The following is an 88,610-nucleotide window of genomic DNA, read 5'->3' on the forward strand; positions in this document are numbered from 1 at the left end:
CAGCTAGTGCTCCAGATCAATCAAATGATTATAAATCTTGGCAAGATGACTATTCGGAAAAGTCAAACCTCCCTAATAATGAGTATCAAAAGGGGTATGATGATGGTTATTTTGATGGCTATGACGAAGGGTATGATGATGGTTTTTACAATGATGATTCTTATGATGAAGACAAGTATGGCGGAGAAAACTTGGATTCACTTTCCCATAAACTAGTTAAATCACCATTGAAAAATACCACACGAACGGTTACGTATACTCAGACAACAACAGTAGAAACCAATTTTGGTGGCTTTTTTGCTTTCTTATTTGGGACTCTTTTATTGTTAGTTACTATTTTATATCGCGGCATGGTTCAATGGGCTGCAATTGATAATGTGGAAGGTCGTAAGTTTAGTCTTAAAACAATCTTCAGTGCATTTATTAAAGAGAATGGGAAACGAACGGTTATTGCCAACCTTTTAGTTACACTGTATACATTTTTATGGTCCTTATTGTTTGTTATCCCAGGTGTTATCAAGCAGTTGTCGTATGGCATGACTAATTATTTATTGAAAAAAGACCCTGAATTAACACCTAAGCTGCGATGGCGCTTAGCCAAGAGTTGATGCAAGGATACAAGTTGGAATATTTGATTTTTTCTTATTCATTTGTTTTCTGGCAGTTTGCAACGTTTTTCAGTTTCGGTTTAGCTAGTATGTATGTTGTTCCGTATTATGGTGTATCAGAAGTACTATTTTTTGATCAGATTATTGCAGAAAAACATTATTTATTTTCACAAGAAAAAGCTGCTGGATTTGAAGATTTTTAGAACGTTTAAATGAAAGAGGTTAAGACAGAAATGTTTAACTCCAAGAAATAAGCTTGAATTCACGGAAATGGTTGTGAATTCAAGCTTATTTTGGACGTCTTCAAATCTTAGCGATTTAGGACTTAGAATTTGATGTGATCGAAAGGGTGTGTTGTAGTTCCTTCCGCTAGCAGCATTTATTCGGATTTATATCCAAAGATAAGTCGCTTTGAAGTGATTCTATCTGATTTATGAACCAGTACTAATAAAAGGAGTGATCAAACCAGCTAAGCCTTCAATATTTCTTGTTTGGATCATAATCGTTCCAGTCCCGTGGAATTCATTTACAACACCTTCACCTGTAGTAAAACCAAACAACCCAGAGGCAACTTTGATATTGTAATCCAGTGTCTCAGACCAGGCAACAACGTGTTGATTATCCACAACGAACGGTTTGCTTCCGTCTAAGTGAATCTCAATAATGTCACCATAGCTATTGATCAGTAATGAGCCGGAACCAGCTGTTTCCATTACGAATAGCCCACCAGTACCGCCAAAAATCGCACCGCTCAGCTTTTGACGTTTCATATTATAAGAAACAGAGGCATCACAAGCTAAAAAAGCACCTGTATTTAAACGCCAATGTTCTGCACCAACCTGTAATTCTTTGATTGCTCCTGGTGTTGCCGGAGCTAAAGCCATTTTAGCAGTATCGGTTAGACCAGATGCTTTTGTGATAAAGAAGCTCTCCCCACTTGACATTGAACGACCTAAGGCACGGATCGCACCACCGAAGCCAGACTTTCCGTTGCTGTTCATTTTCCCTTCAAGATTGATTTCACCATTGTGGTAAACCATTGCACCACTTTCTAGTTGAATGCTTTCCCCTGTTTTTAATGCTACTTCTACTAATGGAAAAACCGTATTTTCTGTCATTTTATACTCCATTGATAAACCTCCTTTTTGTGTTAATTACTAGTATACCGCATCTAACAGTGACTTTCTTCAAAATTTTTAAAATAAAATAACGAAGAGTTTTCGCCTAGTTGATTTTATGTGAAAATTGACCGTAGCAAAGCGGAGTTAAGCTTCTTTTTAGTTGTTTATTATAACAAGAATAAATCACTTCAGAGTAAGAAATAGTAAAATAGTAATTGACTTGTTGAATAGATGTTTTATAATAGAATAAAAGTTATAGCTAAAAAATATTTTTTAGCTATAATAAAAATTTAGTTAACGTTGAATAAGTAAAACTTGTTTTAGAACACTAGATTTAAATTCAGGGAGGTGTAATAATCTTAAATCAAGTTGCTGATTGTACGGCGGTTATTTTGTGTGGTGGGAAAAGTTCGCGGATGGGGTTTGATAAGTCATTATTACAAGTCGATGGGGAATATATGCTACTGAGGAGTGTTGCTCAGCTTAAAAGAATTTTTTCAAACGTTTTATTGGTGACAAACAAGCAAAGTAAATTTCCAGCAATTTTCTCACAAGTAGAAATTTTAGAAGATCATTATTCAGAAAAAGGGCCTCTTGGCGGTTTGGTCACAGCATTGGAAACTGTAAAAACACAGCATCTTTTTTTATTAGCTTGTGATATCCCTAACTTGAATAGTACGCTGATTCAAAGAATGGCGAACTATTGTGAAGCATATGATGTGGTTATTTGTGAACAAGATAAGCGCCTTGAGCCTTTATTTGCCTTTTATCGTACGACTTGCCTGCCTGTTTTACAGCCGCAACTAGTTACGAATGACTGGCGAATTAGAAAAGAGTTTGATCAGTTGCTAGTAAAAGTAGTGGCGCTGGATTCTTCTTTTATATTAAAAAATGTCAATACACCAATGGAATTAGTATGGTGGAATCAATAAAAATAAGATCGAAGAAAGGAGTTTGAAATGGATTTTGATAGTAGCTTGGAAGTGGTCACAAGTTTAGGGGATAAGGCTGTAGCTAAAAGTAAGTTATCCTTTTTTCGACTGAGTATTTTAGGAATCATGGCAGGTTCTTTTATCGCATTGGGGTACTTAGCATTTATTCGAATCTCAGGAACAGTACCTAAAAGCTGGGGTGGTTTTTCAACATTTTTAGGTGGGTGTTTATTTCCAATTGGATTGGTAGCGCTTACTTTTGTTGGTGGGGAACTTGCCACAGGGAATATGATGGTGATGACGCTCGGTGTTTTACAAAAAAAGATCAGTGGACAACAGTTGCTTTCCAATTGGTTGATTGTTTTGTTTACCAACTGTTTGGGTGGGATGATGGTCGCTTACTTTTTTGGGCATATTGTTGGATTGACAGAGGGAGCTTTTTTGGAAAAGACATTGTCAGTTGCTCAGGCAAAGATTGGAGATTCGCCCCTGGTAGCATTTATTTCAGGGATCGGCTGTAACATTTTCGTCTGTTTGGCGGTTTATCTTGGTGCTATGGGTAAAAGTTATCTTGGCAAAATGTTTGGTCTGTGGTTTCCAGTGATGGTTTTTGTGGTGTGTGGTTTTCAGCATGTAGTCGCAAATGCATTTATTATACCAGCAGCTATTTTTTCAAATGCCAGTGAAATTTTATGGTCCGATTATTTGCTCAATACGTTGTTTGTGTTTTTAGGGAATGCAGTCGGTGGTAGTTTGTTTTTGGCGGTACCATTGATGTATCTGAACAGCGAGAAGCAAGAAATGCGTGAGCCGGAGGGAACGTATGAAAAATATTGAACTTCTTGATATGATCCAAATTGGTTCTACAGGACGTAATAGTGGTAAAACAACGATTGCAAAACAGCTGATTGCTGCAAATTGTCGACGTTTTTCTATCTATGGTTTAAAAGTTATTACGATCAGCGGTGCCCGCGGTAAATGTCAGCGAGGAGAAACGGGTTGCGGGATTTGTACAAGTATTGATGAAGGCTACGAGCTGACTGAGGAAAAAAATTGTAGTGGATCAAAGGATACGATGCAACTACTAAAAGCAGGTTGTAAGAAAGTCTTTTTGCTAAAAGTATTCCATGATCATCTGCTAGAAGGTTTTTTAACTTTTCTTCAGCTTGTTCCAAGAGATACCATAATCATTTGTGAGTCAAATTCAATTCGTGAAGTAGTCAAACCAGGTTTATTTATTATGATGGATAACCAAAAAGGGATCAAAAAAACAGCTGCAAAAGTAATCGATCAGGCAGATATTATTTTAGATAGACCCGAATTACCAGAGACTTTTTCTTTGACAAAAAAGAAAGAGGGCATTTGTCTTTTGGAAAAAAATGCAGGATAGGAGAGAAAAGAAGTATGAGTTCATTGAGTTTATCAGAGAAAGAGGCCATCATTTTAGCAAATGATTCAGATCCTCAGCGCATATTAAATATACTGATTGCCATTCAATACGATTCCGAAGAAGGGTATATAGATGAAGAAACAGCTAAATTGGTAGCAGATCGGCTACATTTATCGCAAGCTCGCGTATATGAAATCTTAAGCTTTTACGCCATTTTGAAGACAGAGCCACAGGCAAAATATGTGTTGAAAATTTGTAATAGTACGCCCTGTTTATATACCGGAGGTCGGATGTTATCTGAATTGTTAGAAACAATCTTGGAAGTACCAGCAGACCAGCCGACACCGGACGGACTGTTTATGTATCATAGTATTCCTTGCATTGGTGCGTGTGATCAAGGTCCAGTAATCAAAATCAAAGATACAGTATTTGGTGATCTGACAGAAGCAAAGGTTTATCAATTGATCGATGACCTCCAGAACGGATGTTATCAAGAGCTATAGGAGGAAAAAAGATGATCGAACGTAATCAATCAGTCTTATTGAAACGTACAACGCAAATGAAACAGGCAACTGATGTAACAGAATATCGGAAATATGATGGTTTTTCTGGTTTATTAAATGCAATCGAAATGGAGAAAGAAGCTATTTTAGATGAACTGGACTTAGCACATTTAAGAGGACGAGGCGGAGCAGCTTTTCCTTTAGGCAAAAAATGGCGGCATTTGTATGGAGCTAAAGGGGCTACAAAATATATCGTTTGTAATGCAGATGAAGGCGAACCAGGCACTTTTAAAGACAAAGCTTTGTTGGAACATGATCCGTTGAGCGTAATTGAAGGAATGGTGATTGCTGGCTATCTTTTTTCTGCTAAAGCTGGCTATATTTACATGCGTGGTGAATATCGACGAATTCAGAAAATTTTTCAAGAAGCATTAGATAATGCTGAACAGGCAGGCTTTTTAGGCAAAAATATTCTAGGCATTCAAGGGTTTGATTATAAAATCACGATTATTTCAGGTGCGGGTGCCTATGTTTGTGGTGAGAATTCAGCACTTCTAAATTCGATCGAAGGGAAAACAGGCAGACCTAGAGTAAAGCCGCCGCATTTGGCGGATGTCGGGTTATACTTGCAGCCGACCTTAGTAAATAATGTTGAATCATTTGCAGGAATACCTGTTATTTTACGAGAAGGTGGTCAGGCATATCGTGATTTGGGAACTGAGGATGGTGGCGGTACGAAATTGATTTGTTTATCTGGTCATATTAAAAATCGCGGATTGTACGAAGTCAATCTTGGGACACCTTTACAAGAAATTCTTTATTCAAAAGAATATGGCGGCGGCTCATCTACAGGTCGGCCCTTAAAGTTTATTCATTTTGGTGGACAATCTGGACCAATTGGAGCCGTTCAAAATTTGGATGACTGTATTTATTCTTATGAAGGATTATGGGATAAGGATTTGTCAATTGGTTCCGGGGCGATCGTTGTGATGGATGATCAGGTAAGTATTGTTGATTATTTAGTCAATGTAGCCGCATTTTTTGCACATGAATCTTGTGGTAAATGTACCCCGTGCCGTTTAGGAACAACACGGATTTTAGAACTTTTGACAAAATTCAATACTCAAACAGCTGTTGTAGGCGATATTGAGCGGCTAGAAAAAATGTTGCAGCATGTGACCAATCTCTCCGCTTGTGGGTTAGGTCAATCTGTGGCCAATCCAATGAAAAGTGGCTTAACTTATTTTCCAGAGGAATTTGAAGCAGGTATCCGTGAGGCGGTAGCACCAGTAAAAGGGGGGCTTTGGTAAGATGGAAACAAAAATAAAAACTGCAACGGTGACAATGTCGATCGATGATCAGTCGGTCACTGTACCAAAAGGAACGACAGTATTAGAAGCTGCCACAATGTTAAACATTGATATTCCAACACTTTGCCATCTAAAAGAACTGGCGCCGGATGGATCATGCCGGATGTGTACGATTGAAGTCGAAGGTGGACGAAAAGGTGGTTTGACGACAGCTTGTACGGCACATTGTCAAGAAGGAATGGTGGTTCATACAGCATCACCTAGAGTCAATGACTCTCGCCGCTTCGTGCTGGATCTTTTATTGAGTAACCATAAATTAGAATGCTTCTCTTGTGGTAAAAATGGTGATTGTAAGCTACAGGATTATTGTTTGGATTACGGTATTGATGATACCAGTTTTACTGACGGAAAACGTATGCCTTGTCATCAAGAAGATACGAGCAATCCCTTTTTTGATTATGATCCAGAAAAGTGTGTCATGTGTAGACGTTGTTCTAAGGTCTGCCAATTGCGCCAAGGACGAGATGTGATCAGTATTTCTAAACGCGGCTTTGATACGAAAATGACACCAAGTTATGGAGCGAATTTTGATCAATCGCTGTGTGAGTCTTGCGGAAATTGCGTCTCTGCCTGTCCAACAGGTGCCTTAGTCAGTAAAGATCATAAAACATATCGAGAATGGGAGACGAAAAAAATCCCAACAACCTGTCCTCATTGCGGAACAGGTTGCCAAATGAATCTTGTGGTTAAAGGCAATAAATTAGTTGGGGTAGAGCCGATCAATGGTGCCGCCAATAAAAATCTTTTATGCGTTAAAGGTAAATTTGCATCCTACAAATTTGTTGGTTCAGGTGACCGTTTGACTGAACCATTGATTAAACGAAATGGTATTTTTGAACCTGCGACTTGGGATGAAGCATTGACCTTAGTGGCAGAGAAATTTAATCAATTGAAAATCGATCATGGTCCTGATTCCTTAGCTGGTTTTTCCTGTTCACGCTCGATCAACGAAGATAATTATGTTTTCCAAAAAATGATGCGAGCAGCTGTTGGAACCAATAATGTAGATAACTGTGCTCGTGTTTGTCATTCTGCATCTGTACATGGGTTGGCGCATACTTTAGGATCAGGGGCGATGACTAATCCCATCTCAGATATTACGACAGATGTTGAAGTCATTTTATTAGTTGGCTCTAATCCAGAAGAAGCTCATCCTGTGATCGGATCACAAATTCGCCAAGCCATGCAACGGGGAACCAAAGTCATTGTCGTTGATCCACGTAAAATCGACTTAGTGAAAAATAGTGAACTTCATCTGCAGATCCAAGCCGGCACAAATGTCGCTTTTGCAAATGGCATGATGCATGTGATTTTAAAAGAAGGTTTAGCAGATCGAACGTTTATTGAAGAAAAAACTGAAGGATTTGGAGCGCTGGAACAATTAGTAGCAGAATACACACCAGAAAAAGTTGCCGAAATTTGTCACATTAAAGCCGACGAGTTGATCAAAGCAGCAAGAATGTATGCCAAGGCAGAAAAAGCACCAATTATCTATTGTCTAGGCGTAACAGAGCATTCTACAGGGACCGAAGGCGTTATGAGTATGTCTAATCTAGCTATGCTTGTTGGAAAAATCGGTAAGCCTGGCTGCGGTGTCAATCCGCTACGTGGTCAAAATAATGTACAAGGGGCTTGTGATATGGGCTGCATGCCTTATGATTTCCCTGGATATCAAAAAGTCGCCAATCCAGATGCAATGAAGAAGTTTGAAGACGCTTGGGGTGTTACACTAAATAAAAAAGTTGGCATGACCTCCACACAAGTCTTACCTGCGGCAACAGAAGGGAAGATCAAAGGCCTGTATATTTTTGGAGAAGATCCGATTGTAACAGATCCAGATACGAATCATGTACGTAAAGCATTAGAAAATCTAGAATTTTTTGTTGTCCAAGAATTGTTTATGACCGAGACAGCAGCTTATGCAGATGTCGTGTTACCAGGAATCAGTTATGCTGAAAAAGACGGAACCTTTACCAATACTGAAAGACGTGTTCAGCGAGTACGAAAAGCTGTTGAGCCAAAAGGTGAGGCTAGAGAAGACTTTGATATTTTCTGTGATGTCATGACGCGTCTTGGCTATCCATGTCATTATGAGTCAGCCAAAGAGATCATGGATGAAATTGCCAGCGTGACGCCAACTTTTGGTGGGATCAACTACGACCGATTGGAAGAAACAGGCGGTTTGCAGTGGCCATGTCGCAATCAGGAAGACCCTGGGACACCAATCATGCATGTTGGTGAGTTTACTCGCGGTAAAGGCTTGTTTATGGCGATCCCGTATAAGAAATCGAGAGAATTGCCGGATGAAAGCTATCCTTATTTAATGTCTACGGGTAGAATGCTCTATCATTACAATACTAGGGCAATGACAGGACGAACAGAAGGCATCAATCAAATCGCTAATCGTTCTTATATTGAAATCAACACAGTAGATGCGATGCGTTTAGGTATTGAAGAAGGGGACAAAGTTGTAGTCAAATCTAGGCGTGGAAGGATTGAAACGTATGCTGCTGTAGGCAATCGCGTCTTTCCTCAAGAAGTATTTATGACCTTCCATTTTCCTGATGGGAATGTAAATGAGCTGACCAATGCTGCATTTGATGATATTGCGATTATTCCTGAATACAAGGTGTGTGCAGTTGATATTGCACCTGTTAAGTAAATGGAGTTGATCGAATGATTGAAGTCGAAGAAGCGATAGCCAAAATTCAACAAGTATCCGCCCAGCAAAAAAAAGTAGAACTTGTTCCTATTTTAGAGGCTGTAGGTCGGGTTTGTGCCGAAGATATTCAAGCAAAAATAGCTGTTCCTCATTTCCCAAGAGCTGGAATGGATGGTTATGCAGTCGTGGCTTCGGAAACACAAGGAGCTAGTTTCGAGCAACCAGTTTGCTTAACGGTCATGAATTCAATTTTTGCAGGGGATTCAGAATATGATTTCGTAAAAAGGCCAAAATCTGCAGTGAAAATCATGACAGGTGCACCGATCCCAGCGGGCTATGATGCAGTTATCAAACAAGAATGGACGGACTATGGTGACACCGAAGTCAAGCTCTACCGAGCAATCAAAGCTTTCGACAATTATGGTATTGTCGGTGAAGATGTCCAGAGGGATCAGAAAATCATTTCCCAATATCAATTGATCAATAGCCGGGCTGTTGGCATCTTAGCTGCGCAAGGAATCAAGGAAATTCCTGTTTTAGAGCCAATGAAAATTGGCATCTTAGCCACAGGTAGTGAGTTGGTTTCTTTAGGAACACCACTAACCTCTGGGAAAATTTATGACAGTAATTTGTATACATTGGCGGCTTTTATCCAATCAAGCGGTAGCCAAGTTATTTTCAAAAAGCATTGTTCAGATAATATTGCTGAAATTTCTCGTTTTATCCATGAAAAAATAGAAGAAGTCGATTTGTTGATCACAACAGGCGGCGTATCTGTTGGAGAAAAAGATTATGTTCCTCAAGTGATCCAGCAACTGAAAGGAGAGCAACTGTTCCACTTTGTAAATATGAAACCAGGCACGCCTGTGATGGCAAGCCTATACAAGGAACGAGTTATTTTAAGTTTGTCAGGAAATCCATTTGCTTCTGTGGTCAATCTTCATTTATTTTATTGGTCGACGTTGGCTCATTTTATGAAGTGCCCAGAATTAAACTTAGAGAAACGTGAAGTTCAATTAATGGAGACATTAAAGCCATCAGGAATTCGTCGTTTTATTCGGGCATATGAGGAAGATGGTGTAGTTTCTCTAGTCTCAAAACTACATTTTTCGTCTGTTTTCCATAATACACTTGAAACAAACTGCCTGATCGATCAACCTGCTAAAAAGGAGTTGAAAGAGGGCGATTACGTAATGGTTTATTATTGGAAATTTTAAAGAAGTATTAGTTGCTTCTATCTGAGGGTCTCAGCTCTATTAAATGCTGTGAAACAAAAGGAAAACTCACTTTTGTTTCACAGTATTTTCATTTTTTCGTTTCTAAAAAAAATTATTTATATCAGATTGTTTTTTTTTAGCTATAGTGATAAACTTAAGCTAAAGAGAATGTTACGTAGTTAACAAACTGAAAATGAAAGCGTTTTAAGGGGTGTTTAAATGAAGGAACCTTTGAAATTTACCCACGTAAATGAACAAGGAAATGCACGTATGGTGGATGTTTCTGAAAAGGAATCTAGTATAAGAATAGCGACCGCTTATGGAGAAATCCATATGAACAAAGAAGTGGCCGATGGTATTAAACATCAAACAATAAAAAAAGGTGAAGTCCTCCAAGTGGCAAGAGTGGCTGGAATCATGGCAGCCAAGAAAACGTTTGAATTGATTCCACTTTGTCATGTCTTAGCCTTGAGCAAGTGTGAAGTAGTATTCAACTGGAAAACAGATCAAATTTTAACGGTCCACTGTGTAACAAAAACTGTTGGTCAAACAGGGGTGGAGATGGAAGCATTGATGGGAGCAAATATTGCGTTACTAACGGTTTATGATATGTGTAAGGCTCTTGATCGCGAAATGATGATCACAAATGTTTGTTTAGTCGAAAAATCCGGTGGGAAAAGTGGACACTTTATCTCTAAAAGTCATGTGACTGATGAATAAAAAGGCAAAAGGAGCACAACTAAAATGAAGGATTCTTTTAATCGTGAAATTGATTATGTTCGATTATCTGTGACGGATCGTTGCGATCTTCGTTGTACCTATTGTATGCCGGCTACAGGTATGTGTTTTCTCAAAAAAACAGAAATGTTAAGCTTTGATGAAATTCTTTTTTTACTCAGGAATCTGGCCGAACAAGGTATCAAAAAAGTGAAAATCACTGGTGGCGAACCACTGACTAGACCAGATACTGTTGCGTTGATCAAAGCAATCAAAACAATCAAAGGGATTGAAAAAGTAACGTTAACAACGAACGGTATTCAACTGGTAAGGTATGCTAGTGCGTTAAAAGAGGCTAAATTAGATGGAATTAACATCAGTATCGATACGCTTGATCCAGATGAATTTCATGAGATTACCAGAGTAGGTGAGTTGAAAAGAGTACTGGCTGGTTTAAAAAAAGCAATAGAAGTGGGTTTGCCTAATATTAAAGTCAACACTGTCGCCAGAGGAGAACTGACTGATGAAGAAATCTGTGAAATCGCTTCTCTTGCTAAAGCTGATGCAATTCATGTGCGTTTTATCGAATTGATGCCGATTGGATTGGGAAAAGGCTGCCCAGGTAAAACTCAAGAAGAGATCATGTCGGTGTTACAGACAACTTATGGTGAACTACATTCTTTTGAGCAATCATTAGGTAATGGTCCTGCAAGTTATTTTTCTTTAACAGAATTTAAAGGGAAAATTGGCTTTATCAGTGCCTTAGGGCATTGCTTTTGTGCAGAGTGTGATCGAATTCGTATCACAGCTGATGGTTGTTTGAAAACCTGTCTACATATGGATGATGGATGTGAACTGAAAGAAGCCTTACAGACAAAAAATAAAGAATTATTATGCGCACAAGTTTTTTCAGCGATTCAGAAAAAGCCTGAGAAACATCATTTTCTTGAGAGTCAGGGTGATTCTCGGTTAATGTCACAAATTGGAGGGTAAAGGATTATGGCAGTCGGAGAAATTATCGGAATCAATATCAGTGAACGGCGGGGTACCCAGAAAAAAGAGATTGCAGAAGTTGACTTAGTAAAAGGGTTTGGATTAGAAAATGACGCTCATGGTGGCAACTGGCATCGTCAGGTCAGTTTATTGTCCTTTGAGAAAATCACAGAGTTTAATGAACGAGGAGCGCGTGTCGGGAATGGTGCTTTTGGTGAAAATATTATTGTATCAGGAATTGATTTACGTTTATTACCTGTAGGTAGTCAAATTCGGATCGGTGAAGCAGCCTTGGTGGTCACTCAGATTGGAAAGGAATGCCATAAGCATTGCCAGATTTATGCGCGCGTAGGTGATTGTATCATGCCTAGAGAAGGCATTTTCGCTGTTGTTGTTGAAGCAGGTCATATTAAAAAAGGAGATAGACTTGAAGTTGTATAAAGTAGGAATCATTACATTGAGCGATAAAGGCTATCAAGGTCTTCGGGAAGATGAGTCAGGTCAGCTCATAAAGCAACTGATCGCTGATAAATTTGAGGTGGTCAGACAAACCATTTTGTCGGATGATATAGCTACTTTAAAAAATTTATTCATTGAGTGGTGTGACGTGTGTGATTTGATTTTAACGACTGGAGGAACTGGCTTAGGTGTTCGTGATATTACACCGGAAGCAACCTTAAGTGTAGCAGAAAAAACGATTCCGGGTATTAGTGAAGGAATGCGCATGTCTAGTATTCAAAAAACACCATTTGCTATGCTGAGCCGTGGGGTTGCTGTACAACGAGGAAAAACCTTGATCATCAATTTGCCGGGAAATCCTAAAGGTGTAAATGAAAATTTGACCTATGTATTGCCGATTCTACCTCATGCCCTAGACATTTTAACTGATCGAAAAACAGAGCATTAAGTGGAGGAAACACAGATGAAAGTTGTAAAAACAGTTGATGCACAAGGCTTGATTTTATGTCAGGATATCACCAAAATCGTTAGAGGAGAGTATAAGGGCGCTATCTTTACTAAGGGGCATCAAGTGACCTCAGAGGATATTCCTGTACTGCTTTCACTTGGAAAAGAGCATTTATTTTTAGAATCTGAGGAGTCAAATTTAATCCATGAAAATGAGGCTGCTGCTTTTTTATACCAGTTGATTTCAGGAGAATTTATGCAACCAACGCTCGTTACAGAAGGCAAAATCGAGGCAGTTGCTGAAGTAGATGGACTATTAAAAGTAAATAAAGAGCTTTTATTTAAGCTAAATTCGATCGGTAAAATCGCTGTTGCGACATTGAAGAACAATCAAAAAGTAAGTGCTGGTCAAAAACTTGCAGGAACACGGATCATTCCTTTAGAAATTGAGCCAGAAAAATTAATGGAAGCAGAACGCTTGACCTGCAATGATGCGGTTTTATCACTGATTCCGTTTAAACCTGTATCAGTTGGGATCGTTACGACAGGAAGTGAAGTGTTTAATGGCCTGATTGAAGATTCTTTTACACCAGTAGTGAAAGAAAAGTTGTCTTATTATCCGAGTGCTACAATTGAATTTCATGAAATCGTCAATGATGATCCAATGATGATTACGAGATCTATTGAAGGAATGATCGATAAAGGAGCGGATATCGTTCTTTGTACAGGTGGCATGAGTGTTGATCCAGATGATCGCACGCCGCTAGCAATCAAGCAAACAGGAGCTGAAATCATTTCCCACGGTACACCTGTTTTACCTGGGTCAATGCTATTGATTGCCTATTTAGGTGAAAAAACAATCGTAGGTTTGCCTGGGGGAGTTATGTTTTCCAAACAAACTGTTTTTGATTTACTATTGCCGAGAATAATCGCTCAAGACAAAATAACCAAAGAAGAAATCGCTCATTTAGGTTATGGTGGCTTTTTATAAAAAAGCATTGTAGGAGGAGAGATAATGAAACAACATCGGAAAATAAGTGTTCTGGCGTTATTAGTACTGGTATTTTTAGTTGTATCGGGTTGTACATCAAATGAGAAACAAACAACTGCTGCAACTAATTCCAGTAACTCAGAGGAGCATCATTTATTGATCGCAGCCGCAGCGAGTCTTGAGTCGGTCATGGAAAAACAAATTATTCCCGCATTCATGGAAGACAATCCTGGGACAACGATTGAAGGGAATTACGACAGTTCTGGAAAATTACAGTCACAAATCGAAAAAGGCTTGGAAGCAGATATTTTCTTTTCAGCTGCGACAAAACAAATGGATGCGTTAGTCTCACAAAAATTGATCGATAAAGATAGTGTCACACCTTTACTCCAAAATCAATTAGTGATGATCATATCAAGCTCTTCAGATGCTGATTGGAAGGATTTTAGCGATTTGAAGAAAGCAGAAATGATTGCAGTAGGTGATCCTGCTAGTGTTCCTGCCGGTCAATACGCTGAAAAAGGGTTAAAAGCATTAGGTGATTGGGAGTATGTCAAGGAGCATGCTAGTTTTGGGACGAATGTAACAGAGGTTTTAAATTGGGTTGCACAAGGTAGTGCGCAAGCTGGTCTAGTTTATGCTACGGATGCTGCATCAAATGATAAAGTAAAAGTCGTAGCAGTGTTACCAGAAGATACCTTAAATGAACCAATTATTTATCCTGTTGGTATCGTTGAAAAGTCAAAAGAAAAAGCAATGGCTGAGAAGTTCCTCACCTTTTTGGAAAGTAAAGAAGTGGCTAAATACTTTGAAGATACTGGGTTTATTATGAATAAGTAGGTGAGTCTGATGGATTTGAGTCCAATCATTATTTCTTTTAAAACAGCAATCATTGCAATAGCCTTTACTTTTATTAGCGGAACGTTGATTGCCTATTTGGTATTTCGTATGAAGCATCACGGATTAAAAATCTTGTTCAACAGTTTATTCACCTTACCGCTGGTGCTGCCGCCAACGGTTTTTGGTTTCTTTTTATTGGATATTTTTGGTGTTCAGCAGCCAATTGGGCGGTTTCTATTGGATTTTTTTGCAGTGAAGGTCGTTTTTTCATGGACAGCTACAGTGATTGCCGCAGTTGCGGTATCATTTCCTTTGATGTACCGTTCAGCCATTGCGGCATTTGAACAAATCGATCCTGAAATCATTGCGGCAGCCCAAACATTAGGATTTTCAGAACGAAAAATATTTTTGAAAATCGCGTTGCCTCTAGCGATCAATGGGCTTTTAGCAGGGGGCGTGTTAGCTTTTGCTCGCGGATTAGGAGAGTTTGGCGCTACTACAATGTTAGCAGGAAATATCGCTGGAAAAACACGAACACTTCCTTTGGCGATTTATTCAGCGGTTGCAGCAGGTGATTGGGCTTTGGCACAAAAGTACGTTGCGATCATCGTGACCATTTGTTTATTGATTCTATGTTTAACAGAGCTGTTCAGCAGAAAAGCTGGGAGGACGCAAGCATGAAACTGGTTGTTGATATTCAAAAAAAGTTAAGAGATCATCTGTTGATAGCAAACTTTGAAATAGAGGCAACAACACTTGGTATTTTAGGGGCATCTGGTTGCGGGAAAAGCATGCTGCTTAAATGTATTGCTGGTATCGAAACGCCGGATTCAGGTCGTATTCAACTAGGTAATCGTGTGTTGTTTGATCAGGAAAATAAGATCGATTTACCACCACAACAACGTAAAGTTGGCTTGCTTTTTCAACAATATGCACTATTCCCTCACTTAACAGTCTATAAAAACTTAACGAGTGTGACCAAAGATTCGCAATTGATCTTAGAGTTGTTGCACATGTTTCATTTAGAAAACGTAAAAAATAGTTATCCTAGACAGCTTTCAGGTGGGCAAAAGCAAAGAGTAGCTTTAGCGCGTATGTTGGCATCAGAACCTGAATTGTTATTGTTGGACGAACCATTTTCAGCGTTGGATACATCGCTAAAAGAAGAACTTCAGCTTGAATTACAAAAGCATTTGAAGGATTTTAGAGGCAATGTCTTGATCGTTAGTCATAGTTTGGATGAACTCTATCGACTTTGTCCATTACTTGTGGTCATGACCGAAGCGGGTTTGATCAAAGGTACAACAACAGATATATTTAAACAACCTCAAACGATCGAAGCCGCTCGACTAACTGGCTGCAAAAACATATTCCCGGTTAAACGGATTGATTCTCATACCGTTCAAGTTAGTGGATGGGAAACGCCACTAACAGTTGCCGTAAAAGTGCCGACAGATTGTCATTATATTGGTATTCGAGCGCATGATTTGCTGCTTGATGAGATTGAAGTCAATCAGTTAGAGGTGAAATATGTCACTAGTCAGCAAACACCATTTGAACAAAACGCTTGGTTTACTTGTAAAGAAATCGATCTTTGGTGGAAAGGCAGTAAGCAGATCGAGGCTAGCAAAGTCAACAGATTTAGTCTTGCACCGGAGGCAATCATGGTTTTAAAATAATATAGAAATTGGTTCGTTAAAGATTTATTTGATGTGCACCCAACTGTTTGTCATTGCAGCAGACAATTTGGGTGTTTATTCTATTTGGCTGAAAATAGCCTTCTAACTTTATTCACATATTGTTCATTGAAATGACAAGTCTGTACCTATTGCTTAATGCTAAAATAGTAGTTGAAAGATTGTAGAGATTAAACAATCAAGAATAATAGGAGAAAGATAAAAATGGGGAAGATTTTAGAAATCAAAGGAGTAACCAAATATTTTGGTGAACAGCAAGTTTTAGATGAGCTTGATTTTTCGTTGGATGAGCCCAAGATCATTGCTTTAGTAGCACCAAATGGTACAGGGAAAACAACGTTACTAAATAGCATTGCAAACATCGATCCAATCAATTCAGGGACGATTCAGATCTTTGGACAACCGAATACAGATTACCGCTTATTTTATAAAATGTCTTATTTACAGGATGCTTCTATTTTATATGGAAATTTGACTGGCTGGGATCATTTGGAATTTGTCCGTAAAGAACAAGGTAAAACAAAAGAAGAACTTCAGCAATTGGTCATAGAGTTGGGGATTGCCGATTACTTAAAAAAGAAAGTCAAACATTATTCTTTAGGAATGAAGCAGCACTTATTGTTAACGGTATCTTTGATCAACAAACCTGAGCTACTTTTAATGGATGAACCGTTAAATGGCTTAGACCCAGACAGCATTATCAAAGTACGAAATATTATTCGAACATTAGCTGATCAAGGTGTATCGATGATTATTTCTTCTCATAATCTTGAGGAAATTGAAAAAGTGACGGAACATGTGCTCTTTTTGTATAAAGGAAAATTAATTAGAAAAGAAGAGGTTATGATCGATACCCTAGAGTATACGATCGTTTTAAAAGATCTCGAAAAAGCACTCTCTTTTTTATCGAGAATCGAAGTCGTATGCACTAAACTCTCTGAGTATAAGCTAGTCGGAACATTTTCTAAACAGCAATTTAATGTGTTTCAATCTTTTTGCAAAGAGCAGGAAATAGAATTATTTGATTGTCAGGCGACAAATGGTCAGTTAGAATCTGTGTATTTTAATTTATATGGTAAAAATCAGTGGAGTTCATTATGAATTTTGAATGGAAAAAATGGATCAAAAATCCTAAAAATATTATTTTGATAGGTTTGGCTATACTCTCGGTTTTTGTTTCCTTAACAAATCTTTATTATAAGAATCTAGGGGAAGATCAAGCTGTTTTTAACCATTTAAAAGCACTTAATGACGAAATCGACCCGCCGCAAGGATATAGTGGACCAAAGGAAAATTACAAGTTATTACTACTTTTAGATGAAAACGGGAAGCTTCCTTCTAATAAAGAACAAGCACTTCAAAAAATCTTGATCGATATTATTTATCTGTTAGAAGATGAGCACACTGCTCAGGTAGAGAAAAAGTGGCTTGAAAAAACTAAGATTCAAATGGAACGACTAACATTACAGCAAAAATATCTGGATCTTGGTGGCGAACCGTGGCGCAATGAAACTAATATTGCTGAACAGCTGGCTCGTGATCAATGGCTTCTCGAGCGGGACATTCCGATTGCAAACGTAGAAATCGGGCAACAAGGCTTTTATTTTGTCTATTATTTGTTAAGTCATTGGATGAATTTTATTATAGTGACTATGATTGGTTTATGCTTTTTTGATTTCTTAACAAGCGAATATGAACGGAAAAATTATTTGTTTATGGCAGTTCAACCAATCAATACGATGCGATTTTTTCAACGTAAATATGTGGTAGCGGTGAGTATTTTTGTTGGTGGTTTGATCATGTTATTAGCTTTAGGCTTTATCGTAGCAAGTCTAGTGCATGGAACAGGTTCATTGATGTATCCAATAGCCATTTATCAAGGAACAGCGTTTAAGTTGATCCCGTTATGGAACTTTTTGATTAAAACAATCAGCTTACAAGTGCTCTTTATCATGTGTGCAATCAGTTTTCTATTATTGTTGTCTAAGTGGGTAAAAAATGCTGTAGAAGTACTTGGATTATTTCTGATCATCATGCTTGTACCAGTCATTTTAGAAAAACTGATTCCAAAAATTCATGTGATCAGTTTTGCTCTTCCTTTTTTCTATATGGACACGAATACTAAAATAGTAGAAATCAGCGGTCACTTTTCAACCTCTTATGTTATTCAAGTGCTCGTTTTAATCAGCTGGAATCTCGTGTTAGCTCTGATTTGGCAACTGAATTGGAGGGAGAAAAAAGGATGAATCTGATTTGGTTTGAAGGTAAGAAAACATGGCAAACGCGAAAAACATATTTATTTTTGCTATTAGGGCTTTTGTTGACCGTCATTTTATTTATATTTAATAGCTATCAGGGACAAAAAGAAAACAATGCTATAGCTTTATTGACAGAAGACAAAACAGAAGTTATGGGACTAGGTAGTTATAGTGATGAAATCAATCAATTCTTGAAAGAGACGAACCAAAACATAGCGATACAAGAAGAGAACTTTCGCACCGACGCTGATCAGGGAAAATCATTAATTGGAAAATTGACGCTACCAACCTATCCATTTTATCGGAAAATGCTAAACGAAGAATTAGTGAAACGTAAATTGCCTCCTCAATCGATGCGTTACGGAACGAGAAATACGATTTTTACAGCGATCTTATTCTCTTATTTGGCGAGTAGCTTTGGCATCGTTTGGTTGTTGTTTTTGTTTGGTGACAGCTTGACCAAGGAAATTGAAGAGCAAAGTATGTATTTCTATTTTTCTCAACCTGTAAAGAGAGGCCGCTTGTATTTCACTAAGTACTTTTTAGTATGGTTACAGTCAGTGTTGGCGATGGGGTTAGTACTAGTTTTTGGTTTTGTGGTAGCAAGTCTGTTCTCAGGTGCAAGTTCATTTGATTATCCAGTGATTGTTTTTACAGAAAAGTCGATGACAATGATTCCGATACTTCAATACACTGGACAAGTATTTTTGGTGTTTATGTTTGTTTTAGGCTTTTGTTTTGCTCTTCATTTTTTGGTTAGTATTTTGTTGAAGAAAACAAGTTTTAGCATAGTTATCACGCTGCTGATTTTATTTGAAGGCTATACTTTAAGTACGTTGAACAATGACTTTATGAGAAAAATCGCTCAGTTCAATCCATTTGTATATTTGAACGTGAGTCGATTGTTTGTGGGTTATGATTTTCGCCCATTTGAGCTATTTTCAATTGAAAATCAGGAGTATTATGCTAACTGGTGTTTGCCACGAACATTGCATAATGCTCAAATCAATAGTATAAATGGTCTTTTTACTTTAACTGTTGGGACGATACTATTGTTGTCTCTAGGCTATTTTTGCTTTAAGAAAAATGTTCATCGTTGGAAAATTTAAAACGGGAGTGAATCATGTTGAAAGAGGAAAACTTTATTCATTATGTTACTGTAGCACTTAAAAATTTAGGATATAACAAAGCTGGTATCTTCAATGTCGAAGGAGAAATAAAGCGATTACTCAAACGTTATTCTACTGAAGAAATCAAGGCTAAACTAGAAAAAATGAAATAGGTGATCTCAAATCAGTTGGATAGAATACGAATCTATTCTTGCACAATCGTTTTTCATTTCAAGAAATCCTATTTTTCAAAATGTAGCTGATTCAACATGTCAGCGCAATGGGTATGAATGATCTAGTATTTCATAATTGCTATAGAAGAATGAAGCTATATGAGCAAGCTAGACACTATGCTTAAATAATTTTTTAAAATCTAATTGCTATTTTTAATAAATATAGTTAGAATAAAAAAGAAGGAATGGCTTTTAAATAACTAAAAATAGACAAAAAACAAATAAAAGCTTCCGATTATCTGTTATAATCGGAAGCTTTTATTTGTCTTTTTTAAGATAACGAACGTTTCTAAAACATATACTACTATTTAAATAGTAAGGTGTCAATAGGTTTTTATGGAATAAAAATAGGTTTTTGTATTTATTTTAAATAAATATGTTTTCATAGTGATTAATTTAATAGAATAACAAGTAATTATATTTTTAAGCCGTCAGTTTAGCCGTCAAATTATTGAAGTAGGAAGGATTGAATTTAAATGACTAGAAGAGGGGAAAATATTTATAAAAGAAAAGATGGACGTTGGGAAGGTAGGTACGCAAAAGGTCGAAAAACAAATGGCACTATTCATTATGGCTATGTTTACGGCTATAAATATAAAGAAGTCAAACAACGCTTAATTCATTTAAAGTCTACACAACAACATGCTGATGAGCCTTTTATCAAAAAATACGAAGGGACTTTAAATGAATGGTCGGCTGATTGGTTAAAAGAAATCAAGCCTGATGTTAAGCCTAGTACATATAGTAGTTATTCTACCAAGCTGACACATCATATTTTACCGGTTCTTGGAAATCAGCCGATTTATATGATCAAAAAAAATCAAGTAGAGTATTGGTTAAATTCATTGCGGGATGAACTGGCAATCAGCTCAATTCATGCAACTTATAGAGTTTTAAGAAGTTGCCTAAACTATGCAGTCAAGCGGTCTTTGATTATAAAAAATCCATGTACGGACGTTCAACTACCAAAACAAAAATCAAGCACAGTACAAAGTTTGACCAAACAAGAACAAGAAAGACTTGAAAAAGTAGCAAAACAACATAAAGCTGGTCTACCGATTTTGATTGCTTTAGAAACGGGAATGAGAATTGGAGAGATTGCTGGATTAAAATGGCAAGACATTGATTTTCTTGAGCAAGTCATTAGAGTGAAACGAACACTACAGCGAGTGGCCACAGAAGGGGCAAGACAAAAAACAGAATTAGTTGAGCTTTCACCAAAAAGTAGCAACTCTGTTCGTATTATTCCCTTATCTCAGAACATGAGTTGTTTGCTTCAAAAAATGCAAAAAGAAGCACAAAGTGATTATGTAGTGGGGAAAAGAAAAGCATTGGAGCCTCGAGTGATCAATTACCATTTTAAACAAATCTGTCAAAAAGCACAGCTTCCACCTGTTCATTTTCATGCCTTGAGACATACCTTTGCTACTCGCTGTTTAGAAAACGGTGCGACTGTAGCCACAATCAGTGATTTATTAGGGCACAGCTCAATAAAAATGACATTAGATACATACATTAGTTCTTTTCTGACTGAGAAGAGAAAAGCAATTGATTCTGTCAGCTCGCTCTAACATATTATACTGTTGATATTTTCTTCGCCGTCATTCCGCCGTCAAATGAAATACACGAAGTGATTGTATCAAGGTCTTAACCGACATTATCTTGTTATAACAGATAATGAGATAAAAATGTACAAAAAATATAATATAGGTCATTAGAATTATCTTTGATAGTATACAGCAAAAACAAAAGGATGTGAAAAGATATGTACGCAATTGGGGTACTTTCAGATAAACAAATGATACATAAAAAAGAGCAGGAACGATTTCTTACTGATTTTGATATTACAGTCCATGATTTGGAAAAGACAAAGCTAACCTCTTTACATGGGATTGTCCTTCCAAAAAATGAACATGTACAAATAGAGAAATTATTTCAGTGGTTGATCAAAGTGAGAGAAAGTACATTAAAACCAATTTGGATTTTAGCGAGTGAGCCCTTAGGAGAGGAAAAGCTCATCTATTTAAAATTAGGTGTGACAGGCTTTCTAGTGGAAACAGACTCATTTGAAGAAATTGCTTGGACGATAAAAAATGGACTGCTTTCTATGGGCAAAGAAGAGACTGAGGCCGATAAAAATCATAATTTTTGTTTAGATCCATCAAGTTTTACCGCTGTGATTGCTGGCAAAAAGATGATGCTGACAAAATTAGAGTATATGTTGCTTGATTACTTATATACATCTATAAATACGGTGCGAACCTATGAGGAAATTGCCAATTATTTATGGAAAAAAAAAGAATCAGCACCAAAATACCGAGTAGCCAATTTAATCTTTCACATTCGTCAGAAAATAGAAATCATTGACAAAAAATATGCAAATATGATTAAAACGGTTCGTTCGAAAGGGTATATTTTAACACTTCCAGAGGAGTTTATTGAGTAACAGAAAATAAGAAAACATCCATTTCCTTTATCTTCCCCAATAGTTGACTTATTGAAAGGAGGGATGCAAAAAAAATTAGAGTAATTATCAAAATAGAAAGGAGGAAAAAAATGAGAAAAAAAAGGAAAAATAAACTTAGATTAATGCTGGTACTCACCGGACTTGTTGTTGGTATCTTTTATTTTACTCAGAGCAGAAATGATAGATTAATGGCAGCACCACCTGTTGGGTATTCCGATTTTATCACGACGCCTGGTGTGAATATAATTGATATCAATGCTACTTCAAAGGTCGAGATTTCAGGAGATTACTCATTGAAATTTCGACTGTCAGACAAAGTCGTATATGAGCCTATCGGTGCATCGAAAGTTGAAGATTTTGTAAGCAGAAATACATTTCCTGGTTCGAATCAGCATAATTTCAGAGGAAAAAGTCAAGTCATTAGCTTTAATCCTAAAGATGATGCCTTATATCCGGAACGTGCTGTTTGGGTTAGAAATGCTGGTATTTATAAAGGTAGAGAGATTGATCTCAAGTTGGTTATCGATAAATTGAATTTTCAATATGTCTCTGGTTATCCAGGTGGTGGTTATCCTGATGTAAACTTTTTTGCTTTAGATGTTAGTGAACGAAAGCTATATAATAGCTATTTAACTGCTAGCGATTCACCAATTCTTTGGGAAAAAGCTTTCTTAATGATGGGTGGGAAAAAGGGTAACGTTGATCCAAATGCTAAAGAAGCAAGTAATCTTTCAGAAAATTATAGTAAAGGTGATACAGTTTCCTATCATTATGAATTTTACGATTCTGTAACTAAAAAGCAGATAAATGTTAAAGGAATTTGGAATTACAATAATATCAACCTTGCAAAACAAATCATAACAGATTTTGACGGTGACTTTAGTAGGATTTTTGTTACGACAGATGCGGATGAAAATCTGGGCTATCAACTGGGGCCATCACCTATTGAAACGATCAATATTTCAGGAGCTGCGAATATTGTCGATAAAAGCTATACCAGATTAGATAAATTGTTCCAAGGGTCAACGTATACTACGGCATTTTCTGCTAATTGGAGTACACCTATGCTAGTGATGTACGAAACTGAATCGCTAGCCCGAATAGCCCCTGCGAAACCAGTCGTCATCGGTAATACTACTGATCAAACACACAAAGACCCTAACTACTTAGGCTTGAATTATACCATCATTCAAGATGTAGCAGATAATCGTGTGATCAATCGTAATAACAAATTTATAATCGAAACAACTGTCCCAGCTTATTATGATATTGATTTAGCCAACATCAAAGTTAATTCATATGGGAATGCAGATGATTTAACTGATTTGTTTATACTTTCAGTCAATCCAGCTAATCCGAGTAAACTTTTATTAACAGCAAAAGACTCAACTGCAGATGAATTCAACGGGAAAGTATTTGAAATTACGGTTTCAGCAAAACCAAACAGCACGTTTGATTTTGCCAAAAATAAAGCGGACTATCGTTACCAAAATGGCGGTAAGGATGACGGATATATGCTGTTTGAGCAAGGATTATCCACCAAAGTTCACTACGAGGTCAATGATAGTGTGACGGGTGCAGTCGTGCACAATAAAGATATCGCATCAGAAATTACCGATGATACAACAGCAAAAGTTTTATATGAAGGAATTCCAGATGGAGATCCTAAAAAGGATTTGACATTCCAAAAAGGCACCGATTTCTCAAAAATAGACAAGCAAACAGCCTATCTTGATAATCTTCGTGTCGATACCGAGAATGCCATCGATGAACCAGTGGCTGTATCCTATAAAGATGGGAAATTACCTGATTCATCTATTCTTGGACCACAAAAAGTAACATTGGTTTTAACGACGGCTAAAGGAGTCACTGCTGAAAAAGAAGTAACGATCATGATTTCTGATATCAGTGCAACGTTAACGGTTAAATTTATTGGTGAATTAAATAATGAACTACATTTGCCGATTACATTAGAGGGCAATACGGCAGATACAATTGATTTATCCATTGATAAAACAGTGCAGGATATTGTGTCTGAATTAGTAACAAAAGGCTATACAAAATTACCGTGGGATAACCCAGAGCCTGAGACCGCCACTTCTTATACGGCAGGAACAGTAATCTATAAATTCCAGGGGAATCTAGCGTTAGATTCAGTACCAAAAACCTTGAATTTCGGTAAGCTGACTTATGATGCAAAAACAAAAAGAGTTGAAAATCCTGATTTCAAGGAAAAACTGATTGTTTCAGATACACGAGCAAATCCAATACAAGGGTGGCATTTAACTGCAACCTTAACTAGTCCAATGATCAATGGCAAAGGCGAAGAGCTTGTAAATGCTTTGCGTTATGTAGATCAAGGACAGGAAACCATTCTTGATAATAATGCACAAGTCGTCTATGCCAATAGTGAAGGGAAAGACGGGAAATTTACAGTTAGTGATTCGTGGGGAACTGCTCAAGGAACAGATGGGATAAAGCTTCAAATGAATTCCTCTGATACCGTGTATACCGGAGATTATATTGGAACGATTACTTGGAAAATCATGGCTGGACAACCATAGAAGGGGGAAAATATGAAAAAGACACAACGATTGATTTTACCCCTCTTCTTAAGTTTATTCATTAGTTTGTTTGGCATAGCTTCACCAGTTCAAGCATCAGATGAGGCTGGTGATGGACAAGTTACTAGAGGCGGCAAGATTATGTTTTATGAAGAAACACAGCTAAGTTCCTCAACAGAACCTAGCACCTCTGAAATTCTTATTCCAACGTCGTCAAGTGCTCCTGATACTGCAAAACCAGTAGGACGTTTTCCTAAAACAGGTGAGCTTGTTCGACAGTATGGTTGGATAGGTGGGGGATTGTTACTTCTTTTGTTCTGTCTGCTATTTTTACGAAACAGTAAAAAGGAGGAGCGGAAATGAAAGAAGGAACGAGGTATTTTGGGATAGGCGTCATAGCTGTTGCGATAAGTATGAGTGCTTTTTGGCACACTTACTACGCAGAAGCAGTGGAGACGCTAAATGGTTCAGGAAATGTGGAGGTCATTGGCAGTGATCGGTCTGATGTCGTAGATCCAGAAAATCCAGGAAATCAAATTGATCCTGGTGAAAGCCCCCATACAACTGGACCGCTTAGAATCGATTATGTATCATCTTTAAATTTTAACAAAGCGTTGATTCAGAAAAAAGAACGGAAATATGAGGCCTTAGCGCAACAATTTCACGACGAAACCACACCAAGAGGCAGCTATATTCAAATCACTGATCAAAGAGGAGCTGCTACTGGCTGGACATTACAAGTCAAGCAACGGACTCAGTTTAACAACCCTGTGATACAAAATAAGGAAGAACAGTCCTTAGTCGGCGCGTATCTTTCTTTAGATAAGGGCTGGGCAAATTCCAGTGGGACGAGTAAACCCCCAACAGTGACACGAGAAACGATTGGGTTAAATGCAATCGATACTGCCTATGAAGTGGCAACCGCCATTCCCAATACAGGCCGTGGTGTCTGGACTATTGAGTTTGGCGCTTCTGATACCAATAGCAATCATCAACCAGCAACATTAAAACCGCTGATTGATAAAGAGGGCAAAGCAATTCTAGATGAGGAGTACCAAAAACCTGCATACACGAATTCGGCCATCACTTTAACTGTACCGGAGTCGACCAAAATCTACCCAGTACAATATCAAACGGAGATAACTTGGATATTAGCCGAGTTGCCTTAATAAATAGCAAAAAAAGAGAGGGAGTAAACAAATGAAAGTAAGAAGTTTATGTACAGTGTCATTAGTAGCAGTTATTTTAGGAACATCATTAGCAGGAGGCACACAAGCATCTGCAGCACCGCAAGAATTACCATCAACAGGAACGGTAGAAGTAATTGAAGGTGGCGATCCAGGGAAAGGCAAAACACCTGACCCGGAAGATCCAGATAAAAAATTACCAGACCATCCAGAAATCGAAGATAATAAAGATGGTGGCGCATTGATGATCGATCAGGTTTCTAATTTAAACTTTGGCACGATCAAAACATCAAGTAAAGATGTTGAAGCTTTTGCTGCACCAATCGATTTAACTAAAGCAACACCAGCAGGAGTAGGTACTCGTGGTGCTATCGTAGGCTGGACAGATATTCGTGCGAATGGCGTTTATGGGTATGAAGTTACAGCTGAATTAACGCAACAATTTACCGGTACTGCCGCAAACGGAAGTACAATTTTGGATTCTTCTACAATTGATTATTTAAACGGAATGGCAGTACCAGATAGCGAAAATAAAAACATTGTACCGTCAGACACAAAAACAGGGTTTAAATTGGCCTTTGGCGGTGGAGCTCAACCAGTTGTAACAGCGGATAAAGCTGCAAAAGAAGGAAAAGGAACCTACGTAATGGAGTTTGGTCAAAGTAAAGATTACACACCAGGCGCAGGTGCTCCAGCTGGGAACCCAGGAACAGACGGAACTTCTGTTAAATTGACTGTTCCTTCAGCAACAGCTTCAAACATGAGTATCGACACATATACAGCAATAGTAACTTGGAAAATCGTTGCCGCACAATAATTGTGTGTTGTAAAAATAAGCTGATGGATTTTCCCATCAGCTTGTTTTTTCCATGTTCGATTCGATGCTGGAAGCTCGTATACATACTGAAAAAATCAATAAGAATTTTATGAGGTGAATTATGAAAAAAAGAAAATGGCTCCTATTTTTAGGTGCACTCAACTTGATCGTTATAGTGTTTTTTGGAAATGTTCAGAAAGTAAATGCGAATGAAAAAGACCCAGGAGGGGCAACGGGTTTTACATATAAAGTTTCCTTTCCTGAGAATCAAATGGAAGAAAACATTGGATTTTACAAATTGAAAATGGCTCCCAATGCGCATCAAGTAATTAAAATTGCTTTATCTAATCCAGGTAAAGAAGTATTGACGGTCGATGTTAGTCTAAATGGAGCTAAAACCAATCAAAATGGTGTGATTGAATATGGTGATTCCACCATCGAGAATGATGCTTCACTGAAATTTGATTTTAAAGAGATTGTAACTGGTCCAAAAACAGTCGAACTCAAACCAGGAGAAACAAAGGATCTTGACCTAGCAATCCAGATGCCAGAGACAATGTATGAAGGCACTATTGCAGGTGGAATTCAGCTGATGCGGGCAAATCAAAAAGAAGAAACAGATAAAAAAGGCGGTTCGCAAATCATCAATCAGTATGCGTATGTCATCGGATTATTATTACAAGAAAATGATCAGCTCCCGTCTCCAAATTTAGAATTAAATAGTGTGAAAGCCAATCAGGACAATGCACGTAACGCTATTTTTGTTAATTTTTCAAATATAGAAGCAGCGTATTTAAATAATATGACAATAGAAGTACAAGTAACGGAGAAAAACAAAGAAGCTATTCTTTATGAACGAAAACAAACGGCAATGCGCATGGCACCTAATACATTTATCAATTTTCCGGTTAGTATGAATGGAGAGAAAATGGTTGCAGGTAAATACAAAGCCAAGATTCTAGTAACCTCCGACGATAAAAAATGGAGTTGGGACCAAGAATTTACAATCGATCAAAAAGAGGCCGATAAATTTAATGAACGAGATGTCGGTTTAGTACAGGAAAAAGGAATAAATTGGCAGTTGATCGCTTTGATCGTCGGTGGCTTGGTGGTAGGAATCGCACTAATTTTTATTATACTTGTTATGATACGCAAACGAAAAATAGCAAAAAACTCAATTAATCCACCACAAAAAAAAACAAATGGAAAGAAGCAGCCAAATAAATCCAAAAATAAACGAAAAGATCGTTAGGAGCTGATAAAAATGACTATTTTAGATCAGCTATTTATTGGCGGGCTATCTGTCGCAATCGTCTTATTTTTATTAGCTTGTTATTTCTTGTTTCAATCGATTAGAACCCAAAAAAAACTGACAAAACTACCAAAAAGAAAAAGTAAAAATAAAAAGAGAAATAAGCGCATCGCTCAAAAGCGCTTTTCTCTAAAAAAGTTTAGAAAAAAGCAACTTATCTCCTTCAGCATTTCTTTAATTTCAGCGATGTCATTGTTTGGTGGTGCCAGTTATCTTTCTTATTATCAATCGATGAATCTCACGTCCGATGATTCTGATACGCTGGTTAAATGCTATTATTTAATCAGAGATTTTGAAAAAGAATTGCTTACAGCGAAAGAAGGTGAAGAAGACGAAGCGAAAATTCAGCAAAATATCCGCTATTTGGCGACTTCTATGACTAGCCAAGGAACGAAAAAAGCCAGTAAAATCAATACAGAAGAAGGACAACTAACGTTAAATCGTTATTATAATGTTGTCAAACAACTTGGGATGAATGCCAGCACACAAACCAATAATTTTTATGGAAATGCCCAATTAGTTGATGCTTTTTTAGAGGATATAAAAAAAAAGTGAAACCTATGAAAAAGCTGCTTTTAGTTATTACAAAGTGAATGAGTCTGCATTGAGTAAAGAGAAATAAGTAGGGATTCACATGAAAAAAAATAAAGAAACAACCGATTGTCCGTACATCAAAGATTTTTTTATTGCCTGTTTTTGTGTATTGTTTCTATTGTCAATCGTCATTTTGATCCAGTTCAAAGGCACAAGGATTCATGGTTATGCAATGATACCTACGTTGCACAATGGTGATTTAGTCGTGGCAAAAAAAACAAAACAACCGAAACGTTTTGATTTAATTGTTTTTAAAATAGGTGAGAAGCAGCAAGTTCGAAGAGTTATAGGATTAGCTGATGAAACGATCCAATACAACGAGGATATTCTATTGGTCAATGGAGAGCCCGTCGATGAAAAATTTATTGTCGATGAAATCAATGAAAACCAGTACAATGGGAAAAATTATACAGAAAACTTTTTTAGCGGCGAACTGAATGGATCAAAAACAATTCCGAAGGGCTATTGTCTCGTTTTAGGGGATAATCGCCCCTATGCGACAGATAGTCGCCATTATGGTTTGATTGCAACACGCAATATTATTGGTGTGATCAAGCTGAAGCTTCTTCCTGTGAATGATCTGACACGTTTTTAAATCGGTTAAAATGCCATAATCTAGTCCATTTTTCATTGTAAAAATAGAAAAATTTGGTAAAGTGGACGTAGCAAGTTTCACCGGAGGCAACTATGAGTGTATATTTAGAGCGACCAGAAGGCTTGTTTAGGCTTCACTCGGTTCTCTATTAGAGGAAAACAGCAGGTGCACAATGAAACTGGGTTCGCGTTAACAGCTGTAAATGTAAGAAAATATAGGCTAAACAAGCAAGTAAATAAAAATGATTCTTGCCATAATCTAAAAAATAGAAGACTAAAATCATAAAAATGATTTTAGTCTTCTATTTTATTTATTTTAATTTGTACGGATAGCGTAAGAGTCCAGCAGAATTCTTGCCATGATTGAAAGAGGTAATCTTGAACGAACTTCATATTCTGGAAAGTAAGAGCCTTCTGATTTAAATCCAATGAAGACGATTTCTGATAAGTGAGCCAAGGAGCTACTTGAATTGGCAGTCAGAGTGATTGTACTAACGTCATTTTTTAAACAGTTTTTCACAGCTGTGACTAATTCAGGGGTTTCGCCATTCAAAGAAATCAATAGAACGATATCATTACGTGTGATTTTTTTACTCATACTGGTAATAATATTGGGATCAGCATGCATCTCGCAATATTTTCCTAAAAGCTGAAATTTCACCGTCATTTCTTGAGCAATCAATTCAGAAAAACCGCGAGCAAAAAGGACAATTTTTTGTGCAGCTTTGATCTTTTGAATAGCATCTTCAATACTACCACTATCTAGCATATTGATCGTGCGAATAACTTCTTGTTCGTTCTTTAAAATTGCCCGTTTGATTTCAGCATCGATCTTTTCAACACCAGAAAAATTAATCATTGTGTTGGATTGATCTTTCAAATAATGTTTAAAAGAAGTAAAGCCTTCATACCCTTTTTTTTTCATTGCACGAACAATCGTTGCAGTAGAAACATTGGCTTTTTCACTTAATTTTACGATGGAATAATTAGGTATATCCACTAAATTTTATCGATAAAATCCCATAAATATTTTTCTGATTCACTTAGCGCTTTTTCCAAGATATCGTGCCTCCATTTCAATGCCTATTCTTTTTATATCATACCATTTTCAGCATAGATAAATAAAGATTGTATCGTTTTTCAGGTGATTCTTATGATTATGAAAACATTTACATAGTAAAGTAGCTGATAATACAGGTGTGAGGAAAGGGGGAGCAAAATGGTTCAACTATATACGTGCACGATGAATTTAGCAATCGACTTATTTATCGAAACAGAAACAATGGAACCTAAAGTTGTCAATCGGACGCTTGATGATGATATTCAAGCAAATGGAAAAGGAGTCAATGTATCATTGATTCTGAAAAAATTAAACATAGACAGTACAGCCATTGGATTTAGTGGTGGCTTCACAGGACGCTACATTGAAGAATTTTTAAATCAGAAGGAGATAGCGACAGAATTTATTCCTATTGCAGAGAATACTCGAATCAACGTGTTTACACAAGTTAACCAAGAGCACACTGAATATAAACTAGTCAATAAAGGGCCTAAAATCCCAAGGGAAAAAATCAATGAGCTATTAAAGAGGATCGAAAAAATAGAAGCAGGGTCTTATCTATGTGTTTCAGGTAGTTTGCCGCAAGGGATTTCTGAAGTGATTTTAGTAGAAATTAGTCAAATCGCTCACAAAAATAAGGTCAATTTAGTTTTAGATAGTAGCTATATGAGTGTGATGGATTGTTTGGTTTACCAGCCCTACTTACTAAAACCCAATGAAGAAGAATTAGCAAAATGGTTTGGTCAAAAAGATATTCCTTTGGAAGAAAGTCCAACATATTTGAAACGGTTGATCCATAAAGGAGCGCAAAGAGTGTTGTTGTCATTTGGTGGAAAAGGCTGCTTCTATGCGGATAAAGACAGAATTATTTATGGAAATGCTCCGACAGGAAAAGTAGTGAACACGGCTTGTGCGGGTGACAGCTTATTAGGGACGTTCATTAGTGGTTTGCTGATGAACGAGCCGCTAGATAAAACGTTGAAACATAGCATTGCAGCTGGCAGTTCGACTGCTTTTAGAAAAGGGTTGACTGATTTTAGTGATATCAAAGAGCTAGAAAAACAAATTCAAATCCAAACAATAGAAGGGAAGAGCTAATATGACAAAGTATCAATTGATTGCAGCAACAGGTTGTCCTACAGGAATCGCGCATACTTATATGGCACAAGAAGCTTTAGAGCAAGCAGCAAAAGCAAAAGGTATTACGATCAAGGTTGAAACTCATGGACAAATTGGTGTAGAAAACGAATTGACAAAAGCCGAGATTCAAGACGCTGACGCTGTAATTATTGCAGCAGATAAAGATGTTCATGCAGAGCGCTTTGCTGGAAAAAGAGTGATTGAAGTTCCCGTGAGTAAAGGAATCAAAGAAGCGAGCAACTTGATCGATGATGCTTTAGCTGGCAAAGGTAAAATATTCGGTGGTAATAACATGGTTGACGTAGATGCTTTAGAAGAAAAAAATAATGAAACTAAAGGAATCGGTCATAGCATTTATAAAAATCTGATGAATGGTGTTTCTCATATGTTGCCTTTTGTAGTCAGTGGTGGAGTGCTAATTGCCATTTCATTTTTATGGGGAATTTACTCTGCTGATCCTGAAAGTGCTCAATTCAACCAATTTGCAGCTACTTTAAAAGAAATCGGTGGTTTAGCGATGGGCATGATGGTACCGATTTTATCAGCGTATATTGCAGAAGGGATTGCCAAACGTCCGGGGTTAGTCGTTGGATTTGTTGGCGGACTAGTCGCAAGTAATGGCGGGACTGGCTTTTTAGGTGGGATCGTTTCTGGTTTCTTGGCAGGATATGTCGTTCTAGGGTTAGTCAAAGTATTTAAAATGTTACCAAAATCTTTAGATGGTTTAAAGGCGATTTTCTTATATCCAGTTTTAGGTGTTGCAATCACAGGATTGATCATGTTTGGCATTGCAGGACCAATGTCTGTAATCAATGAAAGCATGATGGATTTTCTAGCTGGATTTGAAAACTCAAGTCCTTTGGTTTTAGGCATCATTGTTGGATGTATGTGTGCGTTTGATATGGGTGGTCCAGTGAATAAGGCAGCTTATGTGACAGGAACAGCACTTTTAGCCCAAGGAAATACAAGCTTTATGGCAGGTGTTTCTGCCGCTTGTATTGCACCACCATTGATTACAGGGTTCGCGGTCCTATTTTTCCGCAAATATTTTGACACAAGTGAACAAAATGCCGGATTGGTCAATTTTATTTTAGGCTCGACACATATCACAGAAGGAGCCATTCCATTTGCAGCAAAAGATCCGTTGCGGGTATTGCCAACGATGATGTTAGGGTCATCGATTGCTGCAGTTCTAACGTATATGTTTAAAGTTCAAGTGCCAGCGCCGCATGGTGGCTTCTTAGTATTACCTGTTGTGACACATGGTTTGCTATGGGTATTGGCTATTTTATCTGGATCGATCGTGGGTGGATTTTTGCTAGGAATCATTCAAAAACGTCGAATCGAGAAGTTAGAAGCAACAGTTTAAGTGATAGAAAGAGGTTGAAAACAAATGGATTTATTAAACGCACAACACGTTTTTATTGAAACATCGATTGGAACAAAGGAAACGGCCCTTCAATTTTTAGCTCAAACTGCTCAAAATTTACAGATTACGACCAATAGCGCAGATGTTTTAGCAAGTTTTAATGATCGTGAAATGCAAGGCAGTACAGATGATGGATGGTTTTGCTATCCCACATGCAAAGAGTTCGGCCATCAAAGAAGCAAGTATCCTCATTGTAAAAATGAAAAATCCAATTGAATGGGACAGTTTAGATGGCAAACCAACCGAAGTGATCATCGCTTTATTGATTCCTGAACAAGAAGCTGGAACGACCCATCTAAAATTATTATCCAAAGTTGCACGGCTATTAATGAAAGATGATTTTAAAACACAGTTGAAAGAATTAGAATCAGCAGCAGAAATCGCTGAATACGTGAATCAACAATTAATTGAGGAGTGAGCACTAACGATGAAAAAAATGACAGAATCTAAATTAACAGCAATGAATAAAATGTGTAATAAAGACGGGATCATTGCCGCACTTGCGATCGATCAACGAGGATCATTGAAAAAAATGATTGAAAAATCTTGTGGACACGAAGTAGATGAAGAAATGATCATCACGTTTAAAGAAATCGTTTCTCGTGAATTAACACCCTATGCTTCAGCGATCCTTTTAGATCCAGAGTACGGATTACCAGCAGCAAAAGTCAGAGATCAACAGGCAGGATTATTAGTAGCATACGAAAAAACTGGATATGATGCTAGTGAACCGGGGCGCTTGCCTGATCTTTTAAGTGATTGGTCTGTTAAACGTTTAAAAGAAGCCGGTGCTGATGCAGTAAAATTTTTGTTGTATTATGATGTGGACGAAAGTAAGGTAATCAATGAACAAAAACACGTTTTTATGGAACGAATCGGTTCAGAATGTGTTGCTGAAGGGTTGCCATTTTTCCTAGAATTAGTGTCTTATGATGCACAGATCACGGATGGAGCAAGTAAAGAATATGCCAAAATCAAGCCGCACAAAGTCATTGAAATGATGAAAGAATTCAGTAAACCGCGATACAATGTTGATGTGTTGAAAGTGGAAGTTCCTGTAAATATGTCCTTTGTAGAAGGATTTGGTGAAGAAGCTTGTTATTCAAAGGAAATGGCGAAACAATTATTTAAAGAACAAAGTGAAGCAACTGAGCTGCCATTTATTTTTCTAAGTGCTGGTGTTAGTAGTCAGTTATTCCAAGAAACATTGTACTTTGCAAAAGAAGCAGGTTCGACATTTAACGGTGTTTTATGTGGTCGAGCAACTTGGAAAGAAGGGGTAGCACCTTTTGCTAAAGAAGGAAAACCAGCTGCCGAGCAATGGATGAGAACTGTTGGCAAAGAAAATATTGAATCCTTGAATCGTGTTTTAAAAGAAACAGCGACACCATGGATGAATAGATAAAACAAATCTTCATAAAAGACAATCTGCTACTATTAGGGATTGTTTTTTTTGTACATAATCAGTTGTAAATAATCAAAATTTTGATAAAGTAAAGAGTAAGAGAAACAATCGGAGGCTGAACATGAGTGTATATTTAGAACGACCAGAATTTGAAGAAAATATTCTTTTTCGAGCATTTATCAATGATGGCATGACGATCGTATATCCTCATTGGCATAAAGAAATCGAAATTATTTACTCGATACGAGGAACAGTCAATATCGGTGTAGGCGATGAAATCGTCCATGTAGCTGAAGGTGAAATCTATTTTTTTGCAAGTGGTGAACCCCATTATTTTTTAGCATCGCCGGATAGTGAGCGAATTGTTTATCAGTTTGATTTGAGTTTATTTAATGAGAAACTGCTAAAATCAGCAGAGGATTGTTCCTTGATCGAATTATTTGAAACGGGCGAAAAGCATAGTTCAAAATGGTCGAAATCCTTGTATTTAGATATAAAGCAATTGCTGCAGCAACTTTTTGAAGAGGCTGAACAAAACAAGCAAGGAAAAAGCTATGCGCAATTTGGCTTATTGTTTCAACTAATTACAACCTTTTACAGACGATTGCCACAAACAAAAATCCAGGTTAAAAAAGGGGCGAAAGCTTCAACAATCAAATACAAAGAAAATTTGGATCGCTTAGATCGCATCTTTACCTATGTCGAAAATCATTATGAAGAGTCGATTACATTGGAAGACATTGCAAAGTATAGCGGCTTTAGTTCGTACTATTTTACTCGTTTTTTTAAGGCAAACACAGGGACAACGTTCATGAGCTTTTTAACAGAATATCGCATCAATCAAGCAAAGTTTATTTTGGCTAATGAAAAAGTCCCTATGATCGAAGTAGCTGAAAAGTCAGGTTTTGCTAGTGTGAAGACGTTTCATCATGTGTTTAAGGAACAAGTAGGTGTCTCACCCTTGAAGTATCAAAAAACATTTGTTGAATTTGTCTAAAAAGAAACAGCCTGCGCACGATAACATGTCGGCGGGCTGTTTCTTTTTATAGTCATTGATCTTGTTGAAGAGTCAACAAGATTGAGAAGTTCTTTTTATTTGATTGAAGAAACAAATTCAACTCATTATATTGGTTGATAATTTTCATCACGTTATAAAGACCATGCTCTTTATAGTATTTTTTTGTTGTGATTGAGTCAAATGTCTGGATTGTGCTACTTTGATCAGCTTTGTTTTGAAACACAAAATGAAGCTGATGGGCCTTCTTTGTGATGGACACATACAAAGTAGTATCGGCTCTTCTTTTTGTTTCCTTTACGGCATATTCAGACAAAGCTGATAGACAGCGTAGAAGATCAATCAAGCGGATCGAGATATCATATTCTTGAATTTTGTTTGGGATATCAAAGTGAAGTTGAAGTTGTTCCTGTTTACATGTTTCGACCAAATACATTAAAAGACCTTGCAGGGGTGGGATAGATAAATTATCTAGTCCCATATAAGGATCTGAATTCAAGACATCTTTTGAATAATCACTAATTGAGTCAATATATTGGAGTGCTTCTTGGGATTTTCCTTGTTCAACATAATCTGTCAAGCTCAATAAAATATTGCGATAGTCATGCCGAAATTCATCTGAAACGACAATTTTTTCTAGTTCTTGATTATATTGTTTAAATAAAGCCTCTTTTTTTTGCTGTTGTTGATAATATTTACTATATAAATAAGCAGTAGAGTAAACAATCAAACATAATGTTAGTAACAAAAATGTTAGATAAAAGAATGACTTCACAAAAAAATATGTAATAGCCAGTTGTCTAATTACAATAAAAAGAATCAGAAAAAAAAGAGCAATAGCTGATTGAAGCTTATACCTTTTACGAATATGTAAAATAGAATCAGAAATCAAATAGGTATCATCAATTTTTTTAGTAGCTAAGCTCAATAAAAGAATAGCAGCTTGTTGCCCAAATAGTGAAAAGGATACAAGTGACTGATACTTCACTGCATTAATAATATGTAATTGAAATAAGAAATTCAATAGATCATAGGTAAATAGCCAAGAAAGAATGACTAATGAGTTGAACAAAAACAGAGTCACTACCATTAAAATCCAGCTATCAACATGGTACACAATAAAAATGGCTAAAGCTGTATAAAAAATAAATAATAGCAAATAAAGATAAGGTACTACATTAAAAAAACTGCTAATAATAATTAAACTCAAGATAATGGATAAAATAATGGATTGCTTTTTGCTGATATACTTTTGATAAAGCAAAACCCAGATAATTTGAAGATAACTTATAGCAAATAATTTCGCTGCTAAGGCAGGTTCCATAGCTTTTGCGCTCCTTTAAGTAGACAAAACATAGGTTTATTTTATCATATCAAAAATGTCTTGAAAGTTCCAATTTATAACTCATTAGATAGAATAAAAAAATGTAGAGAGCAATGATGGACACCACTATTCTACATCTATCTACAGATTACTGTTTTGTTAGTTTATGAACGGAATAACTAGCAATAAAACGATTGTCTTTTTTTGCTACTTGATAGCTTGCCTTTTTATATTTATTGATTATTTTTGCAAGAATATATAGCCCTTTCCCTTGATGATTTTTCTTTGTTGAAAAATTATTTTGTAAAATAGATTGGAAAGGAACATTTTTGTCTTCTGTATATGTATTTTTTACGGTTACTTTTATAAATTGAGAGTCACCAGTAATCATGATTTCAATCAATTGATTATCTGTTTCTTGAACTGCCTCATACGCATTATCCAATAAAATAGAAAAACAACGAATAAAATCAACGATGTTCATATCGATATTTGTCAGTGGATCAGTCACGATAATTTTTATTGGAATATCGCTTTCCAAGCATCGTTTAAGAAAATTTGTTAAGAGACCTTGAATCGGAGGATTATGAATCAGAGCAATTGTTTTGTATAAATTAGGTGTTAGAAATGAGTTTGAGTAATCAACGATTGTATGGAGTAAACTCAGCGCTTTTTTTGTATCATCTGTTTCTAGATAGGAAGTAAGGCTTAATAAAAGTTGTTTGTAATCATGCCGAAATTCATTGGAGCGCTCGATCCTTTCTTTTTCCTGTTCATATTTTTCATTGAGTATCGTAATATACTGTTGCTCATTTTGTTCCTTAACAACAAGCAGAATATTCCAGCAAAGAAAGGCAGTAAAGCAAATGATAATAAAAGAACTATAAAAAAAAGGAGCAGAATAGCCCTCTAAAACACTAAATTGTTGTAATCCAAATGTAAAGAATAAAGAAAATAAGAGTAAAATAGATAAAAACCGATATTTCTTAGGTAAAAGGTGCAGAGTCTTTGTAATATTGAAACGTTTATTCAAATAATTTATATAAACCAACAATAAACAGAAAATAAATTGTTGCAGAAAAATAAATAAATTTAGATACTTTTCATAAGTTTCAGCTGATATTAAGTGATAAATCAATAAAATATCCCAAAGATCTAATGTTAAAAGCCATGAAAGTAAGATGATTGCATTTTCAAAGCTCAGGAATAAAGCGGGAATCAACCAATTTTGTATTCTTCTTGCAGGAAATAAAAACTGCAAAATAAATAATGGAATTAATAATAAAATAACTAAATGATCATCTGTAAGAAAACCAACTAGAAATTGAACAACTAAAATAATGGTCATTAGTATTGTCTCGCGAAGGGACAATACTTTTTATAGGAGAACAACCATAGAAACTGCAAAAAATTTAAAGCAAGTAGTGAAATAAAAAAAGGTCTATCGAGCATATTGATACTCCTTTAACCCTTTTTTCACTTTATCAATGATTCTAGTTCCCACAAAAAGTTCATGCTCTCCTATAAATCTAATTGTACCGTTCTTTCGATTAATCGATGAGATGTTTTCAAGATTGACTATGTAAGATTGAAGAGATGAAAATAAGTAAGGTTGTTTTAAATTAGTTTTCATTTTGCCGATTTTTCCTTCTATGATCAATTCTTCTTCGACAGTTTTGACTAAAACCCGACTTTTTAACCCCTTTAATGATTCAATATATAAGATATCTTTACAATTGATATAAATTGATTCGTGACCATTCATAAAAGTGGTGATATCTTGATCTTGCCTCCAAGCAGACTTAGTCAAACTTTCAACTTTCATAAGAACATTTTCAATTGTAGTCTTTAACTCAGTTGAATCGATAGGATTTTTAACGAGATAGCCAAGAGGAAAAATTTCGCTATTAATGATAGAAATGGCTTTATCTTCGAAATTTGTCAAGAAAATAATCGTACATGTATCATTGCGTTCTCTAATCTTTTTGGCCACATCAATACCTGAATATTGTGTTTTTAAATCGATATCTAAAAAGAAAACATCATTATCAGAAATGGTTAGTGTTTGAATATCTTCCATAAAAAGCAAATGATTATCTAAAGGGGATATTACATAAGTAAACGATTCTGAGTGATAGTTTTGAAGATAGGAGATAATCTTTTTTCTATATAGATTATTATCCTCAACTACATAAATTGTGGCATTCTTAATCATCTTTATCCTCCATTCAAAAAAATAAAAAAAACAATTATAAATCTATTCTAGGGTAATCTAATAAAAAAATAAAGATTTTGATAAATTAAAAATAGAAATAGAGGTGGTTGTAATTAGGGAACGTTTACATGTCATTTTTTCTATGGAATAAAAATAAAATTAATAAATGGTAAAGTTAAATGTAATTTGAAAGCGCTTGCTTGTTGTTTTCTTGAGTGAGGAATAACTGTAAGATAAATGCAGTGATAAGTTGTAAAAATCATCACTATTAAAAATATTTCCTTAATAATAATGATAAAAATTTAAAAAAATTAACACTTAAATTAGAGAGGTAGTTAAAATGATCGATCGGCGAATGAAAATTGTAAAGTACCACAAATTAATTATACTAGCTTTTGCGACTATTTGCATTTCTCCTGTTCAAGCAATAGCAAAAGAGGACAAAGAGCAACCATTGGAATTCAGCGTTCAGGCGATTCGGCCGGATACTCAAATTGAAACGAATAAAACATATTTTGTTATCGAGACAAAGCCGAACGAGTCACAGGTGTTACATGTGAAAGTAAAAGCTGCAGTAGAAGAGCCAATCAAAGTTCAAGTATCCTTATTGAATGGAACAACAGGAATCGGTGGAAATATTGAATATGATCCTTTAATAAAAGACGTAGATGAAACCTTAAAAAATCCGATTACAGAAATCGCTAAAGTGTCACAAACAGAAATTACATTAGAAAACTTTGAAGAAAAAACAGTTGATATTGTTGTAACACCGCCAAATGATTCATATGAAGGGATCAAGTTAGGCGCGATCGTGTTTAATCTAGCTGAAGAAGAAGATAGCACTAAGAAAAAATCAATGGTTGAAAATGCCTTTCAATATCGAATTGGTCTAATTACTAGTGAGACAAATGAAGATTACGATAATGCAAAAAATTTAGATTTAATTTCTACAAAGGCAGATTTGACATTAGGACGCAAGCAAATTTCAGCAGTTATACATAACTCGGATCCTAAAATAGCAGACAACTTAAATATTGAAGCGACAGTCAAAAAGAAAGGTTCTTCGAATGTCTTAAAAAGACAAGCTGTTACCAATGCAAGAATGGCGCCTAACAGTACTTATGATTTTTTAATAGATTGGGGTGCAGAAGATATTAAGGCTGGTGATTACGTTGTTGATATGAAAGCCAAGAATGAACAGGACGAGTGGAAATGGCAAAGTGAGTTTACTATTTCCGAAGGATATGCAAAAAAACTGAATGAAGAGACGGTCTTTAAACTAGAATCACCAAAATGGTTACCATTTGTTGTTGTAGCGACAATCCTTATCATTGTTGGAGTAACCACTGCCCTTATTATTAGAAATGCACGTTGGAAACAAATTCTTAAAGAACGAATGAAAAGAAGAAGAGCAAAAAAAGCAAGAAAAAGGAAGGAAAAAGGGGATATTGCTAAGCGTAAAAAAATAAGAAAAGGGAATGATTGTTGTGTATAAGGAGACTAGTAAATATATAAAAATATTTTTTACTGGGTTAGTTCTTTTTGTCAGTATGATTCATTTCTCATCAGTAAACGTATTGGCTGAGGAGCTGGACAAAAGTGAAGTGGGCATACAATTTGAAAAAACAATAGACAGTAGTGATGAGCCTACACCAAAAGATAATACACCAAAACCCAAAGATGGCAATGAGGCAAAGATTAAGAAACTCAATTTACCTAATACAGGTGAACTCATCAAAAACCTGTCACTTCTGGTAGGCATGATGATTCTAATTGCAACTGTCTTCGTATTTATTTTAGATAAAAAATCGGATCTCGATCAAAAGTGATCAATAGAAAAAGGTAGGATTTATTTGTATAAAGGAGAGTCATTATTATGAATGTATATATATGGTTATATATACTAGGCGCGTGTGGGATAGTTTCGCTAGGCTTGTTTTTGTACTCTCTTAATAGAGATAACATATTAGTGAAAAAGCTAAAATTGAAAAAAAAGAAAATATTAGTGAACTGGTTATTACTAGTTATCTCAATAGTATGTTTTAGTATGATGATTTATCTATTTATTTATATACAGAATCAACTTAATTTGTTTGAGTTGAATTAGATATTAATCATATTTTTTAATTTTGTTCAACAGTTTACTACGATAATTTCCTCAAAGGTAAAAATAAAAAGAATTGTTAGGAGAAAATTATGAATAAAAAAGTTTTAGGTACATTAGTTTTAGGTTTATCATGTGCAGCTATTTTAGCGCCAATGGCATCAGAAGCATCTGAAAAAGAAGCGTCTACGGATGTAGGTATCAAATTCGAAACAGATGATGATACTACACTTGTACCTGGACCATTTGGTGATGCTTTAAGTCTTAACGCAAAACCAACACAATTCTCATTTGGTACTGCAAAAGCTGCCAATAACAGTAGTGCAACATATGAGCAACAAAAAGGTGCGACAAAACAATATTTATCTGTTTTTGAAGACAGAGATACAGTGACAACTGACTGGAATGTTGAAGCTAAAATGAGCGCATTGAAAAATACAGACACAACAAATACTGAAAATAAAGAATTACAAGCAACATTGAGATTTGATTCTAGTGCAGTTTCATCTTTCAATGAGCCTGCTAGAGATGCAGACGGAAACTTACCAATGTACATCCCTGTACCAGGTGAAAGTGAATTAACTGCTTTAACTGGCGTAGATGCTAAAGTTACAGGTAACAAAGACGTACAACTTATTGCTGGTGGCGGCTCTGTTAAAGTTTTAGAAGGGAAACAAGATGCTGGAAAAGGCGGATTTGCTTCTGAAATTAACAACGTTAGATTAGCTGTTGCAGCTCAAGGTAAATTAAGTGGACAAGAATTTACAGGTAATGTGACTTGGACATTGAACGACACGATTTAAACTGAAATTATCGTAGGTAACTATTAAGTAAAAAAAGTAACTTTGAGGAAGTTATCGTAGTAAACTGCTGAACAAAATATAAAAAGAATAGAGGAATTGAAAATGAAAAAGCAAAAAATAAGTGTTTTAGTTCTAAGTATAGCGTTAGGTTCTGTAATGTTGCCAAATGTAGGGTATGCTATTGATCCAACATCAACTGTGGATGTCACAGTTTCTGCTGGGGCTGGAGAAGGACCGACAGAGGAAAATATTTCAGATAAGGAACCCAATGAGGGACCCTTTGTAATTAAAGCAGTTTCTGATTTTAAATACCCTAGTATCCCTATTGGTAAAACGAGATCAGCAACTTTAGCAACCGGTTATGATTCAGGAATAGAAGTGGTTGATGTAACTGGTGATGGAACAGGTTGGAATGTAAAAGTTGCAATGACAGAGCCATTAGCAATGACGACAGGTCAAAAGGAAGAGCTGAAAGGTTGGGTTTTACAAATTCCAACGAAAGAGGTTGTTTCCGGCCGTCAAGTTGTTACTGATCAAGCGCTAGGAGTTCCTGTGACATTAACAAAGGATGCATCTAAGACTGTGTTTAAAGCCGATGTCGGAAAAGGTATGGGGCGCTATACTAACATTTTTGAGCGAAATGGTGCACAAAATAGTAATCCTGAACGTACAACTGGGGTTCAATTATCTATACCAAATACTGCTCGAGCAGCAAGTTATACTGGTAAATTAACTTGGACGTTGACAAATACACCAGAAGCATAATTGTTCGGTGAGTGAGTAAAAAGGAGGGTCGATAATGAGTATATTAAAAAGGGGTGGAGTAGCTTTGGCCGGTTTGCTTTTGATTACTTTTTGTTGGGGCGAAGAATCTTTAGCGAATACGATACTGACCAATGCACTAGGATCAGATATTAATACAACGATTATCGAAGGTAGTGAAGAAACGATTCCTCCCAAATTCGGTAAAGATCCAGAAGATCCTGAAAATGATGGAGAAGGGAATAGCGGTTTGTTAAAAATTGATAGAGTCCCTAATTTTACATTTAATAGTATCGTTCCAAGTGGATTATATCAGTTGGAATATGCCGCAAACTCTAATCCCTATATTCAGGTATCTGATTTAAGAGGTAACTTAAGCGGCTGGACTTTATCTGCTAAAATATCTAATTTTGTTTCACAATCAACGCCTGAAGATCCTAAAAGTTATGTATTGACTGGAGCTGAATTTACATTAGAAAACGGCGTAGTAGAGGGATACAAATCAGAGTACGCTACCCCGCCTAAAAGCTATGGTGTAACACTCAATAGTAATTTCAAAAAAATATTTAGTGCAGAAAAAGATTCTGGGCAAGGAATTTGGGCTTCAAGATGGCAACGAAAAAAGGGAGTAAATGAAAATATAAAAATAGCGATATTACCAAGAACTGCAAGACCAGATACAGAATATAAAGCAAATATAACCTGGTTGTTAAATGATGTTCCATCTGAGTAAAATTTAGTAAATGGAGAATGTTAAATGAAGTATATTAATTTAGTGAAATATAGCTTGATCGTTTTAGTGATTGGTTTGATTTTTTTAATACCTGTAGATAGTCATGCTGCAGGTATGGCTTACTCGGTGAAAGCGACGATTCCAGAAAATCAAATAGATAAGGAAAAAACCTATTTTGATTTATTAGTTAAACCAGGAGCAACTCAAGAGTTAGAATTAGAAATCAAAAATACCAGCAAAGAAACACTGAAGTTATATGTTGAACCTAAAGTTGCGACAACCAATCAAAATGGAGAATTAGAGTACAGTGTTCAACCTAAGAAATATGATTCGACTTTAACCTATCCTATTACTAAATTGCTCTCAGAAAAGCAATCTGTAACGATTGATCCACTAGCTACTAAGAAAGTGAACTTTACATTAAAAGTCCCTCAAAAAGCATTTTCTGGAAAAATAGTTGGTGGCTTCAATATTTATGATCAGTCTAATGAAAAAGCGGCAAAAGAAAAATCGACAGATGAAGAAGTTCAGATTAAAAATTTGTTTTCATTTGTATTAGGAATTCAGATAAGAGAAAGTACTACTGAGGTTAAACCTAAGTTGAAACTAAATGATGTGAAGGCCTCGTTATTTAATTATAGAACAGCGATTACGGCTAATATACAGAATACCGAACCGACATTTCTCTCTAATTTAAACGTTAAGGGAAATATTCGTAAGATTGGTTCCAAAGACGGTTTATTTAAATTTGAGCAATCCGATATCGCTATGGCACCAAATTCAAATTTTGATTTACCGATTTCTCTAGAGAATCAAGAAATTGAGTCAGGAAACTATGAAATAACGCTTGCTGCAACTTCAAAGCAAGGCAAATGGAATTTTACGAAACGTTTTAATATAACAAATGAAGAAGCAAAACAATTTAATGCTGAAGCAGTTGAACTTGTGGAGCAGTCAAATAATAAGATGCTGATTATCATGATTGCAATAGGTGCTGCAGTGTTTCTGATGTTGGTTATTATCATTATTCTTTTGTGGCGCAAAAACAATAGAGGAGGGATGCAATCATGAGGAAAAAGGAAAATTATTTTCTTGTGTTCTTAATACTAAGTATACTTTTTATGTTTAATCTGAAAGCCGAAGCAGCTACTGATAGTGATTATTTGTTGAAAATTGATAAAAATGGAACGATAATTTCTGGTAAACCTCTTCCGATAGATCGACCATATGTTATTCTTGAACAACGTGGATCAAATGAGCAATTTGCTAAGTCTATCGAGATTCATAAACCCGGTGGAAGTATTGACTTCATTAGGAAAGATAGACCCACTGATACTTATTATAGGTATCCTCTTTCCTATGGTGATAGGATCATCTTGAGGGGATTAGGCACTTTAGAAAATCGAGAGGTTGGTCTGGAAATAACATCTGAAGCCCGTGAAGTTCCTAGTGACAGAAATCTTTATGCACTTTTTTTGAGGAAAGCACTCAAATTTTTATTGGAAATTGCCGAAGATTGACTCAATGACTGGCGGGCCTCTTAACAATAAAAACATTTTAAAATTTAGACCTGTTTATACAGATAAAGCGACTATTGAAGGTATAACTACTCCGGCATATTTTGACTTTCCAATTAATTATACGAATCGTCATGTATCAGCTGTAGGTTCAATAAATACGAAAGATATAACTAGATTAACCTTTGATACTTCGAATTATGAAAATACGAATTTTTCATATAGAGCTACTGATGAGCTACTAGTTTCTTCAAGGGGTGTTAGTCTTAATGGACATGTAATTGTAGGGAATGAACAAGCCATTTCTATACGTCAAGTGGAATCGGGGTATCAGCCGGGAGAAACAACTGTGGGACAGAGCTCAGCTCTAAGTATTTTTCAGAGAACGTCTAAAATACCTTTTACTCCTGAGTATAATACTCCATTGATTTACGGATTTGATTCGCCTAATTCACCACCAGAATTTTCAGCAAATTTTGAAGTGATTCAATCACTTCCATTAACATTTGATACTTATTATCCTGATCAGTTAGATATATTTTTAGACGATACTGGGAATAGTATCAAAGATTTGAAAGAAAGTTCATTCTCTATTTTAGACCAAGAGGGAAAGGATGTAACAAAACAGTTAGATGTTACTTTGACTAGTGTGAATGAATCACCAAACAGTGGAACTAAAAAATTCAAACTTTCTTTAACCAAAAATGACTTGATATTTCTTAAAGGAAACTATATCACGATTAAACTAAAATTAAAGTCATTTAATCTGGAAAATTTGAAAAATCATTATAATGCGACCACAAAAAAATATGAAATACCTATGTCAACTTATAATGAGCGAGTCGTGGGGACAGTGAGAAAAAAATCAGGTTCAAATAGCGCTATAGCAATGATCACACCGTTCTTAACAGGAGAACCTGTTCCAACTGAAGTCGAGCAAGATACAGACAGTACATCATTGGATCCAATAAATTTAGTGAAAAATGTCTATAGTTCTACTCCAGATGATGTGGTTCTGTTTAAAGTAGAAAAAAAAGTGTTTAGAACATTAGGAAGTGATACGCTTAAGGTCACATTGAGTAGTAAAAATAATCCCAGTATGACATTCGTTGTTACTGTACCGATCACTGTTGTAAATAATCCTATAATGCCAGAATACTTTGACAATGAGAAATGGCTGATCAATGAAATAAACAATCAACTAAAACCAAAGCAAATTGGTAAAGATGTTTATATGAAAGATTTGCAAAAAATTACTGCAATTTCTTTAGCACCTGCTTGGCTAGGATATACTGGACAACACATTCCACCTCGGATCGATGCACTACAAAACTTAACTGAATTAAGTTTGAGATCAACAAAATTGGAAGGACAGTTGCCTCCTGAACTTGGAAATTTGACAAAATTAACGAAACTTCAAATTAACGGTAATACATTTACTGGATCGATCCCAGATACTATAACCAATTTAAAAGAACTTACATTGTTAGATTTAGAGAAAAATGTCGGATTAACAGGGACACTTCCAGTTGGGCTAAATGACTTGCCTAAACTTGTTCAATTACAGATCGGTGGAAATATGCTTGTTGGGAGCCTACCAGAATTTAAACAAACGTTTACTAATTTTGATATACGTGATTCACAATTGACGGTTAACACTGATGGAATTCCAGCTTTTATGGCGAATTCAACGGATGCACAACGGAGAAATTCATTTGTTACATCAAGCGCTTCTTTAAAGCTTTCAGGAATTTCTAATTTCGTTGCTACAAGCAATGGAATGAAAATTAAACCTTTTGATTCTAAGAATAGTGGATATTTTGATTTACACATTAAAAACTCAACGAATGCGCGAGTAGACCTTTATGCAGGTCACACGTTTAAAATTGTGAATCAAAATACTGGTTTGGTACTCTATGATGGCCCCGCAAATCCAGCAGTAGAAATTACTACAAACATTGGTGATAACTTTAAAGTGATTCTAGATGATGCTGTGAATAATCCAAATAATGTATTTACTATTGAAGGAATGGTTCGAGAATATAAACTAGAAAAATTCCCCAAAGCATTTACACTAAATATGAAATTAGATGATTTTACAGACCAAGCGTTAAGTATCTCTGGAGCTGATGATTTGAGTATTTTTGATAATCGGATCGATGGAAAATGGCAGTTGAAAGTCAAACCAAGTGAGCTTAAGAGCCGAACAAAAACTCTATTAGGAAACTATTCTTACAAAACTAAAACAGGTTCGACAATTGACATACCGATTATAGATAGTTTTAAAACAATAGCTAGTGGCAATAGTGATCCCGTTGCAGGAACCATTAATATCTCCAACGATTGGGATGCTCAAAATGGACTCTTCTATAAACAAACAAATAAACATAATTATAAAGATGTCTATGCTGGTACACTTGAATGGCAAATTGTAGACGGACCAAGTGAGTAATCGTTTCGCGAAAAGAAAAATGTACTAGAAGCTTTATTTTTAATAACATTTTTTTGATAAATTTAAAGTGTGGAGTGAAGGAGTGTTTTACTTTAAATCCACACTTTAAATCAAAATAAGTGATAAAAAAGTTGGATTTTTGTACAAAGGGCTGTAAACAATGCATAAGTCCTTTATGTGGTACCCCTTTTTTTCTTCTAAGATAAATATTGATGAAATAGTTTAAAGAGCAAGCCAATTACCCCAACTAAAATGGGAGGTTTTGGCTTGCTTATACTAGATGCTCTCAAACAAGCATATGTGTATTTATTTTTACGGATCTACGTACCTAAATACAAAAGATCACAGTAAATGTTATTAGTTGTCAGACTGTTCAGCTGTGAATAACAATAACGTGGTGCTTTAAAAGAGAGAGGCTTATTAAACATATTGCCAATACAGTGAATAACGATGATAAAACAGTTTTCAAGGAATTATCATTTGGATTAAAAAAAACAATGTATTTTTCTATGTTTCAATCATACAGAGAAAACAAGGCTTATACCGTCTGCATAAAGATGGTGATCTCAAGAATCTGTTAGTTACATAAGTTACGGAAAATATGTCTATTAAGGTTTACATCGATAGATTAAAAAATGTAATCAAAGTGCGTATTTATATTGCTTTTCAGACTAAATAAATGTGTAAAAAATTAAATTAAACGGAAATATGGAGGTTAACAATGTTTGAACTTGGATATTTGATAGTAAAAGAGTCAGGAGAAAGTAGACATTTGAACTTTTTATCTGAAAAGGGGTGGCATTTGTCAGACATTAATATAAATGAACAAATCAAGGATCATAAAAAAATAGACGCAATCATTATTTTTGAGGAAACAATGCCGATAACTTGTTATTGGTTGATGGAACTAAAAAAATACACGGATGCTCCAATTTTTTTACTGTCAAAGGAAAATGAGTCTCATTCTAATATCGTTTATTTGCAATTAGGTATTAAAGCTTGTTTCCCAATAGCGATGGATCCAGAAGAACTTTACTTTACGTTAACAAATTTACTGAGTTATGAGTTTGATCAGAACAACTCTTTGCTAGCAAATCCAGATGAAGTCGCTCAAGAAGAAACGTTAGAATTGATTCCAAGAAATTTAAGTGTGTCAATTCCTGGTAAGGATGAGATTTCTTTGACAAAAAGAGAGTATCAAGTACTTGAGCTACTATATGATAGCCCTGGTAAAACAATTTCATACGAAGAATTTTCCGAGAAATTGTTTATTTCTAGACAAGATGGTAACAAGAAAAATTATCGAGTGGCTAATCTTATTTTTAATTTACGTAATAAAATTGAAACGAGCACAACAAATCCAACTTTTATAAAAACGGTACGTTCTAAAGGGTATATGTTAAATTTGAAATGATAAGAGTGGACAATTCTCAGCTAATAATCCCTTTTTGAAAAAATTAATACTTGCGTTTTCGAATGATAGGTGTTATTCTTACAAAAGATTAAAGCGTAATGATTACTATTTGCAACTTGCAAATAATCTAAGAAAGAACAGGAGATGAAAAAAGATATGGCTAAAAAATCAAAAATTGCCAAAGCAAAACAGCAACAAGCATTGATTGAAAAATACGCTGAACAACGCATTGAGTTAAAAGCAAATAAAGACTATGAAGCTTTAGCAAAATTACCAAAAGATTCCAACCCAAATCGCTTAAAAAACCGCGATTTGATCGATGGACGACCAAGAGCTTATATGCGTAAATTCGGCATGTCACGGATCAATTTTAGAACACTAGCCCATCAAGGACAAATTCCTGGTGTACACAAAGCAAGCTGGTAATCAGTAAGAATAAGTAACCGACAAACAGATGCAAAGAGGTGATTGGATGGAAAAACAAGATCTTTCAAGTGCGCGTAGACGATTGAAGTGCACGAATCGAAAAACTAGAAAACGAGCATTGAAAATCATTCAGCAATATAAACGGGAACAGAGACATCGGGTGATGGCTTCTGGTAATGTTGGATGAGTGTTTCACGAATCGAATAAAAAAATGAAGTTCTTCCTTTTTATTATAGAAGGGAAGAGCTTTTTTGTTTTTGTTGAAGTTATTAGGCTTGTAACGTTTTTTTAATTTAGGCTGCTCCGTTTCTATTTCTATGGTGTGACTAATTTTTAGTGATCGAAACTTCTTTCCTTTGCTTGTTAAGAACTGTTTAAGATCAGTTTGGAGTAAGGGGTTTGGTGATTCGTGAGTAAGGAGACTTTTATCCCTTTGGGTGTTAAGGACTGTTTAAGATCAGTTTGGAATAAGGCGTTTGGTGATTCACAAGTGATGAAACTTCGCTCCCGATGCTTGTTAAGAACTGTGTAACGTCATTTTGGAATAAGGCGTTTGGTGATTCACAAGTAATGAAACTTCGCTCTCTTTGGTCGCCAAGTACTGTTCATCATCTACTCTGGCGAAGCCAGTCGTAGTGATTCACAGCAATATCCAGGAATTTTTCAACCGAAATCTAGGAAGAAAGCTCTTTCAAAATTTTGTATAGTAATAGTGTAGAGGTGGAACCGTTTTATTTTTCCACAAAATAATATGAGTAGATTACTGGAGGTTTTTTGATGACGTTGAAAGTAGGAATTATTGGTTGCGGCGGGATTGCGAATGGAAAACATTTACCAGCACTTGCACAAGTAAAAGAAGTGGAAATGGTTGCTTTTTGTGACTTGATCAGTGAACGAGCAGAAGAAGCAAAAATGCATTATGGAACGTTGACGGCAAAAACATTTACAAATTATCAAGAGATGCTTGATGAAATGGAGCTGGATGTCGTTCATGTTTGTACACCAAATAGCTCGCATGCAGAACTATCGATTGCAGCAATGGAGGCAGATTGTCATGTGATGTGTGAAAAACCAATGGCAAAAACATCTGCTGAAGCACGTAGTATGATCGAAGCAGCAAATAAAACGGGAAAAAAATTAACAATTGGCTATCAAAATCGTTTCCGAAAAGATTCGACTTATTTACATGAGATTTGTGAAGAAGGTGAGTTGGGTGAAGTTTACTTTGCCAAAGCCCATGCTATTCGTCGTCGTGCAGTCCCAACTTGGGGTGTTTTTCTCGATGAAGAAGCACAAGGTGGCGGACCATTGATCGATATCGGAACGCATGCCTTGGATTTGACGTTATGGATGATGGACAATTACAAGCCAAAATATGTAGTAGGAAAAGCCTATCATAAATTAGCTGAGACTAATAATGCAGCCAATGCTTGGGGCTCTTGGGACCCCAAAAAGTTCACCGTCGAAGATTCAGCATTTGGTTTTATCATGATGGAAAACGGCGCAACGATTTTTTTAGAATCTAGCTGGGCATTGAATAGTTTAGATGTAAAAGAAGCAAAAACGACTCTTCACGGTACGAAAGGTGGCGCTGATATGAATGGTGGCTTAACCATTAATGGAGAAGATCACAGCACACTTTTTGAGAAAAAAATCGAATTAGAACCTGGTGGTGTTGATTTTTACGATGGTGCTGGTGACAAACCGGAAGTTTTAGAAGCACAATCTTGGATCGATGCGATCATCAACGATACAGAACCAGTTGTTAAACCAGAACAGGCTTTAGTTGTAACAGAAATTCTTGAAGCCATTTACAAAGCATCAGAGACAAATCAGCCTGTATTTTTCAATTAAATCAAGATTATCTAGCTTCATGAGCCAGCATCTCGGAAAAAAGATAAAACCTGAATGTGACAAAAAACGTCACAGTCATGTTTTCCTATTTTTCGTCAATGCTAAACGGCCCATTCAGCTTTTAAATTATCTAGCTTCACGGGCTAGTACTACGCTTTGCTTCGATCACATCAATTCCTAAGAGCTAAAGCTCTAAGGATTGAAGGTCTAGGAAAAAAGATAAATTATGAAGGAGGCAAAAAGCGCCTCAGTCATCATTTCCTATTTTTCAGTCGAGACTAAACGAGCCCGATACGCTTTTAAATTAGGGAGGAAAAAAAGATGATCCAAGTTACCGTGTGGAATGAATTCCGTCATGAGAAAACAGATGAAGCTGTAAAAAAAGTTTACCCAGATGGTATTCATCAACAGATAGCTAATTTTTTAGAAGAAGATGATTTTTCTGTTCGAACGGCTACCTTAGACGAACCAGAACATGGTTTAACACAAGAGGTTTTAGCGAATACCGATGTGTTGATTTGGTGGGGGCATGTCGCACATCAAGAAGTATCTGATGAAGTCGTTCAACGTGTCTATCAATGTGTGTTGGAAGGCATGGGATTAGTGGTTCTTCATTCAGGTCATATGTCGAAAATATTTATGAAACTAATGGGCACCTCTTGCGATTTAAAATGGCGAGAAGCTGAAGAGCATTGCCGGATATGGACAGTTGCGCCAAGTCATCCGATCGTCGAAGGAATCGGCGAATACATTGAACTAGAAAAAGAAGAAATGTACGGCGAACATTTCGATATTCCAACACCAGATGACTTGATTTTTATTAGCTGGTATCCTGGCGGAGAAGTTTTCCGCAGTGGTTGTACCTATCATCGTGGCAATGGAAAAATCTTTTATTTTCAACCTGGACATGAAACGTATCCTTCTTATTACAATAAAGAGATCCAAAAAGTCATTAAAAACGGTGTTCGTTGGTGTCAACCCACACAAAATGCTTATCCAAATTATGGGCATCACGAACCGTTAGAATCTATTACGAACAAGAAAGGAACTAAACAATGAAATTAGGTGTATTTACTCCATTATTCAATAATTTAAGCTTTGAAGAAATGATTGATACTGTCTCAAAAGCAGGATTAGAAGCAGTTGAAATCGGAACAGGGGGTTCTCCTGGAAATGCGCATTTAGATATTGATCAATTATTAGCAAGTTCTGATGCTAGAAAAGAGTATCTAGCAAAACTGGCTGACAAAGGTCTAACGATCAGTGCATTGAGCTGTCACAATAATCCGATTTCTCCATTAAAAGAAACCGCTCAAGAAGCAGACCAACTACTACAAAAAACAATCAAATTAGCTTCTTTAATGAATGTATCAGTAGTCAATGGTTTTTCTGGTGTCTCAGGAGGAAACCCAACAGATACACAAGTCAATTGGCCCGTGTTGCCTTGGCCGACAGAATATGATGATAACTACAATTACCAATGGGAAAAGAAATTGATCCCGTATTGGAAAAATATCAATACGATCGCAGAAGATGCAGGGGTGAAAATCGGGATCGAACTGCATGGCGGCTTCTTATGTCATACACCTTATACCATGTTGAAACTCCGTGAAGCAACCGGCAAGGCAATCGGCTGTAATTTAGATCCAAGTCATTTATGGTGGCAAGGCATTGATCCAGTTGCGGCAGTGAAAATTTTAGGTGAAGCAGGTGCAATCCACCATTTCCATGCTAAAGATACGTATTTAGATCAAGACAATATCAATATGCATGGACTGACGGATATGCAACCCTATGGAAATGTTAAAACCCGCGCATGGACGTTCCGTTCAGTTGGGTGTGGTCATGATTTGAAAGTCTGGTCAGATATTATTAGTGCACTTAGAATTTACGGATACGATTACGTTTTAAGTATTGAACATGAAGATCCGATCATGTCGACAGAAGAAGGCTTGAACAGAGCGATTACTAATTTGAAAAGTATTATGATCAAAGAACAACCTACGGAAATGTGGTGGGTGTAATCAAAAGCTGAACGAACTCGTTCAGCTCTTGAGCAAATTAGGAAATTTTTTCAAAGATGCTTTTTATCTTTGAAGAAATTTGTCTATTTGCCGAAAGAGCTAGTTCGTGAAGCTGGATGTCAAAGAGAAGAATACGACAGTTTCTGACCAACTCTTTCACCACCTTAAATCAATCATCCTCAATAATAGAAAGGACTCAAAAAATGACAGCAATCAATTTTGCCGTAATCGGCTATGGCGGCATGGGATCATACCATATCCACAACATTATGCCCAACGAAAACGAACGAATCCACGTCGTTGGAACTTACGACATTTCAGGTGAGCGTCAAAAAATTTCCAGTCAACACAATCATAAAATTTACCATTCGCTAGAAGAAGTGCTTACAGATGAAACCATCGAAGCAGTTCTGATTGCTACACCCAATGATTCTCATAAAGAACTAGCGATCCAAGCGTTGGAAGCTGGAAAACATGTTGTTTGTGAAAAACCAGTAACAATGAATGTCGAAGAATTAGATGAAGTGCTAAATGTTGCTAAAGAAACGGGTCAAACCTTTATGGTTCATCAAAATCGGCGCTGGGATCCAGATTTTCTACTCACGCGAGAATTATACAAAAATCAACAAATTGGAGAACTATTTCAACTTGAAAGCCGGGTTCAAGGTGCCAACGGAATTCCAGGTGATTGGCGCCATGAGTTAAAACATGGTGGCGGAATGCTTTTAGATTGGGGGGTTCATTTATTAGATCAACTATTATTTTTAGTCGATAGTCGGATCGAAAAAGTAAGCGCCGATTTAAGCTATGTTCTGGGCGATGAGGTGGATGATGGATTTATTGCGTATATTATTTTTGAAAATGGTATCCGAGCAATTATCGAAGTGGGTACGACTAATTATACAAAACTCCCACGCTGGTATCTAAAAGGGACTCAAGGGACAGCAGTGATTCAAGATTGGGATCTCTCTGGCGAGATAATTATTGAATCAGGAAAGAAAAACATCCAAGCACCACAACCGATCCAAGCAGGCGTTGGTTTGACTAAAACAATGGCACCACCATCAGAAGAAGCAACTGAAACTGTACCATTCCCAAAAGCTTTTGCAGAATACGATACCTTTTATAAAAATTTCTATAAAGTAGTTCGGGAACAAGCGGAGCCTGTGGTCAAAAATGAAGAAGTGCGTAAAGTAATGGTTCTGATCGAAGAAATCTTCAAAGCGGCAAAAAGATAAATCAAATAACCAAAATACGTTATCCTAAAAGTAAAGTTCCCTAAATAGGGTGCTTTACTTTTTTTTAGACTAAGCATAGAATATTAAGAAGTGGTTTAAGAAGAAGAAAAGGGAGAGTCTTGTGAAGAAAAAAATACAATTATTCAAAAAAAAGCCAATTAAGTATTCATTGATCATCATTGGAATGATTTTGTTGGTTTTTATCAGCAACTTATACTTACAATGGTGTCAAAATGAACTATCATTAGATTTAGTATCCAAATTTGCTTTTTCTTGGCATACAGAAAAATTTATTCTAGGTTGCCTAGTCTTACTGATATTTTTACTATTCTTATGTAGTGTAGCAGGCTCACTGATTCTTGGGAGTGTCCTCTATGCAATCACGATCGGTATTTTAGGTTTTGCCGATTATCAAAAAATGTTTTACCGAACGGAGCCTATTTATCCAGATGATTTAAAAATGATCACTGAATTTGGTTTATTAAGAGAAATGATCGGAACGATTCCTTTCGTTATTATTCTATTGATTGCAGCGGTTGGGTTGTTCTTTTTCGGAAGAGCTATCTACAAAAGCCGTTTATTACCAAAAAAATTACAGATCTTACGACTCTCAGGAATTGTTATCACAGTAGCACTATTGATGTATATCAGCGACTTTAACAACCCTAATAATCTAGTAAGAAAAGCTTATAACAAAACAGCGCTTTGGATTCCGTATAGCCAAAAAATGAATTATTACAATACTGGATTTATGGGTGGTTTTTTGTATAACCTAAAAGTTGAAGCGATGGACAAGCCAGAGAATTATTCAAAAAAGACCATCGAAAATATCACAACCAACTATACAAAAACAGCTAAAAAGACAACAAGCTCATTAGAAGAACAGCCAAATATTATCTTTGTAATGAGTGAAAGCTTTTCAAATCCGCAACACTTAAACGGTGTCACCGCCAATAAAGATCCGCTAAAAGCGTATTATGATGTCGCTAAGACAACCTATAGCGGTCAAATGCTTTCTCAAAATTATGGTGGGGGAACAGCAAATATTGAATTTGAGGCGTTGACTAGTTTTTCCATGGAATTATTTAATCCGCAATTGACGACACCGTATACAATGTTGATTCCTAAAATGCAAGAAGTTCCGTCGATTGTTTCACTATTGAATCAGCAGGATTATCAAACAACTGCGATCCATCCTTATAATACATCGATGTATAAACGTAAAGATGTTTATCAGACGATGGGCTTCGACCAGTTTATCAGCGAAGATACGATGAACTACACAGAGACACTTGAAAATAATCCTTATATCTCTGATGAGTCGGCGTATAAAGAAGTACTGGACTTATTAAAAGAGGAGCAAAATCCGCAATTTGTTCATTTGGTGACGATGCAAACGCATATGCCATACAGCGATAAATACAAGAGCTCAAATTATTCTTCGCAAAGTTTAGGAAATAAAAAGGCAATCGATAGCTACATGCAGGATGTTGCCTATAGTAGTGAAGCATTGAAGCAATTTACAAGCGCATTGAAAGAACTGAAAAGACGAACCTTAGTTGTTTTTTGGGGTGATCATTTGCCTAGTATTTACTCAGATGAAATCAAAGCAGATAATGATGAAGTAACCATGCACCAAACTGAATTTTTAATGTATGATAACCAAGGGAAGCTTAGCGATAAAAACACTCATGACGCTGTTACAAGTCCTTTTTACTTCGCCCCTTCATTGTTTGAGCAAAGCGGCATGCAAATGACCGGTTTTTATCAATTATTATCTGAATTAGAAAAACAAGTACCAGCTTTTGAGAAAAGCTTCTATTATAAAGATAAAAAATGGACTAAAACGCTTGCTCTAAATAAGGCACAAGAAGAATTATATGAAGACTATCGCTTGATTCAATATGATATTGTCTCTGGCGAAGGGTACAGCTTAAAAACTGATTTTTTTAAATAAGCTAAAAGGAGTACATGATGAGCTTTAAAAAGAAAGACAACCAGATCTACTATAATCCGATTCGACGAGCGGTTTTAAATCATCAAATGATCCAACCAGGAGATAAAGTAGCAATTGGGATGAGTGGGGGAAAAGACAGTACGAGTTTATTGTTTTTTTAGATAAGATCAGTAAACAAAAGCGTTTAGGCTTTGAATTTGAAATCGTGCCAATTACTCTAGCTATGGGATTTGATATGGATATCACACCGTTGCAAGAATTTGTAGAAAAACTAGGATATAAACTAGACATCGTTCCCACAAATATTGCTCAAGTTGTATTTGATATCCGAGAAGAACGTTCACCGTGTTCTTTATGTGCCAAGTTACGTCGAGGTATTTTGTATAAGCGTGCCAAAGAAGTCGGCTGTAATAAAGTTGCTTTAGGTCATCATTTGGATGATGCGATCGAAACGTACTTTATGAACTTTCTATTTCATGGGCAAATGGCTAGTTTTGATCCAATCAGTTATTTATCAAAAACAGATATCACGCTGATCCGCCCATTGCTTTATGTTGAAGAAAAACAGATCATTCAGTTTGTGCAAAGAGAAGAATTACCTGTGATTTTTAACCCTTGTCCAGTTGATAAGAAAACGAAACGAGAAGAAGTTAAACATTTAGTAAATGGTTTAGCCCAAAGTTACCCGGATATCAGAGATAAATTCATTATGGGCATGGAACAAGGGGTTTCAGATAATTTTTGGACGAAATCATTTAAGTCCGTTGACAAGTAATCAAATGCCGTAAGAGAGGTAATAAATGAAAAAGTTAATTGTGTTGTTGTTGTTAATACTGGTAGGATGTTCACAAAAAGAGTTACCTAAAGAACAGGAAGAAACCGCTAAAATCGATTTTAAGTTTGAAGGAAAAAAATTAATGATTACCAATGATTCAGAGAAGGTGTTAACTGTTTTTGAATCAGAAACAACGTTTTTAGTAGAAAAAAATCAGGAGTGGGTCTTAGCTGATAGAACTACTGGACTTCTAGCAAGATCAGGTGGAGCTTCAAGTAAATCTGTTTATGAATATGATCTAACAAATGAACTTTCTGAAATTGATTCATCTAGGGTTAAATTAACGGTATATTATACACTAGGATCAACTGGAGAAGGCACAACGTATGAAAAAGAGCTTCTTTACGAACGATAGATAACAAGTGAATGAAAGAAGAGACCGAGGCAAAACTAAAAATCAGTTTTGTTTAGGTCTCTTCTTTTAAATTAATTATTCAACGCATTTTTTCAACGTTTCTTTGATAGAAGCAACAACATCATGATGTTTCACATTTAAAGTAGGAAACGTATCATTAGGGTCTAGATACAAATCATATTCTTGCATCATCGCTGATTTTGTTGAATGAATCCCATGTTCCAAACCAGCTTTAGCTGCTTCAGCATCGATGCCTTCATAAATCGCTTTGACGTCATCATAAGAAACGACAGGGACTTTTGTATCTTGTCCTAAAGCATCCACCATCATTTGATAGAATTCTTGATATTTCATATTTGTATCGCCAATCGCATAGGTACTGCGATGTGTTCCATTTTCCATGGCGCCAACGGCAGCTTCTGCTACTTGTTCGACAGTCACCATTGCAGTACCGCCTTTTAGTGCAGGGAAAACCGCTTGTCCTTTGATTTGTTCTGTAAACATTTTCCAAAGCGGTTCACGACCTGGCATGGTACCAAAAATATAAGGAAGACGTAAAGAAGTCACCGTCATACAACCATCTCCTTCAGCAAAAGCCACTTGTTCTTGCAATAAGCGCATCATCGGATACCCTTCAAGTTTTAAATTTGTCTCAGGTAAACGTTCAGCAAATTCAGCAAAGTAAGAACCGAAGACAACAAAATTTTTCACACCAGCTTCTTTTGCTAAGTAAGCTAAACGTTGCGTTGGTAAAACATTTGCTTCATAGAAAAATTTAGATGCAGGTTTTTCAGGAACCACTCGTTCATCAGCCCCAGCTGCATAAATAAAGCCCACACATCCTTTAAGCATTTCTAAAATAGCGTCATCTGTCATATCATTGATATTGCCTAAAGTTACAGAAACATCGCTAGAAAATAAATCTTCCGCAGGCATCGGCGGTAAAGAAATCGTCGCTACTTCATAGCCTTTTCGTAACAATTCCTCCGTCGTATAATACCCTAAAAAACCAGTTCCACCTAACACAAAAACTTTTTTACTCATGAGAATACCCTCCAATATTTATTTGTGATTTAAATCACATGTACAACTATAGTATAATCATAATGAAGGGTAAATATCGGACACGGAAAACATGTTTCTTATCTTAAATGAACAAAGGAGTGAGTAGATGAAAAAAACGCTACCTTATAACGCAACCCAATATTATGGATTTGAATTGACTAAATCAGATTTTATTGTAAGAGATGAAAGCTACAAAACTGCAACAGCAAAGACTAGCCAAATGACTGTCCAATTTTTTTTGATAAAAAGTGGTTCAGGAAAAATGCAAATCAATAATCAAGAATACCTAGTTCGGTCTGGCAGTGTCCTTTGGTTATTCTCGTACCATGTCTATCATTTTGCTGAAATCTATGAAGAAATCCAAGCAATCACCTTTGAGCTTTCTTTAAATGTTTTAATGCTATCCTCTTTGACTACACGCTCGGTTGAACAACATATGAATTTTTTTGAATATTGGGATACACCTGCTCTTGAATGTGATGAAAAGGATTTTACGTATTTGCTAACGATTTTTACTCATGCACTAAAAGAATATGAGCAACAAGAGCGACTTTATGATCTTTCTTTGCTTGCAGATTTGTATCAAGTGATCGTTTGGTTTGAACGAACAGCGAGACATCGTTGGAATCGTGAAAAGCCAACTCGTGAGATCAGTTCAAAAATTTTGTTGTATCTTCATTTTCATTATAGAGAAGAGTTAGTGCTCAACGAAGTAGCGGATAAATTTAAACGTACACCTCAAACAATCAATCGTGGATTAAAGAAACTAACGGGGAAAACATTTGGAGAAAACCTCATTGACGTTCGTATCAACAATGCTTTAGCCATGTTGAAATTTGAAGAACTAGATGTCGCATTTATTGCTGACTTTATTGGCTATCGGTCTGTTCCTAGTTTTAATAAGCAATTTAAAACAACCACTGGTTATTCACCCACAGAAGTTAAAAAAATCCGGTCATCAGACAAGAAAATGAATTCGTTTCGTTTTCAAAATAGTCTACCATTTGAGATTTATACGTATATTAATCAACATTATAGTGAACCCATTTCGATTCAAACAGCAGCCAAATATTTTTACTCTAGTCCAACTAAAATCGATCAAATTGTCTTGGATGAGTTTTTAATGACCTTTAATGCATTAGTAGAATATAATCGAATGTTGTTTGCACGTTCTCTTTTGTTAAGTTCCTCTAAAAAAATCAGTGACATCGCTGAAGCGTGTGGATACCAATCAATTCGGACGTTTAACCGGAATTTTTTGACCTTTTGGGGGAATACGCCGAGAAAATATAAAGAGTTATTGACGATGGAAAGGTAGAAAGAGTGAGATAAAAGCTAATAAAAATTTTAGTGAATAAACGATCACTGACGGATAATACTGTTCATTGACATTTCATCACAATGGAAGTAAGATGATGCTAAAAACAACTAATACCCTACGAAAAGTGGTGAGTCATCATGGAGAAATTGAAGACAATGTTAATCAGCCTAATTGGACTAGTTGGAACGATCAGCGTATTTGGAGGCGGAGTCCTATTCGCTTCTTTGTTTGTGCTTTTGTTTATATTGGCTGTTGGATTAGAAGTTATCACAAACCATAACAAGAAAAGCCGATCCGCTTAACTATAAAATCGCAATACCCTAATTATTCAGTAGTAATCGAAAAGTTGGGGTATTTTTTATTTAAATATAAAATGAAAACAACGTTACTATGAATAATCGAAGCCTTTTTCAAACTAAACAGAAATTTTTCTGAAAATCAATACGATTTCATTTGAAAAACACTAAAAGAACAGGTATAATCAAATCAGCAATAATTATTGGTGAAAGAGATAATCCCTATCACCATTTTATTATTTCATGAGGGAGTAACTGGCGGCATCAGCTGCGACAACATCACCAACTCCGAAAGAAATTTCTGGTGTTGTCTTAAACGGTGAGACTTATGTATGTTCTATTTAGCATACAGAGGTCTATTTTTTTTCGTTTTGCTACGAACCAATAAGTTCAAAAACGTGTTCGTTTCGCTATAATGAAGTAAAATAGATTTAAGTAGCTGCAAATTATAAGGAGGAAGAACATGTCAGAAGAGAAAAAGGTTCAATTATCTGAAGCGTTTTATACGCAATCAGATGAAGAGGTCTTACAAAAGTTTGATACGACAGTTGAAGGATTGTCCGATCAAGAAGCCAAAAAAAGATTAGAGAGTTACGGCGCCAATGCACTAGATGAAGGGAAAAAGAAATCGATCGTTGTCAAATTCTTTGAACAATTCAAAGATTTCATGATCATCGTCTTGCTATTTGCGGCTGTGATTTCTGCAGTCTTCTCAGGTGATTTTGTTGATTCGATCATCATTTTACTTGTGGTTATTTTAAACGCGATCTTTGGTGTGATCCAAGAAGCCAAAGCAGAGCAAGCGATCGAAGCTTTGAAAGAAATGTCTTCACCAAATGCGAATATCCGTCGTGATGGTCACGTAATTACAGTGAAAAGTGACGAGTTAGTACCTGGAGATATCGTTTTATTAGAAGCAGGAGACGTTGTTCCAGCAGATTTACGTTTACTAGAAGCCGCTAGTCTTAAAATTGAAGAGGCAGCTTTGACTGGTGAATCTGTTCCAGTTGAAAAAGAAGCAATCGTTTTAGAAGGAACGTCTGATGACATCGGTATCGGTGATCGGATCAATATGGCTTATTCTAACAGTAATGTTACTTACGGCCGTGGAATCGGTGTGGTCGTTGGTACAGGAATGAACACAGAAGTCGGTAAAATTGCCGGCATGTTAGCAAACGAAAAAGAAACAGAAACACCATTAAAACAAAACTTAAACCAATTAGGTAAAATGTTGACGATCGCAATTTTAGTGATCGCAGCTGTGATGTTTGTTGTCGGTATGATGAACGGCCGTACATGGATCGACATGCTATTAACGTCTATCTCATTAGCCGTTGCAGCGATTCCAGAAGGCTTACCAGCTATTGTTACAATCATTTTAGCATTAGGTACACAAAAAATGGCGAAGAAAAATGCCATCGTCCGTAAATTACCAGCAGTTGAAACATTAGGTAGCACAGATATTATCTGTTCAGATAAGACAGGTACTTTAACTTTAAACCAAATGACTGTTGAAGCACTTTATACAGATAACGAAGTTAAACCTGCAACAGATGCCGTTGCAATGGACAATATGGCATTAAAAATCATGAACTATACAAATGATACAAAAATCGCGCAAGACGGTTCGTTGATCGGTGATCCAACCGAAACAGCGCTTGTCCAATATGGTTTAGACCATGACTTCAATGTAACAGAAAAAGTCGCAGCTGAACCCCGTGTTGCTGAAATTCCGTTTGATTCAGATCGTAAATTAATGACAACTGTTCACCAATTAGCAGACGGTAAATTCCTAGTTGCTGTCAAAGGTGCACCAGATGAATTATTAAAACGTTGTAAACAAGTTTTATTAAACGGTCAAACACCAGCAATGGATGACACACAACGTCAAGAAATTTTAACGACTAATACTAAATTAGCCAAACAAGCTCTACGTGTTTTAGGAATGGCATACAAAATCGTTGATGCAGTTCCTGCTGAAATGGATTCTGATGTCGTTGAAAAAGACTTAGTATTCGCAGGTCTTGTGGGTATGATCGATCCAGAACGTAAAGAAGCCGCAGAAGCCGTGAAAGTGGCTAAAGAAGCGGGTATTCGTCCAATCATGATCACAGGTGACCACAGAGATACAGCAGAAGCAATTGCTGCTCGTCTTGGTATCATTAAAGAAGGTGACGATGACGCGGTAATCACAGGTGCTGAATTGAATGAATTATCGGATGAAGCATTTGCCAAAGTGGTTGAACATTATTCCGTTTATGCTCGTGTGTCACCTGAACATAAAGTTCGTATCGTTAAAGCATGGCAGCAAGAAGGTAAAGTTGTAGCCATGACAGGTGACGGCGTGAACGATGCACCAGCGCTAAAAGCAGCTGACATCGGTATTGGTATGGGGATCACTGGTACAGAAGTATCAAAAGGTGCCTCTGATATGGTTTTAGCGGATGATAACTTCTCAACAATTATCGTAGCGGTTGAAGAAGGGCGTAAAGTCTTCTCAAATATCCAAAAAACGATTCAATACCTACTTTCTGCCAACCTTGGGGAAGTATTAACACTATTTATCGCAACAATGCTAGCTTGGGATACCTTACTACCTGTTCACTTATTGTGGATCAACTTAGTAACCGATACCTTCCCTGCAATTGCATTAGGTGTAGAACCTGCTGAACGTGATGTGATGAGCCATGCTCCACGTGGAAAGAAATCAAACTTCTTCTCTGGCGGTGTCTTGAGTAGTGTGATTTATCAAGGGATCACACAAGGTGCCTTGACGTTGATCGTGTACAAAATGGCGATCGAATTCCCAGCTCATACAGCAGCTAATATGCCAAACTTATCTGCAACAGCATTGTATGACCTACAACATGGTGATGCGTTGACAATGGCATTTGCTACATTAGGATTGATTCAATTGTTCCACGCGTTCAATGTGAAATCTATTTACCAATCAATCTTTAAAGTGGGCTTGTTCAGAAACAAATCTTTCAACTGGGCGATTTTAGTATCGTTCCTATTACTTGCAGCAACGATTCTAATTCCAGGATTCAATGATTTGTTCAGCGTAACGTCATTAGATGCTTACCAATGGGCTATCGTTGCCGGAACCTCATTTGCGATTATTCCAATCGTTGAAATCGTAAAATTTGTTCAACGTAGAATGGGTAAGAGCTAATCATTAAATTAACAATAAAAAACTGAAACAACTCATTTTTAAACGAGTTGTTTCAGTTTTTTATATTCCAAGAAATTAATGAAATAAAAAATTTAGAAAATAGAGATTGACAGCGCTATCTTGATATGATAAATTAATGACATAGAACAACAGGAGTGTAACTGATACGATCAGGCACCACCAAGTCTATTGTAGTCTTATTTAACTACTTTAGTTTGGTGTTTTTTTGTATTTTGGGAGGTGATGGCCATGTACGTGACGGTAAAATCGCTAAATAATAATTTAGTTTTAGTCGTTGATGAAAAGCACGAAGAATTGATTCTTTTTGGGAAAGGCGTTGGGTTCAAAAAGAAAAAAGGCGATATCATTGAACCGAGTATGGCTGCCAAAGTCTTTCAAATGCAAGAAAGTCAGCCATTCTCTAAGATGCTAGAAGAAATATCACCAGAAGTACTGTCAGCAACTGGAAAAATCATTCAGATGGGAGAAGAATATTTAGAACAAAAGCTAAACTCAACAATTTTGATTTCGTTAGCGGATCATCTACAATTTGCTATTGAACGGCAACAAAACAATACTCAACTAGATGAGAATACACTTCGTTGGGAAATCAAGTTCCTTTATTATAAAGAGTTTGAAGTAGGGAAAAAAGCCCTGACAATAGTAAAAGAAGAACTTGGTGTAGGGTTATCGGAAACAGAAGCTTCGTTTATTGCCTTACATTTTGTGAATGCTCAAGATAATTTTGAGTCGAAGCATGATGCAATTTTAATTGCCAAAATCACGAAAAGTATGGTAAAAATCATTCAATCATTATTTGGCGTATCTTTAAACAAAGAAAGTGTCAATTACTCACGTTTTGTTACCCATATTCGATACTTTATGAATCGACAATTGCATAATAAAGAGGAGATGAAACAAAGCGATGCCAAATTGTACACAATCATTCAAGAGCAATATCAAAAAAGCTATGCGTGCGCATTGATGATCAAAGAGTTATTGAAAAGAGAGTACGATTTAAATGTTAACGATGATGAAATGATGTATTTGATCATTCATATCGAACGTGTCGTATTTGAAGTAAAATAAAAAATTCAGCTAGGCGTGTAACGAAAAGGCATTAACCTAGGTGATCTAAATGGACGATCCTTAAAATTGGGATGGATTCTTTAGATCACCTAGGTTTTTATTTTAAAAAATGAACGGAGGGCGTTTGATGAACTATGAAAAAATGGCGCAGGAAATTTTAGAAAACGTTGGAACAACAGCAAATATCAAAGATGGAACACATTGCTTTACACGATTAAGATTATATATTGAAGACAAAAATAAAGTTGATTTGAATGCACTAAAAGCCATTGATGGTGTGATAGATGCCAGATTTCAAAACGGGCAGTTGCAAGTGATCATCGGTAGCAATGTGGATAAAGTTTATGACAAAATCAGTCCATATCTAACAGCTACGAAAGGAGCAAGCAGCGAAAAACAATCGTTTTTTGACAATATTTTTACAACGATTGCAGCGATTTTTACACCTATTTTACCTGCAATAATTGGAGCCGGATTGATGAAAGGAATTTTGCCTTTATTGGTTATGCTTCATCTCATCAAAGAAGGGAGTGATACCTTTCAGATTCTGACGATCATCGCAGATACAAGTTTTTATTTTTTACCAGTTCTGATTGCTGTGTCTGCTTCTAGACGTTTCAAAGTGAATGAATTTTTAGGTGTCACATTAGCATGTTCATTGCTTTATCCAACAATTTTAAATGGGGAAACAACGTTACAGTTATTTCATTTCATTCCGATTCCAGTGATGAGCTATACCTCTACGGTGATTCCAATTATTTTAGGGGTTTGGGTAATGAGTTATGTTTATCAAATGGTAGATAAGATTGTACCTAGTGTTGTAAAGATGATTTTTACACCGTTACTGGTTTTATTGATCATGATTCCATTGACCTTAGCTTTGTTTGGTCCAATTGGCTTTTATGTCGGCAAAGGCTTAGCGACTGTTTCTGTTTGGTTAGCGGCAAAGGTGCCATTTATCTATGGATTAGTTTTAGGAGGGCTGTATCCTTTAATTATTATGACCGGTATGCATTACGCGTTTTTCCCAATGATGTTGGAAAATATTTCCAGATTGGGCTATGAGAATGGTTTTTTACCAATTAGTCTATTTGCCAATGTTGCAATGGCTGCTGCTACTTTAGCTATTGCTTTTAAAGTTCAAAACAAAGACATGAAAGAAGTTTCCTACTCATCGGCTATTTCAGCCTTATTCGGAATCACCGAACCCGCATTGTATGGCGTCATTTTGAAATATAAAAAAGCTTTATATGCGGTCATGATGGCTGGTGGTATTGTCAGTGCTGTTATGGTGACTATGGGGGTCAAAATGTTTTCTTTTGTCGCTCCTGGAATTCTCTCATTACCCGTTTTTGTAAATCCAGATGGTTCATCTAGTAATATTATTATTGCTCTTGTAGGTGTACTAGCTACTGCTGTTTTAGCATTTATACTGACTGTAGTGACTAAAACTAATTTTGAAGTAGATACTGACACAGAAAAAGCAAGGAATCAAGTTGTTGCTATAAATGAAAAAGAAATTGGTACGGTTTTAGCGCCCGTATCTGGAGAAGTAAAGACTTTAGCAAGCTGTTCAGATCAGATTTTTTCAGAAGCAATCATGGGAAAAGGGCTCGTTATTTTGCCAGATGATGGGATGATTTTTGCTCCATTTTCTGGAGAAATAAGTGCTATTACACCTGAAAAACATGCAATTGGCCTCACATCAACAGATGGTGTGGAATTATTGATCCATGTAGGGATCGATACCGTTGACTTAGGAGGGAAAGGCTATAAATCCTTCGTTTCACAAGGGGATACGGTCAGTGTTGGTCAGCAACTGCTTGCATTTGATCTTGATTATATTAATGAGCAGGGCTACTCGACTGAAGTACCAATTATTGTGACAAATACGCCTGATTTTTTTGAAGTTGTTCCAATTTTGAAGGATGAACCTGTTTCAGTTGGGGATGATTTGATTACCATTTTAAATTAGCGACTTATTGAAAAAAGAGGGATAGGAAGAGATGCCGAAAATTTTTATGTGAGGTGAGTCAAATGCAGTAAATAGTAGGTATGAATGCTCATAATCAGACGAATAGTTCTGATGATTGCTTAAAGAAGATCAAGATCGCACTAATGGGACTCAGTAAAAAATAATAACTATAGGAGGAAATACGATGAAAGAACTACAAACAGGTTTTCCAAAAGACTTTTTATGGGGGGGAGCGACAGCGGCCAATCAAATTGAGGGAGCTTATTTAGAAGGAGGTAAAGGACTATCCACATCAGATTTGGTCTCATATAAAGATCCTTATAAAACTGGGAAAGTCGACAATTTTACTTTTAATGTTGATTCAAAAGAATTAGAAGAATATTTATCAAATCCAGAAAAATACCTATTTCCAAAACGTTGGGGTATTGATTTTTATCATCGTTATAAAGAAGACATTGCATTGTTTGCAGAGATGGGTTTTAAAGTTTTCCGCTTATCAATTTCATGGGCACGGATTTTTCCAACTGGATTAGAAGATGAACCAAACGAAGAAGGATTAGCATTTTACGATAAGGTTTTTGATGAATGTTTAAAATATGGAATTGAACCGTTAGTGACGATGTCACATTATGAAATGCCAATCACTTTAACACAAAAATATAATGGCTGGATCAGTCGGGAACTTATTCCTTTATTTGAAAAATTTGCTTGTACGATTTTAGAAAGATACAAAAGTAAAGTAAAGTATTGGATTACGTTCAATGAAATGAACATGACATTAAACAGTCTATACACAGGTTCTGGTATTTTAGAAGATTTAGTAGAGAATAAATTACAAGCAGCTTATCAAGCTTCTCATCATCAATTTTTAGCTAGTGCTTTAGCGGTGAAAGCAGCCCGGAAATTAGCACCAAATGCGAAAATCGGTTGTATGATCAATCAAATTGAAGCATATGCAAGAACAACTAAACCAGAAGATCAACTACAAGCAGTTAAATCCAACCAGTTAAATATGTTTTTCCCAGACATTCAAGCAAGAGGAACCTATCCAAGTTATATGGCGCGTTATTTTAAAGAAAATGATGTCCACATTCAGATGGATGAAAAAGATGAAGAAATTCTCAAAACAGGAACAGTCGATTTCGTAGCAATTAGTTATTATATGTCCCATGTTACAGAGGCACGAAAAGATGCTGCAAAACTAGCCGTAACATTTGATAGTCCAATCAAAAATGACTATTTAGAACTATCTCAGTGGGATTGGCCCATTGATCCGATTGGCTTACGTATCTCCTTAATGAAACTGTATGATCGTTATGAATTACCATTATTTGTTTGTGAAAATGGATTAGGTGCCAAAGACATTTTAACACCAGAGGGAACCATTCACGATGAATACCGCATCGATTATATTAAAAAGCACATTGAGCAAATGAAAGAAGCCATTGAAGATGGTGTTGATTTAATGGGATACACGACATGGGGCTGTATCGATTTGATCAGTTGTGGTACATCACAAATGTCTAAGCGTTATGGATTCATTTATGTAGATCAAGATGATCAAGGAAACGGCTCACTTGCGAGAATACCAAAGGATTCTTTTTATTGGTATAAAAAAGTTATTCATAGTAATGGGGAAGATTTAGCGAATTAATTTTTATCGAAATAGAAGAGAAATCCATTGTCTAAGGGATGTCTCTTCTATTTTTAACATCTGTCTAAGCCTTGATTTTGACTAAGGCTTTTTTTAAGGTCAAAACAAGTCAAAAAAGTGGACAAATTTTCAGATTGCGGTATTATTAATATAGATATTTAGCTTTAAACTATGGAGGTTACAAATATGAACTATTTAGATGAAAATGAAGAAACAGAAGAAAAACAACAACCTAATGCGTTTATGAAAAAACTTTTTGAAGAACGAACAATTTTGATCTACGGTGAAATCAATCAAGATCTAGCACGAGAAGTGACTTCTCAATTATTGCTACTTGCAGCAATGGGAGATGAACCAATCAAGATTTTCATTAACAGTCAAGGTGGACATGTTGAAGCAGGAGACACGATCCATGACATGATCAAATTTGTAAAACCGGAAGTGATCGTGGTTGGTACTGGTTGGGTTGCAAGTGCGGGTATTACGATTTATTTAGCTGCTGAAGCGAAAAATCGATACAGCTTACCAAATACTCGTTATATGATCCATCAACCTGCTGGTGGAGTACAAGGTCAAAGTACAGAGATTCAAATCGAAGCCAAAGAAATCATCCGCATGCGTGAACGCGTGAATCGTTTGATCGCTGAAGCAACAGGTCAAACTTACGAAAAAATCGCAAAAGATACAGATCGTAATTTCTGGATGTCAGCTGACGAAGCTAAAGACTATGGTATGATTTCTAAAATTATCAAAACAAGTGATGAAATTAAGTAAACTTATAAAAAAACTGCAAACATAAAAATGTTTGCAGTTTTTTGTCTTAAAATTAGCAGAAAAATATTCTTTTACAGATTCTTCTTGTCATTCACCCCTGAAAAAGTGTAAAATTGAGTGATTACTAAAAGAAAGTAGGAAAGACAGTGAAACCAAATTTAGGCTATTATGTTCAAAACATCAATGATATTGTCAAAGAAACAGAAGAAGTCGGCGAAAAAATGAACGAGTATTATGAAGAAGTTCGTACAGCGATCGATGAAGGAAAAGTAACTGAATTAGCACCCGAAAGAATTGCTGAAATTCAACGTATTTTCCAAGATGGAACAAAAGAATATACAATCATGTTGGAAAAAGTGACTAAATTACGTCCACCAGCGCGTGTGATGGGCATTCATAAAAAATTTGAACGTTCATACATTGAATATTTAGCAGGTTGCAACGAAATGATTTTATCTTTAGATCCTGAAAAAGGTATAGATATTGATCTTTTCAATAATTCTGAAGAAAAACAAGATAAAGCAACTGACGATATTTCATTTGCAATCACACGAATGAGCAATCTTTTGTTGAAAAAATAAAAAATAAATGAAAAATTGACAAAAAATAGCAATGTTTAATTTCTTTTTAATGTTATTTTTAGTAGACAAAGGAAAAAATCTGTTGTATTATATATTCATACCAACAACAACCTTTTTATTTTTCATTTTACTCTTATTGAGTAATACTCCTTTTCCATCGGCCTTTTCAGCCGGTGGTTTTTTGTTTTTCAGGATTTTTATTATTTCATTAATAGATGTTTATCTTTTATATTTTAAAATATGTTAAGTTATTTTATGTATATTGAATTGATTCTAAAAAAATGTTTCTTTGTTGAATGATAAAAAATCAGATTACTTTAAAAAATAGAAAAAGCCTAAAGTAAAAACAATTAAGTTTTACTTTAGGCTTTAAAAAATCCAACTACAATTCATTCGCATTAATTCTCTACATTACGAACATAATCATCAAAATACTGAACGAGGTCAGCTTTGATTTTTTGGTATTCCGCTTCTGTGTATTCACGTTCTTCGATCGTTCCATTAAAAAATGGAATTTCTAACTCTTCGCGCAAGCGATCTACAACTTCGCTTTGATCCATTTGGGCACCTTCTTTACCTGTTGTCTACTCTATTATAAAACATTAAAATCATTCGTCAACTGCTCAAATGAATCTTTCATAGCGGTTAACTTATTATAAAGTAGGATGCTGTCATCATCTTCAAGGAAAAAGACTTGTTTCAATTCAAAATAGAAATCTTCAAAGGCTTTAAAAAAAGGTTGTACTTCTGAGGCAGTCAACTCGCTGTTGCTGTAATAGAAAACACGTACACTGTGATAATAAGTGAACACTTCGTTGATATTCAAAAGAATACGAGTATCCTCAGGACGCGGACGGCTAGTGACTAAATCATATAAAGATAAGCTTTTCGTGTGAATTTCAGATAGATAAGATAAAAGTAGTTCTACTTTTTGGTTATTCGTTGACATTAAATCGACCTCCAATTTCTCTAATTATAATAAAAAATGGAAAGAAAGAGAAATAGGACACTCAATTTAACGGAAATAATTTTAAAAATTAAAATATAAGAAAAATAAGTTGACAAAAAAATGAGAATACTCTAATATGAGTATCAATAATAAAACTCATTGAAAAGAAGAGTACACAAGCAGACATTATATCTGATGAATTGGTTTAACGATTCATTGGAACGAGAGAGCTTTCGTTTGGTGGAAGAAAGCAATGAACACTTGTCGAAAATGATCTTGGAGAGGAAAAATCCGTTTGATTTTTACGGCCGCTACCGTTAACAAGGCGCCAAATCAAGAAGAAATTCTGCGTTTGGATCGAGATGGAATTAATTTCCAATAAAGGTGGTACCGCGATAGTCGCCCTTTACTAGTATACAACTAGTAGAGGGCGACTTTTTTAGTTTCTTTTTAATGAGAGTAAATAGAAAGAGGGGGCATTATGCAAGAAGGTGACATGTGTATCAATAACATAAAAAAAATAGAAAATAGAAAAGGAATGAAGCATAATGACAAACTCTAACTACAAATTCGAAACAATCCAAATCCATGGAGACACACGCCAGATAAAGAAACGAATGCAAGAGCGGTTCCAATTTACCAAACAACTTCTTATACGTTTGACGATACCCAAGATGCAGCTGAAAAGTTTGCATTATCCAAAGCAGGAAATATCTATACACGAATCACAAATCCTACAACTGCGGTGCTAGAAGATCGTTTGAATGAACTAGAAGGTGGTGTTGGAGCGGTTGCGGTCGCTTCTGGAACGGCAGCTATTACTTATGCGATCCAAAACCTTGCAAGTAGTGGAGACCATATTGTCTCAGCATCAACGTTATATGGTGGGACTTTTAATTTATTTGCCCATACATTACCAGAGTTTGGAATTACAACAACATTTGTTGATCCAGATCAGTTGAGCAATTTTGAAGCAGCCATCAAAGCAAATACTAAAGCAATTTTTATAGAAACTATTGGCAATCCGAGCACGAATGTAGCAGATATAGAAGCTATTGCAGAAATCGCGCATAAACATGATCTTCCGTTGATTGTTGACAACACGTTTGCAACAGCTTATTTAAATCGTCCATTTGACTTTGGCGCTGATATAGTTGTTTATTCTGCAACTAAATTTATTGGGGGACATGGTGTAGCTTTAGGTGGTGTCATTATTGATTCGGGCAAATTTAACTGGGCGAATGGAAAATTCCCTAAATTGGTTGATCCAGATCCGAGTTATCATGGACTTTCCTATACACAAGACGTGGGAGCAGCAGCTTATATCACTCGTTTAAGAGTGTCACTATTAAGAGATACAGGAGCAGCGATTTCACCATTCAATAGTTTCTTATTGATTTTAGGGTTAGAAACGTTATCCTTACGATTAGAACGTCATGTAGAAAATGCTTTGGCAGTTGCAGAATTTTTAAATAAGCATCCAAAAGTCGAATGGGTCAACTATCCAGGCTTAACAGACAATAAGTATCATGAATTGGCAAAAAAATATTTACCTAAAGGAGCAGGATCTGTCTTTACGTTTGGTGTGAAAGGTGGAGCTGAGGCAGGAAAAAACTTGATCAACCATGTAGAACTATTTTCACTTTTAGCCAATGTTGGCGATGCAAAATCATTGATCATTCATCCAGCTTCAACCACGCATTCTCAACTAAGTGAAGAAGAATTAACAGCTTCAGGCACTTCACCGGAATTGATTCGTTTATCGATTGGAATCGAGAATAGTGAGGATATTTTGAAAGATTTGGAACAAGCATTAAATAAACTATAAATAAGAAAATCAAGGGTGTGGGACAAAACGAAAAATCAGTTTTGATGTACATTCAAAAACCGAATAAACGGCGAGAAAAAAGCAGCTCCTTCGGAAATAAGAGGGAATTTACAAAAAATTTGAAGAGCACCAAGTAGGTACCAATCATCATCAGTTCGTAAAATCACTGTGATACTTGGCAATTTTCGTAAATTCCTTCTTATTTCTTGGAGTTGAACACTGTTGTCTCAGTCTTTTTCTTAAAAAATTCTCATAAAACTATTGACTTTGAGTTAAAAGTTCTGTATCTTTAACACTATAGTTTGAATTATTCAAAAATTCTGACAATAAAGGATGTTGAAGAAGATGAACAAGCACACAACGACAATTACATTCTTATTATTACTGAAGGACTCATCACACTGATTTCTAGAAACCAGCTGTAGCACAGCTTTTTCTTATCAGACGTTGAGAGTCCTGTTTTCGCATTGCATGAACGGGATGAGCAAAGCATCCCAAGACATGGGGTGTTTTTTTTATAGAAAAATTTAAATGTAATTAAAAAAATGAAGATTTTGAAAGGACGTATGAAAATGAAAAATATCCAATTCTTTGACACCACTCTAAGAGACGGCGAACAAACACCGGGAGTAAATTTCAATACCAAAGAAAAAGTCCAAATCGCCAAACAACTAGAAAAATGGGGCATCGATACGATCGAAGCGGGATTTCCGATCGCATCAGTAGGGGATTTTGAAGCGGTCAAAGCGATCGCTGAAAATGCTGAAAAAATGACGGTCGCAGGTCTAGCTCGCTGCCAAAAAGCTGACATCGACCGGGCACATGAAGCCCTGCAAAATGCTAAACACCCTCAAATCCATGTGTTCTTAGCAACAAGCCCAGTTCACATGGAATTCAAACTAAAAATGACACCAGATGAAGTGATTGCTTCTATTAAAGAACACGTTAGCTACGCTAAAACGAAATTTGAAAAAGTTCAATTTTCACCAGAAGATGCAACCAGAACAGAGAAACAATTTCTATTAAAAGCCGTTCAAACCGCAATCGATGCGGGTGCTACAATCATCAACGTTCCAGACACAGTTGGCTATTCTACCCCAACGGAATACGGGGCACTATTCAAATTTTTGATTGAAAATATCCAAAGCGACCAAGAAATTATTTTCTCTTCACATTGTCACGATGACCTAGGAATGGCGACGGCCAATGCCTTAGCGGCTATCGAAAATGGCGCTCGTCGAGTGGAAGGAACGATCAACGGTATCGGCGAACGAGCTGGTAATACGGCCCTTGAAGAAGTAGCTTTGGCGCTATATATCAGAAAGGATTTCTACGACGCCCAAAGCAATATCACATTAAACGAAACAAAAAGAACCAGCGACCTCGTCAGCCGTTTATCTGGTGTGGCAGTACCAAGAAATAAAGCAATCATCGGAGCAAATGCCTATGCGCACGAATCAGGTATCCATCAAGATGGCGTGCTGAAAAATCCGGATACGTACGAAATCATCACACCTTCACTTGTTGGGGTAAACGAAAACTCATTGCCACTAGGCAAACTTTCTGGTCGCCATGCGTTTGCTACAAAAATGGAAGCTCTAGGTTACCAACTAACGGAAGAAGAACTAAAGGATGCCTTTAAACGGTTCAAATCACTAGCTGATAAAAAGAAACAAGTTACAGAAGATGATCTAATTGCACTAATGGTTGGACAATCGCAAGAATGCAGTGAAGATTACCGCTTAGAACGTGTTCAACTACAATACGTTTCTGACGGCAGCCAAGGAGCGATCGTTTCCATCAACACAGGAGCAGACGAAAGTAAAACAGAATCAGCGATCGGTTCTGGTAGTATCCAAGCAATCTATAATTCGATTGATAAAATATTCGTCCAAAAACCAGAACTAAAAGAATATTACATCAAAGCCATCACAGGTGGAGAAGATGCCCAAGCAGAAGTGCATGTAACCTTAGCAGATACTGAAAACAACAAACAATTCAATGGCATCGGCATTGATTTTGATGTCTTGCAAGCTTCAGCGAAAGCTTATGTCAAAGCCAGTGAACAATTTCAAAAAGAAGTGGGGAAAGCTTAATGAGTAAACGAATCGTAGCATTGCCAGGAGATGGCATTGGAGCAGAAATCATGGATAGCGCACTAAACATTTTAGCTGAAATCATGGTTCAGGATAATTTGGATTTTGATATCGAACGCTTTGCCTTTGGTGGCGCTGGTATCGATAAACAAGGCGATCCCTTACCAGAAGAAACCTTAAACGCGTGTGAAAAAGCCGATGCGATCTTACTAGGTGCAATCGGCGGTCCAAAATGGGACAATGCGCCAAAGCGTCCTGAACAAGGCTTACTTGGTTTAAGAAAAGCTCTGGGGCTCTTTGCCAATATCCGTCCAATCTCCGTACCGGATGCAGTGGTTCATTTATCTCCATTGAAAGAAGAAAACGTTCGAGGCGTTGATTTCGTTGTTGTCCGCGAACTCACAGGAGGTATTTACTTTGGGGAAAAACAACTAGGTGAAACAGAAGCTTCAGACCTTTGCACCTATTCAAAAGCTGAGATTCAACGGATTATCAGAAAAGCTTTTGAAATTGCTCGTACTAGAAAGAAAAAAGTCACTTCTGTCGATAAAGCCAATGTCCTAGCAACTAGTAAATTATGGCGTCAAACAGCAGAAGAAGTGGCTAAAGAATTTCCGGATTGTATTTTAGAACACCAATTAGTCGATTCAGCGGCGATGGTCATGATCCAAAAACCAAAAGCCTTCGACGTGATCGTCACAGAAAATCTATTCGGTGATATCCTAAGTGATGAAGCATCGGTGATTCCAGGATCACTTGGCATGATGCCAAGCGCTAGCCATAGCGAATCTGGTCCGTCATTATACGAACCAATCCACGGCTCAGCACCAGACATCGCCAATCAAAATATCGCCAATCCAATGTCGATGATTTTGTCGGTTGCGATGATGTTGCGTCAATCATTTGGCTTAGAAAACTCAGCGCAGAAGATTGAAGCTGCTTGTGATCGTGTCATGAATCAAGGAATCCTAACAACAGACTTGGGTGGTAAAGCGACAACTACAGACTTTACCGAAGCCGTATTAAAAGAATTGAGAGGTGCTTAGCATGGGAAAAACACTATTTGATAAACTTTGGGAACAACATGTGGTATCAGGCGTCGCTGGAGAACCACAACTACTTTACGTCAATCTTCATCTGATCCATGAAGTAACGTCGCCACAAGCCTTTGAAGGACTAAGAGAAGCAGGCAGAAAAGTCCGCCGACCAGATAGAACTTTTGGCACAATGGATCATAATGTTCCAACACAGGATATCTTTAATATCACAGACTTGGTGGCAAAAAAACAAATCGAAGCCTTGCAGAAAAACTGTGAAGAGTTTGGTGTAACGCTTTGTGATAACGGCAGTGACCGTCAAGGAATTGTGCATATGGTGGGACCTGAAACAGGGTTGACACAGCCTGGTAAAATCATCGTTTGTGGGGATTCACATACAGCGACACATGGCGCATTCGGAGCCTTGGCTTTTGGTATCGGGACAAGTGAAGTGGAGCATGTTTTTGCCACACAATGTATATGGCAAAATAAACCAAAATCAATGGGTGTAAAAATCACTGGAAAACTTGCAAAAGGCGTATATGCCAAAGATATTATTCTAGCCTTGATCGCAAAATACGGCGTTGATTTTGGTGTGGGACATGCGGTTGAATTTTACGGGGAAACGATTGAAAATCTAACGATGGAAGAACGTATGACGATTTGTAACATGGCCATCGAAGGCGGCGCAAAAATGGGAATGATGGCGCCAGATGAAAAAACCTTTGAATATGTACGTGGCAGAGAATACGCGCCAGAAGATATGGAAGCGGCAATCGCTGATTGGAAAAAACTACCAAGCGATCCTGATGCAACTTATGACGTGGATCTAGAATTGAATGCGGATGAATTGGTTCCTTTCATCACATGGGGCACGAATCCGGAAATGGGTATCCCGATCACAGGCACATTCCCAGAAATCAAGGATATGAATGATGAACGCGCCTATAACTACATGGATCTAAAACCAGGTCAACGTCCATCAGATATTGAAATCGGTTATGTCTTTATCGGATCTTGTACCAATGGTCGACTATCCGATTTGGAAGAAGCAGCACGTATCGTAAAAGGCAAAAAAGTCAAAGAAGGCATTACGGCAATCGTAGTACCAGGTTCAAGACCCGTTCGAAAAGCCGCTGAAAAAATCGGTTTGGATAAAATCTTCACCGAAGCAGGCTTTGAATGGCGTGAACCAGGCTGCTCCATGTGTTTGGGCATGAACCCAGACCAAGTACCAGCTGGTGTTCACTGTGCCTCAACATCTAACCGAAACTTTGAAGGGCGCCAAGGCAAAGGGGCCAGAACGCACCTTTGCAGCCCGGCGATGGCGGCAACAGCTGCGATCGTTGGAACATTTAAAGACATTAGAGAGGAGCTTGGTGCATAATGGAGGCATTTACACAACATATAGGAACCACGGTTCCGCTAATGAACGACAATATCGATACGGATCAAATCATTCCTAAATCATTCCTAAAACGAATCGAAAAAACAGGTTTTGGTGAATTTTTATTTGATGAATGGCGTTACTTACCAGACCGTACACCAAATCCTGAGTTTACATTAAATGAACCACAATATAAAGATGCGACAATTTTGATTTCTGGTGATAACTTTGGTTCAGGATCATCAAGAGAGCACGCGGCTTGGGCATTGGATGATTATGGCTTTAGAGCGGTCATTGCAGGAAGTTTTAGTGATATTTTTTATATGAATGCTACAAAAAATGGCTTACTGCCGATTGTCTTGAAACATGAAGAATTGGAGGCATTGGCTGGACTTGGAGCGGATGAAACAATCACGATCGATTTGCCAGCCCAACAAGTCATCACGCCGAATGGAACATATTCTTTTGAAATCGATAGTACATGGAAGCATAAATTGGTGAATGGGTTGGATGATATTGCTATTAGCTTGACGCATGATGCTGAAATTGCGGCTTATGAAGCGAAGATTCCGACTTATTGGCAATAAGAAATAATAAAAGTGCTACATCGATGAATAAATTTCGGTGTAGCTTCTTTTCATTACATCATTAGGAGCGTGAAATCAATGGAATGGGATGCGAAAAAATACAATACGACACATGATTTTATTTTTAAATATGGTGCAGGTTTATTGGAGTTATTGCCGAAAGAACCAAAAAAAGTGTTGGATATTGGGTGCGGAACGGGTGAATTGACGAGTCAAATGGCGGAACTTGGGCATGAGGTTACAGGGATCGATCAATCAGTCAATATGATCGATCAAGCAAAAGAAAGCTATCCTGATTTGACGTTCTTAAAGGAGGATATTTTAAATCCCTCTGATCAAATTGGCTGGTATGATGTTGCTTTTTCAAATGCAGTTTTTCATTGGATATCGAATCAAGAGTTGTTATTGAAGAATATCAATGAACATCTAAAGGTCAATGGGCAGTTGATTTGTGAGTTTGGTGCTATTGGAAATGTTCAGGCAATCAGAGAATCTTTTGGGCGTGAGTTAAATACATTAGGCGTAGCTTTTGAAGAGCCGTTTTGTTTTACGTCAGTTGAAGACTATCGAGTTTTACTTGAAAAGAAACATTTTGAGGTTGTGGAGATATTGGAATATGAACGGCGGCCGACACCACTTAAAGGTGGGGAATCTGGTTTGAGAGAGTGGATGGAACAGTTTTATACTGTTGAGTTGGGGCAATTGACAGATGATGAGAAAGAGAAGCTATTGGCGAATATGGAGCGAGACTTGAAGAAGAAATTGTGGAAAGAGGATCACTGGGAGGCGGATTATCGTAGGCTTAGGATCACGGCTGTTAAACAGCATTGATAATAAAAGATAGAGTGAAAAAAAAGACCAAAATCAGCACCACTTGATTTTGGTCTTTTTTTGTTCAAATCGTTTACCTGTAAGGAGTAAAGTTATTTTTTTATTAATCCATCTTCTTTTTGTTTGATGTACGTTTCAAGACTGTGTCTGTCGATCAAAGAAGCTACAACACCATCTCGTGTAATACAGAAACCAGCAGCATAAGTTGCAATTTGAACGGCTGCTTTTAAAGAATAACCGTATAAGAGATAAGACGCGAGTGCACTGATAAATGCATCGCTTGCGCCTGTTGTGTCAATAGCTGGAAAGTCAGCAGCTGGGAAATACTCAGCCCAATCAATCGTTTTAACATAACAACCTTGCTCACCCAAGGTAACGATAACCGTTTGAATTCCGTAATTTAGCAGAAAGTCTGCTTTTTCTTCAATTGATGAAAATTCAGGACAAAGTTCGTTCAACTCATCCTCATTTGGAATCAAAATATCAACCAACGACAAAATATTTTCCGGTATTTTTCCATAGGCAGATGGTTTAAAAATAGTTTTAGCTCCATAGTCGTGTGCTAGAGAGCAAGCTTTCGCTACCGTATTCAAAGGAATCTCGGACTGGATCAAACAGTAGCCTGTATTTTCAAATAATTCTTTTTTTTCTTCAATATCTTCTGGAGTGAAGATACCATTAGCGCCTGGCAAGATAGAAATCGTCGAATGACCGTTAGCTGCAACAAAAATATATGCTTTTCCTGTATCGGTATGGGGACGTCGTTTGATTCCTAATGAATCCACACCATACTGGTTTAAGGCAGAATAAACATAATCAGCGTCCAAGTCCGATCCAATATTTCCAATCAATCCAACGCGATGACCGAGTTTGGCAGCACCGATCGATTGATTCACCCCTTTTCCGCCTGGCTGAATAGATGAACTAGAAATAGAAACAGTTTTTCCACTGTTTGGAAGCTTTGGAACAGTAAGATAAGTATCAATATTAATACTTCCAACAACCGTGAGCCTTGGTATATTCAGATTAAAAGGTAAACTGATTGTTGTTCGATTGTTTAAGTGAAAAGCTTGTGCGAATGGCTGTGATTTTTGCTTATTTTGTTCAATCCGATTGACCAATTGGTTACCGATATAAGTACCAAAGCTAGTATTTTGAATCGCATAAGTTGAAATCTCTGATAACTCAGAAAAGGTCAGTGGCTCTGTTTGATCACTCTTTAAAGAAATCAACGAAATATCTTCTGGTATTTTATAACTAAGTGTATTTACCAATTGATAAAATTCTAAAGCTTTATGATAGTGGGAAGAAACGACTCCTGTGATTTGTCGATTATTAAGTTTCTGAGCCAAATTATCATTCAATTCATCGAAAATCAATTCTTTATCTAGTTTCATATGATTATCAAACAAACACTTTTTATATCCATCTAAAAATGCAGTTGTTCGTCTTCCTTTAGAAAGCAAACAAGCAATTTGAGTATGTTTTTGATCGATCAGCTCTTGTGTGATTTGATAAGCTGCTTCTTCATAAGGAAAACAGATCGCATGCTTTCCACCATTGGGACCGACTGTTAGCAGTGGGATAGAGGCATCTTTAAAATAAGAAGCATAAGACAAACTTAGCTCCGTTAGAGGTTCCCAAATAACGCCATCTACATTTTGTTTACATAAGGAAGTAATGTTTTTTAATTCTTGTTCTTCATCCGAATAATTGTTGAAAACCAAGGTACTATAACCATTACTTTGAGCCGTTTGAATGATTCCATCTAGGGTTGTATCTAATGAAGCAGAAGATTCCAGCAGGACACCAATAATCCAACTTTTAGAGGAACTAGTATTAGCTGAAGCATAGGGTGTGTAATTGTATTCTTTTACAATTTTTAAAACCCGTTCTCTCGTTTCTTTGCTAATACTTTGATCTTTTTGGTTAACGATTTTCGAAACAGTTGAAGCGGAAACACCTGCAATTTTTGCAATATCTTTTATATTCATCACTGTTATTCTCCGTTTCATACGTTATTTAATTTTTTTAAAATCAGATTTTTATAGTTAATATTCAGCACATAGAGTTTTGATTTTATAAAACAATATGTCAGTTAAATTAGATAAAAGTAGTAATTGTATCTGTCAAAATGATGAATCAACCTTGTCTAAATAATAGATAATTAAATCTATTAAGTCAACAAAAATCATTATAGTACTTTTTGTAAGCATTATCATTAATTAGAAAAAATAGTTAAAAATACGTTGACAAATCAGCAAACTGATGTTAAATTCAACTTAAGAAAACGGTTTCCGAAAATATTTTCGTAAATTGGATGGTGCGAACTTTGTGCAAAGAGAATGGAGGGTCGGGGATGAAGAAGAACAAATTTTTAGAAGGGATAAGAAATCAATTTACAACTAAATCTTTAGTTTTGATTCCAATCGCTGTGGGAATCAATTTGATCGGCGGTACACTCTGCTCGGCACTTAAATTGCCGTTATTTTTAGACATGATCGGTACAATTATTATTGCCTGTCTTTCAGGACCTTGGGTAGCCGCCTTGTGTGGGTTACTAACGAATGTTTTTTTAACGCTTGTAGCCAATCCAGTTTATTTTCCTTATTCCGTTGTCAGTATTCTATGCGCCCTAGTTACCGGTTTTATGGTAAAAGCTGGCTTGTTCAAAACAGTTTGGGGAGCTATTTTAACCTGGCTCGCTTGTGCGTTAACAAATACTGTTTCAGCTTCATTGATCACAATTTTTGTTTATGGAGGGGCAACTGGAGTCAATGGCAGTTCTGTCTTTACAGCCGCTTTGATCGCAACGACAAAACAAATTTTCCTTTCGGTCATCTCTACATCAATGCTTGAAAATGTGATTGATAAAGGGATCGTCTTTTTGATCGCTTTCTTACTCGTTCAAAAAATACCCAAACGATTTCTCAGTCAATATGCATTAGGAATGAACGAAAGTGAGCTTGAAGAGGATGAAGAATGGGCGAATTGATAAGAAGTTAGGAGGCGCTAAAACGTGAAGGTTTCAACGACATTCATTCCTCGACATACGGTGATCGAGCGATTGAATCCTATGACAAAAGTATTAGCGGTATTTACACTCGGCTTAAGTACCTTGATTTTTCCAAGTATCTGGTTAGGCTTTGCTATTATTGTTGGTTTATTTATTATTTCATACTTGGCGAAGATTTTGAAACCGTTTACCCGTTTAATGGTAGGATTTGGAATCCCAATTACAGTGATGCTTTTATTTATTCAAGGATTTTATAGTACAAGTAACGTCACGTTTATTGCGGATTTTGGTTTTGCAAAATTAGGACTTGAGGGCGTTTTATATGCCTTGAAAATTGTCACAACACTCTTAGTTTTTATGGGAAGCTTTTATATTATGAATCAAACCACGGATAAAGGTAAACTGGTCGCCGCTTTAACGAATAGTGGCTTGCCACCCAAAGCTGGCTATCTAGTATTAGCAACATTAAATGTAGTACCACAAATGCAAAGACGACTAGCTACGATTCAAGAAGCACAAGAAGCACGAGGCGTTGAAACAGGTGGAACTATTTTTTCTAGGATCAAGTCATACATTCCACTTTTAGGACCTGTGATCATGTCTTCTTTAACAGATGCCCAAGAACGAGGAATGACGCTGGAAACAAGAGGTTTCGGGATTAAAGGGGTGAAACAAACCAGTTATGTTCAGGTGAAAATCAGCAAATTAGACAAACGAATCAATAGTGGGTTGATTCTGTTTTTCCTAATCACACTAACCGTCACTATTTTAATGAAATCTACTATTCTGTGAGAAAGGAGCCGCTATGAACAAGGTGATCGTTGAAGCAAAAAATTTTTCTTATAGATACAATCAGACAAAAAAGAGAGCGTTAAAAAACCTTGATTTTCAAGTAGAAGAAGGGAGCTTCTTTTGTATCATTGGTGCAAATGGTTCAGGAAAATCAACACTTTGCAATGCATTAGTGGGACTGATCCCTCATTATTTTGTTGGAAAAAAAGCGGGTGAAATCATCATTGACGGATTGAAAACGGAAACGAGTACCATCGCAGAGCTATCAACGAGGATCGGTTTAGTTTTTCAAAATCCTTTCAACCAATTATCGTATACGGCAGGAACCGTAGCAGAAGAATTAGCATACGGCTTAGGGAACAGAGGGATCGCACGTGAAGAAATGCATCAAAAAGTTGACTATGTAGCCAAGCTAATGCGGATCGACCAGCTTCTTTCTAACAATCCGTTGGAGCTGTCAGGTGGACAAGTTCAAAGAGTCGCTTTTGGGTCCACTTTTATTTTAGAACCCAAATTTTAGTCTTGGATGAATGTACGACACAATTAGATCCATTAGGCGGCGACGAATTGTTTTCAATCGTCAAAAAATTAAATCAAAATGGCGTAACGGTAATCATGGTAGACCATGATATGGAACGTGTTGCACAAAATGCTGATAAAATCATGGTACTTTCAGAAGGTGAAATCGTAGCGATCGACACACCTCAAAAAATATTTGAAGATCCTGTCATTACAACGTACGGCATTGATGTACCAGATTATGTAAAACTTTCAAAAGCCTTAGCAGAAAAAAATTATACCGATCATGCAATAGAAATCACGGAAGAACCGACCATAGCATTAGTCAAGGAGGCGTTGAAGTAATGGACATTACATTAAAAAAACTTCGCTATGCGTATCCTATAGGAGTTGAAGTCTTAAAAGGGATCGATTTATCTATTAGTGGGACGAAACCTGTTGCCATTATCGGTCAAAATGGAGCTGGAAAAACAACGATCGTGAAACATTTTAATGGTATTTTACGTCCTAAATCAGGTGAAGTGTTGATTGAAGGAGAAAATATCGAACAGCGCACAACAGCACAGTGGGCTAAAAAAGTGGGCTACGTCTTTCAAAATCCAGATGACCAATTATTCTTAGAGACGGTACGAAAAGAATTTACCTTTGGACCTAAACAAATCGGTATGCCTCAAAAAGAAATAGAGGAGCGATTGAACTGGGTAGCTGAATTGGTAGGACTTTCAGATAAATTAGAGGTTCATCCTTCGATTTAAATGCTACGGAAAAGAAATTTTGTACGATCGGTTCGATCATTATGATGAATACAAGCGCGGTCATTTTTGACGAACCAACTTGCGGGCAAGATGTAAGCGGCAATCTAAGGCTACAAATGATTATCCAAAAGTTGAGAGATAAGGGTGTTTTATGTATTGCCATCAGCCATGATATGAAGTTTGTAGCAGACAACTTTGAGAGAATCATCGTTTTATGCCAAGGAGAAATCATTTTAGATGGATCTGCTGACGAGGTTTTTTCAGAAGTAGCAACCCTAAAAAAAAGTTTTGTAACGCCTCCGCCTATTACAAGAGTTGGGCAAGGAGCGGGATTTAAAAAAACAGTCTTTACAACAGAAGCTTTTATGAAAGTCTTTGAAGAGGAAAGGAGATAATCTGAATGTCTAGTGTTATGAGCCAAATTGTTGTAGAAGACGGGTGACTTTTAGTGATAAGGGTCAATAGCAATAGTGTCTACAAAATTATAGAATCGTGAAAGGTGTGGTTGTGGAAATGGCAACTAAAAACGAAGCAGAAAAAGTATTGGGCGTTCCAGTACCAAAGGAAGGCACGGCAGAGTTTGAAAAGATGAATCGCATGGCAAAGCGGGCAATTCCGTTGATCTTGATTATTTTTATTTTTGGAATCCTTGAACAACAAGCATTTGGTATGATTTTTGTTAATATCGGTCAAGAGTTGGGAACGCCAGGATTAGCGCCATTGATTACGTCAATTCCTGGGATTGTGTTAGGTATCGTTTGTGTGATCTATGGTTCATTGGGGGATTTTGTGTCCCTTAAGAAAATGACCTTGCTCGGTGTGAGTATTCTTGTTGTTGGTTCGGCGATTGGCTTTATCTTAGGACCAGTTAGTATTTGGGCAGTTGTGATTGCACGTGTTCTGCAATCAGCTGGCGGACAAGTGGCAGGTTCTGTTTTCTTAGTGTTAGTTTCAAAATATATTGCCAAAGAAAATCGAGTGATCTACTATGGCATTTTCGTTGCTGTCTTTCGATTCTCAGCAGCACTCGGCGTAATTGCAGCAGGTTATGTTACTAAAATCGATTGGCGTTGGTTGTTCGCAGTGCCGTTGATTTCAATTATTTTTATTCCATCATTAGCAAAAAATCTACCAGATGATCGTGCAGAAGGTGCCAATATTGATTGGGGTGGTTTTACCTTGATTGGTGCTTTTGCTGGTGCGATGACGATGTTCTTTACAGATATGAATCTATTTTGGGCAGTCAGCTCAGTGGTGACATTGATCGCTTTTATCGTCTATATCAACAAAGCAAAGAATCCTTTTATTACACCAGAATTCTTTAAAAATCCTGCATTTATTGCAACAATGACGGTTATTTTTGTTGGGTACTTCTTCAGTTATACTTTAAACGCAGGTGTGAATGCGATCGGTTTGAATGTATATGGAATTGATTCGGCTGAGGTTTCAACATTATTAGTTTGGTCAATCTTATTGGCAGCCTTTCTTGGCTTTGTTTGTGGACCAGTGATTAAAAAAATTGGACGCTCTGCAGGGATCATTATGGCCCTTTCCTTTATGGGATTAGGCTTGATTGCCATCGCATTTGCTATCCCTCATGGAAAAGTTTGGGCATTAGCAGTAGCACCATGTATCTATTACTTTGGAACATCGTTCTTTTACTCACCAATCGTTGATACAGCAACATTAACTGTTTCACCAGAAGAATCAGGTCGTGTTTTGGGCGTAAATGATTTAGTTCAAGCTATTACCGGATCAGTTGGTGTGGCAGTGTTCGGCGGCATGATGTCTTCTGGTGCAATGTCAGGTGGAAGTATTGTTGGAGGAACAAGTGGGGATGTGTCAACCTATGCCAATGTGTTTCTAGTCGGTGGTGCAATCGTACTTGCTGCACTAGTTATTTTCCTAGTAACGAAAAAGACGATCTACAGCCATTCAAGAGTGGATGAATAAACCGTTTAGTCTAGCTAATGTGACTGAACTTCACGGACTAGTCAATATGCGGTACTTCGATTTCATCAACGAAGGATTGAAGGTCTTAGAAAAAAATATAAAAAAGTAAACGTGATAAAAGATATCAAAGTAACGTTTTCCTATTCTTTAATCGATACTAAATGGGCCTATTACACTTTCAAACGAGGAGGAAGATAGAATTATGTCAAAAAGAAAAGTTATTTTAGATTGTGATCCTGGTCATGATGATGCCATTGCATTGTTGATGGCGCTGGCATCTGAGGACATTGAATTAGTCGCTATTACGACTTCTGCTGGAAACCAACTTCCAGAAAAAACATTCAATAATACTAGAAAACTCTTAGCATTAACGAATCGAGAAGAAATTCCAGTTGCGATGGGTGCGTTAAAACCGCTTAGAAGAGAACTGATCATTGCAGATGATGTGCATGGTGAAAGTGGGTTAGATGGTGCTGAATTGCCCGAGCCGACAGTAGAAGCAGAAACGATTCGAGCAAATGACTTGATCGCAAAAATTTTAAATGAGAGTGATGAAAAAATTACAATTGTCGCAACAGGTCCTTTAACAAATATAGCGATTTTCTTGCTTTCTCATCCAGAACTAAAAGAAAAAATTGAATTGATTTCTTTCATGGGCGGTGCCTGTTTTGGTGGAAATATCACTCCTCATGCAGAATTCAATATTTATGTTGACCCGGAAGCGGCTGATATAGTAATGAAATCGGATGTTCCTGTTGCAATGTTTGGTTTAGATGTTACGTTAAAAGCTCAATTATTTGAAGAGGACATTAAAGAAATTCGTGAAATCGGCAATCCAGTAGCGACGACAATGGCAGACCTGCTTGATTTCTTCAATCTAACAACGACGGTTCCATTTTTAGCACAAGAAGGACATATTGAAGGGATTCATATGCATGATCCATGTGCAATGGCATACGTGATCGATCCATCTATGTTCAAAGCTTTACCGATGCATGTTGAAGTGGAGACGAGTGAGACCTTATCTTTAGGTAGCACGGTTGTTGATTATGATGATTTATTCAAGAAGGAAAAAAATGTTGTGGTTGGATTTGATGTAGATCTTCCGAAGTTTAAAGAATTGGTGATTCAAACAATCAAACATTTTTCTGACTAAAGAATCATCATACTAGTATGATGCGTTTAAAATGGAGGGACATTCAGCCAATGAACAAAGTTACGATTATAGGGAGTATCAATTCGGATACAACTTTAAGAATGAAGTATCTACCAAAACCTGGCGAAACACTCCACACCACTGAATTATTTACTTCAGGTGGCGGCAAAGGAGCGAACCAAGCAATCGCTGCAAAAAGAAGTGGCGCTCAGACAGCTTTTATTGGAGCTGTTGGAGGGGATGATACAGGAAAAAGAATGCTTACGTTGCTAGAAAAAGAATCCATCGACATATCAGGGATAGAGGTTATTGATAATCAAAGCACAGGGAGTGCCTACATTTTACTTGATAGTTTCGGAGAAAATAGTATTATCATTCATTCTGGCGCAAACAATAGTATAACGAATGCGCAAGTAAATGACTATCAGCACTTAATTGAAGCAAGTGATTTTATTATTGCACAGTTTGAAAGTACACTAGATAGTACGATCCAAGCATTTAAATTAGCCAAACAAACCGGTGTAAAAACCATTTTAAATCCAGCTCCCGCTTTTGAACATATTCCTTCTGAATTATTAGCACATACGGATTTAATTGTACCTAATGAATCGGAAGTTGAAATATTGACGGGAATCAAGATTACCTCCGAACAAAGCATGAAAGATGCAGCTTCTTCTTTTCATGATTTAGGTATCGAATCTGTTGTGATCACTCTTGGCAGCAAAGGAGCCTTCTACGATGTAAAAGGAAAAAATGGGATCATTCCAGCGCTTCAAGTCAAAGCGGTCGATACAACAGCTGCAGGAGATACCTTTATCGGAGCGATGGCGTCCGTTTTACAGAAGGATTTTAGCAATCTGGAAGAAGCAATTAAATATGGAACGAGAGCTGCGGCTTTAACGGTTCAGCGATTTGGGGCGCAACCTTCTATTCCTTACAGCAATGAATTGTAATAGGGTGGTTGATGGTTTGGCAGAGTGTTTTTAGGGTAGGAAATAGATAAAAACTGAAATTTTTATGGCTCTTTGTCAAATCGGACTGATGAGTAGAAATAAGGAGGTTGGTTATTGAAAGAGAAAGGCTTTCGATAACCAACTTCTTTGTTATGTCATTTTTATCAAATCATTCATAAGAAAAATTCGTGTTTTCATATTTTGAAAGGATTTAAAACCATAAGAGACACGTTTCAATGTCTTTATATGTGTATTCATGGCTTCCAGCTTCCCATTTGAATAGGGATAGATCATGGCATTGCGTATTCCCTCTTTATAAGAAAGTAAATGGCTGATTGTGGTCCGAAATGTTTCCTCCAACTGATCTGGAAGTGTCTGTAATTGTTCAAAGAATTGTTCATGATCTTTCCTTCGGAAAGYTTCTGTTAATTCATGAAATACTTGATACGTAAAACGCAGTGCTGGAGAAAAATCAAGGAGTCGATCAATCATCATAGCTTCTGTCAGATAAGGAAATTTAGGTGCTTTAAAACTGCGCCATGTTTTGTAAGTTGAATGATTAATGTTGGCACGATCTTTCAATAAAAATCGCCAATTACTTTTCAATTTATTGGCTAAATTATGCTTATTATCTTGCCTTAATCGGGCAACCTCTTTGATGCGAAAGGTATTAAAGGCGCGATTAAGGTGTTGAACAATATGAAATCGATCAATGACCAGCTTTGCTTGAGAGAATACACGTGGAATCAATTGAAAATAAGCAGCATTCGTATCGGTTACTAAAAATTGTATATTGTCTCGATTTGGACATTTCTGAAAGGAATAAACCAAGTGGTTCACTTTTCTAGAAGGAAGAATATCCACCAACTGTCCGGTTTCTCCGTTGGCACAAATGAAACTCATTTGTCTTCAAGTGATGTATGGGAGCGAAATTCATCTACCATCAGCACAGAGGGGAGATAGGTTGGTTTTCGTGTAGGTAGATAAACTTCTGTACTTTTAAGAATACGAATGACTGTTGTAATGGAGACATGACACAGAGAAGCAATTAATCTAAGAGAAATTTTTTCCTTTAATAAAGCTAGAATTTTGGTATGTACGTGCTTGGCGATAAAACAATGAGGAGACACAAAATAGGATTGAGCTGTCCAATGACGCATACAAGCGCGACAGAAATAGCGTTGTTTCGCCAGTTCCATAACGAGAGGTAATTGGTTAAATGAATCAAACCGAACCCTACTGATTTTGGTTCCATTTTTATTTACTGCTTGTTTTTCAGTAAAGGATCCTTTGTACAGTTACAATGAGAAAAGCAAGGAACTAGTTTGGCTTTAATGACCAATGTTTGTCTGCCTTTTATTTTTTGTTCTAAAACAGCTAAAATCGTGAGATTTTTATCTATGATTCGGAGCATTTTTTTGATAGTATTTAAGCATAGCATATCGTTCCTTCCRTTAGATTTKGTGTGGTAACTTAATCYTATCAGAGAACGATATGTTTTTTATMTAAAAATGAACATTGGGACTGAAGAAAAGTATTTCTACTTTTCACCAGTTCCCATTTATTATAGAGCCGAAATGTTTTGTCAGGATTCTTATTTCTATCACTATCATTTTTCACTCTATCTGTGTATTGAAACACATCTGACTTAAATCAGATGATTCAAGTTAAATACTT

83 protein-coding genes, 4 pseudogenes and 1 other annotated feature (1 of these 88 cut by a window edge) are annotated in these 88,610 nt (G+C 36.6%); of the genes and pseudogenes, 77 read left to right on the forward strand and 10 right to left on the reverse strand.

Translation table 11 applies throughout. The annotated features are described in order from the left end of the window. Both V192_RS20200 and V192_RS22305 read left to right on the forward strand, forming a co-directional pair. Positions 1–608, forward strand: partial view of a DUF975 family protein gene (locus tag V192_RS20200; RefSeq protein WP_239644681.1) — the 3' portion only. The gene continues 136 nt to the left of window position 1, outside the view; 608 of the gene's 744 nt are visible here — the last part of the coding sequence; its start codon lies beyond the left edge, outside the window; its stop codon occupies positions 606–608. 14 nt (positions 609–622) lie between these two features. Continuing rightward, positions 623–811 (forward strand): hypothetical protein, encoded by a 189-nt coding sequence (locus V192_RS22305; protein ID WP_239644682.1) that lies wholly within the window; start codon positions 623–625, stop codon positions 809–811. Positions 812–1,039: 228 nt separating this feature from the next. On the opposite strand, the gene V192_RS0113015 is transcribed toward V192_RS22305, so the two are convergent. After that, positions 1,040–1,738: a TIGR00266 family protein gene (locus tag V192_RS0113015; RefSeq protein ID WP_025872409.1), complete on the reverse strand. Its 699-nt coding sequence runs from the start codon at positions 1,736–1,738 to the stop codon at positions 1,040–1,042. Between the two features lie 383 nt (positions 1,739–2,121). Between V192_RS0113015 and mobA the strand changes: the two genes are divergently transcribed. The 28 genes from mobA (at position 2,122) to lepB (ending at position 29,083) form a co-directional block, all read left to right on the forward strand. Further along, on the forward strand, positions 2,122–2,661 hold the full coding sequence (gene mobA / locus V192_RS0113020; RefSeq protein WP_275574541.1) for a molybdenum cofactor guanylyltransferase: 540 nt from the start codon (positions 2,122–2,124) through the stop codon (positions 2,659–2,661). A gap of 27 nt (positions 2,662–2,688) precedes the next feature. Next, positions 2,689–3,498, forward strand: a complete 810-nt coding sequence (locus tag V192_RS0113025) for a formate/nitrite transporter family protein (protein ID WP_025872413.1) — start codon at positions 2,689–2,691, stop codon at positions 3,496–3,498. Then, positions 3,485–4,051: a hypothetical protein gene (locus tag V192_RS0113030; protein WP_025872415.1), complete on the forward strand. Its 567-nt coding sequence runs from the start codon at positions 3,485–3,487 to the stop codon at positions 4,049–4,051. Before V192_RS0113025 ends, V192_RS0113030 begins: the two co-directional genes overlap by 14 nt. Before the next feature lie 14 nt (positions 4,052–4,065). Next, positions 4,066–4,554 (forward strand): NADH-quinone oxidoreductase subunit NuoE family protein, encoded by a 489-nt coding sequence (locus V192_RS0113035; RefSeq protein WP_025872417.1) that lies wholly within the window; start codon positions 4,066–4,068, stop codon positions 4,552–4,554. Positions 4,555–4,565: 11 nt separating this feature from the next. Continuing rightward, complete coding sequence (locus V192_RS0113040; RefSeq protein WP_025872419.1) at positions 4,566–5,864, forward strand: complex I 51 kDa subunit family protein; 1,299 nt, start codon at positions 4,566–4,568, stop codon at positions 5,862–5,864. 1 nt (position 5,865) lies between these two features. Further along, a complete protein-coding gene (gene fdhF / locus V192_RS0113045) occupies positions 5,866–8,586 on the forward strand; it encodes a formate dehydrogenase subunit alpha (protein ID WP_025872421.1) in 2,721 nt (906 codons plus the stop codon). Between the two features lie 14 nt (positions 8,587–8,600). Further along, a complete protein-coding gene (locus V192_RS0113050; RefSeq protein ID WP_025872423.1) occupies positions 8,601–9,803 on the forward strand; it encodes a molybdopterin molybdotransferase MoeA in 1,203 nt (400 codons plus the stop codon). Positions 9,804–10,022: 219 nt separating this feature from the next. After that, complete coding sequence (gene moaC / locus V192_RS0113055) at positions 10,023–10,523, forward strand: cyclic pyranopterin monophosphate synthase MoaC (RefSeq protein WP_025872425.1); 501 nt, start codon at positions 10,023–10,025, stop codon at positions 10,521–10,523. Positions 10,524–10,547: 24 nt separating this feature from the next. Further along, a complete protein-coding gene (gene moaA / locus V192_RS0113060) occupies positions 10,548–11,513 on the forward strand; it encodes a GTP 3',8-cyclase MoaA (protein ID WP_035011380.1) in 966 nt (321 codons plus the stop codon). 6 nt (positions 11,514–11,519) lie between these two features. Further along, positions 11,520–11,954, forward strand: coding sequence for an MOSC domain-containing protein (locus V192_RS0113065; RefSeq protein WP_025872429.1), 435 nt, complete (start codon positions 11,520–11,522; stop codon positions 11,952–11,954). Continuing rightward, positions 11,947–12,420, forward strand: a complete 474-nt coding sequence (locus tag V192_RS0113070) for a MogA/MoaB family molybdenum cofactor biosynthesis protein (protein WP_025872432.1) — start codon at positions 11,947–11,949, stop codon at positions 12,418–12,420. The genes V192_RS0113065 and V192_RS0113070 overlap by 8 nt, the downstream gene beginning before the upstream one ends. 15 nt (positions 12,421–12,435) lie before the next feature. Further along, positions 12,436–13,410, forward strand: a complete 975-nt coding sequence (locus V192_RS0113075; RefSeq protein ID WP_025872434.1) for a molybdopterin-binding protein — start codon at positions 12,436–12,438, stop codon at positions 13,408–13,410. A gap of 21 nt (positions 13,411–13,431) precedes the next feature. After that, the gene (modA, locus tag V192_RS0113080) at positions 13,432–14,250 is read left to right on the forward strand and encodes a molybdate ABC transporter substrate-binding protein (protein WP_025872436.1); all 819 of its coding nucleotides are present in this window, start codon (positions 13,432–13,434) and stop codon (positions 14,248–14,250) included. A gap of 9 nt (positions 14,251–14,259) precedes the next feature. Further along, a complete protein-coding gene (modB, locus tag V192_RS0113085; RefSeq protein ID WP_025872438.1) occupies positions 14,260–14,931 on the forward strand; it encodes a molybdate ABC transporter permease subunit in 672 nt (223 codons plus the stop codon). Beyond that, positions 14,928–15,929: a sulfate/molybdate ABC transporter ATP-binding protein gene (locus tag V192_RS0113090; RefSeq protein ID WP_025872440.1), complete on the forward strand. Its 1,002-nt coding sequence runs from the start codon at positions 14,928–14,930 to the stop codon at positions 15,927–15,929. The genes modB and V192_RS0113090 overlap by 4 nt, the downstream gene beginning before the upstream one ends. 222 nt (positions 15,930–16,151) lie before the next feature. Further along, positions 16,152–17,048 (forward strand): ABC transporter ATP-binding protein, encoded by an 897-nt coding sequence (locus V192_RS20205; protein ID WP_025872442.1) that lies wholly within the window; start codon positions 16,152–16,154, stop codon positions 17,046–17,048. Next, a complete protein-coding gene (locus V192_RS0113100; protein ID WP_025872444.1) occupies positions 17,045–18,193 on the forward strand; it encodes an ABC transporter permease in 1,149 nt (382 codons plus the stop codon). Before V192_RS20205 ends, V192_RS0113100 begins: the two co-directional genes overlap by 4 nt. Then, entirely contained in the window at positions 18,190–19,314 is a 1,125-nt protein-coding gene (locus V192_RS0113105; protein WP_025872446.1) for an ABC transporter permease, read from the forward strand. Before V192_RS0113100 ends, V192_RS0113105 begins: the two co-directional genes overlap by 4 nt. Before the next feature lie 14 nt (positions 19,315–19,328). Next, entirely contained in the window at positions 19,329–19,487 is a 159-nt protein-coding gene (locus V192_RS21560; protein WP_158001107.1) for a hypothetical protein, read from the forward strand. Between the two features lie 536 nt (positions 19,488–20,023). Further along, the gene (locus V192_RS0113115) at positions 20,024–21,118 is read left to right on the forward strand and encodes a tyrosine-type recombinase/integrase (protein ID WP_025872448.1); all 1,095 of its coding nucleotides are present in this window, start codon (positions 20,024–20,026) and stop codon (positions 21,116–21,118) included. Between the two features lie 194 nt (positions 21,119–21,312). Then, entirely contained in the window at positions 21,313–21,993 is a 681-nt protein-coding gene (locus V192_RS20970) for a winged helix-turn-helix domain-containing protein (protein WP_025872450.1), read from the forward strand. Between the two features lie 110 nt (positions 21,994–22,103). Then, positions 22,104–24,578 carry a WxL domain-containing protein gene (locus V192_RS0113125; protein ID WP_025872453.1) on the forward strand — a complete coding sequence of 825 codons (2,475 nt, stop codon included), beginning with the start codon at positions 22,104–22,106 and terminating at the stop codon, positions 24,576–24,578. 12 nt (positions 24,579–24,590) lie between these two features. Then, positions 24,591–24,941: an LPXTG cell wall anchor domain-containing protein gene (locus V192_RS0113130; RefSeq protein WP_025872455.1), complete on the forward strand. Its 351-nt coding sequence runs from the start codon at positions 24,591–24,593 to the stop codon at positions 24,939–24,941. After that, positions 24,938–25,747, forward strand: coding sequence for a WxL domain-containing protein (locus tag V192_RS0113135; RefSeq protein WP_025872457.1), 810 nt, complete (start codon positions 24,938–24,940; stop codon positions 25,745–25,747). The genes V192_RS0113130 and V192_RS0113135 overlap by 4 nt, the downstream gene beginning before the upstream one ends. A gap of 31 nt (positions 25,748–25,778) precedes the next feature. Further along, entirely contained in the window at positions 25,779–26,582 is an 804-nt protein-coding gene (locus V192_RS0113140; RefSeq protein ID WP_025872459.1) for a WxL domain-containing protein, read from the forward strand. 121 nt (positions 26,583–26,703) lie between these two features. Further along, a complete protein-coding gene (locus V192_RS0113145) occupies positions 26,704–27,834 on the forward strand; it encodes a WxLIP family cell surface protein (protein ID WP_025872461.1) in 1,131 nt (376 codons plus the stop codon). Between the two features lie 12 nt (positions 27,835–27,846). Next, on the forward strand, positions 27,847–28,449 hold the full coding sequence (locus V192_RS20210) for a hypothetical protein (RefSeq protein WP_239644683.1): 603 nt from the start codon (positions 27,847–27,849) through the stop codon (positions 28,447–28,449). 79 nt (positions 28,450–28,528) lie between these two features. Further along, entirely contained in the window at positions 28,529–29,083 is a 555-nt protein-coding gene (gene lepB, locus V192_RS0113155) for a signal peptidase I (RefSeq protein ID WP_025872463.1), read from the forward strand. 315 nt (positions 29,084–29,398) lie between these two features. On the opposite strand, the pseudogene V192_RS20215 reads toward lepB, so the two are convergent. Continuing rightward, positions 29,399–30,141: pseudogene (locus tag V192_RS20215) on the reverse strand (MurR/RpiR family transcriptional regulator). Positions 30,142–30,301: 160 nt separating this feature from the next. On the opposite strand from V192_RS20215, the gene pfkB reads away from it, so the two are divergent. The 6 genes from pfkB (at position 30,302) to V192_RS0113185 (ending at position 35,113) form a co-directional block, all read left to right on the forward strand. Further along, positions 30,302–31,240, forward strand: coding sequence for a 1-phosphofructokinase (gene pfkB / locus V192_RS0113165; RefSeq protein WP_025872466.1), 939 nt, complete (start codon positions 30,302–30,304; stop codon positions 31,238–31,240). A gap of 1 nt (position 31,241) precedes the next feature. After that, a complete protein-coding gene (locus V192_RS0113170; RefSeq protein WP_025872468.1) occupies positions 31,242–32,651 on the forward strand; it encodes a PTS fructose transporter subunit IIC in 1,410 nt (469 codons plus the stop codon). Positions 32,652–32,675: 24 nt separating this feature from the next. Beyond that, a complete protein-coding gene (locus V192_RS22620; RefSeq protein ID WP_275574542.1) occupies positions 32,676–32,927 on the forward strand; it encodes a PTS sugar transporter subunit IIA in 252 nt (83 codons plus the stop codon). Then, positions 32,842–33,129, forward strand: coding sequence for a PTS sugar transporter subunit IIA (locus tag V192_RS22625; protein ID WP_275574544.1), 288 nt, complete (start codon positions 32,842–32,844; stop codon positions 33,127–33,129). Before V192_RS22620 ends, V192_RS22625 begins: the two co-directional genes overlap by 86 nt. A 9-nt stretch (positions 33,130–33,138) precedes the next feature. Beyond that, positions 33,139–34,116, forward strand: coding sequence for a tagatose-bisphosphate aldolase (gene lacD / locus V192_RS0113180; protein ID WP_025872470.1), 978 nt, complete (start codon positions 33,139–33,141; stop codon positions 34,114–34,116). A 121-nt stretch (positions 34,117–34,237) separates the two neighbouring features. Beyond that, complete coding sequence (locus V192_RS0113185) at positions 34,238–35,113, forward strand: AraC family transcriptional regulator (protein ID WP_025872472.1); 876 nt, start codon at positions 34,238–34,240, stop codon at positions 35,111–35,113. A gap of 52 nt (positions 35,114–35,165) precedes the next feature. On the opposite strand, the gene V192_RS0113190 is transcribed toward V192_RS0113185, so the two are convergent. The 3 genes from V192_RS0113190 to V192_RS0113200 all read right to left on the reverse strand — a co-directional run bounded on the left by V192_RS0113190 (position 35,166) and on the right by V192_RS0113200 (position 38,670). Then, positions 35,166–36,455 carry an ATP-binding protein gene (locus tag V192_RS0113190; protein ID WP_025872474.1) on the reverse strand — a complete coding sequence of 430 codons (1,290 nt, stop codon included), beginning with the start codon at positions 36,453–36,455 and terminating at the stop codon, positions 35,166–35,168. A gap of 148 nt (positions 36,456–36,603) precedes the next feature. Further along, a complete protein-coding gene (locus tag V192_RS20225) occupies positions 36,604–37,803 on the reverse strand; it encodes a sensor histidine kinase (RefSeq protein ID WP_239644684.1) in 1,200 nt (399 codons plus the stop codon). Between the two features lie 93 nt (positions 37,804–37,896). Then, complete coding sequence (locus tag V192_RS0113200) at positions 37,897–38,670, reverse strand: LytR/AlgR family response regulator transcription factor (RefSeq protein ID WP_025872476.1); 774 nt, start codon at positions 38,668–38,670, stop codon at positions 37,897–37,899. A gap of 340 nt (positions 38,671–39,010) precedes the next feature. Here V192_RS0113200 and V192_RS0113205 point away from each other — a divergent pair, with 340 nt between their 5' ends. From V192_RS0113205 to V192_RS0113295, 18 genes and pseudogenes are all read left to right on the forward strand, one after another. Continuing rightward, a complete protein-coding gene (locus V192_RS0113205; protein ID WP_025872478.1) occupies positions 39,011–40,165 on the forward strand; it encodes a WxLIP family cell surface protein in 1,155 nt (384 codons plus the stop codon). Beyond that, positions 40,158–40,499: an LPXTG cell wall anchor domain-containing protein gene (locus tag V192_RS0113210; protein ID WP_158001108.1), complete on the forward strand. Its 342-nt coding sequence runs from the start codon at positions 40,158–40,160 to the stop codon at positions 40,497–40,499. The genes V192_RS0113205 and V192_RS0113210 overlap by 8 nt, the downstream gene beginning before the upstream one ends. 367 nt (positions 40,500–40,866) lie before the next feature. After that, positions 40,867–41,577 carry a WxL domain-containing protein gene (locus V192_RS0113220; RefSeq protein WP_025872481.1) on the forward strand — a complete coding sequence of 237 codons (711 nt, stop codon included), beginning with the start codon at positions 40,867–40,869 and terminating at the stop codon, positions 41,575–41,577. A 102-nt stretch (positions 41,578–41,679) separates the two neighbouring features. Further along, positions 41,680–42,342, forward strand: coding sequence for a WxL domain-containing protein (locus tag V192_RS0113225; RefSeq protein ID WP_025872482.1), 663 nt, complete (start codon positions 41,680–41,682; stop codon positions 42,340–42,342). A 34-nt stretch (positions 42,343–42,376) separates the two neighbouring features. Then, positions 42,377–43,072 carry a WxL domain-containing protein gene (locus V192_RS0113230; protein WP_025872484.1) on the forward strand — a complete coding sequence of 232 codons (696 nt, stop codon included), beginning with the start codon at positions 42,377–42,379 and terminating at the stop codon, positions 43,070–43,072. Between the two features lie 24 nt (positions 43,073–43,096). Beyond that, the gene (locus V192_RS0113235) at positions 43,097–44,143 is read left to right on the forward strand and encodes a WxLIP family cell surface protein (protein ID WP_025872486.1); all 1,047 of its coding nucleotides are present in this window, start codon (positions 43,097–43,099) and stop codon (positions 44,141–44,143) included. Next, positions 44,140–44,592, forward strand: a complete 453-nt coding sequence (locus tag V192_RS0113240) for a hypothetical protein (RefSeq protein ID WP_025872488.1) — start codon at positions 44,140–44,142, stop codon at positions 44,590–44,592. Before V192_RS0113235 ends, V192_RS0113240 begins: the two co-directional genes overlap by 4 nt. A gap of 4 nt (positions 44,593–44,596) precedes the next feature. Further along, on the forward strand, positions 44,597–47,041 hold the full coding sequence (locus tag V192_RS0113245) for a leucine-rich repeat domain-containing protein (protein ID WP_025872490.1): 2,445 nt from the start codon (positions 44,597–44,599) through the stop codon (positions 47,039–47,041). Positions 47,042–47,762: 721 nt separating this feature from the next. After that, positions 47,763–48,455, forward strand: a complete 693-nt coding sequence (locus tag V192_RS0113250; RefSeq protein ID WP_025872493.1) for a winged helix-turn-helix domain-containing protein — start codon at positions 47,763–47,765, stop codon at positions 48,453–48,455. 156 nt (positions 48,456–48,611) lie between these two features. Beyond that, positions 48,612–48,881 carry a 30S ribosomal protein S14 gene (rpsN, locus tag V192_RS0113255; protein WP_010771520.1) on the forward strand — a complete coding sequence of 90 codons (270 nt, stop codon included), beginning with the start codon at positions 48,612–48,614 and terminating at the stop codon, positions 48,879–48,881. A 46-nt stretch (positions 48,882–48,927) separates the two neighbouring features. Continuing rightward, the gene (locus V192_RS21565) at positions 48,928–49,068 is read left to right on the forward strand and encodes a putative metal homeostasis protein (protein WP_010763172.1); all 141 of its coding nucleotides are present in this window, start codon (positions 48,928–48,930) and stop codon (positions 49,066–49,068) included. A 590-nt stretch (positions 49,069–49,658) separates the two neighbouring features. Next, entirely contained in the window at positions 49,659–50,735 is a 1,077-nt protein-coding gene (locus V192_RS0113265) for a Gfo/Idh/MocA family protein (protein WP_025872496.1), read from the forward strand. A gap of 321 nt (positions 50,736–51,056) precedes the next feature. Next, on the forward strand, positions 51,057–51,794 hold the full coding sequence (locus V192_RS0113270) for a ThuA domain-containing protein (protein WP_025872498.1): 738 nt from the start codon (positions 51,057–51,059) through the stop codon (positions 51,792–51,794). Beyond that, positions 51,791–52,759: a sugar phosphate isomerase/epimerase family protein gene (locus V192_RS0113275; protein ID WP_025872500.1), complete on the forward strand. Its 969-nt coding sequence runs from the start codon at positions 51,791–51,793 to the stop codon at positions 52,757–52,759. Before V192_RS0113270 ends, V192_RS0113275 begins: the two co-directional genes overlap by 4 nt. Before the next feature lie 203 nt (positions 52,760–52,962). Then, positions 52,963–53,997: a Gfo/Idh/MocA family protein gene (locus V192_RS0113280; RefSeq protein ID WP_025872503.1), complete on the forward strand. Its 1,035-nt coding sequence runs from the start codon at positions 52,963–52,965 to the stop codon at positions 53,995–53,997. Between the two features lie 121 nt (positions 53,998–54,118). Then, positions 54,119–55,954 (forward strand): LTA synthase family protein, encoded by a 1,836-nt coding sequence (locus V192_RS0113285; protein ID WP_025872505.1) that lies wholly within the window; start codon positions 54,119–54,121, stop codon positions 55,952–55,954. A 17-nt stretch (positions 55,955–55,971) separates the two neighbouring features. Next, a pseudogene (locus V192_RS20230) lies at positions 55,972–56,729 on the forward strand (tRNA 2-thiocytidine biosynthesis TtcA family protein). A 25-nt stretch (positions 56,730–56,754) separates the two neighbouring features. Continuing rightward, positions 56,755–57,144 (forward strand): hypothetical protein, encoded by a 390-nt coding sequence (locus V192_RS0113295; protein ID WP_025872507.1) that lies wholly within the window; start codon positions 56,755–56,757, stop codon positions 57,142–57,144. 75 nt (positions 57,145–57,219) lie between these two features. Here V192_RS0113295 and V192_RS0113300 read toward each other — a convergent pair whose 3' ends face one another. Further along, a complete protein-coding gene (locus V192_RS0113300; protein WP_025872510.1) occupies positions 57,220–58,188 on the reverse strand; it encodes an NAD-dependent epimerase/dehydratase family protein in 969 nt (322 codons plus the stop codon). Between the two features lie 127 nt (positions 58,189–58,315). On the opposite strand from V192_RS0113300, the gene V192_RS0113305 reads away from it, so the two are divergent. From V192_RS0113305 to V192_RS0113340, 8 genes are all read left to right on the forward strand, one after another. After that, on the forward strand, positions 58,316–59,527 hold the full coding sequence (locus tag V192_RS0113305) for a helix-turn-helix transcriptional regulator (protein WP_025872512.1): 1,212 nt from the start codon (positions 58,316–58,318) through the stop codon (positions 59,525–59,527). Between the two features lie 140 nt (positions 59,528–59,667). Beyond that, entirely contained in the window at positions 59,668–59,832 is a 165-nt protein-coding gene (locus V192_RS21655) for a hypothetical protein (protein WP_167331080.1), read from the forward strand. A gap of 457 nt (positions 59,833–60,289) precedes the next feature. After that, positions 60,290–63,001 (forward strand): cation-translocating P-type ATPase, encoded by a 2,712-nt coding sequence (locus V192_RS0113315; RefSeq protein WP_025872514.1) that lies wholly within the window; start codon positions 60,290–60,292, stop codon positions 62,999–63,001. Positions 63,002–63,250: 249 nt separating this feature from the next. After that, a complete protein-coding gene (locus V192_RS0113320; protein WP_025872517.1) occupies positions 63,251–64,090 on the forward strand; it encodes a PRD domain-containing protein in 840 nt (279 codons plus the stop codon). Positions 64,091–64,217: 127 nt separating this feature from the next. After that, positions 64,218–66,065: a beta-glucoside-specific PTS transporter subunit IIABC gene (locus V192_RS0113325; protein ID WP_025872519.1), complete on the forward strand. Its 1,848-nt coding sequence runs from the start codon at positions 64,218–64,220 to the stop codon at positions 66,063–66,065. 184 nt (positions 66,066–66,249) lie between these two features. Next, a complete protein-coding gene (locus V192_RS0113330; RefSeq protein WP_025872521.1) occupies positions 66,250–67,719 on the forward strand; it encodes a glycoside hydrolase family 1 protein in 1,470 nt (489 codons plus the stop codon). A gap of 186 nt (positions 67,720–67,905) precedes the next feature. Beyond that, the gene (locus tag V192_RS0113335; RefSeq protein WP_025872523.1) at positions 67,906–68,493 is read left to right on the forward strand and encodes an ATP-dependent Clp protease proteolytic subunit; all 588 of its coding nucleotides are present in this window, start codon (positions 67,906–67,908) and stop codon (positions 68,491–68,493) included. 146 nt (positions 68,494–68,639) lie between these two features. Next, positions 68,640–69,074, forward strand: coding sequence for a hypothetical protein (locus V192_RS0113340; RefSeq protein ID WP_025872525.1), 435 nt, complete (start codon positions 68,640–68,642; stop codon positions 69,072–69,074). A gap of 398 nt (positions 69,075–69,472) precedes the next feature. On the opposite strand, the gene V192_RS21660 is transcribed toward V192_RS0113340, so the two are convergent. Together V192_RS21660 and V192_RS0113350 are read right to left on the reverse strand one after the other, a co-directional pair. Next, a complete protein-coding gene (locus V192_RS21660; protein ID WP_086312285.1) occupies positions 69,473–69,634 on the reverse strand; it encodes a hypothetical protein in 162 nt (53 codons plus the stop codon). 32 nt (positions 69,635–69,666) lie between these two features. Beyond that, the gene (locus tag V192_RS0113350; RefSeq protein ID WP_025872528.1) at positions 69,667–70,023 is read right to left on the reverse strand and encodes a hypothetical protein; all 357 of its coding nucleotides are present in this window, start codon (positions 70,021–70,023) and stop codon (positions 69,667–69,669) included. A gap of 150 nt (positions 70,024–70,173) precedes the next feature. After that, positions 70,174–70,433: a binding site (T-box leader), on the forward strand. A 138-nt stretch (positions 70,434–70,571) separates the two neighbouring features. Here V192_RS0113350 and V192_RS20235 point away from each other — a divergent pair. The 6 genes and pseudogenes from V192_RS20235 to V192_RS0113385 all read left to right on the forward strand — a co-directional run bounded on the left by V192_RS20235 (position 70,572) and on the right by V192_RS0113385 (position 77,789). Then, a pseudogene (locus tag V192_RS20235) lies at positions 70,572–71,851 on the forward strand (O-acetylhomoserine aminocarboxypropyltransferase/cysteine synthase family protein). Between the two features lie 572 nt (positions 71,852–72,423). Then, a complete protein-coding gene (locus V192_RS0113365) occupies positions 72,424–73,947 on the forward strand; it encodes a 2-isopropylmalate synthase (protein ID WP_025872530.1) in 1,524 nt (507 codons plus the stop codon). Then, the gene (gene leuB / locus V192_RS0113370; RefSeq protein ID WP_025872532.1) at positions 73,947–74,993 is read left to right on the forward strand and encodes a 3-isopropylmalate dehydrogenase; all 1,047 of its coding nucleotides are present in this window, start codon (positions 73,947–73,949) and stop codon (positions 74,991–74,993) included. Before V192_RS0113365 ends, leuB begins: the two co-directional genes overlap by 1 nt. 1 nt (position 74,994) lies before the next feature. Next, entirely contained in the window at positions 74,995–76,371 is a 1,377-nt protein-coding gene (gene leuC / locus V192_RS0113375; protein ID WP_025872534.1) for a 3-isopropylmalate dehydratase large subunit, read from the forward strand. Then, positions 76,371–76,958 carry a 3-isopropylmalate dehydratase small subunit gene (gene leuD / locus V192_RS0113380; protein ID WP_025872537.1) on the forward strand — a complete coding sequence of 196 codons (588 nt, stop codon included), beginning with the start codon at positions 76,371–76,373 and terminating at the stop codon, positions 76,956–76,958. The genes leuC and leuD overlap by 1 nt, the downstream gene beginning before the upstream one ends. A 78-nt stretch (positions 76,959–77,036) precedes the next feature. Then, positions 77,037–77,789: a methyltransferase domain-containing protein gene (locus V192_RS0113385; RefSeq protein WP_025872539.1), complete on the forward strand. Its 753-nt coding sequence runs from the start codon at positions 77,037–77,039 to the stop codon at positions 77,787–77,789. A gap of 92 nt (positions 77,790–77,881) precedes the next feature. Here the strand turns inward: V192_RS0113385 and V192_RS0113390 are convergent, their stop codons facing one another. Beyond that, positions 77,882–79,783 carry a PfkB family carbohydrate kinase gene (locus tag V192_RS0113390; RefSeq protein ID WP_025872541.1) on the reverse strand — a complete coding sequence of 634 codons (1,902 nt, stop codon included), beginning with the start codon at positions 79,781–79,783 and terminating at the stop codon, positions 77,882–77,884. Positions 79,784–80,148: 365 nt separating this feature from the next. Between V192_RS0113390 and V192_RS0113395 the strand changes: the two genes are divergently transcribed. From V192_RS0113395 to rbsK, 9 genes are all read left to right on the forward strand, one after another. Further along, the gene (locus V192_RS0113395; RefSeq protein WP_025872544.1) at positions 80,149–80,784 is read left to right on the forward strand and encodes an ECF transporter S component; all 636 of its coding nucleotides are present in this window, start codon (positions 80,149–80,151) and stop codon (positions 80,782–80,784) included. 24 nt (positions 80,785–80,808) lie between these two features. Beyond that, complete coding sequence (locus V192_RS0113400) at positions 80,809–81,597, forward strand: energy-coupling factor transporter transmembrane component T (RefSeq protein ID WP_025872546.1); 789 nt, start codon at positions 80,809–80,811, stop codon at positions 81,595–81,597. A gap of 13 nt (positions 81,598–81,610) precedes the next feature. Beyond that, positions 81,611–82,117 (forward strand): energy-coupling factor ABC transporter ATP-binding protein, encoded by a 507-nt coding sequence (locus V192_RS22310; protein ID WP_239644685.1) that lies wholly within the window; start codon positions 81,611–81,613, stop codon positions 82,115–82,117. A gap of 2 nt (positions 82,118–82,119) precedes the next feature. Further along, complete coding sequence (locus V192_RS22315) at positions 82,120–82,461, forward strand: ATP-binding cassette domain-containing protein (RefSeq protein ID WP_239644686.1); 342 nt, start codon at positions 82,120–82,122, stop codon at positions 82,459–82,461. Beyond that, positions 82,461–82,871, forward strand: coding sequence for an energy-coupling factor ABC transporter ATP-binding protein (locus V192_RS22320; protein WP_029948270.1), 411 nt, complete (start codon positions 82,461–82,463; stop codon positions 82,869–82,871). Before V192_RS22315 ends, V192_RS22320 begins: the two co-directional genes overlap by 1 nt. A gap of 41 nt (positions 82,872–82,912) precedes the next feature. After that, complete coding sequence (locus V192_RS22325) at positions 82,913–83,266, forward strand: ATP-binding cassette domain-containing protein (RefSeq protein WP_025872549.1); 354 nt, start codon at positions 82,913–82,915, stop codon at positions 83,264–83,266. A gap of 118 nt (positions 83,267–83,384) precedes the next feature. After that, on the forward strand, positions 83,385–84,824 hold the full coding sequence (locus V192_RS0113420; RefSeq protein ID WP_025872551.1) for an MFS transporter: 1,440 nt from the start codon (positions 83,385–83,387) through the stop codon (positions 84,822–84,824). A gap of 202 nt (positions 84,825–85,026) precedes the next feature. Next, a complete protein-coding gene (locus V192_RS0113425) occupies positions 85,027–85,980 on the forward strand; it encodes a nucleoside hydrolase (RefSeq protein WP_025872553.1) in 954 nt (317 codons plus the stop codon). Between the two features lie 50 nt (positions 85,981–86,030). Continuing rightward, positions 86,031–86,933, forward strand: a complete 903-nt coding sequence (gene rbsK / locus V192_RS0113430) for a ribokinase (protein ID WP_025872555.1) — start codon at positions 86,031–86,033, stop codon at positions 86,931–86,933. Positions 86,934–87,083: 150 nt separating this feature from the next. Here the strand turns inward: rbsK and V192_RS20245 are convergent. Further along, a pseudogene (locus tag V192_RS20245) lies at positions 87,084–88,374 on the reverse strand (ISL3 family transposase). Between the last annotated feature and the right edge of the window lie 236 nt (positions 88,375–88,610).

It is taken from the genome of Enterococcus crotali, from assembly GCF_000633635.1.
In the GTDB taxonomy this organism is placed as follows: domain Bacteria; phylum Bacillota; class Bacilli; order Lactobacillales; family Enterococcaceae; genus Enterococcus_L; species Enterococcus_L crotali.

Coding starts and splice junctions, on each gene's coding strand:
- V192_RS0113105 (WP_025872446.1), top strand. CDS start 18,190: ATGAATCTGATTTGGTTTGAAGGTAAGAAAACATGGCAAACGCGAAAA.
- V192_RS0113205 (WP_025872478.1), top strand. CDS start 39,011: ATGATCGATCGGCGAATGAAAATTGTAAAGTACCACAAATTAATTATA.
- lacD (WP_025872470.1), top strand. CDS start 33,139: ATGAAAAAAATGACAGAATCTAAATTAACAGCAATGAATAAAATGTGT.
- moaA (WP_035011380.1), top strand. CDS start 10,548: ATGAAGGATTCTTTTAATCGTGAAATTGATTATGTTCGATTATCTGTG.
- V192_RS0113015 (WP_025872409.1), bottom strand. CDS start 1,738: ATGGAGTATAAAATGACAGAAAATACGGTTTTTCCATTAGTAGAAGTA.
- V192_RS0113330 (WP_025872521.1), top strand. CDS start 66,250: ATGAAAGAACTACAAACAGGTTTTCCAAAAGACTTTTTATGGGGGGGA.
- V192_RS20205 (WP_025872442.1), top strand. CDS start 16,152: ATGGGGAAGATTTTAGAAATCAAAGGAGTAACCAAATATTTTGGTGAA.
- V192_RS0113100 (WP_025872444.1), top strand. CDS start 17,045: ATGAATTTTGAATGGAAAAAATGGATCAAAAATCCTAAAAATATTATT.
- V192_RS0113270 (WP_025872498.1), top strand. CDS start 51,057: ATGATCCAAGTTACCGTGTGGAATGAATTCCGTCATGAGAAAACAGAT.
- V192_RS0113240 (WP_025872488.1), top strand. CDS start 44,140: ATGAGGAAAAAGGAAAATTATTTTCTTGTGTTCTTAATACTAAGTATA.
- V192_RS0113220 (WP_025872481.1), top strand. CDS start 40,867: ATGAATAAAAAAGTTTTAGGTACATTAGTTTTAGGTTTATCATGTGCA.
- V192_RS0113325 (WP_025872519.1), top strand. CDS start 64,218: ATGAACTATGAAAAAATGGCGCAGGAAATTTTAGAAAACGTTGGAACA.
- V192_RS0113130 (WP_025872455.1), top strand. CDS start 24,591: ATGAAAAAGACACAACGATTGATTTTACCCCTCTTCTTAAGTTTATTC.
- pfkB (WP_025872466.1), top strand. CDS start 30,302: ATGGTTCAACTATATACGTGCACGATGAATTTAGCAATCGACTTATTT.
- V192_RS20210 (WP_239644683.1), top strand. CDS start 27,847: ATGACTATTTTAGATCAGCTATTTATTGGCGGGCTATCTGTCGCAATC.
- V192_RS20225 (WP_239644684.1), bottom strand. CDS start 37,803: ATGACCATTATTTTAGTTGTTCAATTTCTAGTTGGTTTTCTTACAGAT.
- V192_RS0113025 (WP_025872413.1), top strand. CDS start 2,689: ATGGATTTTGATAGTAGCTTGGAAGTGGTCACAAGTTTAGGGGATAAG.
- V192_RS0113075 (WP_025872434.1), top strand. CDS start 12,436: ATGAAAGTTGTAAAAACAGTTGATGCACAAGGCTTGATTTTATGTCAG.
- V192_RS0113200 (WP_025872476.1), bottom strand. CDS start 38,670: ATGATTAAGAATGCCACAATTTATGTAGTTGAGGATAATAATCTATAT.
- V192_RS0113090 (WP_025872440.1), top strand. CDS start 14,928: ATGAAACTGGTTGTTGATATTCAAAAAAAGTTAAGAGATCATCTGTTG.
- V192_RS0113125 (WP_025872453.1), top strand. CDS start 22,104: ATGAGAAAAAAAAGGAAAAATAAACTTAGATTAATGCTGGTACTCACC.
- V192_RS0113225 (WP_025872482.1), top strand. CDS start 41,680: ATGAAAAAGCAAAAAATAAGTGTTTTAGTTCTAAGTATAGCGTTAGGT.
- V192_RS21565 (WP_010763172.1), top strand. CDS start 48,928: ATGGAAAAACAAGATCTTTCAAGTGCGCGTAGACGATTGAAGTGCACG.
- V192_RS0113050 (WP_025872423.1), top strand. CDS start 8,601: ATGATTGAAGTCGAAGAAGCGATAGCCAAAATTCAACAAGTATCCGCC.
- V192_RS22310 (WP_239644685.1), top strand. CDS start 81,611: ATGAACAAGGTGATCGTTGAAGCAAAAAATTTTTCTTATAGATACAAT.
- V192_RS0113040 (WP_025872419.1), top strand. CDS start 4,566: ATGATCGAACGTAATCAATCAGTCTTATTGAAACGTACAACGCAAATG.
- V192_RS22625 (WP_275574544.1), top strand. CDS start 32,842: ATGGATGGTTTTGCTATCCCACATGCAAAGAGTTCGGCCATCAAAGAA.
- V192_RS21560 (WP_158001107.1), top strand. CDS start 19,329: ATGTTGAAAGAGGAAAACTTTATTCATTATGTTACTGTAGCACTTAAA.
- V192_RS21655 (WP_167331080.1), top strand. CDS start 59,668: ATGGAGAAATTGAAGACAATGTTAATCAGCCTAATTGGACTAGTTGGA.
- modB (WP_025872438.1), top strand. CDS start 14,260: ATGGATTTGAGTCCAATCATTATTTCTTTTAAAACAGCAATCATTGCA.
- V192_RS0113190 (WP_025872474.1), bottom strand. CDS start 36,455: ATGGAACCTGCCTTAGCAGCGAAATTATTTGCTATAAGTTATCTTCAA.
- V192_RS0113320 (WP_025872517.1), top strand. CDS start 63,251: ATGTACGTGACGGTAAAATCGCTAAATAATAATTTAGTTTTAGTCGTT.
- V192_RS22320 (WP_029948270.1), top strand. CDS start 82,461: ATGGACATTACATTAAAAAAACTTCGCTATGCGTATCCTATAGGAGTT.
- V192_RS0113145 (WP_025872461.1), top strand. CDS start 26,704: ATGAAAAAAAGAAAATGGCTCCTATTTTTAGGTGCACTCAACTTGATC.
- V192_RS22620 (WP_275574542.1), top strand. CDS start 32,676: ATGGATTTATTAAACGCACAACACGTTTTTATTGAAACATCGATTGGA.
- V192_RS0113170 (WP_025872468.1), top strand. CDS start 31,242: ATGACAAAGTATCAATTGATTGCAGCAACAGGTTGTCCTACAGGAATC.
- V192_RS0113275 (WP_025872500.1), top strand. CDS start 51,791: ATGAAATTAGGTGTATTTACTCCATTATTCAATAATTTAAGCTTTGAA.
- V192_RS0113135 (WP_025872457.1), top strand. CDS start 24,938: ATGAAAGAAGGAACGAGGTATTTTGGGATAGGCGTCATAGCTGTTGCG.
- V192_RS0113295 (WP_025872507.1), top strand. CDS start 56,755: ATGAAAAAGTTAATTGTGTTGTTGTTGTTAATACTGGTAGGATGTTCA.
- V192_RS0113395 (WP_025872544.1), top strand. CDS start 80,149: ATGAAGAAGAACAAATTTTTAGAAGGGATAAGAAATCAATTTACAACT.
- V192_RS0113335 (WP_025872523.1), top strand. CDS start 67,906: ATGAACTATTTAGATGAAAATGAAGAAACAGAAGAAAAACAACAACCT.
- V192_RS0113115 (WP_025872448.1), top strand. CDS start 20,024: ATGACTAGAAGAGGGGAAAATATTTATAAAAGAAAAGATGGACGTTGG.
- V192_RS0113235 (WP_025872486.1), top strand. CDS start 43,097: ATGAAGTATATTAATTTAGTGAAATATAGCTTGATCGTTTTAGTGATT.
- V192_RS0113300 (WP_025872510.1), bottom strand. CDS start 58,188: ATGAGTAAAAAAGTTTTTGTGTTAGGTGGAACTGGTTTTTTAGGGTAT.
- leuB (WP_025872532.1), top strand. CDS start 73,947: ATGAGTAAACGAATCGTAGCATTGCCAGGAGATGGCATTGGAGCAGAA.
- V192_RS0113250 (WP_025872493.1), top strand. CDS start 47,763: ATGTTTGAACTTGGATATTTGATAGTAAAAGAGTCAGGAGAAAGTAGA.
- V192_RS0113140 (WP_025872459.1), top strand. CDS start 25,779: ATGAAAGTAAGAAGTTTATGTACAGTGTCATTAGTAGCAGTTATTTTA.
- V192_RS22325 (WP_025872549.1), top strand. CDS start 82,913: ATGATGAATACAAGCGCGGTCATTTTTGACGAACCAACTTGCGGGCAA.
- V192_RS0113385 (WP_025872539.1), top strand. CDS start 77,037: ATGGAATGGGATGCGAAAAAATACAATACGACACATGATTTTATTTTT.
- V192_RS20970 (WP_025872450.1), top strand. CDS start 21,313: ATGTACGCAATTGGGGTACTTTCAGATAAACAAATGATACATAAAAAA.
- V192_RS0113280 (WP_025872503.1), top strand. CDS start 52,963: ATGACAGCAATCAATTTTGCCGTAATCGGCTATGGCGGCATGGGATCA.
- V192_RS0113065 (WP_025872429.1), top strand. CDS start 11,520: ATGGCAGTCGGAGAAATTATCGGAATCAATATCAGTGAACGGCGGGGT.
- V192_RS0113350 (WP_025872528.1), bottom strand. CDS start 70,023: ATGTCAACGAATAACCAAAAAGTAGAACTACTTTTATCTTATCTATCT.
- V192_RS0113035 (WP_025872417.1), top strand. CDS start 4,066: ATGAGTTCATTGAGTTTATCAGAGAAAGAGGCCATCATTTTAGCAAAT.
- fdhF (WP_025872421.1), top strand. CDS start 5,866: ATGGAAACAAAAATAAAAACTGCAACGGTGACAATGTCGATCGATGAT.
- moaC (WP_025872425.1), top strand. CDS start 10,023: ATGAAGGAACCTTTGAAATTTACCCACGTAAATGAACAAGGAAATGCA.
- V192_RS0113390 (WP_025872541.1), bottom strand. CDS start 79,783: ATGAATATAAAAGATATTGCAAAAATTGCAGGTGTTTCCGCTTCAACT.
- V192_RS0113185 (WP_025872472.1), top strand. CDS start 34,238: ATGAGTGTATATTTAGAACGACCAGAATTTGAAGAAAATATTCTTTTT.
- V192_RS0113305 (WP_025872512.1), top strand. CDS start 58,316: ATGAAAAAAACGCTACCTTATAACGCAACCCAATATTATGGATTTGAA.
- leuC (WP_025872534.1), top strand. CDS start 74,995: ATGGGAAAAACACTATTTGATAAACTTTGGGAACAACATGTGGTATCA.
- lepB (WP_025872463.1), top strand. CDS start 28,529: ATGAAAAAAAATAAAGAAACAACCGATTGTCCGTACATCAAAGATTTT.
- V192_RS0113365 (WP_025872530.1), top strand. CDS start 72,424: ATGAAAAATATCCAATTCTTTGACACCACTCTAAGAGACGGCGAACAA.
- V192_RS0113315 (WP_025872514.1), top strand. CDS start 60,290: ATGTCAGAAGAGAAAAAGGTTCAATTATCTGAAGCGTTTTATACGCAA.
- V192_RS21660 (WP_086312285.1), bottom strand. CDS start 69,634: ATGGATCAAAGCGAAGTTGTAGATCGCTTGCGCGAAGAGTTAGAAATT.
- rpsN (WP_010771520.1), top strand. CDS start 48,612: ATGGCTAAAAAATCAAAAATTGCCAAAGCAAAACAGCAACAAGCATTG.
- V192_RS0113030 (WP_025872415.1), top strand. CDS start 3,485: ATGAAAAATATTGAACTTCTTGATATGATCCAAATTGGTTCTACAGGA.
- V192_RS0113245 (WP_025872490.1), top strand. CDS start 44,597: ATGACTGGCGGGCCTCTTAACAATAAAAACATTTTAAAATTTAGACCT.
- leuD (WP_025872537.1), top strand. CDS start 76,371: ATGGAGGCATTTACACAACATATAGGAACCACGGTTCCGCTAATGAAC.
- rbsK (WP_025872555.1), top strand. CDS start 86,031: ATGAACAAAGTTACGATTATAGGGAGTATCAATTCGGATACAACTTTA.
- V192_RS0113425 (WP_025872553.1), top strand. CDS start 85,027: ATGTCAAAAAGAAAAGTTATTTTAGATTGTGATCCTGGTCATGATGAT.
- V192_RS0113265 (WP_025872496.1), top strand. CDS start 49,659: ATGACGTTGAAAGTAGGAATTATTGGTTGCGGCGGGATTGCGAATGGA.
- V192_RS0113420 (WP_025872551.1), top strand. CDS start 83,385: ATGGCAACTAAAAACGAAGCAGAAAAAGTATTGGGCGTTCCAGTACCA.
- V192_RS0113230 (WP_025872484.1), top strand. CDS start 42,377: ATGAGTATATTAAAAAGGGGTGGAGTAGCTTTGGCCGGTTTGCTTTTG.